Source organism: Verrucomicrobium spinosum DSM 4136 = JCM 18804, assembly GCF_000172155.1.
GTDB lineage: Bacteria > Verrucomicrobiota > Verrucomicrobiia > Verrucomicrobiales > Verrucomicrobiaceae > Verrucomicrobium > Verrucomicrobium spinosum.
On sequence record NZ_ABIZ01000001.1, the window covers coordinates 461,372 to 576,714 of the forward strand.

77 protein-coding genes and 1 tRNA gene (1 of these 78 cut by a window edge) are annotated in these 115,343 nt (G+C 61.1%); 32 read left to right on the forward strand and 46 right to left on the reverse strand.

Annotated elements, in window-relative coordinates; all coding sequences use genetic code 11:
- A protein-coding gene (locus tag VSP_RS01745) for an alginate export family protein (RefSeq protein ID WP_009958314.1) crosses the window boundary here: on the forward strand, positions 1-21 show its 3' portion. Its footprint begins 1,281 nt before the window's first position; the window shows 21 of its 1,302 coding nt (coding positions 1,282-1,302); its start codon lies off the left edge, out of view; the stop codon is at positions 19-21.
- 292 nt (positions 22-313) lie between these two features.
- Here the strand turns inward: VSP_RS01745 and VSP_RS01750 are convergent, their stop codons facing one another.
- From VSP_RS01750 to VSP_RS01770, 4 genes are all read right to left on the reverse strand, one after another.
- Positions 314-1,447, reverse strand: coding sequence for a DEAD/DEAH box helicase (locus VSP_RS01750; protein ID WP_009958315.1), 1,134 nt, complete (start codon positions 1,445-1,447; stop codon positions 314-316).
- 1,292 nt (positions 1,448-2,739) lie between these two features.
- Entirely contained in the window at positions 2,740-3,342 is a 603-nt protein-coding gene (locus tag VSP_RS01755) for a 3'-5' exonuclease (protein ID WP_009958316.1), read from the reverse strand.
- A gap of 29 nt (positions 3,343-3,371) precedes the next feature.
- On the reverse strand, positions 3,372-6,803 hold the full coding sequence (locus VSP_RS41840) for a hypothetical protein (protein ID WP_157210685.1): 3,432 nt from the start codon (positions 6,801-6,803) through the stop codon (positions 3,372-3,374).
- A gap of 60 nt (positions 6,804-6,863) precedes the next feature.
- Positions 6,864-8,369 carry a carboxypeptidase M32 gene (locus VSP_RS01770; RefSeq protein ID WP_009958323.1) on the reverse strand — a complete coding sequence of 502 codons (1,506 nt, stop codon included), beginning with the start codon at positions 8,367-8,369 and terminating at the stop codon, positions 6,864-6,866.
- A gap of 390 nt (positions 8,370-8,759) precedes the next feature.
- On the opposite strand from VSP_RS01770, the gene VSP_RS33370 reads away from it, so the two are divergent.
- Positions 8,760-9,728 (forward strand): L,D-transpeptidase family protein, encoded by a 969-nt coding sequence (locus tag VSP_RS33370; protein ID WP_009958325.1) that lies wholly within the window; start codon positions 8,760-8,762, stop codon positions 9,726-9,728.
- A 240-nt stretch (positions 9,729-9,968) separates the two neighbouring features.
- On the opposite strand, the gene VSP_RS01780 is transcribed toward VSP_RS33370, so the two are convergent.
- The gene (locus VSP_RS01780) at positions 9,969-10,382 is read right to left on the reverse strand and encodes a Dabb family protein (RefSeq protein WP_009958326.1); all 414 of its coding nucleotides are present in this window, start codon (positions 10,380-10,382) and stop codon (positions 9,969-9,971) included.
- Between the two features lie 253 nt (positions 10,383-10,635).
- Here VSP_RS01780 and VSP_RS01785 point away from each other — a divergent pair, with 253 nt between their 5' ends.
- Positions 10,636-11,442 (forward strand): D-hexose-6-phosphate mutarotase, encoded by an 807-nt coding sequence (locus VSP_RS01785; RefSeq protein ID WP_009958327.1) that lies wholly within the window; start codon positions 10,636-10,638, stop codon positions 11,440-11,442.
- A 16-nt stretch (positions 11,443-11,458) separates the two neighbouring features.
- Here the strand turns inward: VSP_RS01785 and VSP_RS33375 are convergent, their stop codons facing one another.
- Genes VSP_RS33375 through VSP_RS01805 form a run of 4 tightly spaced genes read right to left on the reverse strand, consistent with a single transcriptional unit; the run spans position 11,459 to position 23,780 of the window.
- A complete protein-coding gene (locus VSP_RS33375) occupies positions 11,459-12,292 on the reverse strand; it encodes an MBL fold metallo-hydrolase (RefSeq protein WP_009958329.1) in 834 nt (277 codons plus the stop codon).
- Between the two features lie 32 nt (positions 12,293-12,324).
- Positions 12,325-14,982, reverse strand: coding sequence for a hypothetical protein (locus VSP_RS38775; protein ID WP_009958330.1), 2,658 nt, complete (start codon positions 14,980-14,982; stop codon positions 12,325-12,327).
- Positions 14,983-15,038: 56 nt separating this feature from the next.
- Positions 15,039-20,180: a GMC oxidoreductase gene (locus tag VSP_RS01800; protein ID WP_009958331.1), complete on the reverse strand. Its 5,142-nt coding sequence runs from the start codon at positions 20,178-20,180 to the stop codon at positions 15,039-15,041.
- Between the two features lie 48 nt (positions 20,181-20,228).
- Entirely contained in the window at positions 20,229-23,780 is a 3,552-nt protein-coding gene (locus tag VSP_RS01805; protein ID WP_198141293.1) for a hypothetical protein, read from the reverse strand.
- A 1,137-nt stretch (positions 23,781-24,917) separates the two neighbouring features.
- Between VSP_RS01805 and vccD the strand changes: the two genes are divergently transcribed.
- The 8 genes from vccD to ssuE all read left to right on the forward strand — a co-directional run bounded on the left by vccD (position 24,918) and on the right by ssuE (position 42,741).
- Entirely contained in the window at positions 24,918-25,553 is a 636-nt protein-coding gene (vccD, locus tag VSP_RS38780) for a Verru_Chthon cassette protein D (RefSeq protein WP_009958334.1), read from the forward strand.
- Positions 25,554-25,624: 71 nt separating this feature from the next.
- Entirely contained in the window at positions 25,625-26,179 is a 555-nt protein-coding gene (vccB, locus tag VSP_RS01815) for a Verru_Chthon cassette protein B (protein WP_232289538.1), read from the forward strand.
- Positions 26,176-27,243 carry a Verru_Chthon cassette protein C gene (gene vccC, locus VSP_RS01820; RefSeq protein ID WP_009958337.1) on the forward strand — a complete coding sequence of 356 codons (1,068 nt, stop codon included), beginning with the start codon at positions 26,176-26,178 and terminating at the stop codon, positions 27,241-27,243. The genes vccB and vccC overlap by 4 nt, the downstream gene beginning before the upstream one ends.
- Positions 27,244-27,358: 115 nt before the next feature.
- Entirely contained in the window at positions 27,359-31,168 is a 3,810-nt protein-coding gene (gene vccA / locus VSP_RS01825) for a Verru_Chthon cassette protein A (RefSeq protein WP_009958339.1), read from the forward strand.
- Positions 31,169-31,179: 11 nt separating this feature from the next.
- Positions 31,180-36,219 (forward strand): beta strand repeat-containing protein, encoded by a 5,040-nt coding sequence (locus VSP_RS01830; protein ID WP_081452346.1) that lies wholly within the window; start codon positions 31,180-31,182, stop codon positions 36,217-36,219.
- Positions 36,220-36,279: 60 nt separating this feature from the next.
- Positions 36,280-41,178, forward strand: a complete 4,899-nt coding sequence (locus VSP_RS01835) for a beta strand repeat-containing protein (RefSeq protein ID WP_009958341.1) — start codon at positions 36,280-36,282, stop codon at positions 41,176-41,178.
- Positions 41,179-41,297: 119 nt separating this feature from the next.
- A complete protein-coding gene (locus VSP_RS01840; protein WP_029190101.1) occupies positions 41,298-41,987 on the forward strand; it encodes a response regulator transcription factor in 690 nt (229 codons plus the stop codon).
- A 220-nt stretch (positions 41,988-42,207) separates the two neighbouring features.
- Positions 42,208-42,741: an NADPH-dependent FMN reductase gene (gene ssuE / locus VSP_RS41845; protein ID WP_044133396.1), complete on the forward strand. Its 534-nt coding sequence runs from the start codon at positions 42,208-42,210 to the stop codon at positions 42,739-42,741.
- Positions 42,742-44,115: 1,374 nt separating this feature from the next.
- Here the strand turns inward: ssuE and VSP_RS01850 are convergent.
- Positions 44,116-44,187, reverse strand: a tRNA-Val gene (locus VSP_RS01850).
- Between the two features lie 276 nt (positions 44,188-44,463).
- Here VSP_RS01850 and atpB point away from each other — a divergent pair.
- From atpB to VSP_RS01900, 9 genes are all read left to right on the forward strand, one after another.
- On the forward strand, positions 44,464-45,345 hold the full coding sequence (gene atpB, locus VSP_RS01860; RefSeq protein ID WP_009958345.1) for a F0F1 ATP synthase subunit A: 882 nt from the start codon (positions 44,464-44,466) through the stop codon (positions 45,343-45,345).
- Positions 45,346-45,424: 79 nt separating this feature from the next.
- Positions 45,425-45,691, forward strand: a complete 267-nt coding sequence (locus VSP_RS33395; RefSeq protein ID WP_009958346.1) for a hypothetical protein — start codon at positions 45,425-45,427, stop codon at positions 45,689-45,691.
- A gap of 99 nt (positions 45,692-45,790) precedes the next feature.
- Positions 45,791-46,312 (forward strand): F0F1 ATP synthase subunit B, encoded by a 522-nt coding sequence (atpF, locus tag VSP_RS01870; RefSeq protein ID WP_009958348.1) that lies wholly within the window; start codon positions 45,791-45,793, stop codon positions 46,310-46,312.
- A 46-nt stretch (positions 46,313-46,358) separates the two neighbouring features.
- The gene (locus VSP_RS01875; protein ID WP_009958349.1) at positions 46,359-46,757 is read left to right on the forward strand and encodes a F0F1 ATP synthase subunit delta; all 399 of its coding nucleotides are present in this window, start codon (positions 46,359-46,361) and stop codon (positions 46,755-46,757) included.
- An 84-nt stretch (positions 46,758-46,841) separates the two neighbouring features.
- Positions 46,842-48,374 (forward strand): F0F1 ATP synthase subunit alpha, encoded by a 1,533-nt coding sequence (gene atpA, locus VSP_RS01880; protein ID WP_009958350.1) that lies wholly within the window; start codon positions 46,842-46,844, stop codon positions 48,372-48,374.
- Positions 48,375-48,459: 85 nt separating this feature from the next.
- Positions 48,460-49,350: an ATP synthase F1 subunit gamma gene (atpG, locus tag VSP_RS01885; RefSeq protein WP_009958351.1), complete on the forward strand. Its 891-nt coding sequence runs from the start codon at positions 48,460-48,462 to the stop codon at positions 49,348-49,350.
- 62 nt (positions 49,351-49,412) lie between these two features.
- Positions 49,413-50,828, forward strand: a complete 1,416-nt coding sequence (gene atpD / locus VSP_RS01890; protein ID WP_009958352.1) for a F0F1 ATP synthase subunit beta — start codon at positions 49,413-49,415, stop codon at positions 50,826-50,828.
- Between the two features lie 107 nt (positions 50,829-50,935).
- On the forward strand, positions 50,936-51,358 hold the full coding sequence (gene atpC, locus VSP_RS01895; protein ID WP_009958353.1) for an ATP synthase F1 subunit epsilon: 423 nt from the start codon (positions 50,936-50,938) through the stop codon (positions 51,356-51,358).
- 1,308 nt (positions 51,359-52,666) lie between these two features.
- Entirely contained in the window at positions 52,667-53,575 is a 909-nt protein-coding gene (locus VSP_RS01900; RefSeq protein WP_157210687.1) for a TraB/GumN family protein, read from the forward strand.
- Positions 53,576-53,772: 197 nt separating this feature from the next.
- Here VSP_RS01900 and VSP_RS01905 read toward each other — a convergent pair whose 3' ends face one another.
- The 3 genes from VSP_RS01905 to VSP_RS33400 all read right to left on the reverse strand — a co-directional run bounded on the left by VSP_RS01905 (position 53,773) and on the right by VSP_RS33400 (position 56,735).
- Positions 53,773-54,372, reverse strand: coding sequence for a hypothetical protein (locus tag VSP_RS01905; protein ID WP_009958356.1), 600 nt, complete (start codon positions 54,370-54,372; stop codon positions 53,773-53,775).
- Between the two features lie 38 nt (positions 54,373-54,410).
- Complete coding sequence (gene trpB, locus VSP_RS01910) at positions 54,411-55,637, reverse strand: tryptophan synthase subunit beta (RefSeq protein ID WP_009958357.1); 1,227 nt, start codon at positions 55,635-55,637, stop codon at positions 54,411-54,413.
- A gap of 66 nt (positions 55,638-55,703) precedes the next feature.
- A complete protein-coding gene (locus tag VSP_RS33400; protein WP_009958359.1) occupies positions 55,704-56,735 on the reverse strand; it encodes an A/G-specific adenine glycosylase in 1,032 nt (343 codons plus the stop codon).
- A 91-nt stretch (positions 56,736-56,826) separates the two neighbouring features.
- Between VSP_RS33400 and rnhC the strand changes: the two genes are divergently transcribed.
- Both rnhC and VSP_RS01925 read left to right on the forward strand, forming a co-directional pair.
- Positions 56,827-57,744, forward strand: coding sequence for a ribonuclease HIII (rnhC, locus tag VSP_RS01920; RefSeq protein WP_009958360.1), 918 nt, complete (start codon positions 56,827-56,829; stop codon positions 57,742-57,744).
- 112 nt (positions 57,745-57,856) lie between these two features.
- A complete protein-coding gene (locus VSP_RS01925) occupies positions 57,857-58,171 on the forward strand; it encodes an HU family DNA-binding protein (RefSeq protein WP_009958361.1) in 315 nt (104 codons plus the stop codon).
- A gap of 18 nt (positions 58,172-58,189) precedes the next feature.
- Here VSP_RS01925 and VSP_RS33405 read toward each other — a convergent pair whose 3' ends face one another.
- Positions 58,190-58,693 carry a class I SAM-dependent methyltransferase gene (locus tag VSP_RS33405; RefSeq protein WP_009958362.1) on the reverse strand — a complete coding sequence of 168 codons (504 nt, stop codon included), beginning with the start codon at positions 58,691-58,693 and terminating at the stop codon, positions 58,190-58,192.
- 150 nt (positions 58,694-58,843) lie between these two features.
- On the opposite strand from VSP_RS33405, the gene VSP_RS33410 reads away from it, so the two are divergent.
- Positions 58,844-59,065, forward strand: a complete 222-nt coding sequence (locus VSP_RS33410) for a YgdI/YgdR family lipoprotein (protein WP_009958363.1) — start codon at positions 58,844-58,846, stop codon at positions 59,063-59,065.
- 19 nt (positions 59,066-59,084) lie between these two features.
- Entirely contained in the window at positions 59,085-59,684 is a 600-nt protein-coding gene (locus tag VSP_RS01940; protein ID WP_009958364.1) for a Maf family protein, read from the forward strand.
- A gap of 28 nt (positions 59,685-59,712) precedes the next feature.
- Here VSP_RS01940 and VSP_RS01945 read toward each other — a convergent pair whose 3' ends face one another.
- From VSP_RS01945 to VSP_RS01955, 3 genes are read right to left on the reverse strand one after another with little or no spacing between them, the layout of a single operon-like run.
- A complete protein-coding gene (locus tag VSP_RS01945; RefSeq protein WP_009958365.1) occupies positions 59,713-61,608 on the reverse strand; it encodes a monovalent cation:proton antiporter-2 (CPA2) family protein in 1,896 nt (631 codons plus the stop codon).
- A 15-nt stretch (positions 61,609-61,623) separates the two neighbouring features.
- Positions 61,624-62,229, reverse strand: coding sequence for a glutathione-regulated potassium-efflux system oxidoreductase KefF (gene kefF, locus VSP_RS01950; RefSeq protein WP_009958367.1), 606 nt, complete (start codon positions 62,227-62,229; stop codon positions 61,624-61,626).
- 8 nt (positions 62,230-62,237) lie between these two features.
- Positions 62,238-62,969: a hypothetical protein gene (locus tag VSP_RS01955; protein WP_009958369.1), complete on the reverse strand. Its 732-nt coding sequence runs from the start codon at positions 62,967-62,969 to the stop codon at positions 62,238-62,240.
- A gap of 601 nt (positions 62,970-63,570) precedes the next feature.
- On the opposite strand from VSP_RS01955, the gene VSP_RS01965 reads away from it, so the two are divergent.
- A complete protein-coding gene (locus VSP_RS01965) occupies positions 63,571-67,827 on the forward strand; it encodes an NACHT domain-containing protein (RefSeq protein ID WP_009958371.1) in 4,257 nt (1,418 codons plus the stop codon).
- Between the two features lie 27 nt (positions 67,828-67,854).
- Here the strand turns inward: VSP_RS01965 and VSP_RS01970 are convergent, their stop codons facing one another.
- The 18 genes from VSP_RS01970 to VSP_RS38790 form a co-directional block, all read right to left on the reverse strand.
- Complete coding sequence (locus VSP_RS01970; protein WP_009958373.1) at positions 67,855-68,250, reverse strand: DUF2721 domain-containing protein; 396 nt, start codon at positions 68,248-68,250, stop codon at positions 67,855-67,857.
- Positions 68,251-68,350: 100 nt separating this feature from the next.
- The gene (locus VSP_RS33415; protein ID WP_009958374.1) at positions 68,351-70,861 is read right to left on the reverse strand and encodes an ATP-binding protein; all 2,511 of its coding nucleotides are present in this window, start codon (positions 70,859-70,861) and stop codon (positions 68,351-68,353) included.
- A gap of 53 nt (positions 70,862-70,914) precedes the next feature.
- Positions 70,915-71,382: a response regulator gene (locus tag VSP_RS01980; protein ID WP_009958375.1), complete on the reverse strand. Its 468-nt coding sequence runs from the start codon at positions 71,380-71,382 to the stop codon at positions 70,915-70,917.
- Between the two features lie 5 nt (positions 71,383-71,387).
- Complete coding sequence (locus tag VSP_RS38785; protein ID WP_009958376.1) at positions 71,388-73,541, reverse strand: GspE/PulE family protein; 2,154 nt, start codon at positions 73,539-73,541, stop codon at positions 71,388-71,390.
- A gap of 31 nt (positions 73,542-73,572) precedes the next feature.
- Positions 73,573-74,076 (reverse strand): prepilin-type N-terminal cleavage/methylation domain-containing protein, encoded by a 504-nt coding sequence (locus VSP_RS01990; RefSeq protein ID WP_009958377.1) that lies wholly within the window; start codon positions 74,074-74,076, stop codon positions 73,573-73,575.
- 18 nt (positions 74,077-74,094) lie between these two features.
- Positions 74,095-74,502: a prepilin-type N-terminal cleavage/methylation domain-containing protein gene (locus VSP_RS01995; protein ID WP_198141294.1), complete on the reverse strand. Its 408-nt coding sequence runs from the start codon at positions 74,500-74,502 to the stop codon at positions 74,095-74,097.
- Positions 74,503-74,515: 13 nt separating this feature from the next.
- Positions 74,516-74,986: a type II secretion system protein gene (locus VSP_RS02000; RefSeq protein WP_009958380.1), complete on the reverse strand. Its 471-nt coding sequence runs from the start codon at positions 74,984-74,986 to the stop codon at positions 74,516-74,518.
- A gap of 94 nt (positions 74,987-75,080) precedes the next feature.
- Positions 75,081-75,467, reverse strand: coding sequence for a type II secretion system protein (locus VSP_RS33425; RefSeq protein WP_009958382.1), 387 nt, complete (start codon positions 75,465-75,467; stop codon positions 75,081-75,083).
- 204 nt (positions 75,468-75,671) lie between these two features.
- Positions 75,672-76,901: a type II secretion system F family protein gene (locus VSP_RS02010; RefSeq protein ID WP_009958384.1), complete on the reverse strand. Its 1,230-nt coding sequence runs from the start codon at positions 76,899-76,901 to the stop codon at positions 75,672-75,674.
- A gap of 24 nt (positions 76,902-76,925) precedes the next feature.
- Complete coding sequence (locus VSP_RS02015) at positions 76,926-77,366, reverse strand: hypothetical protein (protein WP_009958385.1); 441 nt, start codon at positions 77,364-77,366, stop codon at positions 76,926-76,928.
- Complete coding sequence (locus VSP_RS02020) at positions 77,363-78,781, reverse strand: hypothetical protein (protein WP_009958387.1); 1,419 nt, start codon at positions 78,779-78,781, stop codon at positions 77,363-77,365. The genes VSP_RS02015 and VSP_RS02020 overlap by 4 nt, the downstream gene beginning before the upstream one ends.
- Before the next feature lie 7 nt (positions 78,782-78,788).
- A complete protein-coding gene (locus VSP_RS02025; RefSeq protein ID WP_009958388.1) occupies positions 78,789-79,745 on the reverse strand; it encodes a PulJ/GspJ family protein in 957 nt (318 codons plus the stop codon).
- Positions 79,746-79,776: 31 nt separating this feature from the next.
- Entirely contained in the window at positions 79,777-80,634 is an 858-nt protein-coding gene (locus VSP_RS02030; RefSeq protein ID WP_009958389.1) for a hypothetical protein, read from the reverse strand.
- The gene (locus tag VSP_RS02035; protein ID WP_009958390.1) at positions 80,631-81,191 is read right to left on the reverse strand and encodes a hypothetical protein; all 561 of its coding nucleotides are present in this window, start codon (positions 81,189-81,191) and stop codon (positions 80,631-80,633) included. Before VSP_RS02035 ends, VSP_RS02030 begins: the two co-directional genes overlap by 4 nt.
- A gap of 27 nt (positions 81,192-81,218) precedes the next feature.
- Positions 81,219-81,767 carry a hypothetical protein gene (locus VSP_RS02040; protein WP_009958391.1) on the reverse strand — a complete coding sequence of 183 codons (549 nt, stop codon included), beginning with the start codon at positions 81,765-81,767 and terminating at the stop codon, positions 81,219-81,221.
- Positions 81,768-81,802: 35 nt separating this feature from the next.
- Positions 81,803-82,675: a hypothetical protein gene (locus VSP_RS02045; RefSeq protein ID WP_009958393.1), complete on the reverse strand. Its 873-nt coding sequence runs from the start codon at positions 82,673-82,675 to the stop codon at positions 81,803-81,805.
- On the reverse strand, positions 82,662-83,735 hold the full coding sequence (locus VSP_RS33430; protein ID WP_009958394.1) for a type IV pilus twitching motility protein PilT: 1,074 nt from the start codon (positions 83,733-83,735) through the stop codon (positions 82,662-82,664). The genes VSP_RS02045 and VSP_RS33430 overlap by 14 nt, the downstream gene beginning before the upstream one ends.
- Before the next feature lie 33 nt (positions 83,736-83,768).
- The gene (locus VSP_RS38790) at positions 83,769-85,493 is read right to left on the reverse strand and encodes a choice-of-anchor K domain-containing protein (protein ID WP_009958395.1); all 1,725 of its coding nucleotides are present in this window, start codon (positions 85,491-85,493) and stop codon (positions 83,769-83,771) included.
- 345 nt (positions 85,494-85,838) lie between these two features.
- On the opposite strand from VSP_RS38790, the gene VSP_RS02060 reads away from it, so the two are divergent.
- The gene (locus tag VSP_RS02060; RefSeq protein WP_009958396.1) at positions 85,839-87,836 is read left to right on the forward strand and encodes a type II secretion system protein GspD; all 1,998 of its coding nucleotides are present in this window, start codon (positions 85,839-85,841) and stop codon (positions 87,834-87,836) included.
- Between the two features lie 811 nt (positions 87,837-88,647).
- On the opposite strand, the gene VSP_RS02065 is transcribed toward VSP_RS02060, so the two are convergent.
- The 6 genes from VSP_RS02065 to VSP_RS02090 form a co-directional block, all read right to left on the reverse strand.
- On the reverse strand, positions 88,648-89,442 hold the full coding sequence (locus VSP_RS02065; RefSeq protein ID WP_157210689.1) for a dienelactone hydrolase family protein: 795 nt from the start codon (positions 89,440-89,442) through the stop codon (positions 88,648-88,650).
- Positions 89,443-89,648: 206 nt separating this feature from the next.
- The gene (locus VSP_RS33440; protein WP_009958400.1) at positions 89,649-92,273 is read right to left on the reverse strand and encodes a PVC-type heme-binding CxxCH protein; all 2,625 of its coding nucleotides are present in this window, start codon (positions 92,271-92,273) and stop codon (positions 89,649-89,651) included.
- 205 nt (positions 92,274-92,478) lie between these two features.
- Entirely contained in the window at positions 92,479-93,255 is a 777-nt protein-coding gene (locus tag VSP_RS02075; protein ID WP_009958401.1) for an RDD family protein, read from the reverse strand.
- A gap of 47 nt (positions 93,256-93,302) precedes the next feature.
- Positions 93,303-94,322 (reverse strand): stage II sporulation protein M, encoded by a 1,020-nt coding sequence (locus VSP_RS02080; RefSeq protein ID WP_009958402.1) that lies wholly within the window; start codon positions 94,320-94,322, stop codon positions 93,303-93,305.
- A 29-nt stretch (positions 94,323-94,351) separates the two neighbouring features.
- The gene (locus VSP_RS02085) at positions 94,352-95,710 is read right to left on the reverse strand and encodes a DUF58 domain-containing protein (RefSeq protein ID WP_009958403.1); all 1,359 of its coding nucleotides are present in this window, start codon (positions 95,708-95,710) and stop codon (positions 94,352-94,354) included.
- A gap of 65 nt (positions 95,711-95,775) precedes the next feature.
- A complete protein-coding gene (locus tag VSP_RS02090) occupies positions 95,776-96,741 on the reverse strand; it encodes an AAA family ATPase (protein ID WP_009958404.1) in 966 nt (321 codons plus the stop codon).
- Between the two features lie 869 nt (positions 96,742-97,610).
- Here VSP_RS02090 and VSP_RS02100 point away from each other — a divergent pair.
- The gene (locus tag VSP_RS02100) at positions 97,611-98,333 is read left to right on the forward strand and encodes a hypothetical protein (RefSeq protein ID WP_009958408.1); all 723 of its coding nucleotides are present in this window, start codon (positions 97,611-97,613) and stop codon (positions 98,331-98,333) included.
- A gap of 118 nt (positions 98,334-98,451) precedes the next feature.
- On the opposite strand, the gene ilvC is transcribed toward VSP_RS02100, so the two are convergent.
- Positions 98,452-99,480, reverse strand: a complete 1,029-nt coding sequence (ilvC, locus tag VSP_RS02105; protein ID WP_009958411.1) for a ketol-acid reductoisomerase — start codon at positions 99,478-99,480, stop codon at positions 98,452-98,454.
- 252 nt (positions 99,481-99,732) lie between these two features.
- On the opposite strand from ilvC, the gene bamJ reads away from it, so the two are divergent.
- From bamJ to VSP_RS02125, 4 genes are all read left to right on the forward strand, one after another.
- Complete coding sequence (gene bamJ / locus VSP_RS02110; RefSeq protein WP_009958412.1) at positions 99,733-100,479, forward strand: BamJ family beta-barrel-assembly machinery protein; 747 nt, start codon at positions 99,733-99,735, stop codon at positions 100,477-100,479.
- 78 nt (positions 100,480-100,557) lie between these two features.
- Positions 100,558-101,046: a hypothetical protein gene (locus tag VSP_RS02115; RefSeq protein WP_009958413.1), complete on the forward strand. Its 489-nt coding sequence runs from the start codon at positions 100,558-100,560 to the stop codon at positions 101,044-101,046.
- A gap of 5 nt (positions 101,047-101,051) precedes the next feature.
- Entirely contained in the window at positions 101,052-102,146 is a 1,095-nt protein-coding gene (locus VSP_RS02120) for a hypothetical protein (RefSeq protein WP_009958414.1), read from the forward strand.
- Positions 102,140-102,709: a pseudouridine synthase gene (locus VSP_RS02125; RefSeq protein WP_009958415.1), complete on the forward strand. Its 570-nt coding sequence runs from the start codon at positions 102,140-102,142 to the stop codon at positions 102,707-102,709. Before VSP_RS02120 ends, VSP_RS02125 begins: the two co-directional genes overlap by 7 nt.
- Positions 102,710-102,909: 200 nt before the next feature.
- Here VSP_RS02125 and VSP_RS38795 read toward each other — a convergent pair whose 3' ends face one another.
- From VSP_RS38795 to VSP_RS02145, 4 genes are all read right to left on the reverse strand, one after another.
- On the reverse strand, positions 102,910-105,405 hold the full coding sequence (locus VSP_RS38795; RefSeq protein ID WP_009958416.1) for a protein kinase domain-containing protein: 2,496 nt from the start codon (positions 105,403-105,405) through the stop codon (positions 102,910-102,912).
- A 251-nt stretch (positions 105,406-105,656) separates the two neighbouring features.
- Positions 105,657-107,411 carry an FHA domain-containing protein gene (locus VSP_RS02135; RefSeq protein ID WP_157210690.1) on the reverse strand — a complete coding sequence of 585 codons (1,755 nt, stop codon included), beginning with the start codon at positions 107,409-107,411 and terminating at the stop codon, positions 105,657-105,659.
- A gap of 164 nt (positions 107,412-107,575) precedes the next feature.
- Complete coding sequence (locus VSP_RS02140) at positions 107,576-109,048, reverse strand: DUF1501 domain-containing protein (RefSeq protein WP_009958418.1); 1,473 nt, start codon at positions 109,046-109,048, stop codon at positions 107,576-107,578.
- Positions 109,049-109,059: 11 nt separating this feature from the next.
- A complete protein-coding gene (locus VSP_RS02145; RefSeq protein ID WP_009958419.1) occupies positions 109,060-112,539 on the reverse strand; it encodes a DUF1553 domain-containing protein in 3,480 nt (1,159 codons plus the stop codon).
- A 255-nt stretch (positions 112,540-112,794) separates the two neighbouring features.
- Between VSP_RS02145 and VSP_RS02155 the strand changes: the two genes are divergently transcribed.
- Entirely contained in the window at positions 112,795-114,615 is a 1,821-nt protein-coding gene (locus VSP_RS02155; protein ID WP_009958421.1) for an IS1634-like element ISVsp2 family transposase, read from the forward strand.
- The last annotated feature ends 728 nt before the right edge of the window (positions 114,616-115,343 follow it).

Consider the following 115,343-nt stretch of genomic DNA (forward strand, 5'->3'; position numbering starts at 1 on the left):
AGTTTCCGGGTGGAGTTTTAGACAGAATTAACAGAATTAACGGAATTGGGTTTAGGGCCGATGGATGAGGACTTCGTGTTTCAGAAGGTCCCTGCAGTCTGCTTGCCCCGTTGCAGAAGCAGGCTTCAAGCTGGGCTCGACAAAGCGCATGCGCGCCTGAAAAAGGTACTGCCCATTAACCTGACGCGCATGCGCCGAAGCGGAATCCCAATTCTGAAAATTCCGTTAATTCTGTCTAAAAAATCCGTCTCTGTGCCCTCTGCGCCTCTGTGGTTCTTTCCTCATTCCCTCCCACCCCTGACTCCCTCCTCCACTACTTCCGCTCAGAGAACTCCACGCCCAGTTCATTCTCCAGTCGCGTGATCGCGGACTTCTCCTTGGGTTCGATGAAAGCGAGCGACAGCCCCTTGCGTCCCGCCCGGCCGGTGCGGCCGCTGCGGTGGGTGTAGTATTCCGTCTGCTCCGGGAGCTGGTGGTGGATGACGAAGGCGAGGCCCACCACGTCGATGCCGCGGGCGGACACGTCCGTGGTCACCAGGTACTGGAGGCGTTCTTTCTTGAAGGCGCGCATCACCTTGTCGCGCTCCAGCTGGGAGAGGTCGCCGTGGAGCACTCCCACGGAGAAGTTCCGGGTGCCGAGTTCCTTGGCCAGATTGATGGAGCCCGCGATGGTGCGGCAGAAGATGACGCCGCGGTCTTCCGAGCGGTCTTCGAGGAATTCTGAGATGCGATCCAGCTTCTCTGTGCGGTCACAGATGATGTAGCGGTGGGTGATGTCGCGGTTCACGACATGCGCCTTGTCGATCGTGATCCGGTGCGCCTCGGGCTCCATGTAGCCTTCGATCAGCTCCTGAATGCCCTCGGGGATGGTGGCGGAGAAAAGCCAGGTGTTCTTGCGGGACTTGGCGGTGAGCTGGAAGAACTGCTCGAGTTCCTTTTTGAAGCCCAGGCTCAGCATTTCATCGGCCTCATCCAGCACCAGATAGCGCACCTTGGAGAGGTTCAGCGCCTCCCGCTGGACGAGGTCCATAAGACGGCCGGGGGTGCCCACGACGATGTGCGTCGGGCGACGCAGCCGGGAAATCTGGAGGTCCATGTCGTCGCCGCCCGTGATCGTCTCCACGAAGATCTTGTCCGGCACATGCTTCGTGAACTTGAAGAGCTGCTTGCCGATCTGTTTGGCCAGTTCCCGGGTGGGGGCCACGATCAAGCCGTCAATCTGCCCGGCCTTCGCCTTGGCGGCGTGGGGGATGATCCGCTCCAGCATGGGCAGACCAAAGGCGGCCGTTTTCCCTGTGCCCGTCTGGGCCTGGGCGATCAAGTCCCCGCGGTGGGCCAAAACGTGCGGAATCGTTTGCTGCTGAATGGCCGTGGGCTTGGTGATGCCGAGCTCTTCGAGCCCCTGGACGAGTGCTTCGGAGATGCCGAGGTCTTGGAAAGTCTTCAAAATCAATGCGGAATGGAGAGTTCGGGGGGCGGAAATGCGGGATGACGGGGGTGTTCGGCAACCGGGGAGGGCAACATAGCCCGAAATGTGAAAGAGGCCAGTCCGGCTTCGCGGGAGACACCAGACGCCAGACATCAGACCTGAGGTCAGGAGCGCGATGGATGCGAGGGGGGAGGCGACTGAGCGGGGCTAGGAACCCCCGCCTCCTTTACCCAGGGACAAGTCACAAGGTGACATGGCCGCAGAGTAAAGGAGGCGGGGTCTCCGGCCCCGCGGGTGAGCGGAGCGGGGGCGATGTGCAAGAGGGTGTTGTGGATGCTGACCGTCTGTAGCGACCTCCTTGGCAAACGTCCGGGGCGGCCGCTTGCGCCATCTAATGTTACATTGCCTTGGTTGCCGAATCAGGGGCGGCGCGGTGGCAAGCGGGGCGCTTGCCCTACAGGGCGTCAGGGGAGAGATTGGGCGAGCAAGGGCCATGGGAGGTTCTGTTCCCGCCCCCGGATCCATCCACCCTGGGTTGTAGGGCGACCGCCTCGGTTGCCTCAGTCAAGGTGGCGCGTGGCAAGCGGGGCGCTTGCCCTACAGGGCGTCAGGGGAGAGATTGGGCGAGCAAGGGCCATGGGAGGTTCTGTTCTCGCCCCTGCATCCATCCACCCTGGGTTGTAGGGCGACCGCTCCGGTTGCCTCAGTCAGGGGCGGCGCGGTGGCAAGCGGGGCGCTTGCCCTACAGCGTCGATAACCGATTAAAATCGGAACAGTGATCCAGGGAAGTTGAGATGCCAGAGGCGACGTCGCTGGCATCCGCTCCGGGATGCAATACTGAATCTGATCTTCCGGAGGTATCAGTCGCTCCGCTCCTTCAACCGTCCGACTAATGGCTTTGATGCCCCCGGCATCGGGCAATCAGGGCTGGGACACCATCAGATCGTCAAAGTCGACAAGCCAACTTCCCGATGAGGGCGTCAGGGGAGAGATTGGGCGAGCAAGGGCCATGGGAGGTTCTGTTCACGCCCCCGCATCCATCCGCTCTGGGTTGTAGGGCGACCGCTCCGGTTGCCTCAGTCAGGGGTGGCGCGTGGCAAGCGGGGCGCTTGCCTTACAGGGAGTCAGGGGAGAGATTGGGCGAGCAAGGGCCATGGGAGGTTCTGTTCCCGCCCCTGCATCCAACCACCCTGGGATGTAGGGCGACCGCCTCGGTTGCCTCAGTCAGGGGCAGCAACTGATCAAGACCGAGCCCCCCCCGCCTCCCTTTCCTCTCTCAACTCACCAGGCGCGCCCAACGATGCGTGAGCTCAGGTCTTCTGTCTTGCGTCTTCCAGTCTTATGTCTCCCGCGCAGCGGGCAACGATCCTCGCCATGTTCCGCGCATCATCGATTCCACGATGATGCGTACCTTCCAGCTCCAGTCTCAGCATCCCCAGCGCCTGGCCCATGCCGGGGCGTTTCTTGAGCCCCCGGGCTTCGGCGAAGGCCTTTTTGAGGTTCAGATGCGCTTCAGAGAAGGGGTAGGGCAGATCATGAAAGGCGCAGTCCAGCTGGAACTGGCCCTTGTCGTAAGCACCCCAAGACGAAAACATGCAGTCTGGATAAGGCTCCAGCCAGGCCTTGAGCTTGGCCAGGGCTTCAGGAAACATCGGGGCCGCATCCACCTCGGCCTGGGTGATGGTGGTCAGTTTTGTGCAGAACGGCGTCAGCACCGGATGCCGCACCGGTTTGATGAAGGTGCCGAACTCCGACACCGTCTCCAGCGTTTTGCCGTCCAGCAGCACGGCCCCGATTTCGATGATTTCCATCTCATCCCGAGGCACCTTGCCGCGATCGCAGCAGGTGGCCTCGAGATCGATAATGAGGAGATGAGGAGATGGATTGCGAACCAGTGAACGCAGCGAGATCATGTAATGAACGGGGCGCGTTGGGAAGCCTCTCAATTGGCGAACTTGGATATCACTCCGCCAACGGAGACTGTGAGTAGCACCCACCCTAATAGCTGATGAAGATATCGGTATTGGAGTGCAATTTTTCTGTTCGCAGAGGGCATCCATTCATCAACCATCGGTATATTGTCGAATGGCAAGAATAAATAGACGCTGTACCAAAACGCACTGTACGATCCGCTTGAAGAATGCACTCGACTCATCGCGAGATTGAAGGGTTTCCCGCCAAAGACAAAATAACCGAAAACAACTAATCCAACCGAAATGAACAGAAGCCGCTGAGGACTGGTCATGTATCCTGAACTCAAGTCCAAGGCTGCATCCAAGCTTCGGCGCCAAAATCCATAACTTGCTCTTTCTCTGCGCTTGCTCTCTAAGTGGACACGCGTCGCTGCATCGGATCTACCCATCTCAGAGAGCCGGCGGGCTGCATTTTCGTACGCTGTGCTATCGTATGCGGCATTTTGGAGAAATTCTAGGTCAACCTCTCCTCCTTTTGAAAGTTGAGACGATTCGACTTGTTCCGCAACCAAGCGTTCACAATTGAACCCCCGCAGCGACAGTGCTCGCAATCCCCAAGTTGAAATTTTTGGAATGTGCAATTCATCGACTTGGACCCCGTCCATTGTTAAAGTTGCGCGGTTAGCCGATGCTCGCCGAAAGGTAAGAGTACCGTCCACTTTCGCGCGGAAAAGTGAAAGACGTGAGTCCTCAAGCATAGCAGAATCAAAAATGACATCGCCAGATGATGTCAAAGACACGAGGGAAATGTCCCCAAGCCACTTTGTTTGGCTAGCATCGATACCTTCTCTTGAGATGAGCCCTTCGGCATTCAATGCTTGTTTGACATGCCCTCTCGCTTTTAGGTTTGATTTGTTCAGGTCAATCTTGGAAACGTTCCCGTTGACGATGTTGACGGGTATTTCAAAACTACATTCTGAGGCGTTGAGCGTTCCTCCAATGCTGATGCGTTCCAAGTTAACCATGTTGCTAACTCCTGCCGCTGAGTCTGAACTCATAAAGCGAGCGCCAAAAAGGATAAGATCTCTCGTTATCTTGGCATCGTGTAGATAAAGTCCCTGCCGGAAGATTGTCCGATTGAATGGGCGGCCGTTGTCCGAAAGTGCATTCACATGAGCGGTTAACTCATTTGCTTGGATTGAACTCAGGTTAAGTTGACACTCGAAATCTGAACCGACTAACTCCACGTTGCTCTTAATTTCCATTCCGGAGCAATCAAAATTGCCGTCGGCAACCATAAATTTTGAGTTGCGTAGCAGTAATGCTCCACCGAGGACCATCTGCCTGAAGTCAGCAGTCTCCAGGACTATAGTGCTATCAATGATCGCCAAATTGTCTCCAACCGTCGCACGATGAAGTGTCCAATCCAGTCCTTCCAGTGAGCAGTCTGTAATGACTAAGCGTCCGTCTACCTTCAATCTGCTGAGATTGATCGAACCGAAAATGTCGCAATTTGAAATGGAGAATTTCCCGTTCCTAATGGCCGCATCATTGAAAGAGAGCCCTGTCGTTTTGGTTGTGTTGTTACATTTCGCATTTGCCAGCTCAAAATCGCCGTTGAGCGTTACTTGATTCATGGATAGACCGCCTGCGAACAAGACTGGAGGCATGAATGAAGGTGATGACGCTCTAAATCCACCAATTGATGAATTGTCAAAGCTAACAAAGTAATCCCGATTTGTAGAAGCGATAGAGTCGGCTTTTACAATTGACCTCACTTCTAAATGAGATGCATCAAACCGTCCAAAAAAGTGACTATTCTCGAGGTCGAATTCGCCCCCGATGGTAGATTGTCGAAATGAAACGGAACAGTCGGCACCACAAAATGTGCTCGATTTGAGTGACACGTCCGAACCTATGCTGGTCAAAAGAAAGTGGACGTTACCCGTGACGAGTGATTCGTTCAAAAGCACCTTTCCGCCGATGTAAGTGTTGATGCAAGACAAGCAGTGTTGATAGCTTTCGGAGTGATGATTTTTTTGACTTCGCCTATTAGGACTCCGAACCTCTAAATGGGACTTCAACGCCAGCAAACTCCCTCCAATTTTTGCGTTGACCAAAGTAATCGGGCAATTGAAACGGGAAAAGCCTGCAAGGAAGTCGCCTTCGACTATGGAGGATGTGAAATCGAATACACCTGATTCTGTAGATGCCCATATTTGCTCGAATCCAAGAGGGCCCTTAATCTTTGTGTTGGTGAAGTCTGCGCCTCTTCTGAACTTGCACTCGCCGAAATCAAGAGCCCCGCCGACTGACATTTGAGCGCCATTGAAAGGAACATCGGACGGTCCGAATGTACAGCCTCTGAACGAGGCATTTAATCCGCAAGACGTCAATGCATAGCTTACTATTCCTCTGTATGTTGCCGAGCCTGAATTGATGCTGCCCATAACGCTGAGACTCATTAATGCTGCATCAGAATTGAATTGGGATGTGGCAAGTATGAGGTCCCCCGCTATGCGAGTTGTATTTATCGAAAAATGCGCATCAAATTTGCAGCCATGGAGGTCAACAATGCCTCCGACATTCATTCCGCTAAAATCAGCAATTCCAGACTTATCCGCGAAATGGGATTGTGAGCCGAGGAAGTTATTGAGTATTTTTGTGTTACGAAAATAGGCGTGCTTCGAAAATTGAGATTTTTCTATAGATAGGGAGCTGCCGATGGAGGATTTCGAGCTGGAAAAATGATTGTAAAACCGATTGTTCGTGAGGGAGGCGGTCCCTTCGATAGCTGCCTCCTCCATAGTAAAACTCTGAGAAAATTTGCAGTCAGATATTTGAAGGTATCCATTGATTCGAATATTGTTCAAATCGACAAAAACCTCAGACGAAGGTGCGACGGTGCAATTTTGAAGTACCAGTCCTTTCGATTCCAAAAAACTGAGATCAAGTTCTCGCAATTGACACTTGGAAGCGACAAATAGGCCATCTACTTTGGCGCCGAATGCGCTGATGGATAGGCCTTTGCAGGAATCAAAAAATAGTCCATTTGAGGCTATTGTATTATTTAGGTGCAAAGTCTGGTCGAATTCGCAGGAAGTGAATCTGAGCAGAGTGGAAATTTTGATGCTCGATAGATTAAGCGCACCTTGAATGTGAGCGCCTCTTATATCAATCCCTCCACTCGATGGGATTTCACTTGTTAGCAGTACGTCGCGGAGCTCAGCGGCGGAAACGACATTACCTTTGGGGAATAGTTCCTTATTTGAAAAATCGACTACAAATCCAGATTTCGTGAGAAGTTTGAATTTTCGCGCAGTGCTTGGAGCGAAAAGCCCCGCCACTAACTTCTTTGAAGTTGTAGTCTCGTCTAGATGATCTTCCCCTCGTGCCTCAACACGAAAGCTAATCAGGAAAATCGCAAAAAGGATGGCGAGACGTTTCAATTTTCTGCTCATGATTGAAGTTCCACCAAGGCCAACACCATTGTGCGCTAAGTCAAACATCTCCAAATGATATCACCCCACAAACCGAGCCTTCAAATGCTTCAAATACGCCCCTGACTCGGTCGTCTTCCCGGTGGCGTGCTCCATGAGCTCGGCTGGGGAGAGGCAGGAGCCGGCGGCGTGGACGTTGTCGCGCAGCCACTTCAGGAGCGGGGCGTACTCGGCCTTGGTCGTGGCGTTCTTGATGGCGCGTTGTTTCATCGCTGCCGCGAAGAGCTGGGCGGCGTTGAGGTTGCCGAGGGTGTAGGTGGGGAAATAACCGAAGCCGCCCATGGACCAGTGGATGTCCTGCAGGCAGCCCTGGGCGTCGTTGGGCGGGGTGAGGCCGAAGGAGGACTCAAACTCGGCGTTCCAGGCATCGGGGATGTCGGACACCTTCAGCTTGCCGCTGAAGAGCTGACGCTCCAGGCTGAAGCGCAGCATGATGTGGAGGTCGTAGGTGGCCTCGTCCGACTCAACCCGGATGAAGGAGTACTCGGCGCGGTTCACGCCCAGCAGGAACTGGTCGAGCGTGAGCTTTTTCAGGTGCGGGAAGAGGGACACAGCGCGGGGGAACCAGCGCTCCCAGAAGGTGCGGGAGCGGCCTACGTGGTTCTCCCAGAGGCGGGACTGGGACTCGTGGATGCCGAGGGAGACGGCGCTGCCGGAGGGCAGGCCCCACTCGCCTTCTGGCAGGCCCTGGTCATAGAGGCCGTGACCGGTCTCATGGAGCACGCCGAAGAGGGAGGAGAGGAAGTCCCGCTCATCGTAGCGGGTGGTGAGGCGCACATCACCGGGGCCGAAGCCGGAGCAGAAGGGGTGCGAGGTGGTGTCGATGCGGCCAGCGTCGAAGTCGAAGCCCACGGCTTCAGCGACCTCGCGGTTCAGGATCTGCTGCTTCTCCACCGGGCAGTTGCCCAGCATGGCCTTCAGAGGGGGAGCCTCGGCGGCGGAGCGGGCGACGGCGTCCTTGGCGATCTTGGCCACGGAGGGGCGGAGGGCGGTGAAAAGCTTGTCGATGTCCTGCGCGGTGGCGTCGCGCTCATGCTGATCCAGCAGGGCGTCATAGGGCTCGTTCTTCCCGCCCCAGCGGGAGGCCATCTCTTGGGCGAGACCCACGAGGCGCTCCAGATGCGGGGCAAAGGAGGCAAAGTCCGAAGCGGCGCGGGCCTTGGCCCAGGCGGCCTGGCCGAGGGAGATGGCCTGGCTGTTCTGCTCCACGAGTTTCTTCGGGAGCTTCAGCGCGCGGTCCAGTTCGCGGCGCAGTTGCTCGATGTTGGCCTTCACGATGGAGGTGCGGGCTGCGGCCTGGTCGTCCACTTCGCCTTCGGCCTTTTCCAGCAGGTTCCGGAAACGACGGGAGGTGAACTGCTCATGCGCCTGGCCGCTCAACTGGGCGAGGATGCGGGAGCGGTGCTCCACGCCTTTGGGCGGCATGTAGGTTTCCTGATCCCAGCCCAACACGGCGGAGGCTCCGTGGAGCAGGGAGACTTCACGGGCGGCGGTGCACAGTTGATCGTAAGTAGAGGTGGTGAGCATGTCGGTGGATCAGTAAATCGGTGATTCGGTCAACCAGGAGGGTCGCAGGGGTGTTTTTGGGCCCGCCGGAAGGGGACGAAGCCTAAACGTCAGCATGGATTTTTCCAAATGCAATCGGAGCCGGAGCGTGGGTGGGCCGGGAGGCAGGGAATCACAAGCACGTGCATGCAGAACCCAGGGGGTGGTCAGTCTGGGCGGCCCAGGTCTGATACAACCAGCTCCGGGGTCTGGATCGTAGTTCCTCGTGAGGTCCGGCGGCACCCACCCGCCGGGCTTTGTTTTTTTGCAATCATCGTTCTACCCCCCCTAGACCCCCTCATGACTTTTGGCTCCCCGCCCCCTTCTTTGTCTTCTGCTTCAGGCCAGCGCCCCCCCAAGGTTTCTCCCCGAATGTGGGCAGCAACGTTCCTGGCCGGATGGGCATTGATCAGCGCCAGTTGCAGCACCACCGCACCGCGGGTGGCCACGGCTCCGCGTCCGGAGGACATGGTGCAGGATGACGTGGTCAAGTTGCAGATCCACCTCGACGGCCAGTTGTTTGGGCCCGGCATTGTGGATGGTCGTGAGGGGGAGTTCACCCGGAAGGCGCTGGCCCGCTACAACACGTCGCATGGTCTGCCGGGCGATGCTTTTCCGGATCTGGGTTCGATCGAGCCGTACACCACCTACACCGTCACGGCGGATGACCTGAGCAAGATCGGGGTGCAGGGCGGCAGCCCCTCCGTCGTCGTGCTTCAGAAGACGCAGCCCTATACCTCGCTGACAGAACTGCTGGCTGAGCGTTTCCACACCTCCAAGGCCTTTGTTGCCAGACTGAACCCGGGCGTGAATGTGGATGCCGCCCCGGCAGGTGCCAGCGTGACGGTGCCCAATGTGGCCCGGCCACTCTTCGTCACGGAGATTCCCGCCACCTCGAAAACCTCGCGTGTACAGGACCCGGCGCTGGCCAACCGGTTCATCGTGGTGGATCTGCGGGTGAAGATGCTGGAGGTCTATGACGCGGAAGGCGGGCCTCTCATTGCCGCCTTCCCCATCACCCCCGGATCCTCAGAACACCCTGCTCCGCAAGGGGATTGGAAGATCGTGGGCATCACCACCTTCCCCTGGTATCGCTGGGATGAAGGCGTGCTGAAGCGCGGCGAGCGTACGGAGGACTTCTACAACCTGCCCCCTGGCCCGAACAGCCCGGTGGGCATCGTCTGGATGGGGCTCAACCGCCCTGGGGTCGGCATCCACGGCACGTCAACTCCTGAAACCATCGGCCGCTCTGGCAGCCACGGCTGCATCAGGCTCTCCAACTGGGATGCGGCGGCGTTGAGACCGCTGGTGACGGCGGGCGTGAAAGTGCGAATCCAGTGAGGTGGGGGGGGGAGAGTGAGTGAAGGTTTAACCACAGAGGCACAGAGAACACAGAGACTGAAACTGAGGTTTAGACAGAATTAACAGAATTTACGGAATTAGGGTTCAGCTTCTGGGTGCATGTGTCAGCGCACTCTTGTTCGCAGCTTGAACCTCAATTTTGTTAATTTCGTTAATTCTGTCTAAAAAATCATTCCTCTGTGTTCTCTGTGCTTCTGTGCTTGAACCGAATTTCTTACTTCATTCGCTGACGAAGTCGTAGAACAGGATCTTTGCGGACAGCGGCAGGAAGTCTTCCTTGGCGGCTTTCTCGTGCACGGGATGCTTGTTGTAGCGTTCCATGGCGGCTTGGTCGTCGAAGTGCATGGTCAGGCTGACGTCGAAGGTGGTATCCATGAGGGGACTGCCCTTTGGCACAGATTTGCCAACGGAAAGGCCTTTTACCTCGGGGATCTGGGCGGCGAAGCGGTGTGCCGCATCGATGATGCGCTGCTGATGCTCCTTGTTCCCCGGCTCCTTCAGCCAGATGTAGCCGGTGTGATGGATCTTGCCCTTTGTGGCCGGGCCGGGGTCGGATCCCGGCACGGCGGAGATGAGCAGTGTGAGCGCGACGACGGGGATCAGCGCCAGGAGGGACTTTTGAAGGGATTGCATTCGGGTGTTCATGATGGACTCAGTCTGACACAGGCTGCTGACAACGGTATGTCAGGAGCCTAAAATTTGGAATGATGAATTAGGAATTATGAATGAATCATCCGAAGCTCCTCGCTTGTGGGCTGGGCAACTCATTCCTAATTCATCATTTCTAATTCCTAATTTTCGTTCTGTGCTCTCTGCGCCTCTGTGGCTAAATAATTGCCAATTGCCTGCGGCACGGGATGCGCTTCCTTTTCGGCTCCCCCCTGACATGAATACGATCACCCTTCACCGGTCCAACGCCACTGCCACGCTCCATCTACAGGGGGCGCATCTTGCCGCTTGGGAGCTGGGCGGGAAGCCGGTGTTGTTTCTCAGTCCCAGGGCGGTGTTTGCGCCGGGCAAGGCCATTCGAGGGGGGATTCCGGTGTGTTTTCCGTGGTTCAACGCGCATGCGACGAATCCTGACCTGCCGTCGCATGGCTTTGCCCGGACCTCGGTGTGGACGCTGAAGGAATCTGCGGGTGACTGCGCGGTGCTGGAACTGGAGTCGGACGAAAAGACGCTGGCGATGTGGCCGCATGCCTTTCTGGTGACGTATCGCCTGCAACTGCTCAGGAAAGGGTTGTTGATGGACTTCCGGGTGCAGAACACGGGCGAGTTTCCGTTCACGTTTGAGACCGCGCTGCATTCCTATTTTGCCCTTGAAGATGTGCGGCAGGCCCGTGTGGAGGGGCTGGATGGGAGGACCTATCTGGACCAGACGGAGGAGTTCCGCCGCAAGGTTCAGGAGGGGGACGTGGTCTTCTCTGAAGAGACGGATCGTCTTTTTGTGGATTCTCCCGGACCCCTGACCCTGCGTGAGGGGCCCCGCGTGATCCGCCTCACAGGGCTGGAAGGATGGAAGAGCACCATTGTCTGGAACCCCTGGACGGAGAAGGCACGGGCGCTCAAGGATCTGGGGGAGGACCAGTGGCCCCACTTTGCGTGTGTCGAGACGGGCTGCGCTGCGGATGACGCGGTGACCCTGCCTGCGGGAGAGACCTGGCGTCTGGCCGTGGAGATCGAGGTGGGGTGATCTCCTCCTCCATATCTCAAATCTCAAAAAGAAAGCGGCGGTCATCCGACCCATCCGCGGCGGGCCAGGAGAGCGCATTCGGGATCCAGCGCACCAGATGATCCACACCCGCCGCCTGAAAGGCCTGGACGTAGGTGGAGATGTCCTCCCTGAAATGAGCCCACACCGCCTGCTCGTAGTGAATGGGGATGACCTGCCGCGGGGTCAGCATCTTGATGGACTGAACGGCCTGCTCAGCCGTCAGGGTGAACTTGATCGCCGGGGGCAGCGGCGGCCACAGGTTCACCCCGCCCAGGTGTAATACCGCCGTGTGTACCTCGAACCGGTTGGCGACCTGACGGATCCCGTCGAAGAAGACGGTGTCTCCGGACAGGTAGAGCACCCCGTGCTTTTGCCCCTCCCACCGCAGCACGAAGCCTGAGACGTGCCGCGTGCCGGGAAGCCAGCGGGGGCCATGGAGGGCCGGTGTGGCGGTGACGCTGAGTTTGAATCCGTCGTGCCCAAAGAGCGTGGTGGTACCCCAATCCTCCAGCACGGTGACGTTGGATACTCCCTTGAGATGGTGCTTGCCGTGAGGGTTGGTGATGACCTCCCGCGTCTGGGCGAACAAGGCCCGGCCGCCCTCGTCCAGATTGTCCACATGATGCGGATGGCTCAGCAGGATGGCGTCCAACGGGCCCAGTTCCGCCGCGGTGAGGGAGGTGCCCCGGTAGCGGGTGAGATGCAGCCCCGGCAGGCCGGTGCCGTAGCGCCTCATGCCAGTGTCCAGCACCGGATCTGTGACGATCCTCAGGGAACCGATCTCCAGCAGCACTCCGGCGGTGGAGAGATGGGTGATGGACACTTGCATGGGCAGCAAATCAGAGTTGGGGAGGAGGGCTGTCAGCGCAGGTCTTCGCGCGCCACGGACTTCGGATCGTTGCGATCATCCCGCCAGCGGGGGTGTGGCACATGGAAGACGTAGTCGCCGTTGTAGGAGGCGACCGCTTCTGTGAAGGTCAGGGTGCCGATGGTGGTCCACTTCTGCCCGTGGACGCGCTGGGTGATGGTGGAGCGCTCGCCCACGTCCGAGACTGCCACGTCAAATACCAGCGGCCGCTTGGGCGTGGCATCCCCGCGGTCATACATGATGGCCAGGATCTCATCCCGGAAGTCCACGCCTTGACCTCCCACTTCGACCGTGTCCTTGGCGGTGGTGAGCCTGACGAAGCGGGGGCAGGAGGGCTTTGCCACCGGTTCTCCCGTGGTGGTGAGCTCCGCTATTTCATAGAGCTGGCGCTCCAGGGGTTGCTTGTCGGCACGCATCAGTTTCAGCGCGCTGATGATGAAGCTGAAGATGCCAGCGCCGCGCCGCCACGGGGTGACGGGTGGGGAGTTGGTCAGCACCGCCTCGCGGATGCTGTAGGTGGTGGTGCCGCCCAGATCCTCCTGGGTGATGAGGCTGGCCGTGGGGTACGCCGTCTCGTCGTGGGGGTCGGTGGTGGGGTAGAGGTTGGCGACCAGGGCGAGGGAGCGCCATTTGCCAGCGTGGGTCTCCTTGGCGGTGGTGGAGTAGCGGGCCAGGGCGAGCGCACGGCTGCCCGGTGTGAAGTAGCCGGTGTAGTTCGTCCCGGGAGGGGCGTCATTGATCTTCCATTCGCCGGAAAGGATGATGCCATTGGGGTGGAGCAGACGGCGGAAACCCTTGTGATCATCCCCCCAGCGCATCACGGCGCGCGTGCGCAGGGTGCGGCGGGAGGCGGCGAGCAGGCTGGTGACGAGACGGCCTGCGGTGATGGAATAGACGGGGAGGGGCTTTTCATTCGGCCCGCCCCAGGTGTGATAGTAGGGTTGTTGGCTCGCACCATCGCGCTGGGCGGGATCAAAGAGCTGTTTCTTCACCCCGGAGAAGGTGGAGTGGGTGAACTGGCGGTCATGCAGCGTCAGGTCCTGGTTGTTGTCCGGCAGCGCGGCATCGGCAGGCGGGCGTTTGATGCCGTGCCGCCAGCCGAGGGTATAAACGATGCCCACAAAGAGCGCGGCCAATACGCCCCCACCCAGACCGAGACGGCAGAGTTTTGAAGCCGCCTGCAGAGGCATCGAGGGATCGTTGAGTGCGTACACTCCCCCCAGTCTCCAGAGGGTGAAGAGGACCACGACGGCGATGACGACCCGCAGCACCCGGGAACGCACCAGGAGGAAGAGCAGAGCGCCCAGGACCGCGAGCCCTGCCACCTCCACGAGCCAGAAGATCCGCCAGGTGTTGTTGGTCAGGTTGGGCCGGGCCAGCCGGGGGCGGGCGTACTCCGGCTTCTCACCCACCAGCCAGGGAGCGGCAAAGTAGGGGAACTCCCTGGAGAAGGGTTTCAGGGAAAACTGCTCCAGCTGACCCTGGGGGTTCCGCTGGGGCTCGCCCGTGGCCGGATTGATGCGGTACTCCCCGTCGTTCATGGTCACGCGCGGGTAGCGGTTGTCATCTGTGTAGGAGGCCTCCCAGAGCTGGGCGTCACCTGCCAGGGCGGTGAGGGCGGCCACGTCATCTGTGAGCACGCGGCCGTTGGGGAAGTGAGTGGGCCGGCTCCGCGAAAAGATCAGCACATCCGGCATGGCGTCATAGGGGCGCCGGGCGAAGAGCGGGGAGAGGAAAGTACGGTTGATGTCCTCCATGATGGTGGGCGTATTGTGGCGGCGGTTGATGTCGGCCACATGCCTGGAGGGCGGCAGGAAGTTGAGCGCGTCAAAGCGGGGCAGTTGGGTGCGCTGGGAGCGGCCCACGTGGTCGATCTGCTTCCCGTCCTTCGTGGTGGTGGCCCAGACAAGAAAGTCCCGCTGTTGAGGCGCGAACCGGTTGAGCGGGATGCTCACTACGATGCCAATGACGTTCGTACGGAAGAAGCGCGGGAAGATGAAGGGGTCATCGAACACCCCGGTGCGGACGTTGATCTCCCCGTCCCGGTAGGGGGCGTTGACGACGGGGCCTCCGGTGGGCAGGCCGCTGATCTTGAAGTTGGCGGGGTCCATGCTGCCGTCATTGTTCAGCGTGAACTCCAGCTCGACTTCCGGGGAGATGTCATCGGGCTGCAGGATGGTGGCCCCGTAGCGCTCACGGTCGGCCACGGAGTTGAAGCCGAGCTGCGCATTGAGGTCCATGAAGACATTGTAGCGGTGGCTCTTCAGGTTCAGCGGCCGGGGTTGCGTGTGCTTGTACTTGGGCGCTGCGGGATCGCCGCCGTTCATGGCAGACAACTGGGTGCCCACCATCACGAGGTTCCGCTTCTGGGCGTCCACCTGATCCTTGGGCACCTCCTCAAGTCTGCCGAGGGAGGGGAAGACGCAGAGGCTCACGATGAGGTTCTTCGCCTCCGGCAGGGCGGGGTTTTGATCCTTGTCCAGATAGATGTGGAGGTCTGTGATGCGCGGCTCGCCATCCTTGGGAGGGTTCAGCGCATTGAGGTCCAGCGGGTCGGCATGGTCAGAGGCAAGGGCCGGCCCCCAGCTGGGGAGGAGGCACAGCGCGATGAGTGCGGCGACGGCGCGGCGGAAGCCGGTGGGCGATGTCATGAGAAGGCAGGGTTCAGTCTGTAAATGAAGGGGTGGTGACGGTGCGGGGGCGGGGTTCAAGACCGCAACACCTGGAGGGCCACCTGCTGGCCAAGGGCCCGGTAGCTCTCCCACTGCGGATCGTCGAAGAACTGGTCAATGGTGGACTGCTGCGGGAAGGCCGGGTAGCGGTCGCCGTAGTTTCGGATGTCCTCCGTGAGCGTGCCACCCACGCCGGGCTTGATGACGGCCAGCCAGGACACCACGCCCGGGGCGGAGGCGTAGGTCACGCGGGCGAGGGCTACGTGGCGGGAACTGCTGCGCTGAAGTTCACGGATGCCGCCCAGCGTATCTGGGTCCAGCCAGTCCCGGACGATCCCAGATGGCAGAGGGGGTGATCCCTCCACCCAGGCAGGCTGGGGGAGACGGCGGGCAGCGTCTTCCCACACGTCCCAGGGATCGGGTGCGCCGGCTTCCTCGGGCGTGGCGTGGCCATTGCCAGGGGCCCGCGGGGGACAGGCGGCATCACGATTCGGTTCCAGCCACTCGACTTGCGCCCCGAAGTCGGTGCGCACCGTGCGCACCAGTTCCGCGAGATCCGTCCACTGGTACTTGGGGTCCTCCCCGCCATCCACCATGAGCATGAAGGGCAGGCGTCGGCGGACGAGCTCGTACAGACCGGTGACCTCAAAGTGGCCGCCGTCGCTCAAGTACCAGAACCAGCGCGAAGCTCCGTGGAAGCGGCCGCGCCACTCAGAGAGCAGCATGCTCTGCATGCGGTACAAGGAAACTGGAAGCCGCTTGATGCGCCGCCAGATGGTCTCAGGGAATCGGCCGGGGCGTTCGCTGGCCAGAATGCCGGAGTCCCACCAGTAACCCAGCCTCACGTTGAGCAGACCCAGGAAGAGGGACATGGTGAACGTGGTGCTGCGACCGGAGCCGGTTGAGAACGCGGCGCCGGAGACGGCGGTCCAGGCTCCCAGTGACAAGGGCTCCACCTCGGCGCTTTCGCTCTCCTTGCTGGCCAGCACGTGGAAGGCATTGGGATTGCTGCCCACGGGGAAGGCGCGCAGGGCGATCTTGCGCCGCTTGCCCACCGCGTTGGCATCATCGCCGTCCAGGCCTTCCAGCCAGCGCCGACGTTTCTGCCACTTGGGCCAGGCGTCGGGGTGTGTCCATTCGGCGAAGTAACGACGCCCCACGCTCACCCCTTCTGGGTTGATGCACATGGGCAGGCCCTTGCGGCTTGGCACATTGCGATCTGATGCCAGGTCCACGGTCTCATTCAGGCACACATTGATGAGGTGCAGCGGGCCCCCGGAGCGCTCGGGGTGATACATGTCGAAGGGCACATCATCCTTGGGATGGGCCTGCTTCACATCGGTCGCATCATCCGCGGTGCTCCCGTACACCCGCTCCTCGTTGGAGGCGCCCAGGAAGGTCCGGGTGAGCCGGGCAGCGTAGGCCGCGTGGAGTGAGGAGAGGTTCAGGAAATCAAACGCCCTGCCGATGACAAAGGAGAAGATGAGCGCCAGCATGATGGCTCCCACCCCCCACATTTCGGCATCTGCCATGACCAGCTCATGAGCGAGCAGGTCCACTATGAAGATGAGGATGAGCGCCAGGGGAATGCCAACGATCTTGGAGAGGCGGGCGAGGGACAGGCCCTCGCGTCCGGCTGCGCTGACCTGCTGGAGCGCTTTCGTGCCCAGCCAGTGCAGGACGGGGAGCCCCGGTCCCACGGCCGCCATGATGCCGACAAAGAGCACGGTCAATGTCTGCTCCGCCGCGAGGCGGGCCACGGTGTCCAGCAGCGCCCATCCGGTGAGGGCGGCAAAGATGAGCGCCACCTCCCCCAGGGCCAGGCTGAGCCGGTTGCGCACAATCGTGCCCAAGATACGGGGGGCCGCCTTTTCCGGAACACCACGGGTGGCTCCCCAGCGGGCCACCTCCTGCCACACCCAGGTGAGCAGCAGAATGGCCCCGGCCCCGGCTCCGTAGGGGAGGGACACAGGACTGGTCAGCGCCGCCACCGAGCCGGTGAGGAGCACCAGCCAGGCAAAGAGGCCGTAGGGTGAGTAGGGGCGTGTGGAGCCTCCTTTGGGCGCCAGCCAGTTGGCGAGAGTCCCGGGCAGCACGCCCAGGGCCAGGGCCAGCGCGGGGAGGACCCACCAGGGGGAAAGCTGTCCCGCCAGGACGAACGGGCCGTTGGGCAGGTCCAGTTTTTTGGTCACGAGCGCCGCCAGGCCAAAGAGGCCAAAGAGCAGCGAGCCCACCACCAGATAAACCGTGAAGATGTTGCACCAGAAGACGGCCAGGTTCAGCCGCAGATCCTCCCCGCCTGTGGCGAAGATGTAGTTGGCGTTGGTCCGCAGCCACCAGAGTGGTGGGGAGGAGGTGTTTTTCAGCACGTCCTGCACGGCACCACAGGGATCTGCCGGTGCGGTCTCGCCCGGGGGCGGGGCGTTGACGGTGGGGCGGGTGAAGAGGCGGCCGAGGAAACTCCCGGTGAAGCCGCCGCCTGAGACCGTGGAGAGGAAGTCCAGATCCCGCACCCGGTTGCGCTCGGCCAGGGCCTGCAGCACCCCCAGGCAGAGCGTGGCGCTGCGAATCCCGCCGCCGGAGAAGGCGAGGCCCACCGAGTCTTTGGGCAGCTTCATCAATGAGTGCCGCACCGCCGGCAGTTCGTCGTTGGCAGGGTTGCCGGATTCCAGGGCATTGGCCGGGACGGCGACCGCCGGGCGGTCGGGATAGGCCTTGTTGCGCCGGCCCAGGATGGCCCGGGCCTCCCGGTCCTCCACGATGGCGGGGTAGCTCGCATGATCCTCCTCTGCCAGGATGGTGTCTGCCGCCTTCTCACTCATCATGAAGATGGGCGTGAGGATGAAATAACCAGGGATGCGGGGGAAGACGGAGGCATCCACGATGCGCAGGCCCTTTACGCCGTGCACGCGGAAGCGGCTGTCCAGCACCGCCTCCTTGTCCACGAGCTTGGTGGGGTCTGCCTGCCAGGAATCTGCCCCGATGCGGCAGGTGCAGGAGGCATGATGGCCCCAGGACTGTGTTTGAATCCACTCCCGCAGGGCCGTGGAGCCGTCCTCCTTGTCCAGGCCTGGCTGGATCTCGTGGACGAACTCCCGGGGATTCCGCCGGTTGATGTCCCTCATGAACTTCACCGCATCCACAATGGCCTCCAGATCGCGCTCGCTCTCCTTGAGGTTGAAACTGATGGACTCCTGCTGCTTGAGCAGCTCGGGTGGGATGGGCAGTCCGCGGGACTGGCAGTCCTTTATCAGGTTCTGCAGTTCCCGTGCCTTTTCGTTGTAGGAGTCAAAGCAGATCTCCGGGGCGTCGAACGGGTTCAAGGAACGTATCTTGACATAGCCGTCGTTGTTCCGGGTGTAGCCTTTCAGGATCACCCAGGTCCAGATGTTGTGCTGGTCCTTGGCGGCACCCAGGGTCGGCCGGAAGAGCTCCCGGGACCAGCCCCAGTAGTACCCGCGGAAGGCGGCCGGCGCCCCGAAGGTGAAGAGGTCTGGCTCAGGCTCCTCCGCCTCTTGCACCACCTTGGAGCGGCGCAGCACTGCCACCGCCCCGCCGTTGGTGCTGTAGAGCCCGCTCTTGTCCTTCAGCCATTGCACGCGGGCCGGGTCGGAGTCATCGCCGGGTGTGAAGGAGAGCCCGTTCAGCGTGGAGAAGTCCGCGGCCACCTCGCTCACGACGGTGACTTCATACCGGTCCTGGAGATTCCGGCCCACGCCGGGGAGGTGGATGAAGCCAGCGTTTTCCGCGCTGCCGGGTTTCTTGAGAGGCTGCCCGTCGCTGCCTGTCAGCACCGGGGTGGGGAGGGGATTCATGCCGCCGTTTTGGCCGGCCGTGACCTTGTTGACATCCTGCTCATTGCCGATGCCGCTGAGGGTGAGGAGTTGTGGAGTGTTGAAGGCACCGCCGCAGAGGATCACCTCCCGTGCGGCAAAGTAGCGGAGGCGCTCACCCGGGGCGTTGTTTTCTGTCTGCAGAGGGCTGGCTTCATAGAGATGATCGCCACGGGCGAACTCCACGCCCACCGCGCGGGGGCACTCGCCCTCCGCTTGTTCAAAGAGGACCTTGGTCACGTGCACACCCTGGTCGATCACAAGGCGTTCCGGGAAGCGGGCCTGGGTTTTCAAGAGCAGCTCCCGCACTCCGGCGCGGCGGCCCAGGAGGAAGCGGCCCTTGTAGTCCATGGCATCGCTGCTCTCAATGCCCGTGGGAATGAGGAAAACACCCTCCGGACTGGTGCGGCGGGTATTGTAGTCGTTGGGGTCGATGTGCTGCACGATGCGCAGCTTCACCAGCGCCTGCTTCAGCATGCCGATGAGCGGCTTGTCCTGGTGGAGGACGGCCAGGGCAGTGCCGATGAGCACATTGAAGAAGTTCCGGTCCTTCCGGGCGATGCCGGCGACGAGGTCGGGATCGATGAAACTCGTGGGCTGCCAGCCCTTGGTGCCGTGGCCGCCGTCATCGAGGACCGCCCGTGGGTCGAACTGGAGCACGAGCCACTGGTACCCCTTGTAGATGATGCCGAGCAGCTTACGGAACCACTGGTCATACGCCTTGCGGTAGAGGTTGCGCTCCATCCTGGCGAAGTAGCCCCGCATGTTCTCCGCGCGCCAGGTGTTGTCCCCGGTGAGTTCGGCAATGTACTCCCAGTCCTTGTCATTGGGCGCGGCCATGATCATGGCGTGGTGGCCCGTGCACCCCCCCAGGCCGGACGACCTGGGGTAGAAGACGCCGCCCTTGCCCTTCTTGTCCCAGCCGGTGGGATCGAGGAAACGCCCGTGGTACGGGTAGGGTGTGTCCTCCGGTTTGCCGTCCGGCGCATCCGGGGCCGCCTGGCCATTGGGCAGCGGCTGGTTCAGCCGGTTGTATTTTTCATCCAGCTTCTGCCGGTTGTCGTCGGCATAGTGCCGCACGGAGAACTGCCAGCTCATCTCCAGGTCCTCCGTGGCTGCACCGTGGTAGCCTGGGACCTGGTTGATCTCCCCCACACCTGCATTGGGGAAGATGCTGGACTTGTGCTCCAGCGGATCCCGCCCCGCCTCCAGCACCAGCACCCGCTTGCCGGCCAGGGCCAGACGGGAGGCTAGGGGCCCACCGCCGGCACCAGAGCCGACGATGATGTAGTCAAACGGGGTGCCGGTGGGACTTTGGGCCTGTTGAAGGAGTTCCTGGCTCATGCGGGCTTGAAGGGGGATGGGAGGTGTAGGGGAGCGGGTGGGATGAGGTCAGAGGGTCTTGAGGAACTCGATGAGTGCCTCCTTCTCGTCAGGTTTGAGCTGTTCTCCGAACCAGTGTCCGCGATCGAGCACGTAGTCGGGGCACTTGCTCGCCTCCACGAGGCCGGGCAGGGCTTTTTTGCTGAAGACCTTGTAGGCATCATCCCCGGTCAGGTGTTGTTTCCTGATGTCCACGGTGGCGCGTACCAGTCCCAGGATGGCGGCAGGGAGCTTGTTCTTCTTCTCCGGGTCCAGGTTCATGAGAAGGTCCACCGGGGTGCCGCGCGGGATCGGGCCCACGTTGACGCCCTTGTAGTCTCCGCTGAGCAGCGAGTCCGGCAGGACTGCCAGAGGCAGGGGGACGTTACGCAGACGGCCGTTCAGGAACTTGTGGGCCAGAATGCCGGTGAAGGTGGTGCCGATGAAGAGCAGGGCAAAGAGCCACTTCACCAACTTGCGGGGCTCTTTGTTGGTGAGCAGCAACCACAAACCGACCGCGGCAACCGCCACCACTGCCAGCCACCAGAGCCAGTGGGCCATTTCCAGCATGCCGCTGGCGGCCATCATCAGAGCGCCCGGCACGGTGCCGCCCAGACCGCCCATGCCGGTGCCAGCCAGCACCCCGGCGATGAGCACCGCCACCAGGATCACCAGGATGCCCGCATGACGGGCCCGGCCCCAGAAGAACCCGGCCAGGAAGAGCAGCCCCAGGACCAGCCACAGCCAGAAGCTGAGCAGGCGGAAGATGAACTTGCCCGCCACCCCGGTGATCAGGGGTTCGATGAAAGTGGGGGCAAACTCCACCCATGTGTCATTGGGCAGACGGTAAATGTAGCCGGGGTCCTCTTTATAAGGGCCGCCGTCGCGGCGCAGGTCGCCCGGGGGCACATAGAGCGCCTTGCCATCCCCATAGGTGGTGTAGAGGGGGCGCTTCTCATTCCAGAGGAGCTTGCGAATGCCGTCGTCGAACGCCTCCATGCGGCCTTTCACAGAGGGGTCCTGGTTGTACAGGCCGAGGGCGTTGTTGTGGAAGTAAGGTGCGGTGCTCCAGACGCTGATGAGGGAGGCGGGCCGATAGTACCCCGGGCCGCCTTTCTCCCGACCGTCATTGAAGCGGTCATCCTGCGTTTTGGTGGCGACGTTGTAGAAGTAGATGTCCCCCACGGAGGGCAGGTTCTTGAAGGACTCTGAGGAGAAGTTGTCCCACACATTGCCGCGGATGGCGTTGGTGGCCATGGCGCGGGCGGAGTTGGTGCCCACCAGGGTCACGGGCACGCGCAGTTCGTTGGAGAGGAAGTTGTCCTTGATGAAGGCATCCTCGGCATCCGGGGTGGCGGGGCCATCCCCTGCCATTGCCTGCATGCGGGCGCGGAAGTCTGCCATCATCGGGCTGGCGCGGAAGGCCTCCCATTCCCCGTAGCGGGAGGGCAGGGTGTACACGGCGGGCTCATCCAGCTTCGGCACCGGCTTGGTCTCCCAGTCCTCGGCAAAGCGGAGGTCAAACCCATCCGGCTGCTTGCTGGAGTGGCAGATGGAGCAGTTGTTCAAAAAGACGCGCCGCCCCTTTGCCAGAAGCCCGGCATCCGTGCTGAGGTGTGAGCGCCCTTCTGTGACGGCTTTGCCGGCACCGTCCAGCGTTGCCGCACCGCCGGGCATCCACTGCGGGCCGGCGTCTTTCAGCTTCATGGGGGCGGTGCTTTTGGGCACCGTGCCGCTGATCCCCAGCAGGAAGAAGTCTGCCATGTAGCCCACCCGGTACTTCTCGTTCACATTCCAGTACACGGAGTTGGTCCGGTTCGTGGCGATCTCAAAGGGGCGTTGTTTCGTGAAACCGATGACGGGGTTGTCACAGCGCGCCCACTGCTCGGAGAAGACGCCGATGTTCAGCGGCACCCGTGCGAGGGCGGCGAAGACACCGCAACTGTCCTCCCCGGGGAAGAGCACCATGGGGAAGTGCCGCATGTCTTTGCCGGCTGGCGGGGGATCCAGGGTATAACGGGCAGGCTCCCCGTCTTCAAGACTCTGCATCAGCAGGTTGGTGGGGCTCTGCTTTTCCGGGGGCTTGACCTTGGCCCGGGCGATGCGTGACGGCAGGTCAAACACCGCATTGATGATATTGGTGTTGTTGAGCTGGTCGGTGCTCACCAGGGAGGTGTCGATGGTGCCGGGGGGCTGGCTTGCCAGGAAGTGGTGCAGGAAGTTGTTGCGCGGCAGCAGGTTGGCGGTCACCGGCTGCGCTTCCCAATACTGGCCGCCGATCACGGAGGAGAGGTTCTCCCACTTTGGATTCTCCACATCCGCCGGCGGGTTGAGCGGGTGGGGGGCCACGTGGCAGAAGCCGCAGGACATGCTCACGCGGAAGGGGCGGATGAGGTTCCGGTCCTTGTTGATCTTGGGATCAGTGTAAAAGCTGGAGTGAGTGGAGCTTTCGACTCTGTCCTTCCAGTAGGTCCGGGCCCGCGCTGCTTCCGCAGTGTCGCCGAAGAAGTCCGGGTTGAGCATGAGCCGCAGGCCGAAGATGCCGCTGGGGTAGCCATAGACGGTGTAGTCCAGTCCGTCGCGGGGCATCATGGCCTGCACCTTGTAGTACAGGTCGGGATCGCCGGGCTTGAAGAGATCGGTGCCCCGGTGGCTGGAGGGGGGCTTGGGCAGGCCCACCGGCGGGTCCACGGGCCGGCCCTGGGCGTCTGTTGTTTCCTCATTCTCAGCGTTGTAAGTCTTGGGGCGGAGCAGGGACTTGTCACCATCCGGCCGGTCGATGTACAGCCCCAGGATGCGCTCATCCGGCCGGGCTCCGCGGAATCCGGGCTGGTTGATCATGCCTGCGGATTTGAAGCGGTTGTTCCGCTGCCGGGAGTCCATGAGCACGAGGAAGTCCGTGATCCCGTAGCCCTGCTCCTGCAGCCAGCCCCAGAAGGTTTCGTTCCCGCCGCCCCAGAGCAGCCAGGTGTTCCGGCCCCGGATGGCATTGCGCTCCTTGTCGTCCACCTTGCCATCCTGGTTGACGTCATAGTCCAGCGGCTTCAGAACCCCTGTGGTGGCATCTGCCACCCAGTCCATCTGCCAGAAGACATCCCGCTGCTCTGCGGGAAAGCACTCCGCTGTGCGCGGGTACACGGGGGTTCCCCGGATGGTCTTCCCGCCGAGAGCTTCGTCCACGGCCTCCTTCGGATCGATCGCTTTGCGCAGCTCCGCAATCATCGGGGGTACGCCCCCGCTCCCGGCATGGTACGGCCCGCCGTAGGAGCTCCCTCCGGACTTTCCGGTGCCAGCCGCGCCTCCAGTACCGGCATCGTGAGCCGTCACGGGCGCGGAGACAGCGCAGAAGAGCAACGTTGAGACCAGCGTCACCGCCAGCGTGTGCAGGGCACTGCGGCCCGGGCGGGATTGGGGACGGCAGGGTCTGCCAGGTATCCTGATGGAGGTGGGCGCTTTCATCATCATCATGAGGGGTGGACGGCTGTAGTTACTTGAAATAAGAGGCGGCGGGAGATCTGCCTGGGGGGCGCAATCGATGTTGCCTGTCGCAGGGCGGTCCGGCGGGGCAGCACGGGAGGGCATCGGCAGTCCGCTGCCGAATTGCTCCATGTGACTGCCTTCGCCTTGAAGCTGCGGCCATTGTCCTCGTGATCCCTGCGAGCCCATTAGGCCATGAACAAAACACGGGCCTTGGTTTTTGTCTGTCCGTCAATAGGGATGAAAACTTTGCAAGGTTTTGCCTACAACCGGGGGGTGGGGATTTGCCCGTCGTTGTCCCCAGGCCTTTTGTCAGCTACGCCCGGGCACAGGCGGGGATGAAACGCTGGTGCCCTGACAAAGAAACCTGACACCTCTGTCAGGATTTCCTCCACACAGGGTAATAATCGCCCCATTCCTGATGACCTTGAAAACCAGCGGCCCGACCGGGAAAGAGCCAGGAAAAGGTGAGCAGGTGCGGGTGGGTCCGTCCGGGTCAGACGGGAGGCGAGTTCGGGGCGTATTGCCGCCCGCCTTGCTGGCTGACTTCCATCAAGCCCGGGCAAATCCCGGCAATGGGCTCTGAGAAATGGCGCGATCCTTCAAGGCTCGAGCCTTCCCTCAACGGGGCGGGGGGGGCGGGCAAAAACTTGGGAGGGATCCAGAATACGGGTTCCGAAAGGTCCCTTTCTTAACTTTCGAGAATTTTGTACGGCCACTGCAATCTTCCAGGACGGGAACAAACCTCTGCATAGAGGAAACAATTTTCCCTGGCGAAATCCCGGCAACAGGAGGCGCCCGGGTGTTTGTCATTGTCGGAGAGGTGGATTTGCGTGCATGCAGGTGAGCATTGCGGGCACTGTGCGGGACCAGGTGTTACTCCTGAATCCCGTTGGGGCTGTCGCAAATGAGTGCCGCGGACCGGGCGGAATCTTTAGATGAAATAAGGGGTAACGACTAGTGCTGAATGGGGAAGATTGCGCCTTGATCCCACCCGTCGAAAGCCGATTTTTAACTGTAACCGCCCTGTGCTGTTTTCTGCTGATTCGAAACAACCATTTAGGTTATATGGAAATAATCTGGCCCGATGAAATGCTGCATTGCCTGCATGTGTATTTACCCTGAAAATACGCGTTGCTGCGATTCCTCCATGCAGAGGGCGGCATTGCCCCAGGTAAATCACTTGTCCAGAGAGCATCTATTTAAGCGGTAACTGGAGACGACACCATGAGATCAGGAACGATGAACCAACTGACCCGGCAGTGGAGGGGTGCGTGCGCAGCCTTCACCCTGGTGGAGCTTCTCGTCGTCATATCCCTGGTGGCGCTCTTGATCGGGCTCGCCGTGCCCGCCACCAGCGGCACGCTCAAGGCCAACCAGATCTCCATGGGCATTCAGACGGTGGTGGATGAGTTAAGCGTCGCCCGGCAGACCGCACTGGCCCACAATCGCATCGTGGAAGTGCGCTTTTACAAGTTCAACACGCCAGAGCGCATGGCTTCCACCGAAGAAGTTGCTGCGTTGCAGACATTTCTTTTCGATGAGACGAATACCATTGCGAAGCCGGTAGGGGAGGTCAAGCACCTCCCTCATGGGGCGGTGGTAAGTGACGACCCATCGCTCTCCAGCATCTTGAGCGCCAGCCAAGTGAAGACCTGGACCGACGCGGACCCGAAGGTGCCGTTGATGCGTGGCATTGATGTTGCCTATACCGCCTATCGCATTCGGTTCCGCCCGGATGGCGCGACGGATCTAGGCACGGGTGAGTGGTTCCTGACCGTGCATGGCAGCAAGGACACCGGATCACCGCCGCCAAACCATGCGACCATCCAGATAGATCCCTATAACGGATCTCTCCGCCTCTACCGTCCGGGTTGAGGCCCCCGGCCCCCATCATTTTGTCGATTTTCCGTCGCTACTACCCGCGCGTAAATACCATGCACACACAGTTGAAATTCAATTCCTCCACGCGAGTCGGAAAGGGAGGGTTTTCGCTTGTCGAAATCACCATCGCCACCGGGATTGCGGCATTTGGGCTCATTACCTTGCTGGGCCTTCTCCCCTCGGGGATGACGACGTTCCGCGATGCCATGAACGTGACGGTTTCCTCCCAGATCGCGCAGCGGCTCATCAAGGAGGCGGTGCAGACGGACTATGATACGCTTGTGAATGTCGCCAGCGGCACCACCCCGGCCTCAGACGTGCCCGTGATCAAGGAGCGACGTTATTTCAATGACGAGGGGGTGGAACTGCAGGCGGCGGACGCGGCCAAGGCGGTCTTTCATGCTCATATCCGGGTGATGCCGGGCACCGGCCTTCCTGCTGTGGGAGGAACGGTGGACAACACGTCCCTCGCGACGGTGACGGTGCAGGTGGCGCTCAATCCCTCCAATCGCAATCTCACGGTCATCGGGGGCAGCGGCAGCCCCCTCTCCGGCACCCTGGATCCGGCAGGGAAGGTGCCGTTTGTCACCTACACCAGCCACATCGCCAAAGTAAAATGAGCCGTCCCACGCCCATCCCCCCACGCGCGAGGCGGGGCTTCACCCTGGTGGAGTTGCTGCTTTCCATGACGGTGCTTTCCATCCTCCTGCTGGTCATCGTGCAGGTGACCAGCCAGACGAGCAATGTCTGGAGGAGCACCACGGCCAAGGCGGACCAGTTCCGGGAAGCGCGAGATGCCTTCGAGGCCATCACGCGCAATCTCTCCCAGGCCACGCTGAACACCTACTATGACTACTTCAACTCTGCTGGCCAGCGCCGTACCCAGGCGAATGCTGCCACCTTCATTCCGGCAAAGTACGGGCGCTACTCGGAGCTTAAGTTTCAGGTGGGTGCCACCAGCACCCTGTTGGGCACCAGTGCAGATCGTCAGCCCGGACATGCCATCTTCTTCCAGGCCCCGCTGGGCTTTTCGGATGATGTCACCAACACCTCCCTGAACAGCCTGCTGAACACGTGGGGTTACTTTGTGGACTTCCGCCCGGATACGGACCGCCCCGATTTTGTACCGGGGAGCACACGCTACCGCTTCCGCCTGGTGGAGTACATGCAGCCCACGGAGCAGCTCAAAATTTTTGACGATCCCGCGAAGTGGCTGGATGACGCGAAGGTGGCCAACAGCCCGCGCACCCACGTGCTGGCCAGCAACATCATTGCGCTCTTCATCCTGCCGAAGCTGCCCGCCAAAGGCCCGGCCAATGACCCCACGGTGGACCCGACGGGGGCGAAGCTGGCTCCAGATTACAAGTACGACTCCACCACCACGGGCAGTGCCGCTGCGAATGGGGCGGAATACAACAGCCTGAACCAGCTCCCGCCTCTGGTGGAGGTGACGATGGTGGCCATCGATGAGGCCTCCGCCGTGAAGCTGGAGCGCCAGTACGGCAACTCCCCGCCGAACTTTGGCCTCGCCACCATGTTCAAAGATGCCAGCCCTGCGAAGCGGGAGCAGGACCTGGAGGCCCTCTCCGGCTACCTCACCGCGCACGGCATCAGCTTCCGCGTCTTCAGTACGGAGGTGAGCCTCCGGGGGGCGAAGTGGAGCCGTGAACAGACGGCCAACTGACCCGCCCTGGCACATCTGTGTCGCACGGGGGCAACGCGACCCCGCCTCCCACGCCTTTCCTAGAACTCCGCCCCATTTTTCCCAGCCACCTGCCCAGCCGGCACCTTTGCAGCCCATGAAGTCTTCAAAATCCCCCTCCTCCCCATCACCCTCCCGGCGCACGGGTGCAGGAACCAACCGCGGTGTGGCTCTGATCGTGGTCCTGAGCTGCCTGGTGCTTGTCTGCGGCCTGGTGCTCTCCTTCTTCCTGAGCATCTCCACCGAGACCAAGGCCTCCAAGCTGGCTGACAGCGGCGGGCGCAGCCGGGACCTGACTGATACGGTGACGAACCTGGTGATGGCGCAGATCCGTGCGGCCACCACGCAGGGCTCTGAGGTGGCGTGGGCCTCCCAGCCGGGGATGATCCGCACCTATGCTGACAACGCTGGCACGGGCGCGGGCCGCTTCCCGCGAGCCAACTACAAGCTCTACTCCGCGAAGAACATGGTGTGGAAGGCCGGGGCAGGTGCATTCGACTTCACTGAGGATCTGGAGACCAACTGGTCCACCAACCCGAACCATTTCACGGATCTGAATCTCCCGGTGAGGGACCTTCAGGACGTGGACCAGTATCCGATTGTTGATCCTCGATCCCTGGAGCTTCCGGCGAACCAGCGTCCGCAGGGGTTTGACATCGTGAATGCTCCACTGAGCACCACCACACCCACCGGGGCCACCATCAACAAGGCACCCATGCCGGTACGCTGGCTGTATGTGCTGCGTGATGGGCAGCTCACCGCGCCCACGGGCGGCGACGGCAACACGGCGACATGGACGGGCGCCAATGCCCCCACAGCGGAAAACCCGATCGCCGGGCGTATCGCCTTCTGGACGGATGACGACACCAACAAGATCAACATCAACACCGCCGCCGGAGATGTGTGGACGCCCAGCAACGCCACAGCCTACGCCGCTCCGGAGGCCGGTTCGTACTGGGCACCGCCGCATGTGAACACCGCCTTTGACAAGCAGGCACTGGCCAACTTCCAGCCGGCGCAGGGGGAGTTCCAGCGCTACCCCGGGCATCCGGCCACCACCTACCTTTCCGCCGTTCTCCCCACGCTCACGAGGGACCAGATCGGCCTCATCGCCACCCGCATTCAGACGGGCGGCTCCAAAGGGGGCACGGCCGTTGCGGGCGGCACCACGGGCAAGGAGTTCGTTACTCCAGACTCGGACCGCCTCTACGCCTCCATTGATGAGCTGGCCTACGATCCCACCCGGACTGTCCAGGGGGCGATCGACAAGGCGACGCTGGAGCGCAGCCGCTTCTTCCTCACGGCGCAGAGCCGCGCGCCGGAGACGAACCTCTTCAACCAGCCGCGCGTGGCCATGTGGCCTGTGCACAAGGACACCTCCTCCACCTACCGTACCGCCTTCGACAAGCTCATCGCCTTCTGCAGTCGGGTGGGTTCAGGGTATGACTACTACTTCAGCCGCGCCAGCTCCACCAGCCCCACGCTGGACTACGAAGGCGCGAGCCCCAGCGACGCGGGCCCAAAGCGCAACCGCGAGCTCTACGCGTATCTGCAGAACCTTACCGGGCGGCCCATTCCGGGTTTTGGAGGCAACTTCCTCGCCAAGTATCCCCTGCCCGCCGGGGCCGATCCCTCGACGGGGGCCTCGGACCGCGACCAGATCCTGACGGAGATCTTTGACTATGTGCGCAGCACGAACCTGCATGACGACCTCCTGAAAGAAGCTGGCGGCACGCCCTTCACCCCCGCGCAGGGGACCAAGGGCCACGGCCAGGTGGCCCCCATCCACATCGGCAACACGCAGGGCTTCGGCCGTTTCTACACCATCTCTGAGGCGGGCCTTGCCTTCATCTGCACGGCGGATGGGAAGGTGGCGGAGAGCAACACGTCTGCGAACAAGACGCTGCCCCCCAGCACCACGCTCTCGAGCACGGAGAAGCAGGTGGAGGCCATGCTCATGCTGGAGCTCTTCTCCCCTGGACGTGGCTCTGTGGGGATCCACCCGGACATGCGCATCAAGGTCACCGGGCTGGAGTCCATGCGGCTTAACGGCAAGGTCATGGGCTTCCCTGCGGAAGGCGTGATCGCGCTGAATACGGCGGGTTCCTCCCTCTACCATGGCCGCTCCTGGGGCGGCACCGGGGGCTTCCGCCTGCCCCTGTATAACGGCACGAACCGCCGTGTGCCCGCCCGCGGGCACGTGCCCAAAGATAACGGGCTCGACGCCACCAACACCTACCCCTTCGTGAGCCAGCCCATCACCGTCTCCGCTGCCACGGACACGCCCACCATGGTCTTCAGTGGCGGTACGAATGTGGTGGTGGAGCTGCACTCCGGCACGAGTGGTCCGCTCGATGACACCACGCGCATGCAGACCATCCGGTTGCGCTTTTACACCTCCTCCAGCATGCCGGTGCCCAAGCTGGTCACCACTGGCACGCCGGAGGCGCCCAACAGCAGCGCCGGCACCACCAGCGCCCCGGCCACAGACATGCGCAACTGGTGGAGCTTCTCTTCGGACGGCGCGGTGACCGGCTATCCCGGGCGGCTCAGTGCCATCAACCGGAACCCGGGCAGCAGCACCACCGTGCCGTACTCCGGCAGCGTCTTCCGCACGGAGGACGTGGTGCGCACCCTCCTGCCCCTGCACAGTGATTTCCGCCTCGTCGCGGCGCAGAATGATGTGCCCAACTACATCTTTGAGCAGCATCCGAAGTACAACACGTCGGGAGTGGCCCTGGCCCACGCCTTCACGGAGACGATCGGGGCCAGCTACATCCAGGGCGGAGACGTCGCTGGCAAATTCCTGGCTGGTGCCTCCTATGCCTCCAATGTGGCTCCGGATGTGCCCTCCAGCGACACGGCTCTGACGGCCACGACGGCGGCCACGGCCACCGGCGACTGGGACACGGGCATCGCCACCTACACGGACGGCCCCTACATCAACAAGCCGGATGAAGGAAACAACGCCAGGAAAAACGTGGACGGCTCCGCCGGCGCGGTGCCGTACTATGACCGCAACGAGCAGGCCGCCGCCCTCGGGCCCACCTTCTTCTCCCCCAACCGCCAGATCCCCTCCCCGGTGATGTTTGGCTCCCTTCCCACCGGCGTGAAGGCGAACGTGCCCTGGCAGACGCTCCTCTTCCGCCCACACACGGGAGCCGGTGCCGCGCACAAAGGGGCGGACTCCCCGGCGGACCACCTGCTGCTGGATCTCTTCTGGATGCCCATTGTGGAGCCCTACGCCATCAGTGAGCCCTTCTCCACCGCGGGCAAGATTGCCATGAACTGGCAGCTCATGCCCTTCACCTACATCGAGCGCACCACCGGCCTGCACGCCCTCTTCCGCAGTGAGCGGGTGGTGGCCATCCCCAAGGCGGATGCGAACAAGTACAAGGGCAGCGCTCCCAACACGTACCGCTACGCCATCGATGCGGAGGAGACGCTCAAGCAGTTCCGCGAGCGCTTCGACACGCAGAAGGACCTCTTCCGCTCCGCCAGTGAGCTGTGCGGTCTTTACCTCGTACCCGAGGGGCAGACGCTGGCGGGCATGTCGGCCTTTTGGACGACAAACAGCCTCACGGGGGACAACCTGAAGGAGCGCCCCTACGCCACCCTCTACCCGCGCCTCACCACCAAGTCCAACACCTACACCGTGCACTACAAGGTGCAGGTGCTGCGCCAGGCCTCCCGGAGCCGCGGCAATGATGCCGATGCCTGGGCCAGCTGGGATGACACGAAGGATGAGGTGCTCTCCGAGGCCCGCGGCTCCTCCACCATCGAGCGGTACGTGGACCCTGCTGACCCGAACCTGCCGGACTACGCCACGCTGCCCAGCAGTTCCACGGACTCGCTGGACCGCTACTACCGCTTCCGCGTGATCAACACCAAGAAATTCGCCCCCTGATTCCTCCTGACATGTCTTTGCGTCGTTATTTCATGAAAATGGGCCGCCCTTGTCTGCGAGGGGTGCTGGGCCTCGTCGCACTGGTGTTTGGCCCGTCGGTAGTGTCCGGGCAGTCCTACAGCCCCGGCCAATGGCTGGGGGATGTCGGCGGCATCCGGAACTGGAGCGATGCCAGCAATTGGGAGGGCGGTATCATAGGGGGTGGAGTTGGCACCACAAATGATACGGGGGACATCCAGTTTTATGAGGCGGGCGAGCCCGTGATCGTGAATGTGGACGCAGGAAGAAATGTCTTGGACCTGCTCTTCTTCAGCGGCTCCTACACCATCGGGGCTGGAGGAGCCAATGCTGGGGAGGCACTGCATCTCAGTTCGGGTGGGCAGATCGGCATGGGCTCTCAAACGGGATCTGCACTCGGGTCAGTTATTGTGAATGCACCCCTGGTGCTGCATGCGCCTACGGGTAGCACCAACGGTGAATACACGTTCACCAACAGCGCTATCAGTGGTATCACTGCGACCACTCCCCGACTGATCATTGCAGGGGATGTCAGTGCAGGCACGACAACGGGCAAATATACTCTAACGCTTGCGGGAAGCACGGGGTCAAGAAACAGCGATCAAAACACCGCCAACTGGATCAGCGGGGTGATTTCTGACGGAGGCACCGCGCCCACGCTCGAGGGAGGGGGGCAAGGTCTGGCCGTCCGGATTGCCACCAGCAGCCCCACCGCTGGGGCCTGGTACTTGAGCGGCGCGAACACCTACACCGGTGGAACGGAGTTGGTCAGCGGCACGCTCTTCATCAACAGCCTCGCCAACTACGGGCAGGCCAGCTCGTTGGGCAGTGACGGGGCCATCACCCTGGGGAACGGCACCTTCCTCATGTATGTGGGTGCCGCCGCCAGTACGAACCGTGCCTTCGTCAGCAATGGCAACAGTTGGTTCAACAACGGCACCGGAGCCATCACACTCTCGGCAGATGGCAGCCTGGTCACGAACGGGCTCACCTTCCGTGGAGGTGGTAATTTCATTGTGGATGCGCTGGTCACGGGTACAGGCGGCCTGAATCGCACTGATGCGGGCACGGTCTTCCTGAGCAATGCCAACAACAGCTTCGCCGGAAACATCAGCATCTCGGTGGGGGCGTTCAGCACGAATGACATCGACCTCATTGGGGAGAACTCCGCCATCGGCAAAGGCAGCCAGATCGCGCTGGGTCAGTCCAACGGTGGTCCGACCACGGGCAACAACATCGGGAAATTCATCTTCACGGGCGCGAATGGCGGCTATACGAACCGCACCATCCGGATCAACAACGGGGTGAGCGGCACTACCGCGGTGGGCGGCGGCATCATTGAAAACACAGTGGTGGGCAAGCTGCTGGAGATCAGCGGGGATGTCTCTACCGCCAGTGCGAGCACAGCCTCCACGCTGGAGCTCACGGGCGCGGGCAATGGCAAGCTCAGCGGAAACATCACCGGCACGCCGCTGCTCACGCTCAGCAAGAGCGGCGCGGGCACGTGGGAGATTTCAGGAACCAACACCCACAGCGGTCAGACACAGATCTCGGCAGGCACGCTGCTCGTCTCCAGCCTCACGGGCACCGGCACCGGCAGCGTCATCACCAGCGGTACGGGCAGGCTGGGCGGCACGGGCGCCGTCTCCGGTGCAGCGGGCGGCTTCATTACCATCGCCAGCGGCACCCAGCTCATGGTGGGGAACACCCACGGCATCCTGGCGGGTGCGCAGGATGCGAACGGATACACCGGGGCGGCCTCCCAGTTCGCCCTGGGGGGAAGTACGAATGTGGCCATCACCCTCGGCGGTACGCTTCAGTTTGATCTCTTCGGCGCTTCGGATGGCGTGACCCTGGGGTCGGCAGACAAGCTGGTGGTTTCCACGACCGCCACCACCCTGGCGCTGGGCGGTGTGGTGTCGGTGGCGGACAGCACCGGCGCGGCCAACTGGCGCACGACCGGCACCGGGGCCTGGACCGCGGGCATCTGGCAGCTCTTTGACTGGAGCGGTGCCAGTGCGGCGACAAAGACGGGTGCATTTACCTATAACCTCTCCACCAGCCGCCTGGCCCTGGGCTACACCTGGGACACGACCCAGCTCACCACCACGGGTGTGCTCTCCATACGTGAGCAGTCGGGGAGCGAAGTGCACATCTGGACAGGCGCCAACAGCGCCTCCTGGGCAGATGCGGGCAACTGGACGGCAGGCTCCGTGCCCGGCGCTTCGAATGACGTGATCTTCGATGGGGCCGCGCCTACCACCACGACGCACGCTGGTGACCGTACGGTGCGGAACATCCTCTTCAAAGGTGCAGCAGACTATACGATCACCAATACCAGTGGGGGGGGCGTTCTCTATCTCGCAGGGGATGCGACCAACGGCGGTACCATCGAGTCCCGCGGCGGCACGCAGATCTTCAACACCAACGTGCGCGTGGGCGTGAGCAGCTCCAACGTGTACATCATCAACAACGGGACGGCGATGAACTTCAACAGCTCCATCACCGCGAATGACTGGAGCGGCACGCCGACGAACAAAACGATCTACTTCAGTGGTTCAGGTAATACCTATGCGAACTTGATTGACCGCCGTCACGGCACGTATGACGTTTCCCTGGTCAAAAACGGCACCGGGACGCTCACCATCAACGGCTCCAACCCCACGGACTCGGTGGGGAGCACGCAGGGCACCTTCACCGGCACCACCACCATCAATGAGGGCAAGATCCGCATCAACCAGGAACGGGCGCTGGGGGGCAACCCAGCCGCGTACAATGCCGGCCACCTGACGCTGAACGGCGGCGTGCTGGGCGCGTTTGCCAGCTTCGCCATTGACGATGCGAACCGGGGCATCACTCTGGGTGAGAACGGCGGCGGCTTCGATGTCGAGGGCTCCTTCAACCTGACCATTGCCAACCAAATTGTCGGTACCGGTGGTCTGCAGAAGACGGGCACGGGCATCCTCAGCCTGACCAGTGACAACCAGTACACGGGCAACACCGTGGTGAGCGCCGGCACCCTGCTGGTGGGCAACACCACCGGCTCCGCCACGGGCACGGGCGGCGTTTCTGTGACGGGCTCGGCGGTTCTCGCAGGCAACGGCAGCATCACTGCCTCCGCGGGCCAGAGCATCAGCATCGGGTCCACCGCCATCCTGCGGGTGGGGGCCACGCACGGCGTTGCCGGGACGGCAGGTTCCCTCACCCTGGGCAGCAATGCGAATGTGAGCCTCTCCCTGGGCGGCACGCTGCAGTTTGACCTCTTTGGCAACGAGGCGGGCCTTACTGCGGCAGAGTCAGACGTGCTGCACCTGGCGACCACCGCCAGCACCCTGGCGCTGGGAGGCAATGTGGTGGTGGCAGACATGAGCGGCGGCTCCGTGTGGACGGAGGGCACGTGGCAGCTCATTGACTGGAGCGGGGTGAACCTCGCCTCAACCACGCTGGACGGGGCCTTCACGTTCGACTTCACGGCTGCCCAGAGCAGCCTAGCCTCGGGCTACACGTGGGACACCAGTAATTTCCTCGTGGACGGCACCATCTCCATTGTGGCCTCCGCCAACGCCCACATCTGGCTGGGCACCAACGGCGGCTCCTGGGCGGACGACGCGAACTGGCTGGCGGGCACGGTGCCCGCCACGACCAACGACGTCATCTTCGGCAGCGAGGGGGTGACGACGGTGACCGCCATCAATGGCAACAAGAATGTGAAGAACATCATCTTCACAGGGGACAAAAACTACACGGTCAACTCCGGCTCCGGCGGGGTGATCTTCGCTTCCGGCACCCGTCTGGAAGTGCGCGGCGGCACGCAGGTGATCAATGCCCAGCTCCGCCCCACCTCGGCGGGGAATTTCACGATCGCCAACGACGGCCAGTTGACCTTCGGGGGAGCCATCCTCACCAACGCGGGCGGTACGTTGAACCTCATATTCGACGGCACGGGCAACACCAGTCTGACCTACGTTTCCCGGCGTGAGAACCGTGTGGTGAACCTGGTGAAGAACGGCACCGGCACGGTGACGTTTTCCGGGTTCACGGAAAATGCCGTTTTCGACGCCAGCGGAGCCTACATCACCGGCACCACCACCATCAATGCGGGGAAGGTGCGCATCAACGACGAGCGGAACCTGGGCAACGGGCCGGCGGCGTTTGATGATGACCACCTCACCCTCAATGGCGGGACTCTGTCAGCGTATGCGAATGTCACCATCGACGACGCCAATCGCGGAGTGAAGTTTGGCACCGATGGCGCGACGCTGGAGGTGGAGCAGGCGGCTCACACCCTGACCGTTGCCAATACGGTCACCGGGGACGGCGGCCTCAACAAGACGGGCCCTGGCACCGTGGTGTTTTCAGGAGACAACACTTACACAGGCGACACGCTGATCAGCAGCGGGGTCTTCCTGGCCAACAACGCGGCTGGATCCGCCACTGGGGCTGGCAGCGTGAGCACGCTCGCGAACAGCGGGGCCACCCTGGGCGGCACCGGCAGCCTCTCTGGTGGCAGCGCGGGCAGCATCACCATCAGCTCCGGTACTCAGTTGCGGATTGGCACCACCCACGGCGTGGCCGGGGGCGGAGCCCAGGATTTCCAACTGGGGCAGGGGGGCGATGTGGCCATCACTCTTGCTGGCACGCTCCAGTTCGACCTCTTTGGCAATGATGACGGGCTCACCGGGACGGAGGCAGACCGTCTGATCATCCACACCTCAGCCAGCGAGATTGAACTGGGCGGCACTATTGTGGTGGCGGATGTGAGCGGTGCCAGCGGATGGACCTCCGGCGTTTGGCAGCTCATTGACTGGACCAGTCTGGGCACGAACCCGACCCGCACGGGCTCGTTCAACTTTGACTTCAGTGCTGCCATGAGCAGCCTCGCCGACGGCTACACCTGGTCAATCGATGATTTCCTGACCAACGGCACCATCTCCGTGGTGGCGGTGCCGGAGCCCTCCCGCGTCATGCTGGTGCTGCTGGGGGCGGGGGCTCTGCTTGCCCGCCGCCGCCGGGCCGGTGCCGCCCGCCTGTAGTTTCCTTGTTGCCTCCCGCCTTCACTTTCTTATTCGACCCCATTTTATCCGCTCTTCGTCATGTTCAAGAGTCTCCTTTCCCGCTCTGCAAAGTGTGTCACCCGCAAGGGGGCATGGGCCGCCCTGGGGCTGTTGTGCCTTGGTGCTTCTGGGTTGAGGGGGGAAGAGGGGGAGTGGATCGGTGGCACCGGTATCCGAGCCTGGAACGACGCAGCCAACTGGGATGCCATTGCCGGAGAGGTTGGGACCACGGGTACGGGAGATTCTGCGCACTTCTACCCGCCCACGGGGGCCACAATCATCACCATCGATGCCGGACGGAACATCAACAGCATGTTCTTTTACGTAGGGGCGGGTACGGGCGGGTACACGATCGGGAGTTTGGGGGCGAACTTGGGCGAGGCTCTGCACCTCACAAGTGGGGGGGAAATCGCCATGGGTCCGGGAGTGACAGCCACTCTGACGTTGGATGCCCCCCTCATTGTGCATGCTCCCGCAAGCAATGCGCCCGGATCCTACACGTTCATCAACAACGCGACCACCGGAGATACAGACACCAACCCGTACAAGATGATCATCAACGGGAGCATCACTGGTGGAGAGACCAACCCGGGGGTTGCGATCACGTTGAACTTCCAGACCACTGCGGGCCATCGCAGCAATGACGGCTCTGCCAACCAGGTGAACGGTCTCATCTCCGATGGCGGTGCAGGAGGGGGCGTCATCGTCAACTACTCTGGACCCCTTGCCAACGGGGGGCAGCGTGGTGCGTGGAGCGTGACCAACGACAACAACAGCTACACGGGCAACACCACCGCGAGTGCCACAACGCTCATCTTCACCAGCATCGCGAATAAAGGAGTCAACAGCTCCCTCGGGGCGGGAACGACCTTCACCTTCAACAATGGCTCCCACGTGAAGTACAAGGGAGGTGCCGCTTCCACGGACCGCGACATCATCGGCTCGGGCTCTTTTTACAACAATGGGAGCGGTGCCCTCACTCTCAATGGCTCCGTGACCACCGGCATCACTTACCGCGGCGATCAGAACTTCATCATCAATGGGCTCATCACCGGCACAGGCGGCATCTCCCGCACGGATGGCGGCACGGTGTTCCTCAACAATAACAACAACAGCTTCACGGGAGATTTGAGCATCTCCGACGGGGCCTTCCGCTTTTCCACCATCTCCAACAACGGCACGATTTCCGCGATCGGCTCCAACGGTCGCATCCTTTTCGGCCAGGGCAGCAGTACCATTGGCCGCCTGGAGTACACGGGCAACACGGCCACGACGGACCGGTTGATCGTGATGCGCAATGATGCGGACGACAACACCACGGGTCGAGGGAAGATCGAAGTGACCACCGCCGGGCAGACGCTGACCTTCACGGGCGGGGTGCGCACCAACAGCAACAGCCTGAAAAGAATGTCGGATCTGGAATTGATGGGGGCGGGCAATGGAATCATCGACAGCGTGATCGGCGGCACCACTGCAGCTGCTGGCCCGGTGGGCATACGAATCATAAAGTCCGGCACGGGCACCTGGACCTTTACGCAGGCCAACACCTACGGCCGGGAGACCCTGGTGAATGCGGGCATCCTTAATATCCAGCACAGCAGTGGCCTGGGCACCGTGATGTCCCATGAAGCCGCTCCCACTGCAGCCAATGCCGGCACCGTGGTCGCCAGCGGGGCCACGCTTCAGTTGCAGAACAACATCGCCATCGGTGCGGAGGCGCTGAGCCTCAACGGCACCGGTGCCGCGGGGCAGACGGGTGCGCTCGTGAACGTCAGCGGAAACAACAGCTTCGGCGGGGCCATCACCCTCACGGGGAATACGACCATCGCCTCAGACAGCGGCAACCTCAGTCTCACGAACACGGCGGCGATCGTCGGCTCCGGCGGCAGCCGTGCGCTGACTCTGGCCGGGGCGGGCAATGGCAGCCTCGCCAGCAATATGAACACAGGTGTCGCCAGCCTGACCAAGACGGGCGCGGGCATCTGGACGCTCTCCGGCACGAACACCTACACAGGTGCCACCACGGTGAACGGGGGCACGCTCAATGTGACCGGCTCGCTGGGAAATACGGCCGTTACCGTAAACAGCGGGGGGGCCTTCTCCGCCGCAGGCACGCTGAGCGGGGCGGTGACGGTGGCTAACGGGGGCACGCTGGGCTTCGGCAATGCCACGGTGGCGGGCAGCACAGGCTCTCTCACGCTGGGCAGCACCCTGACGTTGAACAGTGGTTCTTTCCTGAACTACGATCTGGGCACGGCGAGTGATCTGCTCACGGTGAATGGCGCGCTGACCCTGAACGGTACGGCCCGCATCACCATGGGCACGGGCTTCGGCGCGGGCACCTACAAGCTCGTGGACTACACGGGCACGCTCACGGACAACGGACTGGTGGCGCAGGTGCGGGTGGGATACAACTTTGCCATCCAGGTGGACACGGCGAACACGGATATCAATCTGGTGGTGACGCAGGTGGCGGGCCAGTACTGGGACGGGGGGGACTCTGCAGCGGACAACACGGTGGATGGCGGCAGCGGCGTGTGGACGAATGCGGGGACGAACTGGACCTCGGTCAATGGCAGTGCCAATGGCACTTGGGCGGATGCCGCCGACAAGGTGGCCATCTTCGCCGGGGCGGCGGGCGGCACGGTGGAGGTGCAGGACCAGGTGGCAGTCACCGGCCTGCAGTTTGCACAAGACTACACGCTGAACGGGGCAGGCGCGCTGGTGACGAGCGGGACGACGGAGGTCCGCCTCGACCCCGGCGTGACGACCACGATCACGACGGCCATCACCGGTACGGGCGGCCTCAACCAGACGGGTGAGGGCACCCTGATCCTGAATGCGGCGGCGGGGCAGAACACTTACAGCGGCACCACCGCAGTCACCTCCGGCACCCTGGTGATCGGCGCGACGAACACGCTGCCCACCAGCGGTGCCGTGACGGTGGGTGCGAGGGAATACAGCGCGAACCTGGATGTGAGAGACTACAGCCAGAGCGTCGCGAGTCTCGTGGTCTCCTCCAGCAGTGTGACCACGCCCAGCACGGTGACCATCGGTGCGGGGCAGACGCTGAGCATCACCGGCACAGGCAGCCTGAAGACCGGTGTGCTCAACTATTTCAAAACCACGACGCAGGTGGTCTTCGCCGGTGGCGGCGCGCTGGTGGTGGACAATGCCGCAGGCATTTTCGAGGCGGGTCTGCAGGCCTCCACCACCCTCCTGCCGGGTGCCGACACCCCGGTAGATGCGGCGGGGAATGCCAACTCCACCACCACCGACATGACTGGGCTGGGCTCTTTCACGGCGAATGTGAACGAGTTCCGCGTGGGCTACGGACTGCTCAATACCAGCACCCTAAGCCTCTCCAACACGAGCAACACCATCACGGCCAACTCGGTGCAGATCAGTCACAGCAACAACTGGAACGCAGGCACGGGCATCCTGGTGCTGGGGACGGGTACAAACACCATCACAGCAGACAGCCTGAACATCGGCGTCTCCAAGGGCACCGGCAGTGTGCGTTTTGCCTCCCAGGCGGCGGGTGGCTCCGGCTCCGTGGTGATTCAAGGAAAAACCGGAGCGGGCATCAACATCACGGTGGGCTCCTCCCTCACCACCGGCACGGGGGCGAGCCCCGCGGGCACCCTGGACCTGCGAGGAAACAACGCCACCGTCACTGCGAACAACCTGGTCATCGCCAAACGCAGCAGCGACGGCGGAGGCGGGGTGACGGGCACGGTATCGTTCGACACAGGCGCCTTCACGGCGAACACGGTGGACTTGGGCACCATGGGCGGCAACGCGGGCAGTTCGACCTCGCCCAACCCGCTGGCAAACGGCACGCTGAACATCGGCGGCGGCACCTTCACCGTGGCGAACTCCTTCGTCATGGGCACTTACACCAACACCAATGGCTACGGCCGGGTGAGCGCGACCCTGAACCTCACGGGCGGGGTGCTGCGCACAAATGCCGCGATTCTGGAAGGGGGCGGGGCAAACTCCACAACCACCAACACCGCCACCACCATCACGCTGAATGGCGGCATGCTCGACATGACAGGGCATGACATCGGCTCCCTCGCCAACAAGATCGACACGCTGAACCTGCAATCCGGCGTGCTCAAGGACACGGGCGAGATCAACGGCGGCGACGCGATCACCAAAACGACAGCGGGCACCTTGATCCTCGAAGGAGACAACAACTTCACCGGGGACACCAATGTGAGCGCGGGAACGCTGCTGGTGAGCAGCAGCTATGAAACGACGGTGAGCGCCACCGGTGCGGGGAATGTGGCCGTGGCCAGCGGGGCCACCTTCGGCGGGAACGGTCGAGTTCAAGGAAACGTGACCCTGGCCTCCGGGGCCACCCTCGCACCAGGCGGGAACGCCTACAGCATCGGCCGCAACGCCACGGGGCTCACCTCGGATGTCGGCACCCTGAACATCGTGGGCAACCTCAATGTCGCCAGCGGTGCCAGCATGGCCATGCAGTTGAAGACGGGCGGCACGCATGGCCTCACGGCCACCTTTGATCCCACCACCCACAGGCTCACCTCCGTGGCGGGCACCTCATTGGACGGCGGCAATGATCGCATCGTCGTCGCGGGCACTTTCACCCTGGATGCAGGCTCCACGATCAAGGTCACCTTTGGGTCGGGCTACACGCCTGCCTGGCATGATGTCTTTGACCTGATCGACTGGGCGGGTCTGACGCTGCCCACTTCCTACTACGACCCCGATGGCGATGGCATCCGCCTGGGCGGGGAAGCCGGGCTGGGACTCGATTTGCCAAGCCTCACCGCCTACAACAGCGAGTGGTACTGGGACGTGAGCCAGTTCGGCACCACAGGGGTCATCGCCATTGTCCCGGAGCCTTCCAAGGCCCTTCTCCTGCTGGCCGGACTCCTCGCCCTGGCCTTCCGTCGGCGGCGTGTCTGAAGTGCCCGGGCCCGTGTTCTGGCAAAAGAGTCTGAAAAAAGCGCGCAACTTTTCCGCATCACCGGAGTTGATCCGGGCCTGATGGTGAGGCCCGTGGTGGGCAAAAACGGAAGTCGCTTATGCCCATTTGTCGTGTTGGAATCGTTGAGGATCACATCCTGATGCAGGCGGGATTGAAGGTGCTGGTGGGCAATATCGAAGGATTTGAGTGTGCTTGGGTGGCCCATAGCGCGGCGCAAGCCGTCGCGAGGATGCAGGAACTGGTGGCCGACATGTTGCTGGTGGACATCTCCCTGCCTGACCGCAGCGGGTTTGAGCTGATCCGGGATCTGCAGGCGACGCACCCGGAGGCGGCGGTGCTGGTCGTTTCCATGCACGACGAGGAGTTGTACGCCGAGCGTGCGCTCAAGGCTGGGGCGAGGGGCTACCTGATGAAAAACAGCTCCATCGAGGTGTTTGAACAGGCTTTGAAAACCGTGGCCCAGGGTGGGGTGGCCGTCAGCCGCAGTCTGTCCGACCGGCTGCTCATGGCCTACTCCTCCGGCGCGCCTCCCCGGTCAGAGACCGGCCTGCACATGCTCAGTGACCGGGAGTTCGAGGTATTTCAGATGCTGGGGGAGGGGCGAAGCACCTTCAAGACGGCGGAGATCCTGGGCATCAGCCCCAAGACGGTGGATGTTCACCGCAGGAACATCCGGAGCAAGCTGGAGCTCGAAGACGGCGGCGATGTGGTGCGCTATGCCATCCGCTGGACGGAGTCGCGCAAGCATCTGGGCCTGCCTCACGATGACCGGCAGCCGCCGGGCTAGGCCCGGTGCTTATCGGATGAAGAGTTGTTGCAATGAACCTTCCAGGGCGTTTGCGGACGCTCCCGGCACCGACTGGCGCGCAGGCTGCGGCAGAGCGGAGGGGGGTGGGGGGCGAACCTCGTTGCCGCACGCACGGGGTCAGGGTAGGGTGCGGGCGGGGTGTCTGCACCTCGTTAGTCTAAACCCGACATCCATCCCCACTCGCAAACGTACAATTCCCATGTCCGACGTATTGTTGATCTCTGGTAGCCCGGCTCGAAAATCCCGCTCCTCCCTCCTGCTGGAATTCGCTGCCAACGCTCTCGAAGCCTGGAATGTCTCCAACGAGACGGTGAGCATTCTCGACTTCCCCGCAGAGGATCTCATCCAGGCGCGCTATGAGAGTGAGTCCTTCACCGCTTTCAAAGCCAAGGTGGAGGCCGCCAGGGCCATCATCATCGCCACCCCCATTTACAAAGGGTCCTTCACGGGCGGTCTGAAGGCGCTGCTGGACATCCTGCCCCAGAACTCGCTGCGCGGCAAGACCATCGTCCCCATCGCCACGGCGGGCACCCAGGCGCACCTGCTGGCCATTGATTATTCCCTGAAGCCCGTGCTCTCCGTGCTGGGGGCCACAGATCTACGCCAGGGCGTGTTCGTCGTGGACACCCAGTTTCACTACACGGATACCGGCTTCCGGCTGGATGACCACCTGCAGGAGCGCTTTGACACCAGCCTGGGACGGCTGGCCGTCACGCTGAAGGCGCAGGGTTGATCTTGCCGTGGGGGCGGCCTACGCCCCTGCCGTGCCATTGCACCTTGCTTCATCAGGCCCCCCTCTCCACTGCCAAGCCCCCATTTCGTTGATTTCGTGCATTTCGTGCTTTTCGTACTTCGTACGGAGAATTTATGAGCGTTCAGGATGAGGGAGTTATGAAAAATGGGCTTTTGGGGGCCAGGTGAAGGGGAAAAATGGCGCACCTGCTGGGGGCCAGGTATTGGAGTTGAAGTGGTACGGACTACAGGCGTGAGCCTGGTGACGCCGAGCGCTGATGCTTGGAAGGTGGGGCACACAACTGACTGCCCCCTCTGCCCTCGCTGACGTGTCCTGCTGAGATGACAGGACGGGGGAGGATGAGGCGTTCCCGTGGGCAGTTGAACCTTCCAGGTGCAGAGCGGTGCTCGGTGCCGCCTCACGACCCGGTGGGCCTCCCGCCGCCCCAAAGCGGCTGCGCCGCCAGTTGTCGGACGGACCTTTGACCAAGAGGCTTCTGCACCATGCAGAAGGCTCAGGCCTTCCTTCCTGGCCTGCTTAGTTAGAAGTAAGGTAAGTAGGTAGTAAGGTAGGTAGGGTAGGGTGAGAAGCCCTACCGCGATGGTTCGAGGAAACATCCACATGGCTGGCCAGCGTTCACTCTGGCCCGCCCTTCAAGGTGGGGGTGGAGCGCAGTCGGCCCGACTGCCGATCCTGGCGGCTCGCCGGGATCTCTTGAGCGGAGCAATCATACGTGCTCTTGCGGTGGCGCATTCTGGCTTCGGGCGGGTGACCGTTGCAGCAGCCCCGACAGTGGGGACTGCGCTCCCCCAGTGTCCAAGCTGCGACCCTCCGGCCCACACCAGCGAGCGCCCCCGCACTCACCCCTAGACCTGGCACCAAAACACCCCTCAAAAACCGATTCGTCACAACTCCCTCATCCTGAGGCGCGATAAAATCTCCGTACGAAGTACGAAATGCACGAAATGCACGAAATCGACGAATTGGCACCTTCCCTGACCTCAAGTCATGCGTCATGCGACATCCAGTCTTGCGTCTTTTTCTGGGCCAGCTCGACCTTCTTCCCAGCCTTGCTGAAACACCCTGGATCACTGCGGCGCAGCACTCCACGGACCTCTCAAAGAGATCGGCCAACGAAGCGGCGGATTTACCCCGGGCCGCTCGGCGGGGGCCAGGCGGACGTCATAGTCCGTCGGGTTGAGGCTGCGGAGGATGCCCTTTCGACCAGGTGACAGGCGACCGGCTTCCAAGGCCTCCATTCACCGGCGGCGTCGCATCAAACAGCGCCCCAGCACGCCCAAAATCTCCAGTTGGAAGTATCGCGCCGCACCTTACAGCACGGTTCCTGAAGCCATTCCAAGCTTGAAAAAAGAGTGCGCAGGGAGGGGATCGAACCCCCGACCAACTCGGTGTAAGCGAGCCGCTCTACCGCTGAGCTACCTGCGCGTCATAGAGGGCTGCTTTACTCGCCTCGAACTCGTCCGAGAGCAAGGAGAAAAACTGGCGAAGTGTTTCAATTACTGAGCTTGCCAGTGCCATAAAATTCACCCAAAATCGCCAACAATTGAGACTGGCTGCGACGAGCATAAGAATCGGTTAAATCGCGCTCCAAGCCCCATGGGACGGACTTTGTGAAATTTTTCACAAATAAATCTTGCGGGAAATTGCAGGGTCGGTTTAATAAGTGGCCCTTCTCTCAGCCGAGCCTCGGATTTCCAGTATATGTCGCACGTTTCTGAATCCTTTTTCATTCTGCCTCCCTTGTTGGCAGAAGGTGTGAGTCCGTACGCAATTTCGCTCTTCGGCGAGAAGAGCACTCTCTCCTTTTTCACGAACTCCTTCCTCCTCGCCGGCATCGTGCTGGGCGTGCTTCTGTGGGTCTCCCGCAAGGCCACTTCCAACATGCAGCTCATCCCGCATGGCTGGCAGAACGGGTTCGAGGGTGTGGTCGAGTTCTTGTACGGCAAAGTTGAGGACATCATCGGGCCCAAGGTCGCCAAGCGCGCCTTCCCGCTGCTCGCTTCCGTCTTCATGTTTGTGTTGGTCTCGAACTGGTTCGGTCTGATTCCCGGAGTGGGCACCATCGGCTGGGGCCAGGGCAGCGGCAATCTGACGCTCTCCTCGGTTCACGCCCCGCTTTTCCGTCCGGCCACTGCTGACCTTAACATGACCCTCGGCATTGCGCTGAGCTTCATGATCGTCTGGTTGATTCTGACGATCAGCGAGGTGGGCGTCATCGGCTTCCTCAAGCACATGTTCGCGCCCAAGGGCAAGTTCAAGGGCATCATGATGTTGATGATGGGCGTGATCTTCGCCTTTGTGGGCCTCATCGAGGTGGTCTCCATCGCCTTCCGCCCCATGTCGCTCTCCCTGCGACTCTACGGCAACATCTACGCTGGTGAAACCCTCCTGCACACGATGATGTCCATCCTGCATGGGGCCCATCCGGTCATCAATTTCATCGGCAGCATCCTGATCCCGCTGCCCTTCTATTTCATGGAGCTGCTGGTGGGTCTCCTCCAGGCGGTCGTCTTCACCCTCCTTTGCTCAGTGTACATCCTGCTCTCCACCGCGCACGACGAGGAGCACGACGAACACCACTGATAAACCCCTTTGCCGTCGGGACCGTGGCTATGACTGCGGGCGGCGGTAGTAACAACGAAACACGATACCTACTAAGACTATGATGATGGAACTTATCACTGCGGCTTCCGAAGTCGCCGCCACCGCCGCTCCTGTTGTCGCTTCCGGCGTGAACGGCAGCCTTACCCTCGGCGTTGCCGGTGCTGGCGCCGCTGTCGCGATCGGCATGATCGGTGGCAAGGCTGTTGAAGCCGTTGGCCGTAATCCCGGCGCTTATGGCAACATCATGACCCTTGGCATCATCGGCATGGCGCTGGCAGAAGCTATCGCCATTTACGCTCTGATCATCGCTTTCGGCGGCCGTTAATCGCTGCTGTTGGTCCTTCAGATTCCGGGTGGCGGAGCTCGCCTCCGCCACCCTTTTCCCGCCCCTTCCCCACCCTTACTCATTCAACCAGGCTTTCATATGATCGCGGCAGCGTCGGCAGTTTCGGCAATCACAGACCAGTTCGGGCTCCAGTGGGGCCACCTGATCGCCCAGATCATCATCTTTGCGATCGTGGTCTTCATCCTGCGTCGCTACGCCTTCGGCCCCATCCTTGCGATGCTGGAAGCCCGCCGCAAGCGCATCGCCGACGGCGAGTCCAAGCTTGAGAAGATCGCCCGCGACCTCGCTGCTGCTGAGCAGAACGCGAAAGCCATCGTCACCAAGGCCGACGACGAAGCTGGCCGCTTGATCAAAGAAGCTGGTGAAAGCGCCAACATCCTGGCTGAGAAAAAGCGCCAGGAGGCCGTCAACGAAGCGTCCGCGATCATCGCCAAGGCTCGCGAAGCCGCCCAGCTTGAACAGGAGCAGCTCGTCACCCAGCTTAAGCGCGAATTCGGCCGCATGGTTGTGGATGCCACCTCCCGTGTCACCGGCAAGGTCCTCAACAACGACGACCAGGATCGCATCAACCGCGAAACCGCCGCCCAAGTCTCCCTCTAAGGTTCAAGGTTCGCCCGCTTCTTCCTTCTTTCACTCCCTCCCGGTTATGAAGATCAGCAAAGACGCCCTTCGCTCAGCCCGCCAGCTCTTCCGCGCCTGTGTGGACTCCAGCGGCCGTCTCCACAACAGCCGGGTAAAACGCGTTGTGAAGCGCGTCGCCGAGGAAAAGCCCCGCGACTACCTCGCCGTTCTCACGGCCTTCCAGCGCTTTGTGCGCCTTGAGACGGAGAAGCGCACGGCTGTGGTCGAGAGCGTCTCCCGTCTCTCCAATGAAATGCGCGAGCAGCTTCGTGTGGACCTCCAGAAGAAGTACGGCGACGACCTGACGCTGGAGTTTTTTGAAAATCCCTCTCTTATCGGCGGTCTCCGTGTGAAAGTGGGCAGCCACGTTTGGGACGGCAGTGTCGCCGCCAAGCTGGAAGCCCTCCGTCAGAGCCTTGCCTAGCCCCATCCCGTCAACGATTCCCTCCGATTCGTTCCCTTCCGCCCCGCCCAGCCCCGTCAATTTGATCCAACACCAGAACACGTTATGAGCAGCATCCTCCAGGAGATTGAAACCGAAATCGCCGGACTGAAGACTTCCGTCACCAGATCCAATGTGGGCGTGGTGCGGGAAATCGGCGACGGCGTTGCCAAGATCGAAGGTTTGAGCGATGTCATGCTCAACGAAATGATCGAGTTCCCCGGCGGTCTGTACGGCCTGGCGCTCAACTTGGAAGAGACCGAAGTCGGCGCGATTCTTCTCGGCGACGGTCTGAACGTCAAGGAAGGTGACGAAGTCAAGACCACGGGCCGTCTGCTCGAAGTGCCGGTGGGCAACGGCGTTCTGGGCCGCGTGGTGAACTCCCTCGGTCAGCCTCTCGACGGCAAGGGTGACATCAAAGGTGACGCCTTCTACCCCGTTGAGAAGATCGCTCCTGGTATCGTTAAGCGCAAGTCCGTGAGCGTCCCCCTCCAGACGGGCATCATGTCCGTGGACGCAATGATCCCGATCGGCCGTGGCCAGCGTGAGCTCATCATTGGTGACCGCTCCACCGGCAAGACCACCATCGCCGTGGACACCATCATCTCCCAGGCCCGCCAGAACAAGGCCGCCGAGGAAGGCCAGCTCCAGGGCCACAAGCGTGTGATCTGCATCTACGTCGCCGTCGGTCAGAAGCAGGCGAACATCGCCCGCGTCATCAAGACGCTCGAAGACGCCGGGGCGCTTCCCTACACGATCATCGTCAGCGCCTCCGCTGCCGACTCCGCCACGAACCAGTACCTCGCTCCTTACGCTGGTTGCGCCATGGGTGAGTACTTTATGGACAAGGGCGAAGACGTTCTCATCATCTTCGACGACCTTTCCAAGCACGCCGTGGCCTATCGCCAGGTGTCCCTGGTGCTCCGCCGCCCCTCCGGCCGTGAAGCTTATCCCGGCGATGTGTTCTACCTCCACAGCCGCCTCCTTGAGCGCTCCGCCCGTCTTTCCGACGCCGCTGGTGGTGGTTCCATGACGGCACTGCCGATCATTGAGACGCAGGCGGGTGACGTGTCCGCGTACATCCCGACGAACGTGATTTCCATCACAGACGGCCAGATCTTCCTTGAGACCGACCTCTTCTACCAAGGTGTGCGTCCGGCCATCTCCGTGGGTCTCTCCGTGTCCCGCGTGGGTTCCGCCGCCCAGACCAAGGCCATCAAGAAGGTCTCCGGCACCACCAAGCTTGACCTCGCCCAGTTCCGCGAGCTCGCCGCTTTCGCCCAGTTCGGTTCCGACCTCGACGCCGCCACCAAGGCCAAGCTCGACCGCGGTCAGCGCATTGTGGAGCTCTTCAAGCAGGGCCAGTACAATCCCAAGTCCCTTGAAATCATGGCCTCCATTCTCTGGGCCATGCAGAACGGCGGCTTCGATGACGTCCCGGTGGATCGCGTGAAGGAGTTCCAGGCCAAGTTCGAAGAGTTCCTTGAGACCCGCAAGTCCTCCTACCTCGACAAGCTTCGCAACGCGAAAGAGCTCAAGGAAGACATCGTTGCGGAACTGAAAACCGCCCTCGCTGACTTCAAAGCCAGCTGGAAGTAAGCCCAAGCCAGCCCGGCCCGCCGCCGGGCGGAGGTCCCGCCCGCGCCGCTCCCCGCCATCCTGACACCGGAACGCAACACCCCAGATGCCCAGCACCCGCGACATTCGCCGACGCATCAAGTCGGTCAAAAACACGGCCCAGATCACCAAGGCCATGCAGCTCGTGGCCGCTTCCAAAATGAAGCGCGCCCAGGATCAGGCCCTGGCCGGCCGCTCCTACGCGGAACTGCTCAACAAGGTGCTTGTGAGCCTGAAGGACAAGACGGGTGACCTCGTCCATCCCCTTTTGGAAGAACGTGAAGGCAATCGTGAACTCATCCTCGTGGTGAGCACCGACAAAGGTCTTTGCGGTGGTCTCAACACCAACCTCCTGCGCAAAGTTATCGAGCAGACCAAGGGTGGCGATGTGGCTTTCATCACCGTGGGCAGCAAGCTGCGCAACTCGCTCGGCAAGCTGAAGAAGAATCTCGTCGCCGACTTCGGCGTGAAGGATCCGGTCAAGTTCGCTGAAACCCGCCCGGTTTCCCGCTTCCTGATCCAGCAGTTCCTGGATGGCAAGTATGACCGCGTGAAGGTCGCCTTCACCAACTTCGTCAACGTGCTCCGCCAGGAGCCTCTGATCGAGACCGTTCTCCCCGTCAGCCCGGTTACGATCGGCAAGCCCAAGGACTTTGAAGGCATGGGGGCAGACGTTCCGCCTGCCGCCTCCGCTGTTGGCCAGGAATACCTGTTCGAGCCCAACCCGATTGCGGTCTTCGACCAGGTGCTTCCCCAGTACATCGACTACATGGTGTACCAGATGATTCTTGAAGCCCGTGCCTCCGAGCACAGCTCACGAATGGTCGCCATGAAGAGCGCCACGGACAATGCGAAGAGCATGATCAAGGACCTCACCCTCGAGTACAACAAGCTCCGTCAGGCTGGGATCACCACAGAACTGCTGGAAATCACGACGGCCATGAAGGCTCTCGAATAGACAGAGCCCCACCCGCCCCAAGCAACGCCCCGCCTCCCCAAACATTCTTCCAAAGGAACAACATGAGCAACAACATCGGTAGCATCGCCCAGGTCATCGGACCCGTCGTGGACATCGACTTTTCCAAATCGGGCGAACTGCCCTCCATCTACAACGCCCTGGAGATTGACTACAAGCTTTACGGCAGCGACACCACCCTCGTGCTCGAAACCCAGCAGCACCTTGGCGATGGCTGGGTGCGCGCCGTGGCCATGACCACCACTGAAGGTCTCGTCCGCGGCATGGCCGTGCGTGACACCGGTGCTCCGATCAGCGTTCCAGTGGGTGAAGAAATCCTCGGCCGTATTTTCGACGTGACGGGCAAACCCGTGGACGAAAAAGGCCCTGTCAACGCCACCAAGTACTACCCGATCCACCGCCCCGCTCCCAAGCTGGTTGACCAGGACCCCTCCGCCGCCATTCTCGAAACGGGCATCAAGGTCATCGACCTTATCTGCCCCTTCACCAAGGGTGGTAAAGCAGGTGCCTTCGGGGGTGCCGGCGTGGGCAAGACGGTGGTTATTCTTGAGCTCATCAACAACATCGCCAAGGCCCACGGTGGTTTCTCCGTTTTCGCCGGGGTGGGTGAGCGCTCCCGTGAAGGCAATGACCTTTACCATGAAATGATCGACTCCGGCGTTATCAAGCCGGACAACCTCAAGGAGTCCAAGGTGGCCTTGGTGTACGGCCAGATGAATGAGCCTCCCGGTGCCCGTCTGCGCGTCGCCCTCTCCGCCCTCTCCATGGCCGAGTACTTCCGCGATGAGAAGAACCAGGACGTGCTCCTCTTCGTGGACAACGTCTTCCGTTTCTCCCAGGCCGGTTCTGAAGTGTCCGCTCTGCTTGGCCGTACCCCCTCCGCCGTGGGTTACCAGCCGACCCTGGCTTCCGAAATGGGTGCCATGCAGGAGCGCATCACCTCCACCAAGCAGGGCTCCATCACCTCCGTGCAGGCCGTGTACGTGCCGGCGGATGACCTTACCGACCCCGCTCCTGCCAACACCTTCGCCCACCTTGACTCGACGGTCGTGCTTGAGCGTTCCCTCGCTGAGCTGGGCATCTACCCTGCGGTGGATCCTCTCGCTTCCGTGTCCAAGGCGCTCGCTCCAGACATCGTGGGTGAAGAGCACTACCGCGTCGCCCGTGGCGTGCAGCGTGTGCTTCAGCGCTACAAGGACCTTCAGGACATCATCGCCATCCTGGGCATGGATGAACTGAGCGACGAAGACAAACTCACCGTGTACCGCGCCCGTAAGCTTCAGCGCTTCCTGAGCCAGCCCTTCTCCGTGGCCGAAGTGTTCACCGGCACCCCCGGCGAGTACGTCTCTGTGAAGGACACCGTCCGTGGCTTCGCCGAGATCCTCGAAGGCAAGTGGGACGACGTGCCCGAAGCCAACTTCTACATGAAGGGCAGCATCGACAAGGTGAAGCGCTCCTAGTGCTGTTTCCTCAAGCCGGGTTTCGAGCACGTGGAGCACCCCTCCCTGGCTGAAACCCGGTTCGTTTCTCCCTCTTCAGCGTCCAAACCGACCACCTTCCCTTCCAGATGTCCCTCAAGCTCGAAATCGTCACTCCTGAAAAGCGCGTGTTCTCTGATACGGTGGACACCGTCGTGCTTCCGGGCAGCGAAGGTGAACTGGGTGTGCTCGAGTCTCACGTGCCCCTGGTCACCGCCCTTCACCCCGGTGAGCTGGCCTACACCAAGGAAGGTGTCGTGGAGCACCTCGCGGTGGGTACCGGGTTCGTGGAGATCACCGGACATCGCGTGGCCGTCCTCACCGACATGGCCATGGCAGAGAGCGACATTGATGAGAAGGCCGTCGAAGAGGCCCTCAAGCGTGCCGAAGAAACGGTCGAGAAGCTCAAGCATTCCCCGGACATCGGCGGCGAGGAACTCGCCACCGTCATGGCCAGCATCCAGCGCTCCACCGCCCAGCTTCGCGTGAAGCGCCGTCGCAACACGCTGTAGGCAAATCCGTTTTACATCGCGTCGTTTTTCAGATGGATGCCGTGGTGCCCTGGCGCACTGTGGCATCCATTTTTTTGCCCGCTGCGCGGGAGACAGAAGACTGCCAGACACCAGACAGAAGACATGAGCTCACGCATGGCAGTTCGCATCCAGTGACCCTTCAGCAAAAGAGCGAGGGACATTCCTGTCCCGGTCCGCCCCAAACGTTCCATGACGTTGCATCCCGTCCCAACCTCCAACCACCTCGGGCTGTAGGGCGACCGCTCCGGTTGCCTCAATCAGGGGCCATTCGCGGCAAGCGGAGCGCTTGCCCTACAGCGTCAATAACCGATTAAAATCGGAACAGTGTTCCAGGGAAGTCGAGATGCCGGAGGCGACGTCGCTGGCATCCGCTCCGGGATGCAATACTGAATCTGATCTTCCGGAGGTATCAGTCGCTCCGCTCCTTCAACCTTCCGGCTAATGGCTTTGATGCCTCCGGCATCGGGCAATCCGGGCTGGGACACCAGTAGATCGTCAAAGTCGACAAGTCAACTTCCCGATGAGGCGGCCACCTTCTCGTGTTGCTCACAACCCATCGACATCCGCTTGCCCAATCTCTCCGCTCCCGCCCCGACGGAGACCGTCGGACCACCCCCGCAGCGTCGCCCCGGGCGTAGTCCGGACGTGCCGCCCGCTGCGCGGGAGACAGAAGACTGCCAGACACCAGACAGAAGACATGAGCTCACGCATGGCAGTTCGCATCCAGTGACCCTTCAGCAAAAGAGCGAGGGACATTCCTGTCCCGGTCCGCCCCAAACGTTCCATGACGTTGCATCCCGTCCCAACCTCCAACCACCCCGGGCTGTAGGGCGACCGCTCCGGTTGCCTCAATCAGGGGCCATTCGCGGCAAGCGGAGCGCTTGCCCTACAGCGTCAATAACCGATTAAAATCGGAACAGTGTTCCAGGGAAGTCGAGATGCCGGAGGCGACGTCGCTGGCATCCGCTCCGGGATGCAATACTGAATCTGATCTTCCGGAGGTATCAGTCGCTACGCTCCTTCAACCATCCGTCTAATGGCTTTGATGCCTCCGGCATCGGGCAATCCGGGCTGGGACACCACCCGATCGTCAAAGTCGGCAAGCCAACTTCCCGATGAGGCGGCCATCTTCTCGTGTTGCTCACACCCATCGACATCCGCTTGCCCAATCTCTCCGCTCCCGCCGTCTCACATCCCCCCTGGGGGAGAATCTGCAATTCAGACTGGCGCACTCTCCCGCGTCTGGTTAACTGCAAGCTGGCGGATGAAAACCCCCGTCATGCCCCCTTGAAAAAAGCCCTCCAGCGCATCTTCCAATCTCTCGCTCTGTGCTGCATTGCCGTGGCCTGCGGAGCCTCCGGCAACCAGCCTGATACCGCCAGCCCCTCCAGCGTGTGGCGCGTGGAAAAGGACGGGAAGCAGGTCTATCTGGCGGGCACCATCCACCTGTTGAGAAAGGAAGACTACCCGCTGCCCTCTGTGTTTGAGCAGGCCTACACGGCCAGCTCCAAACTCGTGTTTGAGCTTCCACCTGGCAGTGATGAAAACAGCCAGGTGGCCAGTCGCATGCGCCAGCTCGGCATGTACTCCGGGGATGAGGAACTGGGCCACCATGTCAGCGCCGCGACCATGCAAAAGGTGCGCAAGTGGGCCGCGGAGAAGGGGTTGCAGGAGGCGGTCGTGAAGAAGTTCCGTCCCTGGTTCCTGTCGCTCACCATTGCCGCCACGGAATACCAGATCCTGGGTGCTGACCCCGCCCGTGGCGTGGACACCTATTTCGAAAAGAAGGCCAAGGCGGATCAAAAGCCGGGGGAGGGGCTGGAGTCCGTCGAGTTCCAACTCGGCATCTTTGCCAAGCTCAGTGAGAAACTTCAGGAAAACCTGTTGGAGCAGACGCTGGGGGAGTCAGAAACCCTGCCCAAGGACTTCGACGAGCTCATTGTAGCCTGGCGCAAAGGGCGCAGTGACAAGCTTCAGGAACTGCTGTTCCGGGATGCCGACAAGTATCCCGAGCTTCTGGAGGAGTTCCTCCTCAAACGCAACCGGGCCTGGGTGGCCCCCATCCTGAAGTACATTGAGCGGGATGAGAAGGTGATGATCCTCGTTGGTGCCGGTCACTTGGGTGGTAAAGGCGGCGTGATTGCCCTGCTCAAGGAAAAAGGCTGCGTGGTGACCCAGGTAAAGGCCACTCCGTAAATCGGAGCGAGCGCAGCCCAACGATGAGCCAAGGTGGAAGGAGCCGCCCCGGCTCTCTGGGGATGCTGGTGATGCGGAAGCAGGAACCGAGAAGGCTCTGCCATCATTGTCATGAGCAACCAGTCGCTAAAGCTACCTGCTTCAACGCAGGCTCACCCCCCTGTCTCCCTAACTCTTAACGTCTAACCCCGAACTCCTCACCGCTTCCGGCGGAAAACCGCCACGTGCTTGTCCACGTATTTGCCGGGGGTGAAGAGTTTCCGCGCCAGCGGATTGTGCGTGGTGCTCACCAGTTCCGCCCCCATGTTCTGCAGAGCTCCCAGAGCCAGCTCATGCTCCTTGTCGAAGTAGCTGGTGATGACCAGAAGGCCCTCCTCGTCCATTTTGCTGAGGCCCTGCTCAAAGATCTTCTTCCACAGCTCCGGCCCATGCCAGTAGTTCTGGTGGCGCAGCAGGACCATGTTGAAATCCTCCCCCACCTGCTTGTGCAGGTGGAGCTTGGTGGCATCCTCCAGCAGAAACTCCGCTGGCAGATGCGCGTGGTTCTCCCGCGCCTGCAGGATCTCGCGGATGCGGATGTCCGCCCCCACCAGATTGACCTGCCCCGCCGTCTGGGACTGGCCAAATTTCACCAGCGTTTCGGCTTCATCGCATCGCCCGCAGGCCAGGTTCAGCACCCGCAGATCCCCGGTGGGGGGCAGGTGCAAATGGGGGGCTACTGAACCTTGGAGAAGGTTGGTCAATACCGCCATGTCCCCGGCAATGGGGTTGGGATCGTCAAGAAAGGACTGGGACATGGCGGCTAAAAGCGGGGCAGAGAGAGGATTGAACGAGGCTAGAACTTCAGTGTTTCACCCCACACAAATCGGGCCGCTTGAGCCACGTCTTTGTCGCCACGACCGCTCACGTTCACGATGATGATCTTGTCCTTGCCCATCTGCGGAGCCACCTTCATGGCGTAAGCCAGAGCATGGGAGCTCTCCAGAGCGGGAATGATCCCCTCGATCTTGGACAACGACTGGAAGGCCTTGAGCGCCTCATCATCGGTGGCGTAGGTGTATTCCGCCCGCCCTTGATCGTGCAAATAGGCGTGCTCCGGGCCCACGGCGGCGTAGTCCAGACCAGCGCTGACGGAGTGCGTGAGCTGGATCTGGCCGTCCTCGTTGGCCAGCAACCAGGTTTTGGCTCCTTGCAGCACCCCCAGGCGACCGCCCTGGAAACGGGCCGCGTGACGTTCCGGGATGATGCCTTCACCCCCGGCCTCCACGCCCACCATGCGCACCTCTTTGTCATCCAGAAAGGGGTGGAACAAACCGATCGCATTGCTGCCGCCGCCCACGCAGGCGATGAGGAGATCCGGCAGGCGTTCTTCACGCTCCAGAATCTGGCGGCGGGCTTCCACGCCGATCACGCGGTGGAAATCACGCACCATCATCGGGTAGGGGTGGGCACCGTAGGCGGTTCCCAGGATGTAGTGCGTGTCCCGCACATGGGTCACCCAGTCACGCATGGCCTCATTCACTGCCTCCTTCAGGGTGGCCTGGCCAGCCGTCACCGGGACCACTTCCGCACCCAGGAAGCGCATGCGCGCCACGTTCAGCATTTGGCGCTCCATGTCCACCTGGCCCATGTAGATCACGCACTTCAGTCCGGCGCGAGCCGCGACGGTGGCCGTGGCCACGCCGTGCTGTCCCGCGCCCGTCTCAGCAATGATGCGGGTCTTGCCCAGACGCTGGGCCAGCAGGATCTGCCCCATTGCGTTGTTGATCTTGTGAGCGCCGGTGTGGAGCAGATCTTCCCGCTTCAGGTAGATCTTGGCCCCGCCCAGTTGCTCGGTCCAGCGCTTGGCAAAGTACAAGGGCGTGGGGCGGCCCACGTAGTCCGCCAGCAGTTGATCCAGCTCAGCGCGGAAGGCGGGGTCTTTCTTGGCCTTCTCATACTCCGCAGTGAGCTCCTGGAGTGCGGCCATCAGAGTCTCCGGCACAAACATGCCGCCGTACGGGCCGAAGTGGCCGTGGGCATCAGGCAAGGAGGCGAGGGGGGAGGGGGCGGTAGGGGTCATGGCAGGAGGGGGAGTCTATCGCAAATCCATCGCGGCTCAAAGGGTTGTTGTATGGATGCTTCGGCTTCAGGCCTTCAGTTCAAAGTCCCGCTGGGCCAGCACGGCGTTGAGCGCCTTGCGATAGGGGCTGGGCATCGGCAGAGCTTCCAGCCCGGCCAGCGGGATCCATTGCAGGCCCTCGGGAGGTGCCACCCCGGCCTTATCAGGAGGGGCGTGCACCCAGAGATCCACCTTGTACCGGGTGATGGTGTACTTGGACCGGTGCAGTACCGCGGGTGGATCCGGCAGCGCGGGGAGTTCGGGCAGCTTCCACAACCCCGTACGGCGCTTTCCGGACTCCTGTTGAAGAAGCACCCCTTCCTCGCCAATCTGGAAGTACACACGCTCCGTTACAGCCGTGATCACCGTCTGCTTGCTCTTTACCGGCAGGCTCGCCGGGTCGCGAGTGAGGCAGTGCGGTTGCACCGGGCACGAGCCGCAGTTGGGCGCACTCACGCGGCAGATTGTCTGGCCCAGTTCCATGAGGGCACTGTTGAACACGCGGGGACTTTGGGCCGCCTCCACCAGAGCCCGGGATCGCGTCCAGAGCCGCGCCATGCCCTCCCGGCTGTCCACCGGGGTGGCATCGTCCCACACGCGGGAAAGCACCCGTGCCACGTTGCCATCCACAATCGGTGCCGCCGCATCGTGGGCAAAGCTGCACACCGCCCCCGCTGTGTAGTCGCCCACTCCGGGCAGGGCGCGTACGCCTTCCAAGGTGGCTGGAAAAATACCACCGTGCTCACTTTCCACCCGTTGCGCCATCTGCTGGAGGAACCTGGCGCGGCGGTAGTAGCCCAGCCCTTCCCAGACGCGCAGCACCTCGGCTTCATCCGCCACCGCCAGAGTTGCCGTGTTGGGGAAGCGTTCCATCCAGCGGGCGTAGTAGCCCCGGTCCAGCACCGTGCTGATCTGCGTCTGTTGCAGCATCATTTCCGAGACCAGAATCGCGTAGGGATCCGTCGTCCTCCGCCAGGGGTAGTCACGGCCGGACACTGCAAACCAGGCCTCCAGGGCATGGGCTATTTTTGCGGGATCAGGCTCGATGACGTTTTTCACAGGCGGGAAATCAATCGTGAAGAAACCGGGATGCGGAGTCCGATTTCAAGTCTAACCTGCATGGATTTCACGTCTTTAGCCCAGACCTTCCATGCCCGCCGTCACCACCTACACCAAAGCGCTCACAGAATCCCAGGCTGCCAGGCTCCGGACCGTGCTCCAGGCGAAGGGTTTCAAGTTTCTGGAGAAGCCCTACTGTCTGTACGCAGCAGAGGGGACGAAGGTGAATGTGGCCGTGTATGAAAAAGGACCCAAGATCGTCGCCCAGGGGAAGGGGGTGGAGGAGTTCATTACTTTCACCCTCGAACCCGAAGTGCTCGGAGTCGCCGAGCTGGGGTATGAGGAGGTGAACCAGCCTGAGATGTTTGAGCCCCACCTCGGGATCGATGAAAGCGGCAAAGGCGATTTTTTCGGCCCGCTGGTTATCGCGGGTGCTTACGTCGAGGCATCCATGGCACGGAAGCTGCGCGATATGGGGGTGATGGACAGCAAGCGCATTGGCAGTGATGCCCGGATTGAAGCGATCGCCGGGGACATGCGTGCGGCCCGGGTGGTGCATGAGGTGATCGTGATCGGCCCGGAGAAGTACAACGAGCTGTACACCAAGTTTGGCAACCTGAACCGGCTCCTCGCCTGGGGGCACGCCCGCGTCATCGAGAATCTTCTTGAGCGTGTGCCCGACTGCCCGATGGCCCTGTCTGACCAGTTCGCCAACCCGCGGGTGCTTCAAAGCGCCCTCCTGGAAAAAGGGAAAACCATCGACCTGCAGCAGCGCACCAAGGCGGAGAGCGACCCGGCCGTGGCGGCGGCCTCCATCTTCGCACGGGAGAAATTTGTGCGCTGGCTCAAGGAGGCGGGCGACCGGCTCGGCATCCTCCTGCCCAAGGGGGCATCTCCTGCGGTGAAGCAGGCAGGAGCGGAGCTCATCCGCAAGCACGGAGCCGATATTCTGCCAAAAGTGGCAAAGATGCATTTCAAGACCGCCATTGAAGTTGCAGCAATTGCATGATATTTTCTCTGGAGACCCTTGGAAAGCTGGTTTATGAGTTGCTCACGACCAGCGATCTGCAAAAGTTCCTGACTGCCGTTCGAAAATCAGCCAAGCAACCTGTTACAGGCTTATGTCAACCGTAACCAAACGTGATCTGGTGGTAGAATTGAGCAACCGTACGGGTTTGACGCAGAGTCAGGCCTTCGACCTCTTCCAACAGGCCCTCGACCTCATCACAGAGGAGCTCGCGAAGGGCAACGAAGTCACCCTGCGTCGTTTTGGCACCTTTGAGGTGCGCGTGACGAAGCCCAAGATTGGTCGCAATCCCAACAAGCCAGGTTCAGAGATGCAGATCCCGCCGCGCACAGTGGTCCGGTTCAAGCCTGGCAAGGAAATGAAAGCCCAGGTGGGAGCCGTGCCCCCCACGAACGTGGCGGAGGACTGAGTCATCCGCCGGCCGGGCTCAAGCTTCAGGCCGGGAGACCACCACCGCCTCATAGACAAAGGCGGGTGGCAGATTGCCCCAGACCGTGGAGCTGGTCCGCAGCTCCACACAGCGCTCTTTGAGCAGCGCGCGGAATCGCTGACCCTGTGGCAGCATGTGGAACCCCGCGTAGGCAAAGGTGACAAACACCCCGCCCGGTCGTAGCCTGGGCAGCACGTGATCGAGGATCGCCTCCTGCAGCCCTGCGGGAAAGTTGGTCCACGGCAGGCCGCTCACAATGCTGTCGAAGCTACAGTCCGGCCCCAGGGAGCCTGCAAAGTCGAACTCCTGGCAGGGAGCTGCCTCAAACCGCATGCGTGGATGCTGCTGGCGCAGTTGGTCCACAAAGGTCTGATTGAGCTCCAGGCCCAGGTAGCTGGCTCCTTCCGGGAGCACCTCATCGATCGCCGTGGTGAATGCCCCCGTGCCTGGCCCAAGCTCCAACACGGAGCGGGCTTTGGCCACCTGGGCGCATTCGACCATGCGTCGTGCCAGTGCCGGTGAGGAGGGCGCGATCGCCCCGGTGGTCTGCCAATTGGTTAAGAACTGTTGAAAAAATCTCCACGACATTCAAGTCACGCTATCCAATGTTGCAGGGGCGTGCGAATGGTTTTATCAGAACAAGGTCAGCCCATGAAATCGCGCCTCGTTGTTCTCCTAACGTGTGCCGGCACCTTGCTCGTGTCCGGTTGTGGCTCCTCCCCGTACAAGATCACCTTGCGGGACGGGCGTGAGTACTTCACGGCCAGCCGGCCAGAGTTCAACGAGAAGACGGGATATTACAAATTCCGGAGCCTGAATGACCGGGACGCGCTCATTCGGAGTGATGAGATCCTGATGATGCAGGAGCTCTGACCCCCCCCAGTTGCTGACGATGAATGTGAATCTTGGCCATCTTGTTCCGCTGGTATTGGCTTCAGGCTCCCCCCGCCGGGTGGAGTTGATGGAGGAGGCGGGCTATGTCTTTGAGGTGCTGGTGCCCGAGGTGGAGGAGGCTCATGACGAGTCCCTCACCTGTGAGGCTCTGACCATGGAGAACGCCCGGCTCAAGGGGCGGGTCATCGCCGCCTCCCGGCCGGACGCCGTGGTGGTGGCCGCAGACACCCTCGTCTATCTGGATGACAAGCCCCTGGGCAAGCCGCGTGATATGGAGGACGCCGCGGCCATGCTGCGACGTCTCAGCGGGCGCACCCATCGCGTCTGCACCGGCGTGGCCGTCCTGGCCAAAGGGGGCACGGTGGAGCATGCCTTCCCAGTCATCAGTGAGGTCACCTTCAAGCTTCTCACGGAGGAGGTCATTCGCGAGTATCACTCGAAGATCCAGCCGCTCGACAAGGCGGGTGCCTATGCCGTGCAGGATGAGAGCGCCATGATCATCGAGCGGGTCGAAGGCTCCTGGTCCAATGTCAAAGGCCTCCCCATGGAGCGCCTGCAGGATGAGCTGGCTGGTTTCCTGAATCCCTCTGTTGATTGAGGCACGCCGGGGACACGAGGAGTCAACGTCAACGTCCGCCTCTGGGTTTTTCGTTTTCGCGTCGAAGCGCCTCTGTATCCCAGCCTCCGTCCGGTTTGCTGAGACCCTTCATGTCCGCAGCGAAGAGCTTCTCCATTTCCTCGATCTGGTCCCGCGCCGCGTTCACATAGGCGGCACCCAGTTTGTGCTCGTACCAGACGTCCGCCATGGACCGCAGGCTGCGTTCGTCCAGCTCCTTGAAAAGGCGCGTGGCCCGGAGCGCTTCATGCGCAGGGTAGCCCAGTGTGCGCAGCGTTTGCGCCGCCATGTCCAGGGAGCTGCCCAGCGTCTCGCGGTAAATGTGCTCGATCCCGCGTTTTACCATCTCATAAGCGTGCAAGCGGCCCGAGGCGCGGGCCAGAATCGCCAGATGCGGGTAGTGATGCTGGACGGTGTCGATGATTTGCAGCGCCTTCGCCTCATCGTCGATGGCGATGACAATCAGCTTGGCCCGGGCGGCACCCGCGCTCTCCAGCAGATCAGGGCGTGAGGCATCGCCGTAGAACAGCTTCAATCCCATGCGTCGGAGCAGATCCACCTGATCAGAGTCCATGTCCAGCACCGTGGCCCCGATGCCGTACGCGCGCAGCAGACGGCCCACGATGTGACCGAACCGGCCAAACCCGGCGATCAGCACTGCGTTCTCCTCATCAGGGATCTCGTCCATGGGCCGTTCTTGCTGGGATTTTAGCAACCAGGGCAGGAGCACCTTCTCATGCAGCAGCAGGAGCAGCGGCGTCATCGCCATGGAGAGCGCCACCACGGCCACCGTCGGCTTCGTGATGGAGGAAGGCAGGATGTGCCCGGCATCCGCCATGGAGAGCAGCACGAAGCAGAACTCCCCCCCCTGCGCGAGTGCCAGCGTGAAGAGACTCGTGTCCGTGCCCGGCAGGCGTGAGAACCGCGCCACGATGAAGAGCACCAGCATCTTCAGCCCCAGCAGACCCGCTACGGCCTGGATCATGATCAGCGGCTGGGACGCGATGAGGCTGAAATCAACCCCTGCACCCACCGCGATGAAGAAGATGCCCAGCAGCAGCCCTTTGAAGGGCTCGATGTCAGACTCCAGCTCGTGGCGGAACTCGCTTTCTGCCAGCACCACCCCTGCCAGGAAGGTACCCAGCGCCGGGCTCAGTCCCACGCTCTGCATGAGCAGCGCGATGCCGATGACCAGGAGCAGCGCCGTGGCGGTGAAGATCTCCCGCAGCTTCGTGCTGGCCACAAAACGGAAGAGCGGTCCGATGAGGAAGCGCCCGCCGCCGACAATCAAAGCAACAGCCCCGACGGTGAGCAACGCCTGGTGCCAGCCTGGCACTGCGTCCGCCGCCGCACCGTGGTGGGGATCCACGACCGCTGGTGCCCCGCCCACGGCCAACAAGGGGAGAATGGCCAGGATCGGGATGACTGCGATATCCTGAAAAAGCAGCACCGCAAAGCTGGCCCGCCCCGCCTCGCTCTTCATCTGGCCTTTCTCCGCCAGCGATTGCAGGACGATGGCCGTGGAAGACATGGCCAGGATCATGCCCAGGGCCAGCCCCTGTTTCCACGGCAGACCCAGAGCCATTGCCGTCGCACCAATCAACAACGCCGTGGCGGCGACCTGTACGCCACCCATTCCCAAGATCGGTCCGCGCAACCGCCAGAGCAGGCGCGGCTTCAGTTCAAGCCCGATTACGAAGAGCATCATCACCACGCCGAACTCGGCAAAGTGCATCACGTCGCCACCCTCACGGCCCACAAACTTCAGCACAAACGGCCCGATCAACACCCCGGCCAGCAGGTAGCCCAGCACCGAGCCCAGCCCGAGTCTTTTGGCGATCGGCACCGAGATGACGGCCGCGCAAAGATAGATGAAGGCCTGGGCCAGAAAGGAATCAAGGTGCATGGCAATGGGCGGGAGTCAGAAGCGCGTCTGGGGAAGAGGGACCGCAAGATTGAGCGAATCATGAGCCAACACCTTGCCAGGTTCAAAAGCATCGCTGCACAGATGGGTGAGCACGTGGCGGTAGTGATCCGCGTGCTGTTGCAGCTCGGCTTCCGAGAGCTGAAAGGTCCCGTGAACCACAAACGGGGGCAGAAACTGCATGCGACAGAGAGTGGCCGTTTGTTCCAGCGGTGCCAGCAGCTGGCGGATGGAGAAGCGATTGTAGCCCACCGCACAGTAAGCCTCTGCCATGCCCCCGGTGGAGATGGCCTGAATCCAGAACTTCCCCTCCAGTTCCCGGCCGTTCTCCCCGTAGGCAAACCCGTGCTGCAACACCAGATCCGCCCACTGCTTCAAGATGGCGGGCGTGGAGTACCAGTAGAAGGGATGCTGAAAAACCACGCCATCATGCTGCCGCAACAGTTCCTGCTCCCTCGCCACCTGAATGTGAAAGTCCGGATACTCTTCGTAGAGATCATGCACCGTCACGCCCTCCACCCCCTGCGCCGCCGCCAGCAGCGCCTTGTTGATGCGAGACCTCCGAATGGCAGGATGCGCGTGGACGAGGAGGATGCGTTTCATAACTTTCTCTACCAGATTTGCTTGATCAAGGCACCGATTCTCGATCGGAGCAACGCCTCCGACTCGGAATCGCCGTTGCAAACTTCAGCCAGTACGAGTGCAAAGTCCCGGTGTCTCGAAAGCTCGTGAAAGGCTGATGCGATGAAATTTCTCAACCCAAGATCGCTCGCCAAGATTTCGTCATGGAGTCGGGCACGTCGTCTGACAACTGCCAAAATGTCTCTCAGGTCTTTGGCGTGATAATAATCCTCAACCCCACGATCTCTAAACGCATCCAGCTTGGCTCCAATGAAGGAAGGAGGATGAGCCAGCCAGATCGCCTTGCCTGAAGGCAACGTCAATCGAAGCGCCCCCTGCCACGCGAGTCGAAACCAGCGATTGTGATTGCCTCCCCAGTCAAAGTCTGTGGACAGAATGTCCACCTGAATCTTCATCTGAAACCACCATCGGAAAGGAAGAGCCCTTCCTGCGGAAGTCATACCAGAGTCGCGGTCCCGGACAAGACCATGACGTGCCAGAGTGTTCTCTACGAACTCCCGGTCTCGGTCACTTACAATCGAGGTCACGACATCCAGGTCTTTGGTTGCAGAAAACCCGTCGAATGTAAGGGTGTCGGCATACAACGGCACAGCTGCCCCGCCCAGAAAAACCAAACGCAGTCGGCCCTCTTTCTCCATTGCTTCGAAGACCTCGGCAGCTTCTGAAAGGACCGATGCGATGTTGTCTTGGTCGATGTTCATCGCGTGTGAAGTTTTCGCAGTCTTGACTCTAGCTCGACCATGGCGAGTTCACGTGCTCGGGGCTCTTGCCCTCGGAGAGAGTCGGTCAATGCCAGCCACTCGTAGAGCTTGGGGTCTGCTTTGGCCGCAAATGGGACAGAGGGGTAGAGCGGGGTAACGGCGGTGCCCAGAACATCGCTTGCAGCATCCGGCCAAACCAGAGGCATACTGGATGACTCCATTAGCAACTGGTTGGTAAAAGGTTCTGCGGCGTACGAGGTTGGCATCCCTTTGGCTGGAGCTCCTTTTTCCAAAGGCAGGAGGAGGGGCAAGGCGTGAACTAGCAGAGTCTGAAGGTTTCGAAGAACGAGTGACGGATGTGACTCCCGAGTTAGAAGACGACATCGTTGTGCCCGTTTCACTGCTGCATGAGTTTCTGAAACGCTCAGGCCCAACGATTTAGCTAGCTCTGCATAGGTATTTCCAGCCGGATCCGCGGCAAACTTGAGGGCTAGGAGCGCGTCTTGCGGCTTGAGAAGCATAGCTGAATAGTATTCGCAATTCGCGAATCACAAACTATTTTTGAGCAAGCGTTCGTCCTGCTCGTTATATTCTACTACTCATGCCTGCGTCCAACGAACTCCCCATACCGCGCTATTTCTCTGCCACAGTTGGCAGTAGCAAGGGGCGAGTTGGGTGGACTCGACTTTGGTCCCCGTTTGGGACGCCCATCAGCCTTGAAAACTTGGGGCAATTGGATGGCAGCCAGCGCGGCGGGTTTCTGGCCACTCCAGATAGCGAGATCAATCCCAACTGCAGATCCCTGGACGAGCTGAGTCGACAGCATCGTGCACTGATTCTCTGTGGCGCTCCAGGTGCCGGCAAATCCGTCGAAATCTACGCCTATTGCCAGAGGTTGATAGAAGATGAATCGGTATGCCTGCTCGCCTACGGTGCGGATGCGATCGATGACAGCGGGGCGTTACGTGAAATTAGTACTGGACATCCTGAATGGGAAAAGGCCCAACAGGAGGGGCGAAAAATCGTATTGGTGATTGATGGTTTCGATCAGATTCGCTTTCCATCCGGTAAACCATTGGCTGTGCTCTCTCGTTTACTTGGGAGCTGCGATCTAGCAAACGTGAGGTTGATCCTCGGGTGCCGTACTTCCGATTGGGACAGCTCGCTCGGGGAGTCCCTGTTGGCCCGATGGGGGCAGTCGTTGGGGGAAGGCGTATTTGAGATTTGTCCCCTCCAGCGTAGCGACGTAAGTGAGGCCGCTGCGTCGATAGGCATAGAGAATCCAAAGGAATTCCTTGATGCCATACAGGAGATGCGAGCGGAGGTGCATGCGCAATGGCCACTAACATTGGAACCGCTCCTTCATCGGCATGCCAATGGACTTGAATTGTCCGTTTCAGCCAAGGAACTCTACAATGACTCTGTAACCAGATTACTCGACTCGGCGAGGGACGAACAATCTGACTCTTTATTGTCGGCGACAACGACCCGCCAGATCGCCCGACGCATCGCTGCTCTTCAGGTTTTCAAGCAAAGTCAGTCGATTCAATTGTCGGTCGATCTTCCGAGTCGCGACGAGCTTACATCCAGTGACATCATTGGGCCTGAAGGTGAGCAGATGGAATGGTCAGCCACAACAGGGGCACCATCCGAATTGAACCTGCGGCAGATCAAGCATGTAGTTGGAACGGGACTCTTCACGGCACATGGTGTGAAGAACCGCGGATTCGTTCATCAAGCGTATGCGGAATTTCTTGCGGCAGAGTATGTCAAGGGGTTGAGCGTAACTGCCCTGAAGGAGATTCTTACGGTCCATGTCGATTGGCGGGAAGCTGTTCCTCCGCAACTGACTGAAACCGCAGCATGGGCTTCTGTGATGAATGAGGAGTGGTTTCAGTGGTTGTTGAGCCACTATCCTCAAATACTCCTCCGTGCAGACGGGACCCAGCTTTCGACCACACAAAAGGGTGAGCTGCTGCAACGTTTGTTGGCCAGAGTTTCATCCTACGATGCTCTCCCTTTTCGCGAGATCGACCGTTTGACGCCGTCCTTCGCCTTTCCTGGGATGGCGTCCCGTCTTTCGGAGGTGATTAGAGATGCCAGCGCGGATTCATCGGCAAGGCGATTTGCCATACAAGTAGCAGAGAGGTGCCGCTTACTTGAGGTGGAGCCGGCACTATGGGAACTCCTTGAACGGGGGGGGGACGAAACATTGAGGAGGGATGTCTGTCGTGCGCTTCATGTTTTGTTGCCATTGCGCGACGATCTCGACCCGGACACTCAGGAGAGGCTTGTCCGCCTGGTACGGAAAGAGATGGGCCCCGATGATTTGGACGACCTGAAAGGTCTGGCGCTTGAGCATTTGGTGCCGAAGTACCGCGAGGTTTCTGATGTTGCCGAATGGCTCACTCCGCCCGTTTTTGACAACTATACGAGCTCATACATACGGTTTCTTCGAGACAAGCTACCTAACATCTTGTCTCGAAGTGATGTCCCGGTATTGCTGTCTAGGCTTGCAGCAAATCGTTGGTGTTCTTCAAGGTCAGGGCACTGGAAGCTAGCGAAGGCAGTTGTTTTCGAGGCGATGAACCAGTTGCATGAAGTTGCAACCAGGCAAGCTATGATCGCCCTGATCGAAAGCTGTGTTCTGCATTCCATCAGACTGCCTTTCTCCGATTCTTCATGGCAAGAAGAGGAGGAGAGCCCTGACGAACAGTGGCAAATGCGAGTTGACCTTCTTCACCTATATTTGAATGAAGGTCCAGGTTCTGTCGAGGATGTGTGGAGTGTGAAGGAGATGCTGGGGCTTCGTCATGTTCCTCTGAGGCTGCTCCTTGATGAGTTTGAGGCGGCACCAATGACAAGTCGTCCGCACTGGGCGGAGTGCATTCGGCTTTCAATCTTCAATGAAGAAGATCGAAAGTCGGTCTTGCCACGCCTCCTGGAAGTGTACGTGAGCAATTCAGAGCTTCGAGATGCACTGTTGCCATGTCGCCCGGGTCTGAATATTCATGAAACGCTTGTAGCTTATCGCGAAGAGCAATCGGCCAAGCAGAAGGAATTTTCCCGAGAAACTGTGGATTCCGCTACAGACGAAATCACCGCGGATCGAATAAGGCTGGCCATAGGTGAGCTAAGTGACGGTGATTTCCGTCATATGCTTGACGTGCTGCACTGGGTCCACGGATCTGATGCGGGGCTGTTTGAAGACGCTGTGAACTCACAACGCTGGGACGTCCTGCTCAATGATGAGCAACGGCTCGTGCGTGATGCAGCCAGAACATGGCTTGCGGCTTCAACCGATCCAAAAGGAAAAGATAGTGTGTGGCGAAACACAGATGACAGCTATGCGGCATGTCTATCTTTCGGGCTGCTGGCAGACGAGTTGGAAGGAGATAGTCACCTCGCACGACATGCGGCGCTAAATTGGACTCGTGCTTTCATCCTGCAGCCAAGGAACAGTACGCCTGGAGATGTGAAGATTGCAGCGACTTTGCTTAAGTTCAATTCCAGCGGGGTGGTGAGTGCGCTATCAGAACGCCTTGAGATCGATAGCAATTTGAAAAGCAATGCCAGCGCATTGCGATACTTTGAGCATTGTTGGAGTGGTGAGCTTTCGGCAACAGTAGTTTCCTTTCTCAATCACCCTGACATCTATCCAGGAACCTATAAGTCGGCCTGCCGGTTTTTGGTGGCCGTGGATTTTGTCGCTGCAAAATCCATGTTGGCCTCGCAGCTTCTCAGAATTCCCTTGCAGCAGGGGGGCGAGCTATCTGCATTGCAAAGAGCAGTCATTTTCTGTGCTGCCTTTCGCACCCGTGGGCAGCTTTGGGGGCAGGCGGTCTTGCATTTTCAATCGTTGGAAAATGCTCGCACGATTTTTGAGGAAAATGCTGATGCGTTCGGCTCGTGGCATATGCGCAGGGATACAAAGAATGAACTGCTCCAGGGGCTAGGAGTGGACGAGTTGGAGCAGCTTTATATTTTGTTGGCGACGATTTCACCGGAATCTGAATCGGGAATCAACAAGCGATTCCTAACTGGTGGAGATACGTTGGGGGAAGTGCGTGCTCTTGTTGAGCGTACATACGCGGCATTGCCGGCTCCGGAGGGTAGGTCCAAAAAAGTCATGGCTCAATTGTCGCAATCACTGCGGGAATCATTCGCGTTCAGCAAAGGTTCAGCGTTGATTTCTAATGCGGAATCCGAATTCAAGCCTGTTCCCCCAGCGACTTTGCTCAAACTGGTCCGTCTCTCTGACGCCAGACTGATCCGGTGTGAGGAAGATCTCGTGGACTTCTGCGTCGAGCAGATCAAACGCTTTGAGCATGATTCAATTGAGCTCCGACAAGATTACTTTTGGAATAAAAATGGCACGGAGAGGCATGAAACCGATCTTTCGAAGGCGCTGACTGGGTGGTTCCAACGAGGTCGTGAGCTGATCGCAAATTGCGAAGCGCAAGCGGTTCACATCACCGGGGACCGCACTGACATCAAAGTGGAACTCCCGCACATCAGACCTGTGATCATCGAAGTCAAAAAGGCGCACAATCCTAGCGTTGAAACTGACATCCAGACGCAGCTTGTTGACCGCTACTTGCCTCAACACCAAACATCCTTCGGGCTCTACGTCGTTGGATGGTTTGGTCACAAGTCCAGTTTCCTGGGTGGTGAAACCCCAAAACAGGACGAAAAGGTTCTTCAAAAGTTGGTGAAGAAACTAAAGGGCCCGGCCGACCTCCAAGTTCGGGCGATGGTCTTGGATTGCCGGAGAAGGCTGTCTGCTCCCAAAGATTCAAAGGGTCGCATGACTGCTTCAAAGAAGGGGAGATCCAGGAATGCCGCCCCGAAGGGGTGAATTCGATCAGGGATCGCACCCGCAGCTTCACTCCTCACATCCATTCTCCAGATCCTTCAACTGGTGATCCAGTGCCCCCACGGACATCTGGATTTCAATCAAAGAGAGGACAAGGGAGGTGATCATGGTCAGCAGACTGAGTCCAAAGAGGATCTTGCCTGCGGTGTCATAGCCAAAGAAGAGGAGGAGCATGCATACCGTGCAAATCAGAATGCTGAGGACGCCGAAGAACTGCATGTCACGGATGAGCTTGATCCGGTAACGCAGGTTGTGGATCTGCTTGAGGTAGATGGGGTCTGCAGACGTCTTGTAATTGGCGTGCAGAGCCCGCACCACGCTGGCGAGGCCGTGGAACCGGTTGGTGTAGGCCAGCAGGAGGAGGGAGATGGCCGGGAAGATGAGGACGGGGGTGGTGAGTGTCATAACACGTGGCATGAGCGGCTTGGTTCTGGTCAGAACCGTCCGCCCTACAGCTTATGCCAGCGGGAATCGTGCCTCAATGCCGGTTTCCTGCCCGGAACGGTCAGCTCCGCAGGGCCATGCCGCTGTTGAGATTCCCGGAGATGGCGTTGCGCAGGTCCTCCAGGCTCACCGGCTTGCAGAGGAAGCCGTTCATTCCAGCTTCCATGCAGGACTCCTTCACCCCGCTCAGGGTGTGCCCCGTCATCGCCACGATCACCGGCTGGTGTTTCACATGGAAGTTCGCCCGGATCTCCCGGGTGGCATCCTCGCCGCCCAAGATGGGCATCTGGAGATCCATGAAGACCAGGTCGTAGGTGGCGTCCACCACCATGTCCACGGCTTCGCGCCCGTTCTCGGCGATGTCCACGTTCAGATAGCCCAGCTTGTTGAGCATCATCTTGGCCAGCTTCTGGTTCATGGGCTGGTCTTCCACCAGCAGGATGCGGGCGGGATGATCTTGGGCAAAAGTCTGGCGCTCGGGCGCGGCGGGGCTTTCCGGGAGATTCAACACGGAAGGCTTGACGTCGATGCCTGTGACTTGGGCCAGGGCCTTGAGGAGCTCCCGACGGCCTGCCGGTTTGTGGATGAACAGGGAGCGGGGACCCGTGGCAGACTGGAGCGTCTGCTTCACCTGCTCATGCCCCAGGGACACCAGGCCAAGAGTGGCGATGTTCAGGGAGCAGGCGCGGTTGGCGATTTTCTCCACCAGGTGACGAACCGGGGTGACAAGGTCCAGGATGATCAACGGTGGAGCTCCATTGAGGAGATCCTCGACATTGGCTCCCGGATCCAGCGCACGGGCCTGGGCGGTCATGCCAAAGAGGCGGCAGCTATGGGTGAGGATGCTGGCCGTGGTCTGGTTTTGGGAAAGAACAAGCACCTGGCGGCCGCGCAGGGTGTGAACCCAGCGGGTTTCCTCCTCAAGCGCCTCGGCATCATCCTGGGCAGCTGACATGGGCACTTCGAAGAAAAAGTTGGAACCACCGCCCAACTCGCTGGTGACGCTGATTTCCCCGCCCATGAGGCGGCAGAGCTTCCGGCAGATGGCGAGGCCGAGACCGGTGCCGCCGTACTTGCGGGTCGTAGAGGTGTCTGCCTGGGTGAATGCCTGGAAGAGCAGGGGAAGCTTGTCCTTGGCAATGCCGATGCCGGTGTCCCGTACAGACACCTGTAGCAGCGTGTACTCGCTGCCGTCCGGCAGCTTGCGCACGATCGGCTGGGCCACCACGAGAATCTCGCCGCGCTCAGTGAACTTGACGGCGTTGGCGACCAGATTCACCAGCACCTGTTTCAGGCGCTGGAAGTCACCCGTGATATGGCGGGGGATGTTCTCGCTGACGTGGTAGTTGAGCTCGACGCCCTTCTCCGCCGCCTTGAAGGCAAAGATGCCCATGGTCTCATGAAACAACCGCTCCAGGCTCACCGGCAGGCGCTCCAGCACCATCCGGGCGGATTCCAGCTTGGAGAAGTCCAGGATGTCATTGATGAGGTGCAGCAGGCTCTCGCCACTGGTGCGGATCATGCGCACCAGTTCCATCTGCTCGTTGTCCAGCGGGGAGTCCAGCAGCAGGGAGGTGGTGCCGATGATGCCGTTCATCGGCGTGCGGATCTCGTGGCTCATGTTGGCCAGGAAGTCCGCCTTGGCGGCCATGCCGGACTCCGCCTGTCGCTTCGCGGCGAGGGAGTCGCTGATGACCTTCTGCTTGCGCTCCTCCTCAATCTGAAGGTGCTCCACCGTTTCATTGAAGACCTGGAGGGCCTCGGCGATTTCATCAATCCCCTTTTGAGGGAGGCGATGGGTCAGCAGACCCTGGCGCAGGGCGAGCAGGCCTTCCGTGATGTCCCGCACCCGCTTGCCCAGCCGACGCCCCATGTAGAGTGAAAAGAAGAGACCGGGGAGCAGACCTGCGCCACCTGCAATGGAGAGTACGGCCAGCAGTTTGGGGGAGGAGAGCAGGTGCCTCACATTGTACATGGGCTGCTCCACCACCATGGTGCCCATCAAAGTACCGTCCGCGCGGTTGATGGGGGCTGCGGCCACGATCCACTCTGCCGGGGCGATGTTGCCTTTGCTGTTGCTGATGAACCGGGAGGAGGCCGCATAGGGCAGGCCTGCCGAGACCAACGTGAGGGCTTCCATCACGCCGACCTCAGCGTCTTCAGGTGAGGCCAGTTGCTCCGAGCCAGACAGCGTGAATTTGGAAGAGGTGCCGAAGCGGTTCTCCTTGGCGGCCACCTCCGGGAGGTAACGTACCACTTCAGCAAAAGTGCCCAGGCTCGTCAGCGAATGTGGGCCCTGGAGGTCCATCAGCTCCTGGCGGAGGTTTTCTTCAGCCTCCCAGGGGATTTGTTCTGGTATGTTGGTGGAGGCTTCTGCGCCAAGTGACCGCTTGAGCTCCGCAGCGCCCGTGAACGCAAGACCAAGCAGATAGGTGCGTTGGGCGGAGCGGGCGGAGTCCAGCTCATGCCACACAAAGCCGGTCCCTGCTGCTGCAACCGCCAGAACGAGAGCGATCAAGGTGAACAACAACAACCTTGTGCTCAGCAGCAGTGCTTTGATACGGGGGGCCATGAATGAACTATACGCCTGAGGGCGGTCGGGGGTCGGTACGTGCTATTTCCTCATTACTGGATGCTGGCGTGGTAGGCGACGGCGTTGGGAAGGATGCGGTTCACCATGTCGGCCAGCATGCGGGGAGTGTACGGTTTCGGGAGCACATCGTCAAAACCCATTTGCCGGCAACTGGTCATGCTTTCCTCATCGACAAAAAAACCGCTGCAGGCGATGACCGGGGTGCCGGGCTGGATGTTGCGCAGGGCCTCAAGCGCCTCCATGCCGGACATGCCGCCGGGGAGCACCAGATCCAGAATGATCAGGTCCACCCTCGAGTGGTGCAGCACACAATATTTGAGTATCTGGGAGGCTTCCTCCGCGCTGCTCGCACTGAGCACCTCCCACTTGTGGGAAGTCAGTATCGTGCTGGCGAGCGCTCGCAGCACGGGTTCATCGTCCACCAGAAGGATCCGTCCTCTGAACGCAGGAAGGGAAACGGCGCTTTCAGCGTCGTTGGATGGGGAGTTGGCAAGGTTCATGCAGGTCAGATGGCAGTATAGGAAAGACAGCGGATCTCGTCCATTGTCGTGTTGCCAGCAAGGAACTGCAACAGCCCCTCTTGATAAAGGGTCCGGAAGCCATGAGTAAGAGCGGCCGTCCTCAAACTTGAGAGGGGGGCTGCGGCTTCAATGAGATCACGAATTTCATCGTTGATCTCACAGAGCTCCATGAGGGCGAGCCGGCCGCTGTAGCCTGTGCCGTGACACTCATCACAGCCCACACTCTCGTACACCGGCTGGGTGAGGGCGTGGGTGATCGCACCTTGCTTGAAGAGATGCTCCTGTATCTCACGCGAGGCGGCCACCGGCCTTTTGCAGTAGCCGCAAAGTTTCCGCACCAGACGTTGGGCCTGGCTGAGCGCCAGGGAATCTGCGAGGAGGTACTTCTCAACGCCCATGGAAAGCAGACGGGAAACGGCTCTCAGGGAGTCGTTGGCATGCAGGGTGGTCAGCACCAGGTGACCCGTGAGGGAGGCGTTCACCGCTGCCTGGGCGGTCTCAGTGTCACGAGATTCCCCGATCAGAATGATGTCAGGGTCGGCCCGCAGGAGGGCTCGCAGGCCGTTGGCAAAATCCAGCCCGTACACAGGGTTGGTCTGTGTCTGGTTGATGCCCTCCACCTCGTATTCGATGGGGTCCTCAATGGTCTGAATGTTCACGCTCTCCTCGTTAACGCTGTTGAGCAGCGCGTAGAGGGTGGTCGTTTTACCTGAACCTGTGGGGCCGGTCACCAGCACCAGGCCCTGGTCCCGGCGCATCACGCGGGTGAAGATGTCCTGCTGGCGCTGGCTGAGGTTGAAGTCGCTGAGGTGGCGCACGCCGTCCTGCTTGTCCAGAAAGCGCATGATCACCTTCTGAAACTCCCGGCGCGTCGGCACGGCGGCCACGCGAACGTCCAGCCTGCGCCGGCCGATGCGCATGGCAAAGCGGCCATCCTGCGCCTCCTGGCGCGTCTGGCTCATGTTGGAGTAGTTCTTCACCAGTGCGACGAACCGCGAGAGCAGCTCTTCTGGTGCCGTCAGGATGACCTTCAGATTGCCGTCGATGCGCGCCCGGAAGCGTGTCACGTTGTGAAACTTCTCAATGTGGAGGTCGCTGGCGCGGCACCGGATCGAGGTAAACAGGGCCCAGTGCATCAGTTCCTCGGCAGAGTGGTTGGGGTTCTGGGGATTCACCCGCCCCATGTCCTCCGCGCTGATCTCCACCACATCACTTTCCTCCCGCTCAGCCAGGTGAGTTTCCTCGACCTTCGCCACCGAGTTGGGATCGAAGTTGGCGGCGGCGCGTGCGATGGCCTCCCTGATGGCTGCTGGATCCGCCAGCACAGGGATGATCTTGCCCGCCTCGTTGCCCAGAGAGAGCCATTCGTCCTCGAAGGCATAGTTGTCCGGTGTCTCGCTGAGCAGATAGACGCAATGCCGGCCCGCATACAGTGGATAGACATTGAAGCGCTCCAGCAGATGGTGCGGGAAGAGCTGCTGTCGCGGGGCCTCCTGGGCGTTGTACACCTGTGCTTTCCCATCCGTGGTGAGGTAGCGCAGGGCCACCCCCAGATTGCGTTGCAGTCCGTTGAAGTCGGCCACACTCAGGACGGTCTTCTTCTCCCGCAAAGCAGAATGAAAGCCGCGCAACCGGGTCGCGTCCGAGGGCTCGTAGGGGTAGTGTTTTAGAAGCCACTCAAATGCAACATCCAGCCCCACTTCGCTCAAACGGGGCACTTCCAGCTTCTCCAGGGGATTTTCCTGCGGGATGGGATTCTGCTGGCAACGGCTGGCAAAGTCCTGTCTCGTCTTCTGGTACTGATCCTTGGAGATCAGCACCCGCACTGCCAGAGCGTGTGGCACCCCCCACAGGTCTGTGGCCTTCGGATTGAAGTGCGCCATGACCAGCAGCGGGCCCAGGGTGGCCACCGGCAGCCAGGGATCGGCCGTGTAAGGCATCCGCCCGAGCTTCCTCAGAAGGCGCTCGGCCTCAGGCGGGCAGCTTTCCCGCAGGAGATTGACCGGCACCAGCCCATGCTGGAGGGCCACCCCTTCTATCGTCATCACCAGCGACTCTTTCGCCCCTATCGTGTCTGGGCCCGGGGCGGGTGCCCCGGTGGCGAAGCGGAGGGATGCAGGTGAGGAAACAACAGACATGGTGCGGGTTCTGGGACGGAGAAGGGGCCGGCTACTTTCCTGCCATCGTAAAGTTGGGAGGAAAGCTGAACGGCGTGCCGAGGTCAGAGCCGTCAAATGCCACTTTCAGGCCGGTGCCGGACGCGCCAGGAGGAAGAAGTTTGTACAGGGTGCCAGTCCACATCAAGCGGTAGTCATCCATGCTGCTGGAGATGCCGGGATTCCAATCATTTCTCATGTAGGGCGACCCGGGCTTGGGATTCTCAGGGTCGCGGTACTGCATGGTGCGCAGAATGAGCATTTCATCCTGACCGGAGGGGGCCACGCCGGTGAAGAGCAGTTCGTAGTTGCTCATGTTGAACCGGTGCACGGCTGTATTCAGCGTCTCCAGCGCGTTCTTCGCAACCGCAGCATGCGCACTGGTGGTCATGTCGCTGAATCTGGGGATCGCAATCGCAGCAATCACTGAGATCACGGCAATGACGACGATGATCTCCACGATGGAGATGCCCGCCGGCTTCCGGTGCGAGCCTGTCATGGCATGGGTTCCCTTCATGGCTTTTTGGGCTGCCGGTCAATAGCTTATCGTCGTGGAGCCTTGTTTCAAGGTGACCTTTGCCAGAGGGTCAATGGTGCGGAAGGTGATGCTGTACCCGTTGGGAACGAAGTCGGTCAGGTTCGTTTCTGAGAAGGAGATGTAAGGGGCGATCTTGGCGTACTTGGCCTGGTCAGTGGTGGCGGCGGTCCAGTCTGAGACGGCTTGGGTGCGGCCGCGCACCTGGATGAACGTGGCCATGCCCATGTTGATGGCCTCGGCGCGGGCGATGGCGACATTGCGCTCACTGTCACTGCGCATCTTGATCAAGTTCGGGATCGCCAGAAAGGCGATGATGCCGATGATGGCGACTGCCGCCAGCATCTCTACAAGAGAAAAAGCCGCTCGCATGGAACTGCGGCACCGGGTGGAAAAACTGCTGTGCATAAGCGGGATTCTGTTACTCCGCATTGAGTTGGACCTGCGGATAAGAGCCAGATGCCCAAGTCGGAAGGGTGAGGAATTGCTTCGTCGCGGTGAGCGCTTCGCTCTTGATCTTGTCCGAATTGGTCGTGCTGCTGAAGAAGTGGTTCTTTGTGGGATCGTCAAGGTAGCCGGAAACAAGGTTCAACCGGGCCAGGGAGGTGGTGCGGCTGTTGTAGTCGGTGCGTATCTCCTCCACCGTCCGGAGTTTCCCTGCACCTGTGGTGGCGTTGATGACGTTCACCCGGTTCGTGTCCCCATTGACCCAGGCGTTGACGGCATTTTGCACTGCTGCCTGCTGCTGCCGGGCGATCATCCGGCTGGCGTCGGTCGTGGCGCTGGAGAAGGCGCTGATCAACACTCCCGCCATGATGGAAAGGATGGCAATGGTCACCAACGCTTCGACCAGGGTGAAGGCCCGTGGGTGCCGGCAGGTTGATGGATTCATGAGAAGAGCAGGGGGTTTGGAATGCGGGCGGGCCCAATGGCCTGGCCAAAGGGCCCGCGCTGGGATTCAAGCCGGCGCTGCAGCTCGGCGACCGTTACTTTTTGTCCTTGTCGTAGTAGATTCCGGAATCGTTGGTGGAGATGTACTTCAGAGCTCCGGTTTTTTCGGCATCACCCAGGCCAGGAACTTGGAAGAGCTTGCCATCAAATGCTCCAGTGCCTTTTTTACCAGCGACGACGTCGTCGAACGCTGCTTCGGCGGAAGTGGTGTTCCAAGTCACACCGGCGGCCTGCCCCGCTTGAAAGACGGAAACAACGTTCTGGGCGTTGCGCTGGTCCTTGCCCTTGGCCGCGGCGTCATTGATGCCGCTGATGCTGGGGATGGCGATGGCGGCGATCACACCGATGACGGCGATCACGACCAGCATTTCAATAAGGCTGAAGCCTTGGGCGATGATGTTTTTACGTGCTGTGTTTTTCATGGGTAGTGTTGTCTGAGTACTAGTTTTTATGGTTACTGATGGGAGCTGTCTCAAAAAGAGGAGCTGCGCTCGCTCATTTATGATAACAGTGGGGAATCTATCATTTTTTAGATTAGCGTCAACTCAAAATTATCGTCATTATGGCCAATCTGAGAAGGGTGATTCGTTTTCAGGTGAAATTTACGTTTCTTCGCATGTTGATTCTCATTTTCGACCGGGGAGGATGGCGTCACCCAGGCTGAAGATGGGCGCGTAAATCGCGTAAACGAGAAAACCCACCATAAGACCCAGAAACATGATCGTGATGGGTTCGATGATCTTGTCCACCTGGTTGGCCAGTCCATCGAGCTCGTCCTCGTAGTCGTCCGCGATTTCGTTGAGCATTTCTGTGCCGGCACCCGTTTCGGATGCCAGCTCGATCAAACCGCAGATGGACCTTCCGTCTTCACCCAGCCAGTGGGACTCGATGAGGAAAGACTCATGCATGGTCCGCCCGACGTTGATGTGGCTGGCCAGGCGTTCAAAGAACTCCTTGTATTGCCAGTGCCAGGAGGCTTCGGCAGTGATGGCCAGGGCGCTGGAGAGTCGCACATTAGCCTCTAGCAGCATGGCAAGGCACCGGAAACTCACTGCAGAAGCCGACTTCCGCACCAGTGTGGAAATGACAGGCAACTTGAGAAACAACGACTGGGCGGAACGCGTGCTGGAGATGCGTCCCCAGTTCTTGAAGAAAAGGATCATGCCCACGATGGGGATGGCCACCGTCCAGGGTTGGTGGACCAGCGTGTTGGAAACGAACAGCAGCGCCTTGGTCCCCATCGGCAAGGCCACATTGAGGGAGGTGTAGAGCTTCTGCATGGCCGGTACCAGGGTGAAGCTCATGATGATCACCACGGTCACGGCCAGCACGATGACGATCGCAGGGTAAATGAGCCCCGCTTTCAGCTTCTTGATGATGCGGGCAGTCTTCTTTTGGGCAGTGCCAATGCGCCGGCAGACGGCGGAGAGCTGGCCGGCTTCTTCGCCAGCGATGATCAGGCTGAGCAGTTCCTTTGGGAAAACGGAGGGATGCTTGGCAATGGCATCGCTGAATTTCTCTCCAATGGAGAGGTCATAGACCATCTCTGCAATGACGCCGCGGTACTTGGGAGATTTGACGCGGTTGGCCTGGAGCTGCAAGCTCTTGATCATGCCGATGTTCCGCTCCAGGCAGCGGGCCAGGCCATTGAAGAACACGACGCGGTCCTCCAAGTTCTCCTTGGGCAGGGTCATTTTGTGCACCGTCTCATCCAGGCCCACGATGTCCTCGATGGTGGCGGTCTCGTTTCCGGACATGCCGGAGCCAATGATGGCCTTTTCATGCGTGTCCGTCTCCACGTACGACTCGTGCCTGCCGCCGGTGTGGATGTTTGTGATGAGGACTTTCTTGAGCATGACAAAAAGAATGAGCCTGATGAACTAGCGGATGCTGGGGCGGTACACCTCTGAGGAAAGAGTCTGGTGTGCGGTGGAGACTGGATTGCGAATGGTCACGGTGCAGGTGACGTCCTCCAGCGTGCCCATGCTGTTGGCCAGGGTGGTGGTGCCTTCCCCGGTGAAGCTCACCTGGATGCCCGGAGCGGTGCCAGAGGGGACGATGGCGGACTCCAGCATGCGGTTGTTCGTGACATGGGGCAGCACGGCGAGCACCTCGGAGGGGGTCAGTCCCAGCTGCCAGAGACGGGAGGCATTGTCATGGTAGTTGATCGCCACGGCTGTGACTTCTGCCGTCTCCACCTGGAGGTTCATCGTGCCTGCAAGTGCCACCGCACCGCCGATGACCACCCCCACCATGGCGGAGGCCACGAGCACTTCGAGGATGGTGTATCCGCCAGGGCGGCTCTGGAAAGATGGTTTCATCGAACGAGAAAGTAGGTTTCCATCCAGCCGTCCCGGGGCAGCAGCTTCTCCAAGTCTTGGGGGGTGGTCTCGCGCTGTAAAATGATGCGCACTGTGCTGCCGGAGTCGGTGCAGTTGACGGCCCAGTTGGTGCGGATGCCGCCGGTCATCTGGACGTTTACAGAAGAAGGCAGGCTGATGTAGGTGTTGCGGTACTCAGAGATGAGGTTCATCCTCCACCTCAGGGGGCCGCCGGACACGAGGCTGGTGCTCTGGAAATTGAGGTTCAGGTTGTCACCGTTGCCCGGGCCGGCGGCGAATATGAGGCGTCGGTTGTTTTCGCCGGTGATCTTGATGTTCAGGACGGAGCTGGACTCAAGCCAGACGATGATGGGAGAGAGGGCGTCGGCGTTGGTGTAGTCGCTGGCGGTGGTCTGACCCTCCAGCACCAGTTCTGAAAAAGCGGCATTGATGCGCACATGAGTGAGGCCTGTGTGCTTCAACCGGACGGTGATTACTTTGGACGACTTCGAAATCTGGACCGCTGAAGAAGAGTTGCCCACGTCGCTGGAAGTGGAGGTGTAGTTTGTCCAGCTCCCCGTCGTTTGTCCCAGATGAAGGAGTGACCCCGGCGTGAAGTCCGTGTTGTTGATCATCTTCAACGTCCCGTTGGTGACGGCGGTGGGGGTGCTGGTGCCGCCGTACCCGGCAGTGGCGGTGGGCGTGATGGCGTAGTTCTCCGGCAGCTGCGCGGCCGTGCCTGCATTGTTCTTCACGGAGTTCGTGAAGCCCGGCTTCATGTGGATGTAACTGTTGGCGCGCACATCGGTGGTGAGGGCGGTCCCGTCATAGATGACCACGCGCCCGTCCACGCGGAGGTTGTCGGAGAGGTAGTAGTCACCGGATGTGACGGCTCTTTTGTGCAGCACCAGGAGGTCGCCCTGGAGCTGGGCTGGATAACTCTTGAGGTAGTTGAACATGCTGACGTGCTCCGCCTGATTGCTGTTGGAGTCCGCCGTGGTGCGCTCGTAGAAGTACCCGTAGTCCACCGTGGGGGGCACCTGGATGTTGTTGAAGGGGTAGGAAACAATCTGGTCGTCGGGCCGCTGGGTGGATCTGAAGGCGGACAGATTGGTGTAGGCCGTCGCCTGCAGACCGCCCCAGTTGCTGGCGAGCGAGGCACTGCTGGCCGAGCGGCTCACCGTGTCCCGCATGCTGTACACATAGCCGTACTGGCGGTTGGCCGCCTCGGTGTTGGTCCAGGCCAGGCGTCGCTGGCTGGCCGACGCCATGCGTTCGGACTGCTGGAGCCGTGCCCCCAGCACGCAGATCATGCCTGTGACGGCTATGGCACCCACCAGCACCATGGCAAGCGCGAACATCATCGCGGCGCCGCGAGGATGACGAGACTTGTTGCGGGAGAAGGGGCGGTGCATGGATCTGCTAGGTGGAGGGGAACATCGGCGTGGTGAACATGAAGGCCGTCCGGCCTGCCATATGGTTGTAGGCACGCCGGGGATCGGTGGTGCCGTAGCTGCCGTTGAGCACCCCGCCGGTGTTCACGTTGGCGGGCAGGGCCAGGGAATCCATGGCGGGATCCGGCCAGAAGATGAAGTAGAATGGCTGCTCAGCGGCCACCTTGAACCGGTCAATGGTGGTGGTGCCCTCCGTGATCGCCTTCAGGGAGCGCCGCTCAAAGGCGACCACGGGCGGGACAAAGGACTCCGTCTCCCCGCTGGCGCGGTAGATCACGTCATAGTAGCCGGTCAGGCCGCCGTTCACATAGCGGCGGACGCAGGCGTAAGTTCCTAGACTCGTACTGGTGGCGCTGGGATTTTTGGCGTCCACAAAGTCCACATCATAGACCGCGAGCACGGGAATGGTGGAGGCAGTCTGGGAGAAGCCCAGGAAGAACACGGAGTAGTTGGGGGTGACCCCCGTGTTGCGGTAGCTGGTGAAAATGGACCCTGAGCCGGAAACGGCGGTCGCGAGATAGGTCCGGAACGCCTCGGGGGTGTCCATGCGTGTACCCGAGGGCGGCGAGGCGATGCTTGCCGGCCGGACGGTGTTGAAGACATTGTTCCCGCGATACAGGCAATACACGGCCACGGACTGGGCGGTGTCCGTGATGAACTTCTCCCTCAGGGCCTCGGCCCGGGCCAGGCTGCCGTAGTTGGGCGCCATGTAGGTGGAGATGTCCGTTCCCGACTGGCCGGGATAGAAGTTGCTCTTGGCATTGGACGGCAGACGCACTGTGGCCACGTCATTGAACCGTTGCTGAGCGCGTACAAAGGTGCTGTAAGCCAGGGCCGCTGCGCCCATGACCACGGCCCCCACCATCGTGGCGACGAGCATTTCCGCGGCTGAAAAGCCGGAGGGTTGTTTGGGAAGCACCTTCATTTCAACCTGCGTCGATCTACAGAGGGGGGAGTTATTTCTTTTCTGCGCTGCCGCTGAGTGGCACCAGCTTCTTGAGAAAGCTCATGGCCTCTTCCAGCTGGGGAAGCGGGGGAATGGCAAGCGGCTCGGAAGCCGGCTGTTTTCCGGCCTCTACCGGGGGCTGACCTGACAGCGGGGGCGCGGGATGAGTTGCGCCCGGCGGCTTTGCCTGGCCCCGGTCATTTTGAGCCAGCTGACTGGGGGCTTGTGCCGCAGTCTGGGCGACTTCTGGGAACTCTGTGGCCACCACTCCCCGGGCGGTTTCCGCCTTCTCTTTCTCCCATTGGTTCACGGTATTGGCCTGCCCTTTCAGGATGGACCGCACATAGGGACGCAGATCCACAGGAATCGTCAGAGTACGGGCGGGCAGTCCGGTGGGCTTCTTCTCCACCCACACCAGTTCAATGGCGCGTGAAGAGATGGCACCGACCCGGAGGGAGAGCGTCTGCTCCGGCAGGACTTGGGGAACATCCTCGCCGGGTTCCAGCACCATGTCCCCCAGCATGACCCGCAATCCTCTCTGGCCGGGGGAGACGCCGACCACGCGCAACTTTGCAAGCCGGTCGCGAATCTCGTTCTCCTCCGTCGTTCCATTGGCGTCCATGTTCTGGACGCCTTGATTGACCTTGGTGAACGGGTTGCGCTCACCTTCCTTCACCTGCTCGCTGGTCTTCTGATTGGGCAGGATCAGGGAGTACTTTACATCCACGGGTTTTTCCTCACCGGGCGCGGCGGCGTCCGGCATGAAGTTCTCCTGGGCAGGGGCTGCGACGCATGCAACCGCCAGCACGAGGGCGGGCGCAGGGCGCAGGACGGATTTCAGGAAACGATGCAAGAAGGCTGCCTTCATTTCTTCACCTCCGGATCGGCCTTGAGGTTCACCATCGGGATGTCAAAGTTGATTTCCATGTTGATCTGACGGCCGCTTTCCCCCTGGCGGATTCGGCACACGGCGATGCGGGCCAGCGGCAGGCGTCGCTCCAGCTCGCCGAGCCAGTTCATGGTCTTGGCATAGTCATCCTGCACGACCAGAGTGCCCTGCAGGCTTTTCGGCACCAGGGGGTTGGCGCGGTTCTCCTTCACTTCAAATTTCTGGGAGACGGTAAGGATGTGACTGTTTCTGACGATGCTGAGCAAGGCCTGCTCTGCCTCCTGGCCGGTCTGGATCTTCAGCAGTTCCGGCTCCCATTGTTTGAGGAACTCGCGCAGCTCGCGGGTGTCGTACTTGGTGCGGATGAGGGCGGTTTCCGCGACAGTACGCATCGTTTGGGCATTGGTGGCAGAGGACTCCGCACTCTCGGCCTCCTCACGCATGGCCTTGGCACGCTTTTGGAACATTTGTGCTCCGTAGGTGATGCCGGCCACGATCATCATGAGGATCACGCAGGCTATTTTCTTGCCGTTCATGGTGGGTTGTGAGTGGAGCGTGAAAGTCTAGAACTGCTGCCAGACGAGCATGGATTTGTATTCCAGAGCCTCGCCGGCCTTGGCCTGCTGGCTGTTGAAGGGGCGGTAGTTGAGCAGTCCCACTGCCGCCTGAATGCGCGAGACATCCTCCAGGGTGCCATTGTTGAGCAGCACCGTCAGGCTCACCTGCTGGGGCAGCTCCAGGCTCCGTTCCAGGGACATCTCGGAGATCGTGATCTCTGGCGGCAGGCACCGGGCGATGGCGACGCTGATGGGCTGCAGGCTGCGTGTGCCCTCGATCCACTGGGCCATCTTCTCCGCCTTGAACTTCTCTTTCAGCACCCCTGCCGTCTCTGTGTCGAACTGCATGCGGGCCGTTTCATGTTCCGACTGGGCCTGCGTCCATTCATCCCGGCTCGCGAGGGCGTTGCGATAGCCCAGGTACGAAGTGACGCCCAGGTAGGCACCGCCGAGCAGCACCACGTAGAACATCACCGGCACCAGCATGAATATCTGGGGGAGGCGCTGGGAGCTGTCCGGGCGCGGGCTTTTAAAGTCGTGGCAGAGCTGGTGCATGGGGAAAAGGAATGCAGGTAGAAGGAAACAATGCGCTAGTTCAGTCCGATGGCTGACCAGATCTGGTCCTCAATGGTGAGATCCTTCCCGTCCACCCTGGACAGGAGTTCCATCATGGCGGCGGCAAACTTGGGGTCATTGCCGTCGTGCACAAAATACACCGGCGTGCCGGGCTGGGCTTTCTGGATGAGGGGGGCGATGATCTGGATCATGGCGTCCAGGCTCTCAGAGCCGATGCCGCTGCGGCAGCGGAGGTCTGTCCACTGACCGGCCTGCTGGACGAGCGCGGCGATGGATCCTTCACAGCAGACGATGAGAACAAAGCTGCCGTTGGGATCGGATTTCGGGTCGTTGCAGAGCTCTGCGAGCTTCTGCTCCAGGAGCGCAAAGAGACCGCAGCAGATGCGGCCGGCCTTGAGACCGTTGGCCTTCAAGACCTCCTCCGTCGTCTTCACCATGGAGTCATCGCAGGCAAGAAGCAGCGTGGCCGGCGAGTGCAGGTGGTGGAAAAGGGCGTACCTCTTGCCACGGTCAAACTTGGCTCCAAGAACCGCACGCGGATTGGTGCGCAGCAGCTCGTCGCTGTTATTGCGGCGGCTCAGATTGTTCTCCAGGGAGATGATGAAGCGGTTGTTGATGGAGACATTGACCCAGCCACCCTCCGTGAGAGAGCGCCATTCCTCGGCCCTTTGAGGGGCCACCTCGGCGAACTCGCCCTCGCTGTTGCCGGCATCCTGGAAGCGCCCCTTTTTGGTCAAGCCCCGCCAGGAGACATGGCCGCGGCTCACATTGAGCAGCAAGCTGCGCCGTCCCTGAAAGCGCTTGTTCCATGCGACTTCTGCGTCGTCTGGCTCAGGCCGGAAGGCGGCGAAGGACAGCACACTTTTGATGTCATCAAGCAGCGGCATAGGAGGAGAGAAGCTGTTCTTTCTGGAGGTAGTCGAGCACCTCGTTTTCTGTGAAACCCGTGGGGCGGTTGAAAGCGGGTTTCCAGCCTTCGTACTCCCGCTGCTGGAGGCTGCGGTCGAAGCTGATCATCCCGCGGGTCATGCCAGCCTCGAGCTCGTGATCGAGCTTCTTGAATTCGCCACGGCGGATGACCCCGCAGACGGAGTCATAAGGCAGGAGGAGTTCGTGAATGGCGAAACGACGTTGCTTCTGGTCGTCCGCCAGCAGGCGCTGGCAGAGGATGCCACGGAAGGAGTCGGCAAAGGAGAGCATGGCGTTCTCCAGCCGTTCAGAAGAAATGAGTTTGAGATAGCGCTGCACCGTTTGTGCGGCGCTGGAGGTATGCAGCGTGGCGACCACAAGGTGGCCGGTTTCAGCTGCCTGGAGGGCAATTTCAGCGGTTTCACCATCGCGTATTTCCCCCACCACGATCACATCAGGTGCCTGGCGCAACGCGGCGCGCAGGGATGTGCCGAAGTCTAGCTCATCACTCCCAATCTCGCGCTGGGAGATGAGGGAGGGCAGCCCTTGGGGATAGAGATACTCGATCGGATCCTCAAAGGTGATCACATGCTCCTGGCGGCGTTTGGCCCGCTCCAGCACCAGCGCGGCAATGGTGGTGGACTTGCCGCTGCCCGTGGCTCCGCAGACGAGGAAGAGCCCGTTCTTCGCCTCCAGGAACGATTTGATGGCCGGCGGCGGAAGATAGATGTTCTCCAGGGTGGGGATGTTTTCTGGCAGAAGGCGCAGCACCCAGCGGGAGCGACCGCGGGTGGAGAGGCGGTTCACGCGGTAGCGACGCCCGCCCATGCTCACCGCATAGTCTTGGGTGCCCGGCTTCGCCTCAATCGCCACCGTGGGCTCATAAGTATAGACGTCATAGTAGAGCTTGCCATTGAGCCGGTACACCAGCGGCTCCCACGGGGTGATGTAAAAATCACTGATCCCTGAGTTCTGGGAGATTTGCAGGATGCGCTGTCCCAGGATGCTGCGCTCGTGGATGTCGTCTTGCGGAGTCATGCAGAGAAGGGGGAAAGTGAAATTGGGGGGGGGCTATTTGTTGCTCACGAACTTGCCCACCAAGGCAGCACGGGCAGAGGCGCCCTCGTAGATGTAGAAGGTGTTTCCTGACACCACGCCTGAGTCCGCATCCAGGCTGACGAGCCGGACCTGCAGGGTGTAGGTGACCCCCCCTGTGGTGACCTTGAAACTGGTGGTGGGGTTCTGGACCGTGACGGTGTCCGCGCTGGCCAGGCGGTCACTCGTGTTGGGCGTGCTCACCATCGTGAAGTTGATGTCGATGGTGCCGCTCTGCGTCACCGGCTGGGTGAGCGCCATCGTGAGCCGCAGGGTTGCGCTGGTGGCCTCCGAGTCATTGAAGGTGGTTCCATTGAGAATGATCATTTCCCCCAGGTTGAAGTCGGTGTTGGCCGTGGCTCCTGAGAAACTGCTCCGGTTGAAGTCCATCCGGTTCTCCACCCCGGCATCCAGGTACTGCCCGCCGCCCAGGTCCAGCCGGGTGTCCCCGTGGCTTACGGTGATGCTGTCCGGGTCAGTGTTGTCCGTGGTGTGCTTCAGGTTGCTGCCGCCCGCGATGCTTGTCCAGATGGGGGTGTGCGAGCCTGTGAAGCTGGCCACCAGCTTGTAGTAGGTGTCGGAGTCAGAGCTGCCGTCTTTGTACAGGAGCGGCAGCGTTGTGAAATTTTTGGACTCGATCTTGTCCCCAGACACTACTGGAATCGGCCCCGTGTAGTCAGTCCACGAGCCGCTGTTTTTGCGGTAGCGCAGCACGCTTCCCACGGAGGGGGCACCATTCGAGTTGATGGTCACCGTCGCGGGGAAGTTGGCCTCAGAGTAGGTGGCGCCGTTTGGCTGGTTGATGGGCTTGGGCAGCGTCGTCGGGGTCGTCGCACCTGTCGTGCCGCCGCTGGTGGTGCCACCAGACGTGGTGCTCCCAGAGGTGGTGCTTCCGCTGGTGGTACTGCCACTTGTTGTGCTCCCAGAGGTGGTGCTCCCGCTGGTGGTGCTGCCACTTGTTGTGCTCCCAGAGGTGGTGCTTCCGCTGGTGGTGCTGCCACTTGTTGTGCTCCCGGAGGTCGTGCTCCCGCTGGTGGTACTCCCGCTCGTCGTCTCCGTGGGCGGAGCGATGGTGGGGTCAAAAACGTTGTCTTGAAGACTCAAAGTGGCATTCGCGGGGTTGAGGAACGCGTTGTTCCGGTTGTTCCCGTCCGGTGCCCACACCCAGCCGTTGGCACCATTATATTGCATGGTGGTCCGCGTACGGCTTTCTGTGGGGTAGAGTGTTTCCGCGAGCGCATCATCAAGGACAAAGTCGGACACTCCCGCCGCCCCGGGGGCGCTGACGATGTCAAACCTCTTTGTCGTTGAGTTCCACAGGGCTCTGGGTGCGGAGGTGGACGCTTCAGTGCTGTTTTGCACCCTGGCTGCCAGCCGGATGTCCACATACCGCCCGGTCAACGCTCCAGCCTGGAGCTTTGCATCGGCATTCGTCCTCACCGTCTTCAATTTGTCCACCACGCTTTGGGGGGTGGTCGCACCTGCGAGGGATCCTCCATCTGCCACATAAAGGGAGATCAGGTTGTTCAGCTTGTTCACGTCCACCTTCAGCTTTGTCTCCTCCGCCGCGATCTTGGTGCCAGCCATGTTCACCACGACCACAGCAGCCAGCACAGAGGTGATGGCGATCGCCAAAATCAGTTCCACCAGCGTGAAGCCGGGTCGGTTCTGATTTTTATGTCGATGATTGGCGAGTGACATGATTCACAATATTGACAATGAGTGTGAAATCTCAAGCTTTTTGATAAACATTTTATGGTATTTGTATTTTGGACGGGTAGAGCATATTGCTTTTTTGAAAAAGCACGCTTTTCAATCATCCAGAGAGACAAACTGAGCTTAGTCGCGGGACCATTCTAAGGAAATCCCCGCAAATGGGTGATGATTAGGGGGTCGGACGCGTCCGGAATCTCGCAAAAATTAGATTATTCACGGTTAATATTAAAAGCCCTTTACAAATTGGCCGTCGAATCCATAATTGTCATAGCTAACACCACCACTATGCAACACCTCCACCGCTCATGGCTTTGCTTTAGCCTCCTTTTCATGGGCTCGCTGCTCCCTGTCGCTGGGCAGGATGTCAGCCTCATGCGGCTGACCTCACCCCAGTATGAGGCTGAGGCCGCCAAGCTCCGGTCTCTTCCATCCCGCCCGTACGAGTTTTCGAAGGCGATGCTGGGTGATGTGATCCGCTTTCTTGCCACGGATGCAGGGATGTCCTTCTTTTCGCTACCGGATGGCAGCCCTGAGGCGGACCGTTTGATCACCTTCACGCTGAACGCGAGCCCCTTTCAGGCGCTGGAGACGTTGTGCAAGGCCAACGGTCTGGCGCTGGTGCCTGATGGAGGCATCTGGTATGTTCGCTCGGCGGATGACAAGGAGCTCATCGGAAAGGCCTACCTGGTGAAGCACAACTCCATGGAGAGGGTCTCCAAGATTTCCGCAGGCGGCGGCAGCGCCATCAGTATGCCGCAGTCGGGCTCAACCAGCGGTGAAGGCGGGAGCGGTTCTGGGAATGTGACGTCTGGCGGGGTGGACCTCCAAGGTGCCCGCGAAACCTTCCGGACAGAGCGGAGCGAATTGATCAACGACATCCGCGCCATCCTCGACCTGGGGCCGGAGAACGGGAGCAGCGGAGGCGGCGGCATTGTCGCTCTTGCTGGTGCGGGATTCTCAGAGCCCACCGCAGCAGCTCCCGCAGGACCTGCAACCAATGGAGTGCCGCTGGATATCTATGGCAACATCCGCAAGCCCAAGGTGCTGTGGAAGTCGGACTCCAACACGCTCTATGTGGTGGCGACCCGGTTGCAGCACATGTGGGTGGAAGGCTATCTCGCCGCAGCCGACAAACCCCAGTCGCAAATCGCCATTGAGGTGAAGTTCTTTGAAACCAGCCGTGATCCAGCCAAGGAGTTTGGGGTGGACTGGTCCGGCACCTTTGGCCAAAGCGGTCTCTTTCGCCAGGTCGATTCGGTGACGTCAGACCCCGAGACGGGGCAGCAGACCGTCAACACAACGAACATTGCCCAGACTGAAGGCGGATACCGCGCAGACCTCTCGAACTTGCTATCCCTTGGCAACCTGAATGAGGCGAAGGCCTTCCTGGCCCCCTCCACCGCAGTGCTGAGCGCCCAGGATGTGAACATCAAACTGCGCGCCATGCTCAAGGACCAGGAGACCAGGACGGTGAGCTACCCGCGCATGGTGACGACGAACAACCGCGAGGTGGTGATCCGCAGCGTGGTGAACCAGCCGGTGTTGGGAGGATCTGCATCCACCAGCCTGGGCACAGGCTCCACGACGACATCGTCCATCAGCTACCTGCCCATCGGCACGGTCATCAACATCCTCCCAAAGCGTATGATGGATGACAAGATCAACCTGAACCTCGCCATCACCGTCTCCAGCATCATCGGTACCGAGGTGATTCAAGGGAATCCCTATCCCGTGGCTTCGAGCCGTGTGTACAGCGCCCCGGTGGAGTTGAACAACGGCTACACGGTCGCAGTGGGTGGCCTGGACGAAGCTCGTGAGCAGGAAGGTGAGCAGGGCATTCCGGTTCTAGGAAAAATACCCATCCTTGGGTACGCCTTCAAAACCAAGGGCAAGGCAAAGAATCACAAGAACCTCATGATCTTCATCACGCCCTCCCTCATTGATGTGCGCGATGGCGGTCTGCCGGAGAAGCCCCAGTCGGTGCTGCCTCGCAAGCCGGAGGAACTCATGCCCAAGACTCCACGCATTGGAGAAGACGGCGGACTGGTTGGAGGAATCAACGCCATCCCGGGAGGCATCCTGTTCCTGCAACGCAGCAGCGACGAGATCAAGCAGACCATTCTGGAGGCCCGCGGCACCAAGGAGGACTATGCCCGTGTTGATGAACTTGAAGCCGCTGTGAAGAAGCTTGGCGCTGAAGTGGATCACTATCTGGCCGCGCAGCCAGACAAGTGGGAGGAGCTCAACAAATACAAGTGGCAGATTGCCGGTTTGCTGGACGATGTGAAAAAGCACCGCCGGGCGCTCTTCAAGAAGAGCTATTACTGAGCAGGAGCTTTTCCAGAACAGATTTCCTGGTCGAGTGGGCCAGGAGTGGTGCTGCGGGTGCAGCACCGTCCGGCGGACGTTTTTTCGGGCGCGGTGTGTGGAAGATGGGTTCCCAGCGCTGCCTTTGTGGCTGCGTTCGTGAGAACGCGGAGGAGTGTGTGGGCGGTGACGTGGTGAGAGGCAATGGTGCGTCGGGGGGCCGGGCGTACTGAACGCATTCTGACGAATGCATCCACGAGCATCCAAGCGCTGCCTTTGTGGCTGCGTTCGTGAGAACGCGGAGGGGTGTGTGGGCGATGACGTGGTGAGAGGCAATGGTGCGTCGGGGGCCGGGCGTACTGAACGCATTCTGACGAATGCATCCACGAGCATCCAAGCGCTGCCTTTGTGGCTGCGTTCGTGAGAACGCGGAGGGGTGTGTGGGCGGTGACGTGGTGAGAGGCAATGGTGCGTCGGGGGCCGGGCGTACTGAACGCATTCTGACGAATGCATCCACGAGCATCCAAGCGCTGCCTTTGTGGCTGCGTTCGTGAGAACGCGGAGGGGTGTGTGGGCGATGACGTGGTGAGAGGCAATGGTGCGTCGGGGGCCGGGCGTACTGAACGCATTCTGACGAATGCATCCACGAGCATCCAAGCGCTGCCTTTGTGGCTGCGTTCGTGAGAACGCGGAGGGGTGTGCGATCTCGCAAAAGCGTTATGACATCGAACCTTGATCGTTCGATCTCGGAACGAGGGTGGTGACTCCATCCATCTAAAAAAAGAAGCGCCGCAATCGCGGCGCTTCGAAAGGGTTCAGATGTTGATACGGGTTACTTCAATGTCCCGGCGAAGAGCTCCTTCATCGCCTCCCAGGATTTGGCGTCGGCTTCGGCGTTGTAGGCGGCGCCTTTGCTGACATCGTCACCGGCGTGCTTCTGGGTGAAGGAATGCACGGCACCGGGATAGGCCACGAACTTGTACTTCACACCGGCGACTTTCATCTCGCTGTGGAAGGCTTCGACTTCGGCGCCGGGAACGAAGGGGTCATCCTCACCATGGCAGACGAGCACCTGGCCTTTGATGTTCTTGGCATCTTCCGGCGTGGGGGAACCCAGGCTGCCGTGGAAGCTCACCACCGCTTTCACCGGGGTGCCGCTGCGGGCCAGTTCGAGGGCGCCTGTGCCGCCAAAGCAGTAGCCGATCACGGCCATCTTGCTGACATCGGTGTGCTCGTTCTGGGCGAGCAGATTGAAGGCGGAGGTGAGGCGTTCGCGATAGAGTTTGCGGTCATTCTTGTACTTGCCCGCTTCCTTGCCAGCCTCAGGTGGCTGGGGGCGGATGCCCTTGCCGTAGATGTCGGCGACGAAGACATTGTAGCCCAGCTCAGCGAGCATGCGGGCCCGCATTTTTTCGTAGTCGCTGGGGCCGGTCCACTGGTGCACAATCAACACTGCGGGGAGTTTGCCGGTTTTGGCGTCGTCATAGACGTGCCAGCCTTCGCAGGTGGTGCCGGCAGACGTGTATTCCACCGCGGTTTCTTTGATTCCAGCCTGGGTGTTCATCGGAGTCAACACGAAGACGGTGCACAGGGCGGCCAGAAGGCCGGAGAGAGGCAAGGTTTTCATCGGGATATCAAGGCGGCATCCAGAGGGGATGGCAAGCAACTTGCGCCACGCCATCGCGACTAAATTTTCCCCGTGCAGACATCCAGTCTGACACTCCGGGGCGTATGCGCCCCCCGCCCCCGCTGTCCACAAAAAGGCCGGTGTTCGCTGGGAACACCGGCCTCAAGTGTTGTCAGAGTTTCAGGAAGCAACCTTGGGGTGCCGGCCTACCTGGAGGCCGCTTTGGGTGCTTCCTTCGCGGCTGGTTTCAAGGGCGTTTTCAGGTCATCTGCGGTCCAGGCCTTGGTGCGGCCAGCATTGGCGGTGCGGATGGCATTGATCTCCTTGGCCGAGACCGGGGAGGCGGTGTGATCCCACTCGCGGCGCATGTAAGTGAGGACGTTGGCGATGTCATCGTCCGTCAGGTGAGGCAGCGGTGGCATTTCCAGATGCCAGGTGCGCCCGCTCACGGTCACAGGGCCGCTCAGCCCGTGCATGATGATGCGAGCGGGGCGGTCCACGGGGCCGGTGACCCACTCGGAATCCACCACGGGCGGGGCCAGTCCTTCCAGGCCCGTGCCGCCGGGTTGGTGGCAGGCGGCGCAGAGTCCGGCGTAGATGAGCTTGCCTTTCTCAAACTGGGCCTGTTGATCGGCGGTGAGCGGCTTCACCACTGGCGGCGGGGGCACGCCGGGTTTGCCGGGCCAGGCGAGCGCTTTGTCCACCGTGGTGAGCAGGGTCTTGGCCGCCTTGTTGCCAGCGAGTTTCGTGGACAGGGCGGTCAGAGCGGCGGGTTGGGCCTCCAGGTAGAGAAGTTTGCGCGGCTGGGCCTTGGCCTTCTTGTCCAATGGGGTGCCCGCCATGCCGTTCAAGAGAGCCAACTGACGGGGACTGTTGGGGGCCTGGGCGGCGACGACTTCCAGCAGGCCGCTGACTCGGGCCGCTTTGCGTTCTGTGGTGATGCAGTTGGCGAGCACCTGGACGAGGCCGCTGGTCACGAGGGTGTCCGTCTTGCCCGCAGGTTCCGCGAGGAGGGCTTGCAGGAACTCCAACTCACGACCGCGCAGGCCGGAGGTGATGGCGTCGTTGAGCAGCGGGCTGCCGCCTTTCTTCAAGAGGGTCAGCACGGCCTTCATCGCGTCCGCACCAGGCTGGGCGCTGAGCTGTAGCGCCAGCTGCACCCGCACCTCGGCGCTGGAGTCATTGAGCATCTTGTAGAGCTCTGGCATCACCAGGAGGTTGGCCAGACGCACGCCAGCCACGCGCACTTTCTCGTGTGAGTCTTTGAGGGCGGCAGTGAGCACCTCCGGGGTGAGGGCCTTCAATCCTTCCAGCGTCCAGAGTGCCTGGACTCGAGCCTGGGGCAGTTCCGCTGTGGCCGCGATCTCTGCGATGGCGGGAGCCAATGAGGCGTCGCCGCGCTCCACGAGCACGCGCTGGGCGGTGTCGCGCACATGACCATTCGCGTGGGCCAGAAGCGCCACGATACCTGCCGACTCCTTGGGCAGTCTCACTGCCACCGGGGCAGGCTTGTCCTCGGGGACGATGCGGTAGATGCGGCCCAGGTTGACCGGTTGCTCCAGTTTGCGGGCCTCAATGTTGGCCACCAGGTAGTGGGTGAGGAAGAACTTGTGCTGGATGATGCCGCGCGCCATGTCCACGATGTAGAGGGCACCATCGGGACCATTGTACGCATTCACCGGGCGGAAGCGTTCGTCCGTGGAGGTGAGGAACTCCGTCTCCGTGTAGGCGTTCTTTGCGCTCAAGACGCCGCCACTTTCGCTGAGCACGAGCCGTTTCACCAGGTAGCCGCAGGGTTCAGGAATGAACGCGTTGCCGCGGAATTCCTTGGGGAAGAGGTCGCCGCGATAGATGCCGGCACCGCAGGTCCCGGTGACGGTGGCCAGGCGGCCGTCAGGGCGCAGTTGTTTCTCAGTATAGCCGCGGTTCACCCCGGGGGTCGGCACGGCAGGCCAGGTGGTCTGGTCCTTCATCACCTGGTAGTTCAGCGCCAGGCGGTCGGTCAGGTTCGGGTTGCGCTCATACACCGCTGGCGGGAGGAGGTCGCTGCGCAGGAGATCGCTGTTGTAGTTGAAATAGCGCCGACCCCAGTCGTCCTGGGTCAGGCCCCACTGGCCACCGCTCTTGGTCGGCTCGGAGGTGAACTTGCCCTGGCTGTAACGGATGCGCTGACCGTAGCCAGCGCTCCAGATGAGGTTGTCCATGCACCAGGTGGGAGAGTTGGCCATGTGCTCCGGCTGCCCGCCCGCAGTGCCATAGCTGCCGCCGATGACTTCCTGTTTGTCAGCCACGCCATCGCCGTCCGTGTCATGGTAGAAGGTCAGATTCGGCGGTTCCGCGACAATGGCCCCATTCCCCAGCGCCATGACCCCTCGGGGCATGAGGAGCTTGTCCACGAAGACCGTGTACTTGTCCATCCTGCCATCGCCGTCCGTGTCTTCGAGCCGCTTGATTCGACCGATCGGCTGGTCCTCGCCCGCGCCGTTCACATCGTTCATGTAGCCGCGCATCTCCACCACGTACAGGCGGCCCTGGTCGTCCCAGCTCATGGCCACGGGGGACTCCACCATGGGCTCTGCCGCCACGAGCTGCACTTTGAAGCCCTTGGCCACCTTGATCGCCTTCACCGCTTCTTCCGGGCTCAGGACGGGCGGCGGAGGCAGCTTGAATTTGAGCTCCACGGATTCTGGCCCGCGATTCTTGGTGCGGTCTTCCTTGGGGGCCGCTGTCGCAGGCGGGTTGGGTTTGGCAGCCTCCTGGGCTGGCGAGGTGAGTGTGGCCAGCGACAGGGCGACCCCGGTCAAGGGCATGGCAAGGGAACGGATGCTCATTTGGATGGATCAGATGACTACAACAATGGCAAGAGCGGGCAGATTGGGACCAGAGAACAGCGCGCCGATGGTGGATTTGGACATTCCAATCCTCCAGCAGACCCGCCTGGGGGCGGCACGGGTCACATATCGGCCAGCAGATTCCCGCTGTTTCAGCCGGATCGCAAGAAATGAGCCGGGCTTGCCAGATTTAGCCGCTTTGGGTTCAGTCCGTGCCTTTGCGCCGACGGAAAATGGTCTCTACCACATTGCGGACGTATTGCTCATCGCTCAGCCCGTGGATCGTTTCTTCGGGGAATTTGACCAGCTCGCGGAAGTGGGTGGCCAGATTCTCAAAAAGGGTGATGCGTGCTTGGGGGGTGAGTTCCTCCCGACGGACCAGGGCATTGAGCGCCACCTGCGCCTCCTCTGGTCCCACCTTCTGGCGAAGTCGCGCTTCCAGGTGGGGGTGGTCGCGCAGGGAGTTGTACTTGCCCGCCAGGACGGAGGCCACATCCGGTGGTGTCGTCTTGAGGGTGCGCACTACCACTGTGCCTGCCGCCAGGTCCCCAAGGCGCTGGGAACGGGGCGTGAACAGGGCCACAAGCCCGCCCACCGCGTAGAACAACGGCAGCATGTCCACGAAGCGCAGGAGATTGCGCACCACCACTTGGGAGGGGCGCAGCTTCAGCCCGCTCTCATCCATGACGCGGAGGCCCATCACCTTTTTTCCCAGCGTCTGGCCCCGCCAGAGCAGTTCCATCGCCATGCGGGCTCCCTCCATGCACACAAACTGGATCAGAATCGCCAGCCCCACGCCTGTGTCTCCCCCGAGGAACTGCATGGCGCGCAGGATTGGGGCGATGACGTTCATGGCGGCCATGATGGCTACGAAGTCAATGAAGAACGCCACCGCCCGGGTGAAGGGGCCGGCCAGGGGGAGGGAGAAGGATACACCCTCCGGAGTGGCGATCTGCAGCGTGGCGGTGCGGCTGGCGTTCATGGCAGGGCGCGTCGAAAAGGAGCAAAAAGAAACGGGTGTCCGTGAGGTCAGGCGGCGGGTGTCGAGGTGGCGCGACGACCGCAGAGGAAGAGGAAAGCGGCCAGTCCGACCAACTCCACAGTACCGAAGGTAATCTTCACCCAGTAAGGGAGCACTGGGGCATGGTACTGGGAGAAGAAGGCCTCCACGATGCCCGCCCACACCAGCATGACGGCGGCACCGCCTGCCAGGGTGGCCAGATCCGGGGTGATGAGTCGAAGTCGCTTCCGCAAACGGTGAGGCGTGCCCCAGCCGATGAGGGCGCGTCCCAGCACCAGCCCGCCCTGGCCCGCGACCAGGATGGCAGGGATCTCAATGGAACCGTGCGGCAGCAGCCAGCCCAGGAGGAACACGACCTGGCCGTCCATCACATAGTCCACCGCCACGGCGCCGAGAATGACACCGTTGTAGAACAGCAAGACTACGGTGAGAATCCCGAAAGTGATGCCAAAGGCCAGAGCCCGCAGGGAGACGGTGATATTGTTCTGCATTAACTCGGCAGAGAAGCTCGCCTTGTGCCCGGACATACGGTCAAATTCGGTGGGTCGTTCCTCCCGGGCCACACGCTGACTGGGGGTCTGCTCCACCAGGTGGCCGAACTGGGACGGGAAGATCGCTTCACGCCCCTCTTGGCCATGCAGGACGAGAATCCCTCCGAGCAGCGCCCCCACGAAGGTGAGGATGACCGCCATGTTGAAGCCCCAGATCTGGCGACGAAAGGTGTCAGGAAAAGTGCGGGTGAGCCAGTGCCAGGGTTTGAAGTGTCGGGGATTCCGGGTGGCGGAGTGGATCTCTGCGTAGCCAGTACCCACCAGATTCTCCAGGTAGGCTTTCAACTCGGGCTCGGCGGAATATCCCTGAATGCGGGCGAGGTCCGCCGAGGCGCGCTGATAGAGGGCCAGCAGATGGCGGGAGTACTTCAAGTCTGAGAGGGAGGCCAATCCTTCGCGCACCCGCCCCAGCTCCCGCTCCAGTTCCTGCCAGACAGGGCGTTCCCGTTCGATGAAAGTCTTGAGATCGGCGATCATGGGTGCGTTTCGGTCCGGGGCTATCGGAGCTAGATGAGCTGGCGCTTCTTCACGCGCAGGTATTCGTTCACCACATCCGCCACCAAGTTCTCCTGGAGGGAGGAGGTCAGGTGCACCCCGCGCTGCTTGAGCACCCGCGTGGTTTCCTGAAGATCATTCCACAGTAGCTGGCCCGCCAGGCGACCATAGAGCTCCTCGTCGTTCTTGATTTCATCGCCCTTGCCAAAAAGGGGGGCGATCTCCTTCTGCCCCAGCATGTGGGTGAGCACCACGTGGCGGCGCGCCACCAGGCTCACGCCTTCCACAAACTGCTCGGACAGCCAGGGTTCACCCAGATCTGTGAGGAAGATCATCAGGGAACGGTGACGCAGGCGGTTGCCGATGTGGATGAAAACGTCCTCGTAGTCCGGGCTCACGGGATCGGCCTGCAGGGTGTAGAGAACGTCCCGGATGGTGTTGTAGTGACTGCGCCCACCCCCGGCGGGGATGATGCGCTGCACCCGATCGGAGAAGACGATGAGGCCAAATTTGTCCGTCTGCTGCTCGGCAGCCAGAGCCAGCACGAGTGTGGCCTGGATGAAGCGTTCCAGATGCGTCTTGGCCAGGAATCCGGCCTCCTGTTGCTCGGCCAACTGGTCCAGCCGCCGGGCGCTGCGGCGGGACGCATCGATAGCCACGTACACCTCCTGCGTGCGCTCCAGTTGAAACATCTTCGTCACCGGGAAGCGGCGCTTGGCCGTGCCCCGCCAGAAGATGTCATCGTAGCTGTCGCCCGGGGCATACTCCCGGAGCTGCTCAAACTCCCGCCCCTTGCCGATCTGACGCACATGGTGAATGCCGATGACTCCCCTGCGGAAAAAGAGAGGTGCCAGCACGTTGCGCTCCCTCGTCAGGTCGGGGTACACGCGGAACTCCGTCTTACAGGGCAGCGAGCGGCGGGCATGCCAGAGGCCCAGGCGCGAGCGGCCCTCCAGGTGCACCCGGTGGATGAGGTGATTTCCGCGCTCCACGGCCTTCAGATTCCAGGTCAGGCGGGTGTTTTCCAGGTCCTTCTTGAGTGTGGGATTGAGGATGGGGCGCTCACTGTCCAACCCCTCCGGGAAGCCCAGACCCACGCGCAACCAGCTGCAGCGCCCACCGGGATTGGTGAGGGTGGCTTCCATCACCAGTTCGCGCCCCTTTGAGGTGCGGATCGTCTCGGGGAGCTTCACTTTTAGCGCCTGCAGAGAGGCGGCGGCACTGGGGGCGTCCAAGGCCACCATGAGCAGCAGCAACACGGCCACACCCAGCATCGCCGCCACTGGGGCCTCGGCAAGACCCAGCAGGGCAAAGAGCGGGATGCCCAGAATGCCGGTGAAAAGTAGCAGGCGGTTGGAGGGGACGAGCATGGGGGCGGTTCAGGTCAACTCAGCACACACACCAGAGCAGGGCAGGCATGAGGGGAAGGCAGACCCTAGCGCGGCACCGGAACGGCTTCCAGCACGCGGCCGATCAGTTCCTCAAGGGTGAGACCTTCGATCTCGAACTCCGGACGCAGCACCATGCGGTGCCCCAGAACCGGGGCGGCCAGGGCGCGCACGTCGTCAGGCGTCACGAAGTCCCGCATGTCCAGCGCAGCGCGGGCCCGGCTCGCGAGCAGGAGAGACTGGGTGGCGCGGGGCCCGGCTCCCACCAAGACCGCCTCATGGTCGCGGGTGGCGCGGACGAGGTCCACAATGTAGGCGATGAGGTCATCTCGCACCACGATGTGGTGCAGAGCAGCCCGCAGGGTGGCGATGCGGTCGGCGGTGAGCACCTGACGCACGGCACCGCTCTCCAGCACCGACTCTGGAGACTCGTTCCCCAGCATGCGGGTGGCCAGATCCAGCTCTTCGTTCCGGGTGGGGTAGGTCACCTGCACCTTGAACATGAAACGGTCCTTCTGCGCCTCTGGCAGCGGGTAGGTGCCCTCGTATTCCACCGGGTTCTGCGTGGCAAATACCGTGAAGCTGGAGGGGAGGGGGTGCGTCTCGTTATCGATCGTCACCAGGCGCTCCTGCATGGCCTGGAGCAGGGCGGATTGGGTCTTGGCCGGGGCGCGGTTGATTTCATCCGCGAGCAGGAAGCTGGTGAAGACGGGGCCTTTGACGAGGACGAAGGCGTTGTCTTTGAGGTTGAAGACGCTGGTGCCCGTGATGTCCGCCGGCATGAGGTCCGGGGTGAACTGGATGCGGGCGAACTCGCCCCCCAGTACGCGGGCCAGGGTGCGCACCAGGAGGGTCTTGCCCACGCCCGGCACCCCTTCCACCAGCACATGGTGACCGGTGAAGATGGCGATCAGGGCGTGATCAATGACGTTCTGCTGGCCAATGATGACTTTGGCGATCTCGGCACGCGCATCAGAGAGCGCAGCCTTCACGGTTTCGAGGGTTTCAGTCATGGCGAAAATTCAGGCCTGAGGGCGGACCGTTGGCAGGGTGACTTCATGCCTGCCGGATGACAAGCACAAGTCGCTCAGTGCACCCAGTTTCTCCGTGTCACCACATCGGTCAACTAAAGGTGCAACGTGCGGGTGCAAAATTCGCCAGGGTTGCGGGCCGGTGTTAGGGAGGCGTTTTGACGCTAGCACTGCCGCTGCACCGGTAGGAGGTCGTCTTTGCCTCCGGTAGGTCCGCGCAGGAGGGCTCTGGCCTGCGGGTGCCGGGTCGTCATCTTGGGGAAGGGCGGCACGATGCACTCTGGTTCCAGCGTTGTTCCTCTGCACTCGATGTCGATCTATGAATGGTACTTCTTGTGGCGATGCAGGATGAACTCGGTGCAGGGAAACAGCCGGCCCCGATTGGATTCCGGCTCTTCGTAGTCTTCGACCGGGCCGTAGTCATACAGGTTACTGGCTCTGCAGAAAGAGCACACGACCATCCTCGAGTTCGATGAAGCACCCCGGTCCTTCATCACTCCTCTCGCTCACTTTAAAGGCGCGTCGGGCACATTGGGAAGTGGATGCCAGCAGTCCATGGGCCTTCAGGGCAGTTGGATCGAGGTCCTTTGTTTTAGGACCTAGCGAACCAAAGGGCGTGCTGTTTCCTGGGCTCAGGATCACAGTGGCCATCGTCGATTCACAACAGGATGCAAGGAGCGCTGCCGATGTAGCCTGGAAATGCAGACCCCAGCGGCTTCTTCAGGCGCGCTCATTCCGAGGTCAGCAGCCCCGTCGAATGAATTATTTCATTGGCAAAGAAATTTCTCCAGCCAATGTAGGATTGACGAGGCGGGGCTCGGGTCGCAGCGTGGGGAAAGCCCTTGGATAAGATGAAATTCCTGCTCCGCACCCTCACCCTGACCATGTTGTCCGTATGCGGGGTGGGGTGCCGGGATTCTTCCGGAGCCAGCGGGCTCGGTCCCAGTCCCGGCAGTGCTCATCACTATCGCATCAGCCAGCCAGCCCCCGAAGAGGTGGCTGACTCCGCATCAGCGTTGCTGGCCTCCTGCGACGCTGCGGGCATTCCTCTGCGGGACGCTTTGGTGAGCACACCCCGGGAGGGGGCGATCGAGACCCTCCTGCAGCGTCCAGTCCACCCTTCCGTACACAATTGGTTCGTCTGGATGGATGGCCTGGGATTGCCGGAAAGAGTGCGACGTCCCTTGGAGTTTCCACCTGGGGCGGCATTCCTTCCAAGAACTGGAGTCCGTGACCTGGCCAAGCAGTCTTCAACTGAGTTGCTTGGAGCGCCCGGCTTTGAAGGGAGTCAGCTCGTTCCCGTCTCAGGCATGTTGGCCACGGTGAGCGTGGAGTGCGATCCGGCGAGCCCGCTGTACGGGGCGGTGGTGGCCTCGTCAGAGCGGGGGTGGAACGGGGCACAGTTCTACCCCAGTCTCGTGGCCTATCTGAATTTTCTGCGAGCTTGCGTTCAGGAAGAGGCCCTCATCTGGGACGGGGACCGGGACATGCTGGTGGTGGACTTCCAGAAACTGCGGGTGATCGAGGGGGAGCTAGGCGTGACCTCTGCCTTCCCGGCGGGTGGCGACGAGTGATCCATCGGGTGCATCTCCCGGCACAAAGAAAAAGCGCGAATCCGTTGCCGGATTCGCGCTTAAAAATGAATGAGAGTCTTGTGCGAAGGAGAAGTGATCGGGTGGACCGATTCTCTTCTTATTCGTAGCTGGCCTGGGAACCGCCGATTTCGCGCTTCTTGACCCAGCTCATCAGACTGCGGAGGCGGCCACCGACTTCTTCGATCTGGTGAGCTTCGCCTTCTTTACGCAGACGGTTGAAGTTGGGCTGGCCAGCGTTGTATTCGTCGGTCCATTCCTTGGCAAACTCGCCGCTCTGGATGCGCTTGAGCTGGGCGCGCATGTTTTCCTTCACGTGTGCGTCGATGATCTTCGGGCCCACCGTGACGTCGCCGTACTCGGCGGTCTCGGAGATGGAGAAGCGCATGCCGGCGATGCCGGATTCAAACATGAGGTCCACGATGAGCTTCAACTCGTGCAAGCACTCGAAGTAGGCCATCTCTGGCTGATAGCCGGCTTCCACCAGGGTCTCAAAGCCTGCCTTCACCAGGGCGGTGGTGCCACCGCAAAGCACAACCTGCTCACCGAAGAGGTCGGTTTCGGTTTCTTCCTTGAAAGTCGTTTCAAACACACCGCCGCGGGTGCCGCCGATGCCCTTGGCCCAGGCGAGCGCGATTTCCGTGGCGTTGCCGGACTTGTCCTGATAGATGGCGATGAGCGTGGGCACGCCCTTGCCTTCCGTGTACTGACGGCGTACGAGGTGACCAGGGCCTTTGGGGGCCACCATGATCACGTTCACGTTTTCAGGAGGAGTGATGGTCTTGAAGTGAACGGCGAAACCGTGGCTGAAAAGGAGGGTTTTGCCTTCGGTCAGGTTCGGAGCCACGTCGGCGTTGTACACCTTCGGAATCACGGTGTCTGGCACGGCGATCATGATAACGTCCGCTTCCTTCACGGCTTCTGCGGTGTCCAGCACCTTAAAACCACGCTGTTCCGCCACGGCGCGGGACTTGGAGCCGGGATAGAGGCCCACGATGACATTGACGCCGCTTTCCTTGAGGTTAAGGGCGTGGGCGTGGCCTTGGGAGCCGAAGCCGATGACGGCGCAGGTCTTGCCCTTGAGAGGCTCAAGACTGGCGTCGGATTCCGTGTAGATTTTAGCTGCCATGATGGTCGTGGTTTTGGATTAGAAGGGCGCGTAGTCTGCGGCATGCTGGGCGGGGCGTCAAACGGAAAGGCAGATCTGAAAACAGGCGCTTTTGGCAGGGAATCGAGGGTCCAGAGAGGATGTCCTGCGCGAAAATTAGCCAAAAACGCGTCCAAAGGGGCCCGAATGGGGGACGCCGTGCGAAACATTTGCATGCCCGGTGCCCTTTCTCTTTGACGCCCCGGCATCGACCAGCGTAGGCTCTCCGCTCTTATGAAGGTTTCCCTCCTGTTGCCCCTCATCGCTCTTTCCTTGGCCGCTCCGCTTCGGGCTCAGGAAACGAAATCCGCCGAAGCCAAACCCGCCGAAACTGCCGCCGCACCCGCACCTGTGATTGACGCCGCCCTCCTCGAAAAAGTCAGCTATTTCTATGGCACCCAGATGGGTGGCCAATTCCAAGAGATGGGTGTGCAGATCAACGTGGACTCCCTGGCCGCTGGTGTGAAAGACGCCATCGACAAGAAGGAGCCCAAGTACTCCCGCGAAGAGCTCATGGCCACCATGGGCCAGTTCGAGCAGGCCATGAATGCCAAGATGCAGAAGGAAATGGGCGAGGCCGCCACCAAGAACAGCCAGGAAGGCGAAAAATTCCTCGCTGAAAATGGCAAGCGCGCCGGTGTGACGACGACCCCCAGTGGTCTGCAGTATGAGGTGATCAAGAAGGCTGAAGGAGCCAAGCCCAAGGCTGAAGACGTCGTGACCGTGCACTATGTGGGCACGCTCATCAACGGCACTGAGTTCGACAGCTCCATCAAGCGTGGTGAGCCTGCCAACTTCCCCCTCAACCAGGTGATCGCGGGCTGGACGGAAGGTCTGCAACTCATGACCGTGGGTTCCAAGTACAAGCTCTTCGTTCCCTCCAAGCTGGCTTACGGTGAGCAGGGCTCCCCCCGCGCCATTGGGCCCAACTCCACTCTCATCTTTGAAGTGGAGCTTCTGAAGATCGGTGCTGAGCAGTAAGCTTCGGCATCCTTTGTCCGGCAAGAATTGCTCACGATGAAGGGTTGGAAGAGACGCATGGCGCGTGTATTCCTCCCTATGATCAAAAAAGTTCACCAGTGGATCCTGTGGCTACCCCACAAGGTTCACTGGTTTTTTGTGCTCCTGACCGCGCTTCTCATCCCCTGGCTGACCCGGGATGCGGCCAAGCCGGGCGAGTGGTATCCGTTCTCGAACTTTCCGATGTACTCCTCCTTCGAGAAGCAGGCGTACTACGTGTACGTCACGGATCTTGAAGACCGGCCGGTGGCCCTCTACCCCACTTTTGGGAACTGGACGTCCGGGGTGAAGAAGATCTTCGACAACTACTTCAAGGCTGAGGCGAAGGCCCTGAAGAAGCCTTCCAAGAAACTCACCGCCGAGGAGGCGCGCCCGGCGGGAGATGCCACGTTGAAGCAACTCAAAGAGACGGGCCGCTATCCGGACGAAGTGAAGAAATACGCCGGATTCCGGCTCTACAAGGTGGACATCTCTCTGGATGACCACGGGAAGATTGTGAAGGAAACCAGCCTCGTGGGGCAGAACTGAAAGGCATGGAAGAGAGATCGAACACCGCCCTGGCACCCGCCAGCTTTTGGCAGAGACTGCGTCATTGCTGGTTTGGGTACGAGCCCATGCGGCACCACTGGTGGGAGGCCTTCCTCATGCGGGTGGGAGTGGCGCTCATCGTCTGGCCCACCATCGGGGGCTCCTCCCGTTTCACCAGCCAGCCCGTGCCTCACGGCATGGCTGCGCCCGGGTGGAACTTTGCCGCGGCAGACGGGGGCAGTTTCCTCACCCGCATCCTCCCAGGTTTGGATTTTACCTGGATCGGGAGTGAAAAGCTGATCAAGGGGACACTCTTCACCCTCGACCTTCCGGGGTTTCCCGCTTGGGACGTCACCATGCTCACCCTCTGGGCGCTGTCCCTGGCGCTATACGCTCTCGGTGTGTTCCCAGTTATCACCATTGTGCCCGCCCTTGTGGCGAGTGTGGCGCATGGGGTTCTTGGAAACTCCCAAGGGGCCATCGGACACACCACGCAGATCGTTTCCGTGACCCTGCTGGCCATCTGGCTGGCAGCGGTGTGGGGGCATCTTTGCCAGGTGTTTGGCTGGCGGCGGCCCCATGGCCTGCGTCAGGACCAGATGGAGCTGGACTGGGCCCGCCAGTCGATCATGGCCACCTATGTAGCCTCCGCCCTCACCAAGGTGTATGAAAGCGGCGGCAACTGGATGGCTGACACGCCCTACTTTGGGCTGCAGATCGCCAAATCCACGGGCATGGCGTACTACACCCACCTCGTCCCGCCTGACAATGCCGCGTGGCTGGCGCAGTATTTTGTGGACCACCCCCTTGTGGCCCAGATTGCTCTGGGGGCGGGGCTTCCGCTGGAGCTGTTCGCTTTCTTCGCCTTGCTCAACCGGCGCATCGCGCTGGTGTATGGGCTGGCCCTCATCACCTTCCATCAGACCGTTACGGAGGTCATGAATCTGGGCTTCCTCTATCACAAGCAACTCCTTCTGGTGCTGTTCGTGAACCCGGTGTTCTGGGCGTGGGTGGCAGGGGACTGGGTGCGGCGTCGTTTTGGCCCTGGGTCTGGCCCGGTTCGCTCTGCCAAGTCCCTGTCTGCGGCGGAGTCATGCTGATCGCCATCCACAAGCCCTACGGCGTGCTCTCCCAGTTCACAAAAGAGCACCCCTCCCATCGGACGCTGGCAGAGTTTGGACTGCCCGCCGGTGTGTATCCCATTGGTCGATTGGATTCCGATTCGGAAGGGTTGCTCTTGCTGAGCGATGAAGCCCGGTGGAACCAGCAATTGCTTCATCCCACCAGGGGACATGAGCGAACCTATCATGTGCAGGTCGAGGGCATCCCCACCGCGGAGGCGATCACCCGTCTCACGCGTGGCGTCCAGTTGCCGGACTTTTACACCCTGGCCTGCAAGGTGCAGCTGCTGGAACCCGCGCCGTTGTACCCAGCCCGGGTGCCGCCGATCCGGGAGCGTAAATCCATCCCGACCTCCTGGCTGGCGATGAAACTGGTGGAAGGCAAAAATCGTCAGGTGCGCCGCATGACGGCCGCTGTGGGATATCCCACCCTGCGCCTCATCAGGGCTGCGATGGGCAGGCTGGAACTGGCAAGGCTGGATCTCGAACCCGGGAAATGGCAGGAGCTGACTGAGGGGCAGATCAAGCTGTTGTTGGCGTGACTGAGTCAGCGTCCTGTAGATGGTCTGTGCCAGAACCCGCGGCCAACCGCCCTGGGTTGTAGGGCGACCGCCCCGGTTGCCTCAGTCAGGGATGGAGCGTGGCAAGCGGAGCGCTTGCCCTACAGCGCCACGGGCGAGGTTGGCTTTTGCAAGGCACCATTGGACGTGCCGCGACCTGCAATCAAGACGACGCACCCAACTTAGCGGCGGAATGCACGCTTGAACGGATCCGCCACGTTGGTGCGCCACCAGTTGGGCTCATCATCGTCGCCATCGCTGCTTTGACCACTGCTACTGCGGGAGGACCGCTTGCGGGCTGGGGCAGACCAGTCGGACTTGTCGTCCATGCCGCTCAAGCCGAGGGCGGCAACGGTGGCGCTGTCGAGCTGACCATTGGGCTGGAGACCGTTGGCGGACTGGAAGCTCACAATGGCCTTATGCGTGCCTTGACCCACTTTGCCATCCACGGGGGCCTTGTAGTGGCTCTTCTGTTTGAGCGCGGCCTGGGCCTCAAAGAGGAGGTAAGCGCGTCCATTCTTGGAATAGGCGTTGAAAGAGGAGCCCGCAAAGATCTGGTCAAGATTCCAGTACCCATCGGGTGGCGGTGCCGGTGCCGGATGCGAAGGGGGGTGAGTCCCGTATGCGATCGGGCTGGAGAGCACCGGCGTCGGCATGGCGGTGGTCGAGCCGGGGGCTACAGTGGTACCAGGGGCCTGGGGAGCTACGGATCCGGTGGAGGTGAGATCTTGAAGCGGAGGTGGGGTTGCGGCAGCAGGGGCAGTGGGCCTCATCGCTTCCGGTGTGGGCACAGGCGCGACAGGGGCCGCGGTGCCGTGGCTGGCAGTTCCCGCAGGGCCGGAAGGCGGGGCAGCGGGCGGTTGATCTGCCGGGTCCACAGAAGGCAGGGCTGTTGGCGGACGGGACGCCACCGGGGGTGGGGCTGCCGGTTGATGTGTCGGGAGCGTCGCGGATGGAGTGGCTCCTGCCGGAGGGGTATCTGGCCGTGAGGCCATTCCCGAGGCTGGGGGCGAGGGATTTGTCCGTGGGGCCTGGCTGTACGGGGGATCCGGTACATGGGCCACCACCACAGGGGGCTGAGGGGCGGTCTTCACAAAGGTGAAGGACTGTTGACGCTGCTGATTGCGGGTGATCTCAAGGGGGATGCTCTTAAACTCCCCGGCATAGCGCATGCTCACCTCATAGAGGCCCACGGGAAGGGACAGTGTTTTCGGCGTTTCGCCCCGCAGTTTGGGAGCAGACTCGTCATTTGCGAGCTGCACCTCGTAAGGCACGCCATCAGGATCACTTGAAAGAAGCAGGGAACCGTGGCTTTGCGCCAGCTTCACCAGTCCAGAGCTGGTCTTTTGTCCGGCCTGCAGGTCCAGTTCGACGGTCTGGGGCTCGAAGCCGTCCGCTGCGATCTTGGCGGAGTAGTGCCCGGGCTTCAGTCCGGTAAAAAGTGCAGGAGTGTTCTTTGTTTGTCCATCCAGGGAAACAACGGCCCCAGCCGGATCAGACTCCATCGCGAGCTGGGCAGGCCGGTTCATCCACCACCATGCGCCACCCGCGCCCGTGGCACCGAGCAGAAGAACCAATGTAGAAGCCAATGGCACCCAGGATCGCTTCGGCTCGGTTAGTGCAGATGGAGTCGTGGAGGGTGCTCGATCCTGCCGGACCTGGATGGACCGGGGGCCATCTGTTTTCACTCGCACGCCTGCCATGATGCCATCCGTCCGCGCAGACAGGCCTAGCCGACGGGCCAGCTCGCCAGCGGATTGTGGCCGTTTGGCCGGGTCTTTATTCAGACATGCGGCGATGGCGTCTTCCCAATCGCGAGGGATGTCCTCTGCCGCCTGGATTTCCAGTTCTTCCCGGCGCTGCCTCACTGAGGGGGCATTTTTCGCCGTGATCTGCATTGAGATGTCGCCGCTGTAGAAAGGCGGTTTCCCGGAGAGCAGTTCATAAAGGGTCGCACCCACGGAATAGATGTCATCCGTGGGCTTGGGGCGATCTCCCATGGCCTGCTGGGGGCTCATGTAGAGGAGCGTGCCGCTCGTGTTCGCCCGCATCATGCTCAGGCGGCTCATGGTATCAGAGACACTCCGGGCAATGCCAAAGTCAGTAATCTTCACCTGCGACTCGATGTTCACCATCAAGTTCGCGGGCTTAAGGTCGCGGTGCACCAGCCGACGCTGCAAATGCGCATAGTCCAGAGCATCGCACATTTGTGCCAGCCACGGGGCGAGATCGTCCACGGCAAAGACGTGCTGGTTCTGGGTGAGCCGCATTTCCGAAAGGCTCTTGCCATTCACGTACTCCATGCTGATTGCCGCCGCCTCGTCGTCATCCACGAAGTCGTAAATGCGCACAATATTGGGGTGGGCCAACTCGAGCCCGCGGCGGGTCTCATCCTTGAGCTCCTTCAGCGCCACAGGATCGGCACCAATGACATCGGGCAGGAATTTTAGTGCGACATGTCTGTCCAGCTTGGTGTCATCTGCCAGCCATACCACGCCCATGCCACCGCGGCCGAGCACGCGCTGTAGGCGGTAGCGGTTGAACACCAGCGTTCCACTTCCCGGGATCTTGATGGTGTTCAAGAACTCCAGTTCGGCAGACGGCACCTCAGCCGCCACTTCCGTGGGCGTCCGCGGAATCGTAGCACTGAGATTGAGCGTGTCTTCGTGGGGGTTCATGATTCCTTCATGAGAAGGTTGCAGCCAGAAAGACTACCCTCCTTTCGTTTCCATGTCATCCTAAAGTGTTACTCGGGCTTCCGCAAATGCTCCAGTTCGATACGAATGAAACACGCGTGTGGATGTACCGCATCCCGGGGCAGGAGAATTGAAGTGCGCATAGCGGTGGTGAAGAGAAACTACCTGGTTCATTCAGCCCTCTGTCGGCGGAAGACCGGCTTACCCCGATCAACCTGCAGAGTGACAGTGGGTCAGCCTCTGGAGGTTGGGGTTTCGTTGCCTGTCAGGGAGTACCCGAGCACCCGGTACCCATAGGGGCCAAAGCGGAGTTTGTCTCCGTCGCGCAGCAGCAGCAGCTCATGGGGCAAGGTGGGAGTGTCCATGTTTCCCGCCCGTGAGAAGACGCTGGCGGCGATGGGTTCGAGCCAGAACTGTCCGGCCAGCCGGTGAATGCGAGCGGCGGGCACGGCACCGGCCTCGGCGCGGAACCAAGGTCGGCCGGACTTGGAGAAATGCAGGCCCACATCACTGAGGACCATGGCGGCCTCACAGAGCAGCACGCCGCTGCCGCCGGCGCGGACGATCACCGCGCCCCCCAGCGGAGACTCGTTTTCCTGTTCCCACTCCAGGACCTCCCGTTTCTCGGGATAGTCTGTAGGCATGGCACGCACCTCCACGGGGTATTCACCCGCGAGCAAAAAGTTGAGTGGCGCTGTAGCTTCAGCCACCTGCACGACAGGGGCGTCGTTGACCACGCTGGGATTCACAGCGCTGCTTTCCTGCAGGCGCAGCTTTTCCCCGATCTGGCGAATTCTGGTCTGGGTCCGGCTGATGCGACGAGAGCGCCCGTCGTTCACATTCGAGCGGGGGCGGAACTGGGCCACGAAGTCAGCGTCCGCAGCAGACCGCCCTAAGGTGAGGCCGTCATCCGCCACCAGGGCGAAGATGGGGGCGTCTTCGTGATCCGGCACCAGGCGAAGGCGCAGTGTAGGGCGCATCGCCTGGGCGGCTTCTTTCTCCGTCGGCTTCACCGCCACGGGGGGGCAAGCTGGGGTGGGCGGCTCTGGAGGCCTGGCCGGAAGGGGGGGCGGCTGGGCCACACGGATGGTGACGGCCAGCGGGTTCACGGGATTGATCTCCTCCGGCTGGGTGCGGGTAACCGTGACCGTCATCGTTCGCAACCGTTCCGTGTGGGCAGCGATGCTCGGGCTCATGGAGATCCCGAAAAAGTCATCCATAAAGGACTTGGCGCTGACAAAGCCCGCCCGCCCCTCGCTCGTAAGGGCCCGGCGCAGCAGCACGTTCTGCTGGGAGGTGAGCTGGGGCACGGGCTGATAGCGGGCGTTGCCGCCACGCATGGACTGGGGCTGGCCCAGCAAGTCGCAACACAGCGCGGCCAGGGGCAGCACGTAGTCGTGTGTATCCTTCGGGATGGGGTCCGTCGCGGCCGCTTTGAAGTCAGCCACGTTGAACTGCATGGTGGCCATGGGATCAAAGGACGGCACGTCCGAGCCCGTTGCCTCAAAGGAGGGCACATCCGGTGCCGGGATCCGGGGCAGCCCCAGGCGCGGGTCCACAAAGAGATTGGCTGCGTCCAGCGCCAGGCGGGGCCAGCCCAGAGTGGTTGCTGCCTCACAAGCCTCGGTGATCAGGCGCAGGAACGCCTCCACCTCTTCCATGGAAAGGGCCTGTCGTTGCTGGAGCAACTCCTTGAGGCTGAACTCTCCGGGGAATTCGGAAACCATCCATTGGAAATCCTGTTCCAGTCGAAAATCAAGCGCCCGGCATAGCAATGCCACCGGAGGGCGGCTCATGGCCTCCACCACACGACGCTGACGCTCCAGGGAGGCACGGCCCACAGGGCTGGCATAGTCACAAAAACTCAGGATAAACTGTTCAGGCGTGCCGCTTGTGCCCTGCACCACGTACCGCTGGTGGGTGGCCGAAATGGATGGCAGCCGGGCGGTGACTTGGTATTTGTTGTCGAGGAACTGGTCGAGGGTCATGGCGGACGGCTGCAGCATAAACAAAGGGCCAGTGCTGTCGAGCCGACACACTGCCGCCTTTGCATGTCAATTCGTGCGCCCTTGTGACAGGGGAACCGGAGAAAAGTTTGTTTTTGCAGCTATTTATTTGGGGCCGGTGCGGGAAAGGCCGCTCCGGCTCCCTCTCACGCCAGGATTTCCTTCATTAATCGACCATCCCCGGTGGGGCCGATGAGACGTTGGTTCAAGCCCTGATAGCGGTAGCTGAACTTGTGGGCATCGAAGCCGAGCTGGTGCAGCAGGGTCGTCTGTAGATCACGGATGGTGTATTTCCCTTCCACCACATCGTAGCCCAGCTCATCCGTCGCCCCATGGACGATGCCGCCTTTGATCCCGCCGCCGGCCATCCACATGGTGAAGCAGTTGGGGTGGTGGTCGCGTCCCAGATAGGTGCTGCCGCCCCGGGCCTCGTTCATGGGGGTGCGCCCGAACTCGCCTCCCCACACCACGAGCGTGTTTTCCAGCAGGCCGCGTTGTTTGAGGTCGGTGATCAGCGCCGCGCAGGCCTGGTCCACGTCCCGGCATTTCTGCGGGAACTTGTTCACGAGATCGTCGCCTTTGCCCGTGCCATGAATGTCCCAGCCCCAGTCAAAAAGCTGGACATACCGCACCCCGTTCTCCACCAGCCGACGGGCCAGCAGGCAGTTGTTGGCAAAGGAGCCTTCGCCTGGCTTCGCGCCATACAGATTGCGTACGGACTCTGGTTCCTTCTGAATGTCGAACACCTCTGGCACGGCCGTTTGCATGCGGTAGGCCAGCTCATACTGGGAGATGCGGGTGAGGGTCTCGGGGTCACCCAGTTCCGCAGCCTCCAGCTGATTCAATCGCCCCAGCGCATCCAGGCTGCGACGGCGGGAGTCGCGGGCCATTCCTTCCGGGTTCTTGGAAAACAGGATGGGCTCGCCCGTGGTGCGGCACTGCACGCCCTGATAGACGGAGGGGAGGAAACCACTGTTCCACAAGCTTTTGCCTCCAGTGGGGTCTGTCCCTCCAGAGAGCAGCACGACAAAGCCCGGCAGATCCAGGTTCTCACTGCCCAGCCCGTAAGTGACCCAGGAGCCGATGGAGGCACCTCCAGCGCGCATGTCGCCCGTGTGGACAAAGAGCTCCGCCGGGGCGTGATTGAACTGGTCCGTGTTCATGGACTTCACCAGGGCGACCTCGTCCACGATCTTGGTGAAATGGGGGAACATATCGCTCACCCATGCACCGCTCTGCCCATACTGTTTGAACTTGTACGGGGAGCCCAGCATCTTTGGCCGCCCCTTGATGAAGGCAAAGCGTTTGCCGGCGAACAGGGAGTCCGGGCAGTCCTGCATGTGCAGCTCATTGAGCTTCGGCTTGTAGTCGAAAAGGTCCAGTGTCGGAGGAGCACCAGACATGTGCAGGTAGATGACCGATCTGGCCTTAGCCGGGAGCGGAGCTTGATGAGGGAGCAGGGGATTCTCCGGCAGCGACATGCCGCCCGCTGCGGGTGCGGCGGAGGAGAGGCCGGGAAGCATGCCCTGCAGGGCCATGGCACCGAGGCCAAGACCGGACTGCCCCAGGAAGGTGCGCCGGGTGGCAAGGCGGGCGCTTGCGAGATGGAAGGGGTTCATGGAAATAGAGATCAGCCTTTGGTGAGGACACCGTCCAGGTTGAGCAACACATTGGCAACCATCGTCCAGACAGCCGCCTCGGCAGGATCACTGCCGGCCGGGATTTCACCGGCGAGGCGGGCAGCATCGGCGGGAGCGGATTTCAAGTGGGCCAGTTCATCCCGGTGGAAGTCGAGGAGCGCAGTGATTTGCTCCGCACTGGCAGGACGCACAAGGCTGAGCTCCAAGCCATAGCGGATGCGCGCCTCCGGGGTGGTCCCGCCTTCGCGGATGAGACGCCGTCCCAGGGACTGGGCCATCTCGAAGTAGGCCGGGTCATTCAGCGTGACGAAGGCTTGCAGGGGCGTGTTGGTGGGCAGCCGACGCAGCGTGGCGTTCTCCCGGCTGGGGGCATCGAAGGTGGCCATGCTGGGGTACGGCACAGTGCGCCGCCAGAAGGTGTAGAGGCCGCGGCGGTAGCGGTCCTCGCCGTTGCTCGTCTCCCAGGTGCGCTGGCCGTTGAAGGCGGCGCGCCACAGTCCGTCGGGCTGTGGGGGGAAGACGCTGGGGCCGCCCAGCTTGTGGCTCATCAGGCCGGAGAGCGTCAGCGCCTGGTCGCGCACCTGCTCGGCATCCAGGCGGCGGCGCTGGTAGTGGGAAAGCAGCACATTGCGCGGGTCCTTGGTCCGGGCCAGCTCAGAAGGCTTCGACGACTGCCGGTAGGTGCTGCTCATGATCATGGTCTTGAGCAGGGCCTTCACATCCCAGTTCAGGTCCATGAACTCCACGGCCAGCCAGTCGAGCAGTTCCGGGTTCGAGGGGAGGGTGCCCTGGGTGCCGAAGTCCTCCTCTGTCTCCACAATCCCGCGGCCAAAGAGCTGCGCCCAGAAGCGGTTCACCGTCACGCGGGCCGTCAGGGGGTTTTCCCGGCTCATGAGCCACTCCGCCACCGCGAGGCGGTTGATGCGGCTCGAGGCCGGCGCGGGGTTGAAGCTCTTCAGCAGCGCGGGCTGCACAGGGTCTCCGGGGTTCAGGAAATTGCCTTTGACCAGGAAGTGGGACTGGCGCTGCTTGCCCGCCTCCAGGTCCTTCATCACGGGAAGCGGCACGGGTTTGCCCGCCGTCTGCATTTCGTTTTGCTTCTTCTCCAGATCGGTGCGGATCCGGGCGTACACCCCAGAGCGATCCTTGTACCAGTCCAGCAGCTCCGCCTGGCTCTTCGCATCGCGGTTGGCAGACGGGATGGCCAGGAGGTCCTGGATGCGGGCCGGCATGACTGGTTGTGGGGTGGGATCGGTGGTGATGGAGAGGCGATACCGCCCCAGCACGTGCTTGCTGCCATGGAGCTGGGCCAGACTGATCTGCAAACGAGTCGGAGTGCCCTTGGTGCCCACGGGCGCTGAGGTCACGAACTGCGCGGTGTGCGCCTGGCCCAGCTGCGGACTCACCCCCCAGCCGCTGTCAGGCTTGCCGTCGATGGCTTGGGCGACGGTGAAGCCGTTCTGCTCGAAGTCGGCTGTTGCTTCCTTAAACCGAATATCCACCGGACCGCCCACGGGCAGGGTGGTGCTGGGTTGGGGGGCGGAGGCTTCGTCGCGATGAAAGACCTCCTTGCGACCTGCATCCAGGGCCACCACCTGGAAACCCGCCGTGCGGGAGCCGGTATTGCCGTCCGTCCGGTTCCACACCACGATGGAGTCCACCGGCACCTCTTGCTTGAGATCCACTTCCCACCAGGGATCATCTTGCTGGGAGCAGTGGCTGACGGATTTCTTTGCATAGTCGCCATCTGTGTTGCCATCCGCCGCCAGCTTGGCCGATCCTTCAAATCCGGTGGAGGATTGCGTGGCAAGCCCTGTGGGAGCCAGGTTCCGCCCTGCGGAGAAAACTTGCACCTCTGCCAGATGCAGAATGCGGGACTTGCCCGGCAGGGTGACGCGGACGAAGCGGGCTTTGGGGCGGCTCTTTTCGGGCATCGCGGGTTCGGCGGACACCTTGAGCTCGCTGAGCACAAAGTTGCCTGCCCCCGAGTGGCCGGGGCCCTTGCCTGGCAACCGGTCATCAGGCAGGGCTTCGACGCGGATGCCAGTGATGCCTCCTGGAACCACGGCCTCCAGAAGGTGGGTGTCAGACACTACAGCTCCTGCCAGGAGGGAGTGGTCCGGCTGCTTTGCCAGGGGCGCTCCTTTTTCGGAACGGGCGGCGGTGAGTTCTACCGGTTGCCAGCGGGTGGGTTGTTTCATCGTGGCCTCCCAGGCCGCCAGCTCTTCTGTGAGTGCGGGCGGGGCCGGCGCCTTCAACTGAGTTTCCAGTGCCAGGATCTCCTTCTGCAGCTTCTCCATGCGCTTGCGCTGCGCGGGGTCGGCTACGGCCAGGGTGGGGGTCTCGTCCGCCTTGTCGTTGTCAGCGGTCTGGTTGAAGATGGCGAAGAACTCGTAGTACTCCTGCTGCGTGATGGGGTCGAACTTGTGCGTGTGGCATTGCGCACAGCCCAAGGTGAGCCCCATCCACACCTGCATGGTGGTGCCGATGCGGTCTTTCACCGCGGCCACCCGGAACTCCTCGTCATCCGTACCGCCTTCGGTGTTGGTCATCGTGTTCCGATGAAACGCGGTGGCAATCAACTGCTCCTGGGTCGGGTTCTTCAGAAGATCGCCCGCCAGTTGATCCCGGGTGAACTGGTCATAGGGCTGGTTGCGATTGAAGGCGTTGATCACCCAGTCACGATACGGCCAGATGTTCAGCCGCAGAGGGTCACTGCCGTAGCCGGCAGAGTCGGCATAGCGGGCCAGATCGAGCCAGACGCGGGCCCAGCGTTCGCCGTAGGCCGGTTGGGCCAGGTAGTGGTCCACCATGCGCTCGTAGGCATCGGGGCGCTGGTCCTCCACAAAACGCTTCACTTCGGCCGGAGAAGGTGGCAGGCCGGTGAGGTCCAGGGCGAGTCGGCGGATGAGCGTGTGACGGTCTGCTTCCGGGGCAGGAGCCAGGCCTTGGGCTTTGAGGTGCTTCTGCACGAACGCATCAACGGGAGCCACCACAGCGCTGGGCGGAGTGGGCTTCACCGGTTTCTGGAAAGCCCAGTGTTCTGCATAGGGAGCACCCTGGTTGATCCATTTTTTCATCACCTCGATCTCGCGGGAGGTGAGGGCGTGCCCTTCCTTCGGCGGAGGCATGACCTCATCGGGATCCGTGGTCAGGATCCGTGCCATGATGTCACTGGCTCCGGCATCGCCGGGCTTGATGGCATGCACGCCATCCCGGTCCTTGATGGCTTCGTCACGCAGATCCAGCCGCAGCTTCGCTTTGCGGGAGCCTTCATCCGCGCCGTGGCAGTGGTAGCACTTGGCGGAGATGATCGGGCGCACATCCTTGTTGAAATCCACCACCGCCGGGACGGGCTGGTTTTTGAAGACATCACCATGCGGATTCTCCTCGGCCAGGGCGAGAACGGGTGCTCCCAGCAGGGCCAGGGGGAGCAAACGGCAGAGGGGGGCGGGTCGGGCGGAGCTCATGCGCGCTGAAAGAAGCTTATAAGGGGCCTGAAGGGGCGAACTATCATCTGAACAAATGTCCCCAGCAGACCAATTGTAACGAAGAAATGGACTCTTTTTTAGCCCGACTTGGCGGACTCGCGGTCGATTTGGGCTATTTTCGGCCGCTTGACGCGCTGCAACCCTTGATTTTGCGAGGGTCCGTTTCCAAAACGGCTTGTAGTGAAGACCTTGGTGGTTGCACTGTCGTTTTGCTGGCTACCTTCTTGGGCCATCATGTTCCTGCGTTGCACCAAACGGCTCAAGGATGGCAAAGAACACCTTTACTGGAGCATCGTCGAAAGCAGGCGTGTCAGCCCGCGTCAGGTGGTCCAGAGGCATGTGCTTTATCTGGGCGAACTCAACGGCCGCCAGGAGGCTTCCTGGCGCAAGACCATCGAACTCTTCGGCCAGGATGAAGGGGCCCCTCAGCAGGTGGCTCTCTTTGCCGAGGAACATGCCCCCAAGCATGTCGGCGTCGATGAGTTCCCCGTGGTGCAACTGCGCCTTCATGCCATGCGCCTGGAACGTCCCCGCCAGTGGGGAGCCTGCTGGCTGGCCTGCCAGCTGTGGGAGCAGTTGCTCCTGGCGGACTTCTGGCAGGAGCGTCTGCCGCCCAGCCGAGAAGGCACCCGCTGGGATCTGGTGCTCCAGACCCTCGTGCTCTACCGGCTCATCGAACCGGGCAGTGAATGGCGGCTGCACCGCCATTGGTTTGACCAGACGGCCATCGCCGACCTGCTGGACGCAGACTTTGTCCTGGCTGAGATCCACCGTCTCTACGAGTGCCATGACAAGATCCTGGCTCACAAACGGTCCTTGTTTGATCATCTGACTCAACGCTGGCGCGACCTCTTTGGCGTCCGGTACGAGGTGCTGCTCTACGACCTCACCAGCACTTATTTTGAGTGCGCCCCCCCTGACAACCCCACGGGCCTGCGCCGCTTTGGCTACAGCCGTGACAAGCGCAGCGACTGTGTGCAGGTGGTCATTGCCCTCATTGTCACCCCCGAGGGCTTTCCCCTGGCCTATGAAGTGCTGCCGGGTAACACGGCGGACAAGACCACGCTCAAAGCCTTCCTGGCAAAGATCGAAGACCAGTACGGCCAGGCCGATCGCATCTGGGTCATGGACCGGGGCATCCCCACCGAAGAGACCCTTGAGCAGATGCGTCAGAGCACGCCACCGGTGAGCTATCTGGTGGGGACTCCCAAAGGACGCTTGAGCAAGCTGGAGGAGTCCCTGGCCCAGCAGCCCTGGCAGCAAGCCCGACCCCAGGTGCGCGTCAAACTGCTGCCTCATGAAGGGGAGACTTATGTGCTGGCCCAGAGTGAGGACCGCGTGGCCAAAGAACGCTCCATGCGCCGCCGCCGGTTGCGCAAGTACCTTGATGCCCTCCAAGGGTTGCGCCAGCGCAAGCGTCCCCTCACGCGCGACGCCATGCATGAAGCGTTGGGAGCCGCCAAAAAAGAAGCGGGACGCGATGCTCGCTTTGTCAAAGTCAGCGTACAGTTGCAGCCCGCCAAAGAAGAGGGCAAAGCCAAAGCCAAAGCCAAAGCCAAAGGCAAGAGCAAGCAACTGGCGACTTTGAGCTGGCAGCTGGACCGCAAAACATTGCGCGAAGCGTGGCGGCGGGAGGGAAGGTATCTGCTGCGCACCAATCTGACGGCCACCGATCCTGCGCGACTCTGGGAGTATTACCTGCAACTGGTGGAAGTGGAGCAGGCGTTCAAAGAGCTGAAGCATGACTTGGGGATCCGTCCGGTGCATCACCAGCACGATCATCGCATCGAGGCGCACATCTTCGTGTCATTCCTGGCGTACTGCCTGCAGGTGACGCTCAAGGCGCGCTTGAAGCTGACGGCCAGCGGGCTGACACCGCGCAGTGTGCTGGAGAAGTTTGCGACGGTGCAGATGCTTGATGTGCATCTGCCCACGACCGATGGGCGGGAGGTGGTGATGAGCCGCTACACGCAGCCCTCCAAAGAGATGCAGCTGTTGCTCGACCAGCTCAAGATGACGCTGCCTGAGCAGGCTCCGCCTAAAATCACTGGTTGATACCCAATGAAGAAAGGTCGCGAAATGGCCTCAGATGTAGTGAAGACCTTTTGAGGTCAATGTCGCAAAATCAAGGGTTGGAGGATCACTGGACCCGCCAGTCCGCTAAGTCGGGTTAGGTACGTGGGGACTGGGGCAGCCTTTGACGGTCTCTGATTCACTTCTGCACGGATAGTCTCAATCCCTGGAGTAAATGGGCATTTTAAGCCCAGAGGGACTGGCGGGGATTCCTTTGGTTCCTGAACCGCATGATGACCATCAGCGGCTTGGGAAGACATGATCTCCGGAACTTCGGCAAGACTCTGCGCCGTCGTTGCTTGTCCCTCGCCAGACCAAGTCACCCATCCCGGCCGCCCGCGCCTGAAGGCATTCTGACGAAGGCATCCACAAGCTTCCCTGCCGCCCCGCCGCAGACGCAACTCGTGGCTGCGTTTGTCAAAACGCGGTCAGGGTCGTTGCTTGTCCCTCGCCAGACCAAGCCATCCACCGGGGTCGCCTGCTCGTGAAGCATTCTGACGAAGGCATCCACGAGCTTCCCTGCCACCGCTCCGCAGACGCAACTCGTGGCTGCGTTTGTCAAAACGCGGTCAGCTGCGTGCTCCGGATGAGAGCTTCGAATTGAGTTCTATTTAACGTGCAAAATTCCAATGATGGCTTGCCGTCCCAGATGGCTGTCGTTGCGCCATCTGGATCATTGTTTGAGCTCTGTTGGAGTTCCATTGTTGCAC

What these genes read in the sequence shown, in the direction of transcription:
- trpB (WP_009958357.1), bottom strand. Translation starts at nt 55,637, where the DNA reads ATGACCCCTACCGCCCCCTCCCCCCTCGCCTCCTTGCCTGATGCCCAC.
- VSP_RS33395 (WP_009958346.1), top strand. Translation starts at nt 45,425, where the DNA reads ATGATGATGGAACTTATCACTGCGGCTTCCGAAGTCGCCGCCACCGCC.
- ilvC (WP_009958411.1), bottom strand. Translation starts at nt 99,480, where the DNA reads ATGGCAGCTAAAATCTACACGGAATCCGACGCCAGTCTTGAGCCTCTC.
- VSP_RS33415 (WP_009958374.1), bottom strand. Translation starts at nt 70,861, where the DNA reads ATGGCCCCCCGTATCAAAGCACTGCTGCTGAGCACAAGGTTGTTGTTG.
- VSP_RS01980 (WP_009958375.1), bottom strand. Translation starts at nt 71,382, where the DNA reads ATGAACCTTGCCAACTCCCCATCCAACGACGCTGAAAGCGCCGTTTCC.
- atpD (WP_009958352.1), top strand. Translation starts at nt 49,413, where the DNA reads ATGAGCAACAACATCGGTAGCATCGCCCAGGTCATCGGACCCGTCGTG.
- VSP_RS01940 (WP_009958364.1), top strand. Translation starts at nt 59,085, where the DNA reads ATGAATGTGAATCTTGGCCATCTTGTTCCGCTGGTATTGGCTTCAGGC.
- VSP_RS01755 (WP_009958316.1), bottom strand. Translation starts at nt 3,342, where the DNA reads ATGATCTCGCTGCGTTCACTGGTTCGCAATCCATCTCCTCATCTCCTC.
- VSP_RS02045 (WP_009958393.1), bottom strand. Translation starts at nt 82,675, where the DNA reads ATGCCGCTGCTTGATGACATCAAAAGTGTGCTGTCCTTCGCCGCCTTC.
- VSP_RS01830 (WP_081452346.1), top strand. Translation starts at nt 31,180, where the DNA reads ATGTCTTTGCGTCGTTATTTCATGAAAATGGGCCGCCCTTGTCTGCGA.
- VSP_RS33370 (WP_009958325.1), top strand. Translation starts at nt 8,760, where the DNA reads ATGTGGGCAGCAACGTTCCTGGCCGGATGGGCATTGATCAGCGCCAGT.
- VSP_RS33430 (WP_009958394.1), bottom strand. Translation starts at nt 83,735, where the DNA reads ATGACTCCGCAAGACGACATCCACGAGCGCAGCATCCTGGGACAGCGC.
- VSP_RS02135 (WP_157210690.1), bottom strand. Translation starts at nt 107,411, where the DNA reads ATGACCCTCGACCAGTTCCTCGACAACAAATACCAAGTCACCGCCCGG.
- VSP_RS02125 (WP_009958415.1), top strand. Translation starts at nt 102,140, where the DNA reads ATGCTGATCGCCATCCACAAGCCCTACGGCGTGCTCTCCCAGTTCACA.
- VSP_RS33405 (WP_009958362.1), bottom strand. Translation starts at nt 58,693, where the DNA reads ATGGTCGAATGCGCCCAGGTGGCCAAAGCCCGCTCCGTGTTGGAGCTT.
- VSP_RS01945 (WP_009958365.1), bottom strand. Translation starts at nt 61,608, where the DNA reads ATGCACCTTGATTCCTTTCTGGCCCAGGCCTTCATCTATCTTTGCGCG.
- VSP_RS01875 (WP_009958349.1), top strand. Translation starts at nt 46,359, where the DNA reads ATGAAGATCAGCAAAGACGCCCTTCGCTCAGCCCGCCAGCTCTTCCGC.
- VSP_RS02000 (WP_009958380.1), bottom strand. Translation starts at nt 74,986, where the DNA reads ATGAATCCATCAACCTGCCGGCACCCACGGGCCTTCACCCTGGTCGAA.
- VSP_RS01785 (WP_009958327.1), top strand. Translation starts at nt 10,636, where the DNA reads ATGAATACGATCACCCTTCACCGGTCCAACGCCACTGCCACGCTCCAT.
- VSP_RS01805 (WP_198141293.1), bottom strand. Translation starts at nt 23,780, where the DNA reads ATGCCCTCCCGTGCTGCCCCGCCGGACCGCCCTGCGACAGGCAACATC.
- vccA (WP_009958339.1), top strand. Translation starts at nt 27,359, where the DNA reads ATGAAGTCTTCAAAATCCCCCTCCTCCCCATCACCCTCCCGGCGCACG.
- VSP_RS01955 (WP_009958369.1), bottom strand. Translation starts at nt 62,969, where the DNA reads ATGAACATCGACCAAGACAACATCGCATCGGTCCTTTCAGAAGCTGCC.
- atpG (WP_009958351.1), top strand. Translation starts at nt 48,460, where the DNA reads ATGCCCAGCACCCGCGACATTCGCCGACGCATCAAGTCGGTCAAAAAC.
- VSP_RS02030 (WP_009958389.1), bottom strand. Translation starts at nt 80,634, where the DNA reads ATGAAGGCAGCCTTCTTGCATCGTTTCCTGAAATCCGTCCTGCGCCCT.
- vccD (WP_009958334.1), top strand. Translation starts at nt 24,918, where the DNA reads ATGAACCAACTGACCCGGCAGTGGAGGGGTGCGTGCGCAGCCTTCACC.
- VSP_RS01800 (WP_009958331.1), bottom strand. Translation starts at nt 20,180, where the DNA reads ATGAGCCAGGAACTCCTTCAACAGGCCCAAAGTCCCACCGGCACCCCG.
- atpC (WP_009958353.1), top strand. Translation starts at nt 50,936, where the DNA reads ATGTCCCTCAAGCTCGAAATCGTCACTCCTGAAAAGCGCGTGTTCTCT.
- VSP_RS02155 (WP_009958421.1), top strand. Translation starts at nt 112,795, where the DNA reads ATGTTCCTGCGTTGCACCAAACGGCTCAAGGATGGCAAAGAACACCTT.
- rnhC (WP_009958360.1), top strand. Translation starts at nt 56,827, where the DNA reads ATGCCCGCCGTCACCACCTACACCAAAGCGCTCACAGAATCCCAGGCT.
- ssuE (WP_044133396.1), top strand. Translation starts at nt 42,208, where the DNA reads ATGTCCGACGTATTGTTGATCTCTGGTAGCCCGGCTCGAAAATCCCGC.
- VSP_RS01970 (WP_009958373.1), bottom strand. Translation starts at nt 68,250, where the DNA reads ATGACACTCACCACCCCCGTCCTCATCTTCCCGGCCATCTCCCTCCTC.
- VSP_RS01990 (WP_009958377.1), bottom strand. Translation starts at nt 74,076, where the DNA reads ATGAAGGGAACCCATGCCATGACAGGCTCGCACCGGAAGCCGGCGGGC.
- kefF (WP_009958367.1), bottom strand. Translation starts at nt 62,229, where the DNA reads ATGAAACGCATCCTCCTCGTCCACGCGCATCCTGCCATTCGGAGGTCT.
- VSP_RS02145 (WP_009958419.1), bottom strand. Translation starts at nt 112,539, where the DNA reads ATGAGCTCCGCCCGACCCGCCCCCCTCTGCCGTTTGCTCCCCCTGGCC.
- VSP_RS02040 (WP_009958391.1), bottom strand. Translation starts at nt 81,767, where the DNA reads ATGCACCAGCTCTGCCACGACTTTAAAAGCCCGCGCCCGGACAGCTCC.
- VSP_RS02080 (WP_009958402.1), bottom strand. Translation starts at nt 94,322, where the DNA reads ATGATCGCCGATCTCAAGACTTTCATCGAACGGGAACGCCCTGTCTGG.
- VSP_RS01995 (WP_198141294.1), bottom strand. Translation starts at nt 74,502, where the DNA reads ATGCACAGCAGTTTTTCCACCCGGTGCCGCAGTTCCATGCGAGCGGCT.
- VSP_RS02075 (WP_009958401.1), bottom strand. Translation starts at nt 93,255, where the DNA reads ATGAACGCCAGCCGCACCGCCACGCTGCAGATCGCCACTCCGGAGGGT.
- VSP_RS02090 (WP_009958404.1), bottom strand. Translation starts at nt 96,741, where the DNA reads ATGACTGAAACCCTCGAAACCGTGAAGGCTGCGCTCTCTGATGCGCGT.
- VSP_RS33440 (WP_009958400.1), bottom strand. Translation starts at nt 92,273, where the DNA reads ATGAGCATCCGTTCCCTTGCCATGCCCTTGACCGGGGTCGCCCTGTCG.
- VSP_RS02085 (WP_009958403.1), bottom strand. Translation starts at nt 95,710, where the DNA reads ATGCTCGTCCCCTCCAACCGCCTGCTACTTTTCACCGGCATTCTGGGC.
- VSP_RS02035 (WP_009958390.1), bottom strand. Translation starts at nt 81,191, where the DNA reads ATGAACGGCAAGAAAATAGCCTGCGTGATCCTCATGATGATCGTGGCC.
- VSP_RS33375 (WP_009958329.1), bottom strand. Translation starts at nt 12,292, where the DNA reads ATGCAAGTGTCCATCACCCATCTCTCCACCGCCGGAGTGCTGCTGGAG.
- VSP_RS33410 (WP_009958363.1), top strand. Translation starts at nt 58,844, where the DNA reads ATGAAATCGCGCCTCGTTGTTCTCCTAACGTGTGCCGGCACCTTGCTC.
- VSP_RS02010 (WP_009958384.1), bottom strand. Translation starts at nt 76,901, where the DNA reads ATGCTCAAGAAAGTCCTCATCACAAACATCCACACCGGCGGCAGGCAC.
- VSP_RS02140 (WP_009958418.1), bottom strand. Translation starts at nt 109,048, where the DNA reads ATGAACCCCTTCCATCTCGCAAGCGCCCGCCTTGCCACCCGGCGCACC.
- VSP_RS02015 (WP_009958385.1), bottom strand. Translation starts at nt 77,366, where the DNA reads ATGAAACCATCTTTCCAGAGCCGCCCTGGCGGATACACCATCCTCGAA.
- VSP_RS01905 (WP_009958356.1), bottom strand. Translation starts at nt 54,372, where the DNA reads ATGTCCCAGTCCTTTCTTGACGATCCCAACCCCATTGCCGGGGACATG.
- VSP_RS01770 (WP_009958323.1), bottom strand. Translation starts at nt 8,369, where the DNA reads ATGCTCACCACCTCTACTTACGATCAACTGTGCACCGCCGCCCGTGAA.
- VSP_RS02115 (WP_009958413.1), top strand. Translation starts at nt 100,558, where the DNA reads ATGATCAAAAAAGTTCACCAGTGGATCCTGTGGCTACCCCACAAGGTT.
- VSP_RS38785 (WP_009958376.1), bottom strand. Translation starts at nt 73,541, where the DNA reads ATGTCTGTTGTTTCCTCACCTGCATCCCTCCGCTTCGCCACCGGGGCA.
- VSP_RS02120 (WP_009958414.1), top strand. Translation starts at nt 101,052, where the DNA reads ATGGAAGAGAGATCGAACACCGCCCTGGCACCCGCCAGCTTTTGGCAG.
- VSP_RS38795 (WP_009958416.1), bottom strand. Translation starts at nt 105,405, where the DNA reads ATGAACCCCCACGAAGACACGCTCAATCTCAGTGCTACGATTCCGCGG.
- vccC (WP_009958337.1), top strand. Translation starts at nt 26,176, where the DNA reads ATGAGCCGTCCCACGCCCATCCCCCCACGCGCGAGGCGGGGCTTCACC.
- VSP_RS33425 (WP_009958382.1), bottom strand. Translation starts at nt 75,467, where the DNA reads ATGAAAAACACAGCACGTAAAAACATCATCGCCCAAGGCTTCAGCCTT.
- VSP_RS01965 (WP_009958371.1), top strand. Translation starts at nt 63,571, where the DNA reads ATGCCTGCGTCCAACGAACTCCCCATACCGCGCTATTTCTCTGCCACA.
- VSP_RS01780 (WP_009958326.1), bottom strand. Translation starts at nt 10,382, where the DNA reads ATGCAATCCCTTCAAAAGTCCCTCCTGGCGCTGATCCCCGTCGTCGCG.
- VSP_RS01835 (WP_009958341.1), top strand. Translation starts at nt 36,280, where the DNA reads ATGTTCAAGAGTCTCCTTTCCCGCTCTGCAAAGTGTGTCACCCGCAAG.
- atpA (WP_009958350.1), top strand. Translation starts at nt 46,842, where the DNA reads ATGAGCAGCATCCTCCAGGAGATTGAAACCGAAATCGCCGGACTGAAG.
- VSP_RS02025 (WP_009958388.1), bottom strand. Translation starts at nt 79,745, where the DNA reads ATGAAGGTGCTTCCCAAACAACCCTCCGGCTTTTCAGCCGCGGAAATG.
- VSP_RS41840 (WP_157210685.1), bottom strand. Translation starts at nt 6,803, where the DNA reads ATGAGCAGAAAATTGAAACGTCTCGCCATCCTTTTTGCGATTTTCCTG.
- bamJ (WP_009958412.1), top strand. Translation starts at nt 99,733, where the DNA reads ATGAAGGTTTCCCTCCTGTTGCCCCTCATCGCTCTTTCCTTGGCCGCT.
- VSP_RS38775 (WP_009958330.1), bottom strand. Translation starts at nt 14,982, where the DNA reads ATGACATCGCCCACCGGCTTCCGCCGCGCCGTCGCCGCACTCATCGCG.
- atpB (WP_009958345.1), top strand. Translation starts at nt 44,464, where the DNA reads ATGTCGCACGTTTCTGAATCCTTTTTCATTCTGCCTCCCTTGTTGGCA.
- VSP_RS02020 (WP_009958387.1), bottom strand. Translation starts at nt 78,781, where the DNA reads ATGCACCGCCCCTTCTCCCGCAACAAGTCTCGTCATCCTCGCGGCGCC.
- VSP_RS01925 (WP_009958361.1), top strand. Translation starts at nt 57,857, where the DNA reads ATGTCAACCGTAACCAAACGTGATCTGGTGGTAGAATTGAGCAACCGT.
- VSP_RS02060 (WP_009958396.1), top strand. Translation starts at nt 85,839, where the DNA reads ATGGGCTCGCTGCTCCCTGTCGCTGGGCAGGATGTCAGCCTCATGCGG.
- VSP_RS38790 (WP_009958395.1), bottom strand. Translation starts at nt 85,493, where the DNA reads ATGTCACTCGCCAATCATCGACATAAAAATCAGAACCGACCCGGCTTC.
- VSP_RS01840 (WP_029190101.1), top strand. Translation starts at nt 41,298, where the DNA reads ATGCCCATTTGTCGTGTTGGAATCGTTGAGGATCACATCCTGATGCAG.
- atpF (WP_009958348.1), top strand. Translation starts at nt 45,791, where the DNA reads ATGATCGCGGCAGCGTCGGCAGTTTCGGCAATCACAGACCAGTTCGGG.
- VSP_RS02100 (WP_009958408.1), top strand. Translation starts at nt 97,611, where the DNA reads ATGAAATTCCTGCTCCGCACCCTCACCCTGACCATGTTGTCCGTATGC.
- VSP_RS02065 (WP_157210689.1), bottom strand. Translation starts at nt 89,442, where the DNA reads ATGAAAACCTTGCCTCTCTCCGGCCTTCTGGCCGCCCTGTGCACCGTC.